Origin of the sequence: Klebsiella sp. I138 (assembly GCF_051131765.1) — a bacterium.
Taxonomy (GTDB): domain Bacteria; phylum Pseudomonadota; class Gammaproteobacteria; order Enterobacterales; family Enterobacteriaceae; genus Klebsiella.
Map to the genome: position 1 here is coordinate 858,501 of NZ_CP180447.1, position 114,142 is coordinate 972,642.

Sequence of the window (114,142 nt, forward strand, 5' to 3'; positions counted from 1 at the left end):
AGCCGCTGGTGGTCGGAATGGCGATAAGCTCAATGGTGTGGCCAGGCAGGTACTCTTCAAGCGTGACCTTGATTCCTTTGGCTGCATCAAGAGAGGAGCCGCCGCCCAGGGCGATAATGACATCGGGCTTGAAGCTTTTAAACTGCGTGGCGCCGGCATGCAGGATCTCAACGCTCGGGTCGGGTGTTACATCGCTAAATATAGAGACGCTGGCCTGCGGCATTTCGTTTATCAGGTAGCGCGTTTTACCGGATGTCACCATAAAATTGTCGGTCACAATCGCCACATTTTTATGGTTCAGCCGACGCAACGTATGAATTGCGTCTTCACCAAAATAGACGTCAGGAAGAGAAAAGAAATAGCTCGCCATCTTTCGATTACCTTATCCCTTGAGCGGATTGCGGGGATGCAAACGCCGGATGTAAAAAGAGAGCTTATTGTGTCACGGGGTCGAGAAGAAGCCGCTGGCGATGCTTGTGCACCGTCAGGATTAAGTTGCGGTTGTCTTTTATTGCGGACAAAAAAATGCAGTGTGTCAGGCCTGAGGCCGCGACGGGATGACTATAAAAAATCCACGCCGGGGCGTGGATTTTATGTTTCTGGCTTGATTAACAGAACACCGTGAGATGTCCTGTTGCCGGAAGGGAAATTAGACGTTGAACAGGAAGTTCATCACATCGCCATCTTTAACGATGTAATCTTTTCCTTCGGCACGCATCTTGCCTGCTTCTTTCGCCCCTTGCTCACCTTTGTAAGCGATAAAGTCTTCATAGGCGATGGTCTGTGCGCGGATAAAGCCTTTCTCAAAGTCGGTGTGGATTTTGCCTGCCGCCTGCGGTGCGGTGGCGCCAACAGGGATAGTCCACGCGCGAACTTCTTTTACGCCAGCGGTAAAGTAGGTCTGCAGGTTCAGCAGCTCGTAACCGGCACGAATCACGCGGTTCAGGCCAGGTTCTTCCAGGCCCAGCTCGGCCATAAACTCATCGCGGTCGGCATCGTCCAGTTCAGCGATATCAGATTCTACCGCGGCACAGACGGCAACCACGACAGAGCCTTCAGCAGCGGCAATCTCACGAACCTTATCCAGGTACGGGTTGTTCTCGAAGCCGTCTTCGTTCACATTCGCGATGTACATGGTCGGCTTCAGCGTCAGGAAACTGAGATATTTGATGGCGGCCTTGTCTTCTTCGGTCAAATTGCTCAGCGCACGCAGCATACCGGCATTTTCCAGCTGCGGCAGGCATTTTTCCAGCGCGGCCTGTTCGGCTTTCGCGTCTTTATCGCCGCCTTTGGCTTTCTTCTGTACGCGGTGCAGGGCACGTTCGCAGGTATCGAGGTCGGAAAGCGCCAGTTCGGTGTTGATAACGTCGATGTCGTCTGCCGGATCCACTTTGTTATTCACGTGGATGATGTTGTCATTTTCGAAGCAGCGAACCACGTGGCCGATGGCTTCGGTTTCGCGGATGTTAGTCAGGAACTGGTTGCCCAGACCTTCACCTTTGGATGCGCCTTTCACCAGGCCCGCGATGTCGACGAATTCCATGGTGGTCGGCAGAATGCGCTGCGGTTTGACGATTTCAGCCAGCTTGTCCAGACGCGGATCGGGCATCGGCACGACACCGGTGTTCGGCTCAATGGTACAGAAGGGGAAGTTGGCCGCTTCAATACCCGCTTTGGTGAGCGCATTGAACAGGGTGGATTTGCCGACGTTGGGCAAACCGACGATACCGCATTTGAATCCCATGATTTAAATCACCTTAATCTTTGGATAATCAACCCGTTACAGTGAACAGATTGCAGAAAAGTAAATAGCTTTGCCTATTATACACGGTGCGCGGCAAAAATTCCGCACGTCGACCGGTTATTGCGCTTTAAAAGCGTGTAAACGATTGGTCGCTTTGGTGAGACCTTCTTTCAGCCACACCTCGGTGCAACGTGCCGCTTCGTCAACGGCTTCATCAATCAGTTTCTGTTCGCTCGTCGGCGGTTTGCCCAGCACAAAGCCGACAACTTTATTTTTATCGCCTGGATGGCCGATTCCGACGCGTAAGCGATGAAAGTTGGGGTTATTGCCCAGTTTGCTGATGATATCTTTCAGACCATTGTGGCCGCCGTGTCCGCCACCGAGCTTAAATTTTGCCACTCCGGGCGGCAGATCCAACTCATCGTGCGCCACCAGAATCTCATCCGGATTAATGCGGTAGAAGGTGGCTATTGCCGCCACGGCTTTGCCGCTGAGATTCATAAAGGTGGTTGGGACCAACAGTCGGACATCTTCGCCGGCAAAGTTGATTCGCGAGGTGTAACCGAAGAATTTGCTCTCTTCGCGCAGCGGGGCGCGATGGCGTTCAGCCAGTAAATCTACGTACCAGGCGCCAGCATTGTGCCGGGTCGCCGCGTATTCTGCTCCGGGGTTTGCCAGGCCGACAATCAGTTTTATCGTCACTTTTCTATCCTGCTTGGGTCGTTCTCTGGCGCGTAGTGTACTGTGTGCTGACGCGGTTGACAAAATTCTGCCAGCACCGCGGCATGGGTAGAGATAATTACCCCTATGAACCATTAGAATTTGATGTTGTTCAGTAAGTTATTTGTAAGTTTTTGTTGATCAGATATTGACTAATGTGATCGCCAGCGCAATCAGTCTAATCACCATTGTCTATACTAGACCTATAAGTTTTGGGGATATTCCCATGTAACCCAGAGTTGCGGAGGTGACTTATGAAACGCAGAAACGCTTCATTACTCGGTAATATACTGATGGGTTTAGGATTGTTCGTCATGGTTGTTGGCGTCGGTTATTCTATTTTAAACCAGCTTCCGCAGCTTGACCTGCCGCAGTTCTTCGCTCATGGCGCAGTGTTAAGTATTTTTGTCGGCGCCGTTCTTTGGCTCGCAGGGGCGCGTGTTGGCGGACACGAGCAGGTTTGCGACAGATACTGGTGGGTTCGCCACTACGATAAACGCTGCCGTCGTGACCAGCACCGGCATAGCTGAGTAATTTCATCGCACCGACCGTCTGGCGGCGGGGTGCCTGCTTAAAGTTTTCATATGCAGCCAGCTGCTTTACCGGTAGCTGGCTGTTTTGTTTTTTATCGCGCCTCTTTTGTACCTGCGTGAACTCTCCTGCTGCGAGGGTGATTCCTTCACGATAAACTTCCCCCATCTTTTTTGCTCTTGACCCTGACGTAACGTCAGGCGGCAGAGTAGCGCTATGGGTGAACGACAGGAGTAGCCATGTTAATTCAGGTAGGTGAACTGGCGAGACGAGCCGGAATGACCGTCCGCACATTACATCACTATGAGCAAACGGGGCTGCTGCTGCCGTCGGCCAGAAGCGCGGCGGGTTACCGACTCTATAACCTGGCGGCCGTTCAGCGTCTGCATATGATTAAGGCGCTGGCGCAGGCCGGGCTGGAGCTCGCCACTATTAAGGACTACCTTGACCAGGATTCGCTTTCGCTAACGGACCTGCTGGTACAGCAGATAACGACGCTGGATAAACAGCTGCGTGCGGTTACCACGCTACGCGAACGGTTGATTACGCTGCGTGATGAACTGGGACGCGGAAACGAGCCCGACCTGGAGTCCTGGCTACAGACGCTGGAGTTAATGAAAATGTACGATCGTTGGTTTAGTCCACAAGAGTTACAGGTGCTGCCATTCGCAGAGCAAGATGAGCAGCGTAACCAGATCTGGCAGGCGCTGGTATCGGAAGGGCGAGAGCTGATGGCTGAATCATGCCCGGCGGAGGACCCGCGAGCCATCGCGCTGGCGACCCGCTGGATGGAACGCCTGGAACTGGATACGGCCGGGCGGCCGGAATTTCTTACCCGTCTGAACGAGATGCACGCGGCGGAACCGCAAATGCGCGAACAGACCGGCATTACCGCGGATGTCGTTGACTACATTACCCGTGCCTTTGCCCAGAGCAAGCTGGCTATCTGGGCACGCTATCTCGATGCCGATGAGCTGGCCTTCACCCGCGCGCACTACTTCGATCGTCTGATGGAGTGGCCTGTGCTGGTGACGGCGCTGCACGAGGCCTGCCGCGAGCGTCGCGACCCGGCATCTGAAGCGGGGCAGGCGCTGGCCCGGCAGTGGCTGGCGTTGTTTCAGTCCTATGCCGGAACGAATCCTCAGACCCAGCAAAAGTTCCGCACTGCGATGGCGCGCGAACCGCACCTGATGAAAGGGACGTGGATGACGCCGGAAGTGCTTGGCTGGCTCCAGCAGGCGATTGGCGTGATGATGACGCAGGCGCGAGCGCCCGCGTCACGGTAGTTAAATGTCGGCCAGAGCGGCAGCACGGTCGGGATAGAAACTCAGGCGTCCGGGAATCGGCTTAACGCCCGCCCGGGCCAGCGTACGCAGCGGCTGAAACTCAAGATTCGAGACGCGTAGCTCACAGCCTTCCGGCAGCTTGTTGACGAAGCGCTGGAAGGCATCCAGTCCTCCGGCATCCAGCACCGGTACCGCATCCCACTTCAGGACCACAATCCGTTTCCCGGATATCCGCGTTTCCAGGTCGTTAAACAGCCCTTCGGCAGCGGCAAAGAATAACGGCCCAATCACCCGCAGGACCAGCACATCATCGGGAGTATCCACGTTAACCGGCGCCAGGTGCGTCATGCGCGCAATACGGCGCATAAACAGCAGCGAAGCCAGTACGATGCCAACGCTGATAGCGATAACCATATCAAACAGCACCGTCAGCGACATGCACATCAGCATGACCACGATGTCGTCCTTCGGCGCGTGGCGCAGCAGGTTAACCACCTTGTGCGCCTCACTCATGTTCCATGCCACCATCAGCAGCAGTGCCGCCATTGCGGAAAGCGGGAGCCAGGAGAGCAGCGGCGCCAGCACCAGCAGCGCCATAATGACCAGCAGCGCATGGATAATGGCGGAAACCGGCGACGTTGCCCCGGCGCGGACGTTAGCCGCCGAGCGGGCAATCGCCGCCGTGGCAGTGATCCCGCCGAAGAAGGGGGCGACGATATTGCCGAGCCCCTGGCCTATCAGTTCGCTATTGGCTTTATGTTTCGTGCCGGTCATACCATCGAGCACCACCGCACACAGCAGTGATTCGATAGCACCGAGCATGGCCATAGAAAAGGCCGCCGGCAGCAGTGCCTGCAGCGACGCCCAGCTAAGCGTAAAGTTGGAACCCGGCATATCCCACGGCAGCACCAGCTGTGGTAACAGTTGCGGGATCCCGTTACCCTGGCTGCCATCAGCCAGAATATAGTGAAACTGAGAGCCGATGGTCGCAACATGACCGCCCATAAGGTTGACTATCGCCATCACCGCGCAGCCCGCCAGCAGCGCCGGTAGGTGGCCGGGTAGACGGATCCTCAGGCGCGGCCAAAGAATCAGGGTGCCAAGAGTGACGATACCGATCGCCGCATCGCCGGGTTTGGCCGTCGGCAGCGCCATCACCAGAGCGGAGACTTTCTGCAGATAGTGCTCCGGCACATGTGCCATTTGCAGACCCAGAAAATCTTTAATTTGCATGGTACCGATGGTGATACCAATACCGGAGGTAAATCCGAGGGTGACGGACAGCGGGATATATTCAATCAGACGGCCAAAGCGAGCCAGGCCGAAAAGAATTAAAAAGATCCCGGACATCAACGTCGCCACCAGCAGCCCTGCCAGGCCAAACTGCTGCGACACCGGATAGAGGATAACCACAAAGGCGGCGGTGGGGCCGGATACGCTAAAGCGCGAACCGCCGGTCAGGGCGATAATAATCCCGGCGACGGCGGCGGTATACAGCCCATACTGCGGCGCAACGCCGCTGCCAATGGCCAGGGCCATTGCCAGTGGAATCGCAATAATCCCGACCGTTATCCCGGCGATTAGATCGCGGGTGAAGCGAGCGAGCGTGTATTTTTCTTTCCAGCAGGCATCGATGAGGGCGCGGAAAGGCATCACATGTGAGGAAAATAATCTGTTCACAATAATGTTTCATCCATGAGCGCATCATCTGTCAACTAAATGGCAGGTGAAGGAGGCATTAATCATACAAATTGGGTTCAGAGACAAAAAAACCCGCCGCAGCGGGTTTTTTGGCCGGGCTCGATTAGTGTTCGAACATAGCAGAGATAGATTCTTCGTTGCTGATACGACGAATCGCTTCTGCCAGCATGCCGGACAGCGTCAGCGTACGCACTTTTTCCAGCGCTTTGATTTCCGGCGCCAGCGGGATGGTATCGCAGACGACGAATTCATCAATAACAGAGTTTTTAATGTTCTGAATCGCATTGCCGGAGAAGATCGGGTGAGTTGCGTAGGCGAATACGCGTTTTGCACCACGTTCTTTCAGCGCTTCTGCTGCTTTACACAGCGTGCCGCCGGTGTCGATCATATCGTCAACCATGACGCAGTCACGGCCGGCAACGTCACCGATGATATGCATCACCTGGGAAACGTTAGCGCGCGGACGACGTTTGTCGATGATAGCCATATCGGTATCGTTCAACAGTTTGGCGATAGCACGAGCGCGAACCACGCCACCGATGTCCGGAGAAACCACGATCGGGTTATCCAGGTTCAGCTGCAGCATGTCTTCCAGCAGGATTGGGCTGCCGAATACGTTATCAACCGGAACGTCGAAGAAGCCCTGAATCTGTTCAGCATGCAGGTCAACGGTCAGTACGCGGTCAACGCCGACGCTGGACAGGAAATCGGCAACCACTTTCGCGGTAATTGGCACACGAGCAGAACGCACACGACGGTCCTGACGAGCATAGCCGAAATAAGGAATAACAGCGGTGATACGACCCGCCGAAGCGCGACGCAGGGCATCAACCATAACAACCAGTTCCATCAGGTTGTCGTTGGTGGGAGCACAAGTGGACTGGATGATGAAAATATCACCACCGCGTACGTTTTCATTGATTTGTACGCTGACTTCGCCGTCGCTAAAACGACCTACAGCGGCGTCGCCAAGAGAAGTGTACAGGCGGTTGGCAATACGTTGTGCTAGTTCCGGGGTGGCGTTACCAGCAAAAAGCTTCATATCAGGCACGAGAAGAACCTCAGGCATGCGTCCAGTGGTGGATGAACAGGGCCAATAACTGTGCGGGCGGCACTATTCTATCCAGGCGGTGTATTTAAAGAGAACGATGCAACGTCTGGAACAGGGTGACGCTGTCACCGTTACTCAATTTGCCCGGCGTACTGACGGTAATTCGTGCCAAAAGCAGAATTACTTAGGTAGGGTTAGCTTGAGCGGGGAGATATTAACTCCTCGCGCTACAAAGCCTTGTAGCCATGCCGGGGCTTTTTCCAGCACCTGACGAGCGGCAGATTCGGTGTCAAATTCAGCAAAGACACACGCTCCTGTGCCGGTCAGGCGCGACGGCGCATATTCTAACAGCCAGGAAAGCGCCGCATCAACCTCGCGAAAACGTTTTCTTGCGATAACCTCGCAATCATTGCGAAATTCACATTTTAATAACGTACTTATTGACCTGATCGGGGTGTCTCGTGGTAGCTCCGGGTCGCGGAAAACGATCGGCGTTGGAATACTGACGCCCGGATGGGCGACCAGGTACCACTTTTCTGGTGGTTCAACCGGCGTCAGCACTTCGCCGATCCCTTCGGCAAAAGCCGCATGGCCGCGTACGAAAACCGGTACATCGGCACCGAGCTGTAGTCCCAGCGTTGCCAGGGCGTCTTCAGATAAGCCGCAGCCCCATAGATGGTTGAGCGCAACCAGTACGGTGGCTGCATTGGAGGAACCGCCGCCCAGACCGCCGCCCATCGGCAGACGTTTGTCGATGCTGATATCGGCACCGCTGCCGGGAGGCAGTTGCCCGCACGCGGTTGCCGCCTGCATGAGCAGCCTTGCGGCGCGAATAATCAGGTTCTCTTCGTCAGGCACGCCGTCAACCGGCGTCAGCAGACGCAGCGCGCCGTCATGACGCGGTTCGATGGTGAGCGTATCGCCATAGTCAAGAAACTGAAACAGCGTCTGCAAGGTGTGATAACCATCGGCACGCTGTCCGGTGACGTACAAAAACAGGTTCAGCTTTGCAGGAGAGGGCCAGCGGGTCATCATTTCACAATCCAGTTATCCATTTTCAGCTTAATGCGCTGACTGCCGTTGTTCAGTTCCATATTGGCCGGCAGCGATGGCTGGGTATCGCTGGTATAGCCACCGTAGGTGACGTGCCAGGTTTTGCCGTTCTGAGTATAGTTCAGTTCGCTCAGGCGGTATTTATCATCGAGCGAGTAGTCGGTTGCATCGCCCGGCAGGCCAACGATCCACTGGCGCAGGCTGTTGAGCGGGATCGGCATTCCGGTCAGGCGGCCAATCATCTCTTCGGCATCGGTCGCGGTATAGGTCTGACCCTTGTTATCGATCAGCGTCACGCTGCCCGGCTGGGCGGTCAGTGACAGCTCGGTGCTGCCTAGCGGGTTGGTCAGCAGCAGGCGATAGCGATCCTGGCCGGTTTGCTGCCAGAAGAAGCGTGCGTAAACTTTTTGTTCGTCGGACAGGTAAGCGAAGGCGCCGCGGGTCTGGTACTGGGTCAGATTGCGGACATCCTGCTGGTGCTGACGCCACTGTGGAGAGTCAGGGCTTTTGCCAGGGCCTTTTGGGGCGTTGAGAGTACAGGCGGTCAGGACCAGGCTTGCCAGCGGCAACAGGCGGAGCAGTCGATTCATAATGATGACAAATCCTTGATGTCTACAGTGAAATCCGGCGACGGGTGAGTACGCACACGATTTGTGTAGCGGGTTACAATTATAACCCTTAATGCTAGCGTTGCCCGACGATAGCGTCTACGTTCAAATTGTCTGAAATCAAAAAATTACCGTTAATGGCCTTTACTGCCGGGCCTATTACTCCAAAAGGGGAGCGTCTCTTTTATTGATTCCGTGCATCCTGTATGATGCGCTCAGACTAACCTTAGCAACGCTGGTACTACTCCCTCACAATGACCCTTTTAGCTCTTGGCATTAATCACAAAACAGCCCCGGTCGCGCTGCGAGAACAAGTCACGTTTTCGCCGGATACGCTCGATCAGGCGCTGGAGAGCTTGCTGGCTCAGCCAATGGTGCAGGGCGGGGTGGTGCTGTCAACGTGCAACCGCACGGAGCTTTACCTCAGCGTTGAGGAACAAGATAATTTGCAGGAAGTGCTCATCCGCTGGCTGTGTGATTATCACCATCTCAATGAAGACGACCTGCGTAAAAGTCTGTACTGGCACCAGGATAATGACGCGGTCAGCCATCTGATGCGCGTTGCCAGCGGTCTGGATTCGCTGGTGCTGGGTGAACCGCAGATTCTGGGGCAGGTGAAAAAAGCCTTTGCCGATTCCAGCCGCGGCCACCTTAACGTCAGTGAACTGGAGCGGATGTTCCAGAAGTCGTTCTCCGTGGCAAAACGCGTTCGGACCGAAACCGATATCGGCGCCAGCGCGGTCTCCGTGGCTTTCGCCGCCTGTACCCTTGCGCGACAAATCTTCGAATCACTTTCAAGTGTGACGGTGCTGCTGGTTGGCGCCGGAGAAACTATCGAGCTGGTGGCGCGTCATCTGCGCGAGCATAACGTGCGTAAAATGGTGATTGCTAACCGTACCCGCGAGCGCGCCCAGGTTCTGGCCGAAGAGGTCGGCGCGGAAGTTATCGCGCTGAGCGATATCGACGAGCGGCTTAAAGAGGCCGATATCATTATTAGTTCTACCGCCAGCCCGCTGCCGATTATTGGCAAGGGGATGGTGGAGCGTGCGCTGAAGGCGCGTCGCAATCAGCCGATGCTGCTGGTCGATATCGCGGTACCTCGCGATGTTGAACCCGAAGTCGGCAAGCTGGCGAACGCCTACCTGTACAGCGTGGACGACCTGCAAAACATCATTCAGCATAACCTGGCGCAGCGTAAGGCCGCGGCGGTGCAGGCCGAATCGATCGTCGAGCAGGAAACCAGCGAATTTATGGCCTGGCTACGCGCCCAGAGCGCCAGCGAGACTATCCGCGAATATCGTTCCCAGTCCGAGCAGGTCCGTGAGGAGCTGACGGCGAAAGCGCTGGCAGCCCTGGAACAGGGCGGTGACGCGCAGGAAATCATGCAGGATCTGGCGCGTAAGCTGACCAATCGCCTGATCCACGCACCAACCAAATCTCTTCAGCAGGCTGCCCGTGACGGGGATGATGAACGCCTGCATATTCTGCGCAACAGCCTCGGGCTGGAATAGCGCACATTTCTCTTTTTATCAGGACAGGGTGAATTCACGCCTATGAAGCCTTCTATTGTTGCCAAACTGGAAGCTCTGTACGAACGCCATGAGGAAGTTCAGGCGCTGCTGGGTGATGCTGCGACCATCGCCGATCAGGATCGATTCCGCGCGCTGTCGCGCGAATATGCGCAGCTGAGCGACGTTGCTCGCTGCTATACCGAATGGCGCCAGGTGCAGGACGATATTGAAACTGCACAGATGATGCTCGACGATCCGGAAATGCGCGAAATGGCGCAGGAAGAGCTACGCGACGCAAAAGCGAAAGGCGAAGAAATGGAGCAACAGCTGCAGGTGCTGCTGCTGCCGAAGGATCCGGATGACGAACGTAACGCCTTTGTTGAAGTCCGTGCCGGTACCGGCGGCGATGAAGCGGCGCTGTTTGCGGGCGATCTGTTCCGTATGTACAGCCGTTATGCCGAAGCCCGCCGCTGGCGCGTGGAGATCATGAGCGCCAACGAAGGCGAACATGGCGGCTTTAAAGAGGTGATTGCCAAAATCAGTGGCGATGGCGTTTATGGCCGTCTGAAATTTGAGTCCGGCGGTCACCGCGTACAGCGCGTACCGGCTACCGAATCCCAGGGCCGCATTCACACCTCCGCCTGCACCGTAGCGGTGATGCCGGAGCTGCCGGAAGCCGAAATGCCGGATATTAACCCGGGCGATCTGCGTATTGATACCTTCCGCTCCTCCGGGGCCGGCGGTCAGCACGTTAACACCACCGACTCGGCTATCCGTATTACCCACTTACCGACCGGTATCGTGGTGGAGTGCCAGGACGAACGTTCCCAGCACAAAAACAAAGCCAAGGCGCTGTCGGTGCTCGGCGCGCGTATTCGTGCGGCGGAAAACGCCAGGCGTCAGCAGGCGGAAGCCTCAACCCGCCGTAACCTGCTGGGCAGCGGCGATCGCAGCGATCGTAACCGTACCTATAACTTCCCGCAGGGACGTGTTACCGACCACCGTATCAACCTGACGCTCTACCGTCTGGACGAAACGATGGAAGGTAAGCTGGATATGCTGATTGAGCCGATTGTTCAGGAATACCAGGCCGATCAGCTGGCTGCGCTCTCCGAGCAGGAATGATGACTTTTCAGCAGTGGCTGGCGCAGGCTATTGTCCGACTGAGCGAGAGCGAAAGCCCGCGACGCGACGCCGAGATCCTGTTAGGACACGTTACCGGCAGGGCGCGGACGTATCTCCTCGCCTTTGGTGAAACGGTACTGACTGAGGCCGAGGAAACGCAGCTGGCGGCGCTGCTGAGCCGCCGTCAGCGCGGCGAGCCGGTGGCGCATCTGGTGGGGGAGCGTGAGTTCTGGTCGCTGCCGCTGCTGGTTTCTTCCGCCACGCTCATTCCGCGTCCGGATACCGAATGTCTTGTCGAACAGGCGCTGGCGCGACTGCCTGCGACGTCGTGTCGGATTCTGGACTTAGGGACCGGCACCGGTGCGATTGCGCTGGCGTTAGCCAGCGAACGCCCCGACTGCCAGGTGACCGCGGTTGATGTAATGCCCGACGCGGCGGCACTAGCGGCGCGCAACGCCGAACGTCTTGCCATCCCTAACGTCACCGTCCTGCAAAGCCACTGGTTCGCTGCGTTGGCCGGACAGCGGTTCACGATGATTGTCAGCAATCCACCCTATATCGACGAAACCGACCCGCATCTGGATCAGGGCGACGTTCGTTTTGAGCCAAAGAGCGCACTGGTTGCCGCCGATAACGGGCTGGCCGATCTCGCACATATCATCCGCGAAGGGCGTCATTTCCTGACGCCTGATGGATTGATGCTGCTGGAGCACGGCTGGAAGCAGGGGGAAGCGGTGCGCGCGCTGTTTCATGAAGCGGGCTACCGTGATGTGATGACCTGCCGTGACTACGGCGATAATGACCGTCTGACGATCGGGCAATTTCCCGGCATGGAGAAGGCTGGCGTATGAATCTGTTTAGTGCAGTGCTGTACCTGCATATCGCGTGTGTGGTGGTGTCCGTCAGTTTGTTTGCCTTGCGCTACTGGTGGAATTACAGCGGTAACGCCCGGCTGAACCAGCGCTGGGTGCGCATAGCGCCACACTGTAGCGACACGCTGTTATTTCTCAGCGGGGCGGGGTTAATGGCAATAACGCACTATCTGCCTTTCACTGAAGACGGCTCATGGCTGACTGAAAAGCTGTTTGGCGTTATTATTTACATCGCATTGGGTTTTATCGCGCTGGGCCGTCGTCGCCCGCGCAGCCAGCAGAGCAGGTTTATTGCCTTTCTGTTGGCTTTGGTGGTGTTGTTCATCATCATACAACTCGCCATTACAAGAACACCGTTACTGGGGTAAGTCATGAGGTCATTAGCTGATTTCGAATTTAATAAAGCGCCATTGTGCGATGGCATGGTCCTCATTTCTGAATTAATCCGCGACGATTTTCCAACGCACTATGTGCAGGATGAACTGGAGCGGCTGCTGGGCCTGGCGCAGGAGGAAATTGCCTCTTCGTGGGATCAGGAACGTCAGCTGGAGCGCTTGCTGGAGCTGTTCTACCATGAGTGGGGCTTTCGCGACTCCCACGGCGTTTACCGGCTGTCGGATGCTTTGTGGATCGACAAGGTTCTGATCAACCGTCAGGGGAGTGCGGCGTCATTAGGGGCCATCGTACTGTGGATTGCCCAGCGCCTGTCGCTGCCGCTGGTGCCGGTTATCTTCCCGACGCAGCTGCTGCTGCGTGCGGACCCGGAAACCAGCGAAGAGATGTGGTTGATTAATCCGTTCAACGGCGAAACGCTCAATGAACATATGCTGGAAGTCTGGCTGAAGGGCAATATTAGTCCGGTTGCCGAGCTGTTCAACGAGGATCTTGATGAGGCAGATAACGCCGAAGTGATCCACAAACTGCTCGACACCTTAAAATCGGCGCTGATGGAAGAGCGGCAGATGGAGCTGGCCCTGCGCGCCAGCGAAGCGCTGTTGCAGTTCAATCCGGAAGATCCGTACGAGATTCGCGATCGCGGGCTGATCTACGCCCAGCTTGAGTGCGATCATGTTGCGCTGCTGGATCTGAACTATTTTGTTGAACAGTGTCCAGAGGACCCGATCAGCGAAATGATCCGCGCGCAAATTAATACGATTTCGCATAAACAAATTACTCTTCACTAATCTGGAATGATTCCGGTTACACCCTGATAAGGCGATCTTATGAAACAAAAAGTGGTTAGCATTGGTGATATCAACGTAGCAAACGACCTGCCTTTCGTCCTGTTCGGTGGGATGAACGTGCTGGAATCCCGCGATCTTGCGATGCGTATCTGCGAACACTACGTGACCGTAACGCAGAAGCTGGGTATTCCTTATGTGTTCAAAGCCTCTTTTGATAAAGCCAACCGTTCTTCCATTCACTCCTATCGTGGTCCGGGCCTGGAAGAAGGGATGAAAATTTTCCAGGAGCTGAAGCAAACCTTCGGCGTGAAAATCATCACTGACGTTCATGAAGCCAGCCAGGCGCAGCCGGTTGCCGACGTGGTTGACGTGATCCAGCTGCCTGCGTTCCTCGCTCGCCAGACCGACCTGGTGGAAGCGATGGCGAAAACTGGCGCAGTCATCAACGTGAAGAAACCGCAGTTTGTCAGCCCGGGCCAGATGGGTAACATCGTCGACAAGTTTATTGAAGGCGGTAACGACAAAGTGATTCTGTGCGACCGTGGCGCGAACTTCGGCTATGACAACCTGGTTGTCGACATGCTGGGCTTTGGCGTAATGAAGAAAGCGTCCAACAACTCACCGGTTATCTTCGACGTGACCCACGCGTTACAGTGCCGCGACCCGTTTGGCGCCGCTTCCGGCGGTCGTCGTGCGCAGGTTGCAGAACTGGCACGTGCAGGGATGGCAGTGGGTATTGCGGGTCTGTTTATTGAAGCGCATCCGGACCCGGAACACGCGAAATGCGACGGCCCGTCCGCGCTGCCGCTGGCGAAGCTGGAGCCGTTCCTCAAGCAAATGAAAGCCATCGACGACCTGGTTAAAGGCTTTGATGAGCTGGATACCAGCAACTAATCCAACGCTCCTGAACGTGAAAAGCCTGCCCGTTGCAAAACCGGCAGGCTTTTTTTATGGTCCGGTCAACCGCAGGTCACCGGGGAAAACTATCAGGCAAAAATAGTCATCAAATAGGCGGCAAAGAGTGCCAGGTGCGCGGCACCGTTAAGGACATTGGTCCGGCCGGTGGAGAAGGAGATATGACACAGCACCAGCGAAGCGACCATGACGATCATCTCCGGTGCACCAAGGCCAAAATGCAGCTCGTTGCCGGTTAAGAAGGCGATTAAGGTCACCACCGGGACGGTCAGCGAGATGGTTGCCAGCACTGAACCAAAGAACAGATTCATCGCACGCTGGACCTGATTACTCAGCACCGCTTTCAGCGCACCGAGCCCTTCCGGTGAGAGGATCAGGAGCGCTACCAGGAAGCCAGTAAAGGCCACCGGCGCGTTCATGCTGGTCAGTAGCGTCTCAAGCGGGCTGGCGTTCATCTTCGTGACCGCAATCACCGCCACCAGGTGAACTAACAGCCATGCGGTATGCCAGGCGCTGCTGTGTGCAGACGGCTTGCCGTGATGCGGGTTATCATCATCGCTGTCATCTTCATGCTCATAAATAAACAGGCTCTGGTGCGTTTTGGTCTGAATTAACAGAAATACGCCGTACATCGCGGCGGAAATCAGTGCCACCAGCAGGGCCTGACCGGTACTGAAATTCGCACCCGGCAGCGCCATCGGGAAGACCAGTACAATAATCGCCAGCGGGAACAGGGCGATAAGATACTGCTTGATGCCAAACAAATTCATGTACTGGGTGGCGAATTTACGCCCGCCCAGCAGCAGAGAAAAGCCGACCAGACCGCCGGTGACGATCATAATGATCGAATAGAGGGTATCGCGCATCAGCGTGGGGGCCGCATCGCCGGTCGCCATGAGCGCAGAAATCAGGCTGACTTCGAGAATGACCACCGAAAGACTTAAAATTAACGAACCGTACGGCTCACCAAGGCGGTGCGCCAGTACGTCTGCGTGGCGTACAACGCTGAATGCGCTACACAGAATACCGATTAAGGCCAGAATATTAATGCCAATGACCGCTGGCAGCGATTGACTACTTCCGAAGAAGATAAGCACCGCCAGCGCCAGAATCGGGAAAACAAGCGATGTCTCCTTGTGGCGGGTCTTCACCGCCTCATGTACATGCGTCATGAACCATCTCCATTTTATGCAGGTGTTATAATTATAGATAACGTAAGTTGATAAAATAACAGAGAATACCGAGTGTGAAATGAATTTTTACTTAAATTTACGGCTATTAATGATAAATATCCTTAGATAGTTATAACTTATGATTATTGCAGTTTTATGTTTATTGTTCATATGCTTACTGAAATTAATTATCAATTATACCTCGCTGTATATCCCGCACATTGCTGTTAAAGACAGGGTTTTTTGTTGTAAACCGCAGGTGAATATCTCGGATGCCGGTAAATCGGGCTTAGCCGGACGGATACCCGTATTCAGCCAGTGATGGTGCAGCCGAACTGCCCTGTAAGCCTTACGCCACGCCTGTCAGTACAAAAAATGCCGAACAAAAATACGGTACTGAACCATGCCAGACGAAGACCTTATTGACCCGGCTGCCGCATCTGCTACTGCCCGGCTTGTCAGCGTGTCGTTCATTGCTTATTGTCGATTAAAGCTGGATAATAATTCGGCAATATTTCAAGGATGCCATCAGATAATCGCCGGGAAGCGGGCAGTGGCGGAGGTAGTAGACAGTGTTAACACGTGATTTCTTAATCAATGCGGATTGTAAGACGGCGTTTGGTGCTATTGAGGAATCGCTACTCTGGTCGGCAGAGCAACGGGCAGCTTCCCTGGCGGCAACGCTGGCCTGTCGTCCTGATGCCGGCTCGGTGTGGATTTTTGGCTATGGTTCGCTTATGTGGAATCCGGCCCTTGAATATCGCGAATCCTGCACCGGTACGCTGCCGGGATGGCATCGTGCCTTCTGCCTGCGGTTGACTGCCGGGCGAGGCAGCGCCTGTCAGCCGGGGCGCATGCTGGCCTTGAAAGAGGGTGGGCGTACCACCGGCGTAGCCTATCGACTCCCCGACGAGACGCTGGCAGATGAACTGACGCTGCTGTGGAAGCGGGAGATGATCACCGGCTGCTATATGCCGACCTGGTGCAAGCTGGCGCTCGATGACGGGCGGACGGTGAATGCCCTGGTGTTCATTATGGATCCCCGGCATCCCCTTTTTGAGCCGGACACTCGCGCTCAGGTCATTGCGCCGCTTATCGCCAAAGCCAGCGGGCCGCTCGGCACGAATGCTCAGTACCTGTTCTCGCTGGATCAGGAGCTGCGCAAGCTCGGCATGCACGATGACTGCCTTGACGATCTTGTCGGGAAGGTGCGGACGTTGCTCGGAGAAAGCAGCCAGCCGGGGCTGGCCTGAGGCATGCCCGGGGTGACCCGGGCAAGTTTTATCAGGCGGGAACGTAGCTGATGGAGTGCTCCAGTGACTGGCTGTGGCTGTCGATCAGTACGTTCCAGGTGCCGTTATAGGGCACGGTCAGGTACGCGCTGTCGCGATCCTGCACGCTCAGAATATCCGCATGACTGTCACCGGCAGCCTTCGCGCTCATCAGGTGAATATGGCAGCGTTCAGAACAGCGAACCACCAGCGTATCACCACCAAACAACATCAAACTTGCTTTAACCATCGCCATTTACATACCCCGTTGTTATCTGTCTACAGCATCCTGCCTGCTCAATCCCGCGCGTGATATTGTTCACACTTTACTCATGGCATAACACCAAATGGGAAGCGGACGAATGCTGATTTTGATCAACAAAATGGATAAAGATTAAACAAAAATGATGTTGTGCCTGAAAGCATTCAGCTGACTTACCTTTTCCGTTAATAAACGATGCTTGCGTGATATTTAATCCCGCCAGAAGGGGTTTCTTCAGAAGGTCAGGACTTTATCGGCCGCCAGGGTCCACTGCGCCAGCTCCACCAGGGTGCCAATCTCCACGCCGTCAATCAGCGGTAGCGGGGTGATACCGCGCCCATCGGTGCAGGTTTTGCACAATTTCACCGGTACATTCTGCGCGGTGAGGATCTCCAGCATTTGCTGAATGTTATAACCTTCCGCCGGTTTCTGCCCGCGCAGGCCAGCCGTCACTGCATCGGACATTAAAAATAGCTTCAGATCGAGTTCGGACTGCTGCTCACGCAGGGCTATCGCCAGGCGCAGGCTATTGAACAGCGATTCGCTACCGTAGGCAGCGCCGTTGGCGACAATCACAATACTTTGCATAGGGACTCCTTGGTATAAGGCACGGTTATTGCTAGCTAAAGCGTAAAGCGAAGTATAAAGCGTTAACCCGGGAGGGGGTATGAATAATACGGCTGGCATTGTGCCGGAAGCTAACAGGTGGTTTCACCGCGCGCGGCAGCTGCAAAAAGAGCAGCTACGCCAGCTGACGCAGCAGGGTACGCTGGCAAGCCGGATAAGCGCGCTGGTGCACATGCTCCAGTGCGAACGCGGGGCGTCCAACATCTGGCTGTGCTCCGGCGGTCGACTCTATGCTGCTGAGTGTCGTGCGGGCTCGGCGCTGGTGAACGAACAGCTTCTCGCCTTTCGCGAGGCGCTTGAACCGGTGCGGGAGTGCGCCAGCAGCGCGCTGTGCTGGCGAATTGCCAGCGCGGTCTGGTACCTGGAGCAGATTCGGGCGCTGCGTGACGCCGTGCGTAGCCGCACGATCGTCGCCGAAGAGGCAACAAGCCAGTTTAGCCGCATTATCCGCCACTTATTGAACATTGTGCCGCAGCTTAATGACAGTATTGACGATCCGCAAATTGCCGGGCGCATGGTGGCGCTCTACAGCTTTATGCAGGGAAAAGAGCTGGTGGGGCAGGAGCGTGCGCTGGGAGCATCCGGTTTTGCCCGCGGGCAGTTTAGCGACGAACTCCGTCAGCTGTTGGTGGACAGAATTGATGGCCAGCAGCCCTGTTTTGACAGTTTTCAGGCGCTGGCTGATGAGCCGCAGTCGACGCTGTTTCTGACACAGTGCCAGGCCAGCCTGGAAATAGAGCAGCTACGGCGGATTGCCTGTACCCGCCAGCCTTCGGCGGATGAGGGGGAGACGGCGCTACGCTGGTTTTGCGCTCAGACCCAGCGCCTGGAGCAGATGCGGGGTCTGGAAGAGCGGTTGATCGACGATCTGTTGAACGTCGCCGACAGACTGCGCGACGGCGAAGAGCCAGCAACGCTGCCGGCCAACTGGGCGGAAGATGACGGTGGGGATGACATCGCGCGCCGTCTCGACAAACAGCTGTTGCCGCTGGTCCGTCGGCAGGCCTACGAACTACAGCAGCTCTCCGGCCAGCTAGCATCGTTAAAAGATACGCTCGAAGAGCGCAGGCTGATTGAAAAAGCGAAAAGCGTGTTGATGATTCATCAGGGGATGCAGGAAGAGCAGGCCTGGCAGACATTGCGAAAAATGGCGATGGATAAGAACCAGAGGATGGTGGAAATCGCCCGCGCCCTGCTGACGGTAAAGGCGCTGTGGTCGGTAACCCCAAAGGAGTAGATGCACAATCAGTGGGCATTTACTGCCAGTCGACGGTGCAAATCGGGGTGTGTTCCAGACAACAAGCGCGGTAAAAGCGCGTAACACGGCTCGTGGCAAACCTGGCATCCGCGTTGCATTAGATTATCCGAGTGAATAAAAGTTTTGGGCAACGGGCCAACGACGGTCGGTGTGTCCATGGATAAAGGCGTCCTGCAGTGCGTAAGCACTGCCGGGCGCTTTTTTTTGCGCGTTCTGGAGCGGGTATGGGCGATAAATTTTCGATTTCACGACGACGTTTTTTACAGGCGGGGGCCGCGCTGGGCAGCGCCATGTTACTGCCTGGCATGATGCAGGGCGCGTGGGCCGCGGGCTCCGATAAACCGGAGCAAACCACCGTCCGGGTGGGGTTTATTCCGCTGACGGACTGCGCGCCGATAGCCATCGCGTCATTGAACGGATTCGACAAGAAATATGGCATTACCCTGGTGCCTTCCAAAGAGGCCAGTTGGGCGGCGGTACGCGATAAGCTGGCCGCCGGTGAACTGGATGCGGCCCACATTCTCTACGGCCTGCTGTATGGCCTTGAGCTGGGGATCGCCAGTAAGCCCCAGTCGATGGCTAACCTGATGACCCTCAACCGCAATGGCCAGGCGATAACGCTCTCCAGCGACCTGCAGGAGAAAGGCGTGACAGACCTCGGCGGCTTGAAACGGCTCATCGGGCAAAGTGCACCGGGCAGTTACACCTTCGCCCACACCTTTCCCACCGGAACGCACGCGATGTGGCTCTATTACTGGCTGGCCAGCGGAGGTATCGATCCGTTTGAGGATGTGCGCACCGTGGTGGTGCCGCCGCCGCAAATGGTGATGAACATGCGCATCGGCAACATGATTGGTTTTTGCGTTGGTGAACCGTGGAACGCGCGGGCGATCAACGATCGCATCGGGTTTACCGCCGCCACCTCGCAGGCTATCTGGCCGGAACACCCGGAAAAAATCCTCGGTACCCGCAGCGAATGGGTTGACCGTAACCCGAATACCGCCCGTGCGCTGGTCGCGGCGATTCTGGAGGCCTCACGCTGGATTGAGGCGTCGGAAGAGAACACGCGCGAGACGGCGCGTATTCTGGCGAAGCGCGCCTGGCTGAACACTAAAGAGCAGTATCTCACCGGACGGATGCTCGGGGAGTACGACAACGGGCTGGGTCGCCGCTGGCAGGATGCCCATCCGATTCGCTTCTACGACCAGGGGGAGGTGAGCTTCCCGTGGCTCTCGGACGGGATGTGGTTTTTAACCCAGTTCCGCCGTTGGGGATTATTAAAAACCGCTCCGGATTACCACGCGGTGGCCCGGCGCATCAATCGCATTGATGTCTGGAAAGAGGCGGCGCAGGCGGTGGGCGGGGTCCCTACGCCGACGGCGATGATGCGTAGCAGCACATTGATGGACGGTACGGTCTGGACGGGGGCCGATCCGGAAGGCTACGCCCGCGGCTTCGCGATTCAACGTAAGGGGGCATGAAATGAAACACGCGCACAGTACGCAACCTGCTATTTCCACAGAGAAAACGCCGGGTGAAGTGATTACCCTGCCGCCGGTACAGGTCCGGCGGACCACGCCGCCGCTCACACGCTGGCTACGCGAAACCGTTCAGCGACTTTTGCCACCGTTGCTGGGGCTGGGATTGTTGCTGCTCTGCTGGCAACTGGCGGCGATGAAGAGTAAAGGCTTTCCGACGCCGCTGAGTACGCTGGATTCCGCGCTGACCCTGTTTGCCGAACCGTTCTATCAGGACGGGCCGAACGACATGGGGATCGGCTGGAACGTACTGGCGTCGCTACAGAGGGTGGCGGTGGGGTTTGGCCTTGCGGCGCTGGTAGGCATTCCGCTGGGCTTTTTGATCGGCCGTTCGCTGTTCTTTGCCCGCATGTTTAATCCGCTGATTGCGCTGCTGCGTCCGGTCAGCCCGCTGGCGTGGCTACCTATCGGCCTGCTGCTGTTCCAGAAAGCGGAACCCGCCTCCAGCTGGACCATTTTTATCTGCTCGATCTGGCCGATGGTGATCAATACCGCCGAAGGGGTTCGCCGCATTCCGCAGGACTATCTCAACGTGGCCCGGGTTTTACAGCTTTCAGAGTGGACGGTGATGCGACGCATTTTGTTTCCTGCGGTACTGCCCGCGGTGCTGACCGGCGTGCGTCTCTCTATCGGCATTGCCTGGCTGGTGATCGTTGCCGCTGAAATGCTGACCGGCGGTCTCGGGATCGGTTTTTGGATCTGGAACGAATGGAACAACCTCAACGTGGAAAACATCATCATCGCTATCGTCATTATCGGCGTCGTCGGTTTACTGCTGGAGCAGGGACTGATGCTGATCGCCCGTCGCTTCAGCTGGCAGGAAAAATAGGGGAGTTGCTATGAAACCATTAATTCAGGTGCAGGCTGTCAGCCAGCGCTTCAACACCGCCAGCGGCGAGTTTCTGGCCCTGCAAAACATCTCTTTTGATATCTATGAAGGGGAGACCGTCAGCCTGATTGGTCACTCCGGCTGCGGGAAATCAACGCTACTTAACCTGATTGCCGGCATTACCTTACCCACGGAAGGCGGGCTGCTGTGTGATAACCGGGAAATTGCCGGTCCGGGACCCGAGCGCGCGGTGGTCTTTCAGAATCACTCCCTGCTGCCGTGGCTGACCTGCTTTGACAACGTGGCGCTGGCGGTCGATCAGGTTTTTCGCCGCACCATGAGTAAAGCCGAACGCAAGGCGTGGATCGAACACAGCCTTGAGCAGGTGCAGATGGGCCACGCGCGGCATAAGCGCCCGGGCGAAATCTCCGGCGGAATGAAACAGCGGGTGGGGATTGCCAGGGCGCTGGCGATGAAACCGAAAGTGCTGCTGCTGGACGAACCCTTTGGCGCGCTTGATGCCTTGACCCGTGCTCATCTGCAAGACGCGGTGATGCAAATTCAGCAGGCGCTGAATACCACCATCGTGATGATAACTCACGATGTCGATGAAGCGGTGCTGCTCTCCGATCGTGTGATGATGATGACCAACGGCCCGGCGGCGACGGTGGGTGAGATTCTTGCCATCGACCTGCCCCGGCCGCGCCACCGGGTTCAACTGGCGGACGACAGCCGCTATCACCATCTGCGACAGCAGATTCTGCACTTCCTCTACGAAAAGCAGCCGAAGGCGGCGTAGGGAGTGGCGATGAAGCGGCGACTGGTGATTATTGGAAACGGTATGGCGGCCACCCGGCTGGCGGAAACGCTGGTAGCCGGAGCGGGCGACAGATTTCAGATTGTGATTATCGGCGATGAACCGTATCAGGCCTATAACCGCATCCAGCTGTCACCGGTACTGGGCGGGGAAAAAACGCTGGCACAGACGCGGCTGCTGCCTGAGGAGTGGTATCGGCAGCATGGTGTGACGGTGCGTATCGATGAGGCGGTGCTGTCCGTCGATCCGCAGACCCGTACGCTTCGCACAACGCAGGTTGAGCTGCCCTGGGATGAGCTGATCTTCGCGACCGGTTCACAGGCTTTCGTCCCGCCGCTGCCCGGTGCAAATCTGCCGCATGTCTTCGCTTTTCGCACGATTGCCGACGTGGCCGCCATTCTGGCTACCGGTGGCCCGGCGGTGGTAATTGGCGGCGGGGTGCTCGGCGTTGAAGCCGCCGCCGCGCTACGGCGTCATGGTGACAACGTCACTTTACTGCATCGCGGTAGCTGGCTGATGGAGCAACAGACCGATGCTTTTGCTGGCCAGCAGCTACAGCACCAGCTGGCGGAGCGCGGTATCCAGTGCGTCACCGGCTGCGGAATTGCCGCCATTCGCGAACATGATGTGGTGCTGGAAGATGGCCGGACGTTTGCCGCCAGCCGCGTGGTGCTGGCGACCGGCGTACGCCCCAACATTCAGCTTGCTCAGCGTAGCGGCGTGGCCTGTCGTCGCGGCATTGTCGTTGACCGCCAGTTGGCCACCGCGCTGCCGGGGATTAGCGCCCTTGGCGAGTGCTGTGAAATTGACGGCCGGACGTGGGGACTGGTAGCCCCTTGTCTGCGTCAGGCTGAAGTGCTGGCCGGGCGGCTATGCGGCGCGCCGGAGGCAGATTTTCACTGGCAGGACGGCGGTACTCGCCTGAAGGTCACCGGTATCGAGCTCTTTAGCGCCGGTGAGCTGCTGGCCAGCGACCACGACGAACTTTGGACCAGCTGGGACCCCCTGGCCCGCCACTACCGCCGCCTGCTGGTTCGCGATGGCAGGCTACACGGCGTTTTACTGCTGGGCGACTGCGCAGCCGCGGCGTCGCTCACTACGCTACTGGGCACCTGTGCACCGACAGACTGGCTTTTCGACCCTTCTTCAACGCAGCCGCGCGCTGCAGGACAACTTCCTATGACAAAACCTGTTTTGGTGCTGGTCGGACACGGCATGGTCGGCCACCATTTTCTTGAGCAATGTGTCAGCCGTAATCTGCATCAACAGTTTCGGATCGTGGTGTTTGGCGAAGAACGCTACGCCGCTTACGATCGGGTGCATTTATCGGAATACTTTGCTGGCCGCAGCGCAGAATCGCTGTCGCTGGTGGAAGGCGATTTCTTCAGTCAGTACGGGATTGAACTGCGGCTGTCTGAACCGGTAGCGGCCATCGACCGCGAGGCGCGAGTGGTGCGCGATGCCAGTGGGCATGAAACTCACTGGGATAAGCTGGTGCTGGCGACCGGTTCATATCCTTTTGTCCCGCCGATGCCGGGCCACGATCAAGACGGCTGTTTTGTTTACCGCACGCTGGACGACCTCGACCGTATCGCCGCCAGCGCCAGGAGCGCAAAACGCGGAGTGGTGATTGGCGGTGGCCTGCTCGGGCTGGAAGCCGCCAACGCGCTTAAGCAGCTGGGGCTGGAAACCCACGTCGTTGAGTTTGCCCCGAACCTGATGGCGGTGCAGTTGGATAGCCCGGGGGCGGCGATGCTCCGGGAGAAAATCAGCGATATTGGCGTCGGGGTACATACCTGTAAGACGACGCAGAATATTGTGCGCCACGAGGACGGCCTGACGCTGAATTTTGCCGATGGTGAATCGCTCGCCACCGATATGGTGGTGTTTTCCGCCGGTATTCGCCCGCAGGATTCGCTGGCATGCGGTAGCGGACTGGCGGTTGGCGAGCGCGGTGGGATCGTTATTGATAATCAGTGCCGCACTTCCGACCCGGACGTACTGGCGATTGGTGAATGCGCTCTGTGGGATAACAAAATCTATGGCCTGGTGGCCCCAGGTTATCAGATGGCGAGAACGGCGGCGGCCGTCCTGACCGGTGAAGAGGCGAGCTTCAGCGGGGCGGATATGAGCACCAAACTGAAGCTGCTGGGTATTGATGTGGCCTCCTTCGGCGATGCGCACGGGCGGAGCCCCGGCAGCCAGAGCTACCAGTGGACGGATGGCCCGGCGCAAATCTACAAGAAAATTGTCGTCAGCCAGGATGGCAAAACGCTGCTGGGCGGTGTGCTGGTAGGCGATGCCAGCGATTACGCCACGCTCCTGCAAATGATGCTGAACGCAATGGCGCTCCCCGCGCACCCGGAAAGCCTGATCCTGCCTGCGCGGGAAGGGAGCGCGCCGAAAGCGCTGGGCGTGGCGGCGCTGCCGGACAGCGCACAGATCTGCTCGTGCCACAACGTCTCTAAAAGCGATATCTGCCAGGCGGTGAAGGCGGGGGCGAGCGATATCGCCGCGATAAAAAGCGGTACTAAAGCGGCGACGGGCTGCGGAGGGTGCAGCGCGCTGGTTAAACAGGTGTTGGAGTATCAACTCTCCGCGCAGGGCGTCGAGGTGAAAAAAGACATCTGCGAACACTTCCCGTGGTCGCGCCAGGAGATCTATCACCTCGTGCGCGTGAATCACATTCGCACCTTTGAACAACTGATTAGCCGTTACGGTCAGGGGCACGGCTGCGAAATCTGCAAGCCGCTGGTGGCATCGGTTCTGGCCTCTTGCTGGAATGAGTATCTGCTTAAACCGGCGCATTTACCGCTGCAGGATACCAATGACCGCTACTTCGCCAATATCCAGAAAGATGGGACCTATTCAGTGGTCCCGCGTATGGCGGCAGGCGAGGTGACGCCGGATGGGCTGATTGCCATCGGGCAGATTGCTAAACGCTATCGGCTGTACAGCAAAATTACAGGCGGCCAGCGTATCGATCTGTTTGGCGCGCGACTGGAAGAGCTGCCGGCTATCTGGCGCGAGCTGGCGGAGGCGGGTTTTGAAACCGGCCACGCCTATGGCAAGTCGCTGAGAACGGTAAAATCCTGTGTCGGCTCGACCTGGTGTCGCTATGGCGTCCAGGACTCGACGTCGCTGGCGGTCACGCTGGAGCATCGTTACAAAGGGCTGCGCGCGCCGCACAAAATCAAAATGGCGGTCTCTGGCTGTACCCGCGAATGCGCCGAGGCGCAGGGGAAAGATATCGGCGTGATTGCCACGGAAAAAGGCTGGAATCTCTACGTCTGCGGTAACGGCGGCATGAAGCCGCGGCATGCAGACCTGTTTGCCAGTGATATCGACGACGCGACGCTGATCCGCACGGTTGACCGCTTGCTGATGTTCTACATTCGCACCGCCGACCGATTGCAGCGCACCAGTACCTGGATGGATAACCTTGAAGGGGGGATAGACTACCTGCGCGAAGTGATTCTTAACGACAGCCTGGGAATCGGCGACGAGCTGGAGCAGGAGATGGCACGGGTGGTGGCGAGCTACCAGTGCGAATGGCAGACCACCCTGAACGACCCGCAGCGGCTGGCGCTGTTCCGTTCTTTTGTGAACAGCGAGCGGCCAGATGATGCCGTGCAGCGGCAAACGTTACGCGGTCAGCCGCAGCCGGTCGCGGCACCGGTTCGCGACGAAGGAAACGTATCGACTCGCCCGTGGCAGGCCATTTGCGACCTTGAGGCGATTCCCGCCCAGGCCGGTATCGGCGCGCGCCTGGGCGAACGTCAGATCGCGCTGTTTCGGTTTGGCGAGCAGGTTTATGCCCTCGATAACCTGGAGCCAGGTAGCGACGCCAACGTCCTTGCGCGCGGCATCCTGGGCGATGCCAGCGGGGAGCCGATCGTGATTTCGCCGCTGTATAAACAGCGTATTCGCTTGCGCGATGGGCGCCCCAGCGAAGGCGGCGACCCGGTGGTACGAGCCTGGCCGGTGAAGGTAGAAAACGGCACGGTGTGGGTAGGGAATCAGGTTCTTCTGGCGCGCGCGGAGGCTTCCTGATGGATGAAATCCGAACCACGTGTCCCTATTGTGGCGTGGGATGCGGTGTCCTGGCGCGGGTGACGGAAAATGGTCAGGTCAGCGTACGCGGCGATGAGCAGCATCCGGCAAACCTGGGGCGTCTGTGCGTCAAAGGCGCGGCGCTCGGGGAAACCACCGGTCTGGAGGGACGGATGCTGAGGCCTGAGCTGGATGGTGAGCCCGTCGACTGGCCGCAGGCGCTGACGGCTGCCGGAACCCGGCTGGAGGCCATCATCGCGCAACACGGACCGCAGGCGGTGGCCTTTTATGCCTCCGGTCAGCTGCTCACCGAGGACTATTACGCGGCGAATAAACTGATGAAGGGGTTTATCGGCGCGGCCAATATCGATACCAATTCGCGACTCTGTATGTCCTCGGCGGTGACCGGATATAAGCGCGCCTTCGGCGCTGACGTAGTGCCGTGCAGCTACGAAGATGTGGAAAACAGCGATCTGGTCGTGCTGGTGGGGTCAAACGCCGCCTGGGCACATCCGGTACTTTATCAGCGGCTGGTCCAGGCGAAACGCGATAATCCCCGGATGAAAGTGGTGGTTATCGACCCGCGGCGAACCGCCACCTGCGATATTGCCGATAGCCACCTCGCACTTGCTCCCGGCAGCGATGGCGGGCTGTTTGTCGGCTTGCTGAAGGCGCTTGCCGATGCCGGTGCGCTGACGGGCGATTTTCGCGATTGCTCGCAGGCGCTGGCGGCTGCCGCAGGCTGGGATACGATGCAAGTTGCCGGGTTCTGCGGGCTGGAGGTTCAGCAGGTCGCTGAGTTCTATCGTGACTTTATCGCCGCGCCGCGGGCAATAACGCTTTACACCATGGGGATCAATCAGTCGGCCAGCGGCAGCGACAAGTGCAACGCCATCATTAACGTTCATTTGGCCAGCGGGAAATTCGGGCGTGTGGGCTGCGGCCCGTTTTCGCTGACTGGCCAGCCAAATGCGATGGGGGGCCGAGAAGTGGGGGGCCTGGCAACGATGCTGGCATCCCATATGAATTTTGAACCACAGGATTTGCACCGACTGGCGCGTTTTTGGGGCACTGAACGTCTGGCGCAGACGCCGGGGCTGACGGCGGTGGAGCTGTTTGCCGCGATCGGCCGCGGTGAGGTGAAGGCGGTGTGGATTATGGGCACCAACCCGGTGGTATCGTTACCCGACAGTCATGCCGTGAGCCAGGCGCTGGCCGCGTGTCCGCTGGTTATCGTCTCCGATGTGAGCGCCAGGACGGATACCGCGGACTTCGCACATATTCGGTTTCCGGCGCTGGCGTGAGGGGAAAAAAACGGCACCGTCACCAACTCAGAACGGCGGATTTCCCGTCAGCGCAGCTTTCTGCCGCCGCCAGGGAAAGCCCGGGCCGACTGGTGGATAATCGCTCGCGTGGCTGAACGGCTCGGCTTTGGTGCGGCATTTGCCTGGCGCCATCCGCATGACGTTTTCAGCGAACATGCTGCACTTTCTGGTTTTGAAAATAACGGCCAGCGGGCATTTGATATCGGTGGGCTGGCGGATCTCAGCCGCGAGGCCTGGGATAACCTGGCACCGGTGCGCTGGCCGGTCAGCCGCACCGGTGCCGGACTTGATTTGCAGCAGGGCTGGCACGGCGATGGCAAATTGCGCATGGTGCCGGTAACGCCTCAGGCCACGCGCGCGATAACCGACGCCTTTTATCCGCTGATCCTCAATAGCGGTCGCATTCGCGATCAGTGGCACACCATGACCCGCACGGGTTCCGTGCCACGCCTGATGCAGCATATTGCCGAACCGATAGTTGAGGTCGCGCCAGAAGATGCCAGCCGCCTGCACCTGCACGATGGGGGGCTGGCGCGAATCTGGTCGCGCAGCGGCGTGATGGTGGCGAAAACGGTGGTCAGTCGCGGGCAGCGTCGGGGGGCGTTGTTCGTACCGATGCACTGGAACAATCAGTTTGCCCGCCAGGGAAGGGTGAACAACCTGCTGTCGGCGGTGACGGATCCCTGGTCCGGTCAGCCGGAAAGTAAGCAGGTGGCGGTGGCGATTGCGCCCTGGCGCCCCGCCTGGCACGGTGAACTGTTTTGTCGTCAGCCGGTTGCGCTGCCGACATCGGTCCACTGGCGCCGTCGGGCGGCCCTGGAGGTGAATCATTTCTCTTTAGCCGGAGAGCACGCTCCGCAAGGGTGGCTGACCGACTGGTGTCAACGGCAGGGATGGCAGATGCACATTGCCCACGCCGGGGCAGTCTGGAATCTGCTGGCCTGGCACGAGGGAAGGCTGATGCTGGGCTGGTGGAGCGACGCCTGTGAACCGACCCTCGACGCAGGGTGGATAGTCAGCGCGTTTCACTCTGCTCCGGACACGCCATCGCAGCGGCACGCGCTGCTTGGCGGTAAAAAAAGCGGTGAGACGGCCCCTTCCGGGCGGATCGTATGCAGCTGCTTTAGTATTGGCGAACGCGCTATTCTTGCGGCCATCACCAACGGCTGTCGCACGGCCAGTGAGCTGGGTAAGGTGTTGAAATGCGGCACTAACTGCGGCTCCTGTATTCCCGAGCTCAAGGCGCTGTTGGCCGAGGTGGAGACGCAAGTATAACGTTCGGGATATTCCTGGAATTGCCCTCGGGGCTGCGGGGGAGGGCAAAAAACGGTAAACTTAGCGACTGTTGCCATCCTTCGTGAGCCAATATCATCCATTCAATGTCTTTGTCGTACCGCGTGACCCCACTCCTTCCGATACTCTTGCTACTGGCAGGTGTTCCCGCTCGTGCCCTACAGGGGAGCACGGCGTTCAGTGATAAACAGGCGGCGCTGCCGGATCTGGGCATTGCCCCGCAGGTTGAAGATGATGCCCGGCATTTCGCTGAAGTGGCTAAGAAATTTGGTGAGGCCAGCATGAGCGATAATGGGCTGACTGCCGGTGAACAGGCGCGAATGCTGGCCATTGGCAGGCTTGGTAACGAGGTGAGCCATCAGCTGGAAAACTGGCTATCGCCGTGGGGGAACGCCAATGTCGATTTGCGGGTGGATAAAGAAGGCAACTTCACCGGCAGTCAGGGCAGCTGGTTTGTCCCATTGCAGGATAACGGAGACTACCTGACCTGGAACCAGTATTCGGTGACTCAGCGGGAAGACGATCTGGTAGGAAATATCGGCCTGGGGCAGCGCTGGAGAATGGGCACCTGGCTACTTGGCTACAACTCGTTCTACGACAAAGTGCTGGGGGAGAATCTGGCGCGAGGCAGCCTCGGTGCCGAAGCCTGGGGCGAGTATTTACGCCTGTCGGCCAACTATTACCATCCCGTTGGAAGCTGGCAGCGCGGGGAAAGTCTGGTGCAGGAACAGCGAATGGCGAGCGGGTATGACGTGACCGCCCAGGCACGGCTCCCGTTCTATCAGCATATTAATACCAGCGTTAGCGTCGAACAGTATTTTGGTGATAGCGTCGATTTGTTCCATTCCGGTACCGGCTATCATAATCCGGTGGCGGTCTCGGTGGGGCTGAACTATACGCCCATACCGTTAGTGACCATGACGGCAAAACACAAGCAGGGCGAGAGCGGGCTTAGTCAGAATAACGTCGGTTTGAATTTGAATTACCGCTTCGGCGTGCCGCTTAAACAGCAGCTGGCGGCCGATGAGGTGGCGATCAGCCGCTCTTTACGCGGGAGCCGCTATGACAGTCCTGAGCGTGATAATTTGCCGGTGGTCGAGTATCGTCAACGCAAATCGCTGTCGGTTTACCTGGCGACGCCGCCGTGGGATTTACAGCCGGGAGAGACGGTACAGCTGAAGCTACAGATTCGTAGCCTGCATGGGATAAAGTCGCTGAAGTGGCAAGGCGATACGCAGCTACTGAGCTTAACGTCTCCCGTGGATGCCAGTAACCCGAACGGCTGGAGCGTGATCCTGCCGGCATGGAGCAGCGAGCCGGGGGCGACCAACCTGTGGCATCTGTCGGTGGTGGTGGAAGATAAAACGGGTCAGCGCGTTTCATCCAATGAGATCGCGCTGGCGCTGACCGAGCCGCTGGTCAAGTTCTCGGCCGACGGCGTTACCTGGCGGGATATGCCTTAGAAAATCCGCTCCTGATGTACCCATACCGCCGCTTCAACACGGGATTTCAGCTTCATTTTCTTCAGCATATGCTTAACGTGTACCTTCACGGTACTTTCGGTTATCTCCAGACGCCGGGCGATCATTTTGTTCGGCAGCCCCTGGGCAATCAGCTTGAGGATATCGCGCTCGCGCGGCGTCAGCTGGCTGATATCGCGATCTGAAGTGGCGCGGTTGGCGCGCAGGCTGGCCGCCAGCACCGGCGTAAGCGCTTCGCTGAGAACCATCTCGCCCGCCGCGGCCTGCTGGAGCGCTTTTAACAGATCTTCCGGTTCCATATCTTTCAGCAGGTAACCGTCGGCGCCACGTTTCAGGGCGGTGACCACATCTTCTTCGTGGTTAGACACGCTGAATACCACCACCCGACCGGAAAGCGATTTTTCACGCAGCTTATCGAGGGTTTCCAGACCATTCATACCCGGCATGTTGAGATCCAGCAGGATCAGGTCGGGATCCAGCGTCTCCGCCAGCGCAATACCTTGTTCCCCGTTGCTAGCCTCGCCAATGACCTGAATATCGCTGGCCATGCTCACGAGTTGTTTCACGCCGGTGCGTAGCATCGGATGATCGTCAATGAGAAGGATGGTTGCCCGTTCCTGTTGACTCATAAGGTTCTCCTTATTGGATTGATATCGATTTTTCCGGGATAAAGGTGACGACGACTTCGGTACCGCCGTTTTCCCGGCGACGCACCTGACAGTCTCCGCGCAAACTCTGAGCGCGATCCCGCATAATAATTAAGCCGTAATGGTTGCTTCGTTCCGCATGATCGGGCACGCCGCGGCCGTTGTCCGCAACCACCATACGTACCTGGTTATCCCGCTGCGAGACGGTCACGGTCACTTCCGTTGCCTGCGCGTGTTTCAGCGCATTACTCAGCGCTTCACGCGCGATTTGCAGGACGTGGATCGCCTGATGTGAAGGGACAAAGCGCGGCGGTAGCTGATAATCAAGCTGTACCGTAAAGCCGAAATGTCCGCTGTATTCCTGGCAACTGGCCTCCAGCGCCGGGCGCAGGCCCGCTTCGGTTAATTGTAGTCGGAAGGTCGTCAGGAGTTCACGCAGCTGTGCCCACGATGTATTTAACTCATTGCGAATCTGGCCCAGTAGCTGGCGGCTCTCTTCCGGCAGGTTTTCGCCCTGCATTTGTAAACAGCTGACCTGCATTTTCATACAGGAGAGCGACTGAGCGATGGAGTCATGCAGCTCGCGGGCAATGGTGGCACGCTCCTCCATTACAATAAGCTGCTGCTGATGCTCCTGGTGCCTGTCGAGTGCGAGCGTGGAGGTGAGCTGTTCGACCAGGGTATCAACCAGCTGCTGCTGATCGTGGCTCAGGTGACGTCCTGCCGGCAGCGTGGCCAGCAGGATCCCATACTGGTTATGGGCGTCGGACAGCCGCCATTTCAGCGTCGCGCCGGTGTCCGGCAGCTGCGGCAGGTCCCGCGGGCATAAATAGCAGCCTTTATCATCGCACTGTATATCCGAGTGGCAGACGAATTCCTGATGATTGTCCTCATCTTCGAAGTCATACACGCGCACTTCAATATCGCGCAGCAGCGTCAGCCCTTGCAGACCGTTGAGCACCGGCGAAATGCGTTCACAAAGGGGAGCGCTGGAGTGCAGGCGGCGGTTGGCCTGCCATAAAAAGGCGAGGATTTCGTTTTTCTGCTCCAGCCCGGCGGTTTTTTCCTGCACCCGCCGTTCGAGTACTGAATAGCTTTCCGCCAGCTCTCTGGACATGTTGTTGAGCGCCATCCCGAGGCTGGCCATCTCATTGCGACCGCTGATATGGACCCGCTGGGTAAAGTCACGGTGGCTGACTGCCCGGGCCATCGCCAGCAGCTGTTTCCACGGCCGCAGCAGCCGCGCCCGCAGCCAGACAATGGTAAACAGGAACAGTAGCGCCATGCCGAGGGCCATCACCCGCTGCATCCAGACGACGTAGCGGATGCGCTGTTCGGTGGTGTGGTCAAAGGAGGTCACCAGGTGGTCTATCCGATCGACAAAGCTGGCGACGTCCGTGGCAACGGTGGCCTGATTCTGCGCGTGCTTCATTCCCGGCGCCAGCTCCAGCTGCCAGTACTGCTGAAGCGCCTTAAGCTGGCTATCCTGACCGTCTCTGAGGGCGGCATCCCGCAGTTCTTCGCTAAAGACGGTGGCATTCATTTCGTCGAGCAGTTTGCGATCGCCTTCGTTCAGCGGCACTGCCGCCAGCAGACGATAGCTCTGCATTCTCAGCGAACCGGCTTTATTGATTGCGTGCGCGCTGCCTTGTACGCCGTGGACCAGTCGGGCGGATATACCGATTCCTGCGACGCCAATCGCCGTCGATAGCAGCACGATTAACGCCAGTTGATTCACTAACGTAAGCGGGGTAAAAAGACGTTTTAACATAGAGTGCGTGGCTCCTGACCGGCAAACCATCCGGGAGTGGCGACTATTCTCGGATATCCCATGGAGTATACCCATACCCATAAGGGATTACCCCTTAATTGTCGGTGGTGGGTAGGTTTACGGGAGGCGATCGCTGAAACTCGGCAGCCATGTGAAAAACCACACTTTTTTTAACGAGAATGACTACTCACTTTGGGTGATGATTTTTTTTTAAGCAATTTGATGACAACTTTTCCTTTGATTTATATCAACTTACCGCCCTCTGTAACCCCTAATGTAGCGGCAGAATATATGAATAATCAGAGGTATTTATGAGTCAATCGTCCCTACCGGAGAAGGCCAGTACTTCAGTCATCACCGACTGGCGTCCTGAAGATCCCGAGTTCTGGCAACAGCGCGGCCATCGTGTTGCGAGCCGGAATTTGTGGATCTCTGTTCCTTGTCTTTTGCTGGCGTTTTGCGTCTGGATGTTGTTCAGCGCTGTGGCGGTCAATCTGAATAAAGTCGGTTTTCAGTTTACGACTGACCAGCTGTTTATGCTGACCGCACTGCCGGCGCTGTCCGGTGCATTATTACGCGTTCCCTACGCCTTTATGGTACCGCTGTTTGGCGGCCGCCGCTGGACCGCATTCAGTACCGGGATCATGATTATCCCTTGCGTGTGGCTGGGCTTCGCGGTGCAGGACACCTCTACCCCGTTCAGTATCTTTGTGATTATTTCTCTGCTTTGCGGTTTTGCCGGGGCTAACTTTGCTTCGAGCATGGCCAACATCAGCTTCTTCTTCCCGAAACAGAAGCAGGGCGGCGCCCTCGGCCTTAACGGCGGTCTCGGCAACATGGGCGTCAGCGTGATGCAGTTGGTTGCACCGCTGGTCGTTTCGCTGTCTATCTTTGCCGTCTTCGGCGGTACTGGCACCGAACAGCCGGACGGCTCCGTGCTGTATCTGGAAAACGCCGCCTGGATTTGGGTGCCGTTTCTGATTGTTCTGACGCTGGCGGCCTGGTTCTTCATGAACGACCTCTCTGCGTCCAAAGCCTCTCTGAGCGAACAGTTGCCGGTACTTAAGCGCGCCCATCTGTGGGTCATGGCACTGCTCTATCTGGCGACATTTGGCTCATTTATTGGCTTCTCTGCGGGCTTCGCGATGCTGTCAAAAACGCAGTTCCCGGATGTGCAGATTCTGCACTTTGCCTTCTTCGGGCCGTTTATCGGTGCGCTGGCGCGTTCGATGGGCGGGGCTATCTCGGACCGTCTGGGTGGTACCCGCGTGACGCTGGTGAACTTCGTGGTGATGGCTATCTTTAGCGGCCTGCTGTTCATGACGCTGCCGACGAATGGTACCGGAGGGAACTTTATTGCCTTCTTCGGCGTGTTTATGGTGCTGTTCCTGACCGCCGGTCTGGGCAGTGCGTCTACCTTCCAGATGATTTCGGTTATTTTCCGCAAAATGACCATGGAACGGGTGAAAGCGCAGGGCGGCAGTGAAGAGCAGGCGATGCGTGAAGCCGCAACCGATACGGCGGCAGCGCTGGGCTTTATCTCCGCGATTGGCGCCATCGGCGGCTTCTTTATTCCGAAAGCGTTTGGTATTTCGCTGGAGCTGACCGGTTCTCCGGCAGGCGCCATGAAGATCTTTTTCGTCTTCTATATTGCCTGCGTCATCATTACCTGGGCAGTTTACGGCCGTAAACAAAAGTCATAAGCCATACCCGTTTGCTATCAGGGCGCAATGTTTATTGCGCCCTTTTTTATGTCGTCTGGACGGGGGAGCAACCTGCCAACGGGGGGATCTACCCCTTAATACCCTGATGAACGCCGAAGGCGCATGATAATCGATGGTTTTTCATTAAAATCGTTAAAAAACAAAAGGATAAAAAATAGAAAAAGATACCACCTCGGAGGTATTTGCGGGTTCAGGCGCCTTTTATAAGCCATTTCGCATTGATCGTTATCAATTCTCTCCCTCTTTCATAGCGTTACCTTCGCTGCAAATGCAGCAATGTCGATTTATCAGAGAGCCGTCAGGCTCCCAACAGGAGAAACCCGATGAGTAAATTCCTGGACCGGTTTCGCTACTTCAAACAGAAGGGTGAAACCTTTGCCGATGGGCATGGCCAGCTTCTAAAAACCAACCGGGACTGGGAGGATGGATACCGCCAGCGCTGGCAGCATGACAAAATTGTGCGCTCCACTCACGGGGTAAACTGCACCGGCTCATGCAGCTGGAAGATTTATGTTAAAAATGGCCTCGTCACCTGGGAAACCCAGCAGACGGACTACCCGCGTACCCGCCCGGATATGCCAAACCACGAACCACGCGGCTGCCCGCGCGGCGCGAGCTATTCCTGGTATCTCTATAGCGCCAATCGTCTGAAATACCCGCTGATGCGCAAACGCCTGATGAAAATGTGGCGCGAAGCGAAAAAACTGCACAGCGATCCGGTTGATGCCTGGGCATCCATTATTGAAGACGCCGACAAAGCCAAAAGTTTCAAACAAGCGCGCGGGCGCGGCGGGTTCGTTCGCTCTTCCTGGCAGGAAGTGAATGAGCTTATCGCTGCCTCTAACGTTTATACCGTCAAAACCTACGGCCCGGACCGCGTGGCAGGCTTCTCGCCCATTCCGGCGATGTCGATGGTTTCCTACGCTTCCGGCGCACGCTATCTCTCTCTGATTGGCGGTACCTGCCTGAGCTTCTATGACTGGTACTGCGACCTGCCGCCGGCCTCTCCGCAGACCTGGGGTGAGCAGACCGACGTGCCTGAATCTGCCGACTGGTATAACTCCAGCTATATCATTGCCTGGGGCTCCAACGTCCCGCAGACCCGTACTCCAGATGCGCACTTCTTTACGGAAGTTCGCTATAAAGGCACCAAGACCGTGGCCATCACGCCAGACTATGCCGAAATCGCCAAGCTGTGCGATCTGTGGCTGGCGCCGAAGCAGGGTACCGATGCCGCGATGGCGCTGGCGATGGGGCACGTTATGCTGCGTGAATTCCATCTCGACAAGCCGAGTCAGTATTTCACCGACTACGTTCGCCGCTATACCGACATGCCGATGCTGGTCATGCTGGAAGAGCGCGAAGGCTATTACGCCGCCGGCCGAATGCTGCGCGCGGCCGACCTGGTGGATGGCCTGGGCCAGGAAGAACACCCGGAATGGAAAACCGTCGCCTTTGATGAAAAAGGTGAAATGATGGCGCCGAACGGCTCTATCGGTTACCGCTGGGGCGAGAAAGGGAAATGGAACCTTGAGCAGCGTAACGGGACAACCGGTGAAGAGGTTGAACTGCGCCTGAGCCTGCTTGGCAGCCACGATGATGTTGCCGAGGTTGGCTTCCCGTATTTTGGCGGTGACGGCACCGAACACTTTGCCAGCGTCGAACTGGAAAATATCCTGCTGCACAAACTGCCGGTGAAACGTCTGCAACTTGCCGACGGCACCACTGCGCTGGTGACCACCGTGTACGACCTGACCATGGCTAACTACGGTCTGGAACGCGGCCTGAATGATGAAAACTGTGCGACCAGCTACGAAGACATCAAAGCCTACACCCCAGCCTGGGCTGAAAAAATCACCGGCGTATCCCGCGCGCATATCATTCGTACCGCGCGTGAATTTGCCGATAACGCCGATAAGACCCACGGTCGTTCGATGATTATTGTCGGTGCTGGTCTGAACCACTGGTACCACCTCGATATGAACTATCGCGGCCTGATTAACATGCTGGTCTTCTGCGGCTGTGTAGGTCAGAGCGGCGGCGGCTGGGCACACTACGTGGGCCAGGAAAAGCTGCGTCCTCAGACCGGCTGGCAGCCGCTGGCGTTTGCACTTGACTGGCAGCGCCCGGCTCGCCACATGAACAGCACCTCTTATTTCTACAATCACTCCAGCCAGTGGCGTTATGAAACCGTCACCGCGCAGGAGCTGCTGTCGCCGCTGGCGGACAAGTCGCGCTACAGCGGTCACATGCTGGACTTTAACGTTCGCGCCGAGCGTATGGGCTGGCTGCCATCTGCGCCGCAGCTCGGCACCAACCCGCTGCGCATTGCTGATGCGGCGAAAAAAGCCGGAATGAACCCGGTGGATTACACCGTTAAATCCCTGAAAGAGGGGTCGATTCGTTTCGCCGCAGAGCAGCCGGAAAACGGTAAAAACCATCCGCGTAACCTGTTCATCTGGCGTTCCAACCTGCTGGGCTCCTCCGGTAAAGGCCACGAATACATGCTCAAGTACCTGCTGGGTACCGAGCACGGCATTCAGGGGCTGGATCTGGGCAAGCAGGGGGGTGTGAAGCCGGAAGAAGTGGAATGGCAGGATAACGGCCTCGACGGCAAGCTGGATCTGGTCGTGACGCTGGACTTCCGCCTGTCGAGTACCTGCCTGTATTCCGACATCGTGCTGCCGACCGCGACCTGGTACGAAAAAGACGACATGAATACCTCGGATATGCATCCGTTTATTCACCCGCTGTCTGCTGCGGTCGATCCGGCCTGGGAATCAAAAAGCGACTGGGATATCTATAAAGGTATCGCGAAGGCCTTCTCGGAGGTTTGCGTGGGCCATCTCGGTCAGGAAACCGATATTGTCACGCTGCCTATTCAGCACGACTCCGCAGCCGAACTGGCGCAGCCGTTAGACGTGAAGGACTGGAAAAAAGGCGAGTGTGATCTGATTCCAGGTAAAACTGCGCCGCATATTATTCCGGTCGAGCGCGACTACCCGGCAACCTATGAACGTTTTACCTCTATCGGCCCGCTGATGGAGAAAATAGGCAACGGCGGTAAAGGGATTGCCTGGAACACCCAGAGCGAAATGGACCTGCTGCGCAAGCTCAACTACACCAAGGCGGAAGGCCCGGCGAAAGGCCAGCCGATGCTGGATACGGCCATTGATGCGGCGGAAATGATCCTCACGCTGGCACCGGAAACCAACGGTCAGGTGGCGGTGAAAGCCTGGGCGGCACTGAGTGAATTTACCGGTCGTGACCACACGCATCTGGCGCTCAATAAAGAAGACGAGAAGATCCGCTTCCGTGATATTCAGGCGCAGCCGCGCAAGATTATCTCTAGCCCGACATGGTCTGGCCTTGAAGATGAGCACGTTTCCTATAACGCCGGTTATACCAACGTTCATGAGCTGATCCCGTGGCGTACGCTCTCCGGTCGTCAGTCCCTGTATCAGGACCATCAGTGGATGCGTGACTTCGGTGAAAGCCTGCTGGTTTACCGTCCGCCGATCGACACCCGCTCGGTGAAATCGGTGATGGGCGAGAAGTCCAACGGTAACCCGGAGAAGGCGCTGAACTTCCTGACGCCGCACCAGAAATGGGGCATTCACTCGACCTACAGCGACAACCTGCTGATGCTGACCCTGGGTCGCGGCGGGCCGGTCGTGTGGATGAGTGAAGAAGATGCCAAAGAGATCGGAATTGAAGATAACGACTGGATTGAAGTCTTCAACAACAACGGCGCCCTGACCGCTCGTGCGGTCGTGAGCCAGCGTGTACCGGCCGGGATGACCATGATGTACCACGCGCAGGAACGTATCGTGAACCTGCCGGGTTCTGAGATCACCGGACAGCGCGGCGGTATCCATAACTCGGTGACGCGTATTACGCCGAAACCGACTCATATGATCGGCGGCTATGCGCACCTCGCATACGGCTTTAACTACTATGGCACCGTAGGTTCTAACCGCGATGAGTTTGTGGTGGTCCGTAAGATGAAGAACATTAACTGGCTGGATGGCGAAGGCAATGACCAGGTACAGGAGAGCGTAAAATGAAAATTCGTTCACAAGTCGGCATGGTGCTGAATCTCGATAAATGCATCGGCTGTCATACCTGCTCAGTGACCTGCAAAAACGTCTGGACCAGTCGTGAAGGGACCGAGTACGCGTGGTTCAACAACGTTGAAACTAAGCCGGGTACCGGTTTCCCGACCGACTGGGAAAATCAGGAAAAATGGAAGGGTGGCTGGATCCGTAAGATCAACGGTAAGCTGGTGCCGCGCATGGGTAATAAAGCGCTGCTGCTAGGGAAAATCTTTGCCAACCCCCATCTACCGGGTCTGGATGATTACTACGAGCCGTTTGATTTTGATTACCAGACGCTGCACAACGCGCCAGCAGACAGCAAGGCGCAGCCGATTGCCCGCCCGCGCTCGCTGATTACCGGTAAGCGCATGGACAAAATCACCAAGGGCCCGAACTGGGAAGACGACCTGGGTGGTGAGTTCGAGAAGCTGTCGAAAGACAAAAACTTCGAGAACATGCAAAAAGCAATGTACGGCCAGTTCGAAAACACCTTCATGATGTATCTACCGCGTTTGTGCGAGCACTGCCTCAACCCGGCGTGTGTGGCTACCTGCCCAAGCGGTGCTATCTACAAGCGTGAAGAAGATGGCATCGTGCTGATCGACCAGGATAAGTGCCGCGGCTGGCGGATGTGTATTACCGGCTGCCCGTACAAGAAGATCTACTTCAACTGGAAGAGCGGCAAATCTGAGAAATGCATCTTCTGCTACCCGCGTATCGAAGCCGGTCAGCCGACGGTATGCTCGGAAACCTGCGTAGGCCGTATTCGTTATCTTGGCGTGCTGCTGTACGACGCAGATGCGATTGAAAATGCAGCCAGCACTGAAAACGAGAAAGACCTGTATCAGCGTCAGCTGGACGTGTTCCTCGACCCGAACGATCCGAAGGTGATTGAACAGGCCCAGAAAGACGGTATTCCGCTGAGCGTGATTGACGCGGCGCAGAAATCGCCGGTCTATAAAATGGCGATGGACTGGAAGCTGGCGCTGCCGCTGCACCCGGAATACCGCACGCTGCCGATGGTCTGGTATGTTCCACCGCTGTCACCGATTCAGTCCGCAGCCGATGCCGGTGAACTGGGCAGCAACGGTATCCTGCCAGACGTGGAAAGTCTGCGTATCCCGGTCCAGTACCTGGCCAACCTGCTGACCGCAGGCGATACCCAGCCGGTGCTATTGGCGCTGAAACGTATGCTGGCGATGCGTCACTTCAAACGCACGGAAACCGTCGATGGGGTTATCGATACCCGTGCGCTGGAAGAGGTCGGGCTGACCGAAGCGCAGGCGCAGGAAATGTACCGCTATCTGGCGATTGCCAACTACGAAGATCGTTTCGTGGTGCCGAGCAGCCATCGCGAACTGGCCCGCGAAGCCTTCCCGGAGAAAAACGGGTGTGGCTTTAGCTTCGGTGACGGTTGCCACGGCTCTGACTCGTCCTTCAACCTGTTCAACAGCCGCCGCATTGATGCGGTAGATGTGACCAGCAAAACGGAGCCGCACGCATGATTGAACTCGTGGTTGTTTCACGTCTGCTGGAGTATCCGGATGCGGCCTTATGGCAGCATCAGGGCGAACTCTTCGACGTTCTGGCCTCATCAGCGACACTGGATAAAGAGGATGCCCAGACCCTGGGCGTTTTCCTGCGCGACTTAACCGCGCAGGATCTGCTGGACGCGCAGGCCGCCTATAGCGAACTGTTTGACCGTGGTCGCGCAACGTCGCTGCTGCTGTTCGAACACGTTCATGGCGAATCTCGCGACCGTGGGCAGGCGATGGTTGACCTGATGAATCAGTATGAGCAGCACGGTCTGGTACTCGACAGCCGCGAGCTGCCCGATCACCTGCCGCTGTATCTGGAATATCTGGCGCAGCTCCCGGAGAGCGAAGCTATCGCCGGTTTGCAGGATATTGCGCCGATTCTGGCGCTGCTATGCGCGCGTTTACAGCAGCGTGAAAGTCGCTATGCCGTTCTGTTTGAGCAGCTGTTGAAGCTGGCAAACAGTGCGGTAGATGAGGCGAAAGTCGCGGAGAACATCGCCGATGAAGCGCGCGACGATACGCCGCAGGCGCTGGATGCGGTCTGGGAAGAAGAACAGGTGAAATTCTTTGCCGATAAAGGCTGCGGCGAGTCAGAAATCGCTGCTCACCAGCGTCGTTTTGCCGGAGCCGTGGCCCCGCAATATTTGAATATCTCTAACGGAGGACAGCAATAATGCACTTCCTGAATATGTTCTTCTTCGATATCTATCCGTACATTGCCGGGTCGGTTTTTCTGATAGGCAGCTGGCTGCGCTACGATTACGGCCAGTATACCTGGCGTGCCGCCTCCAGCCAGATGCTGGATCGCAAAGGGATGAACCTGGCGTCTAACCTGTTCCATATCGGGATCCTGGGTATTTTCGCCGGGCATTTCCTTGGCATGCTGACGCCGCACTGGATGTATGAAGCGTGGCTGCCGTTGGAAGTGAAGCAGAAGATGGCAATGTTTGCCGGCGGTGCGTCCGGGGTGATGTGCCTGGTAGGTGGCGTGCTGCTGCTTAAACGTCGCCTGTTCAGCCCGCGCGTTCGCGCGACTACCACCGGTGCGGATATACTGGTGCTCTGCGTGCTGGTTACCCAGTGTGCGCTGGGCCTGCTGACCATTCCGTTCTCTGCCCAGCATATGGACGGTAGCGAAATGATGAAGCTGGTGAACTGGGCGCAGTCCGTGGTGACTTTCCACGGCGGGGCGTCTGCGCACCTGGACGGCGTTGCCTTTATCTTCCGTATCCACCTGGTGCTGGGGATGACGCTGTTCCTGCTGTTCCCGTTCTCCCGCCTCGTGCATATCTGGAGCGTGCCGGTGGAATACCTGACGCGCAGATATCAGATAGTCCGCGCGCGTCGCTGATAGTCCTGTTTCGGTCGAATCATACCCCGCTCTGACGGGGTTTTTTGTGGCCCAGGGAGAGCCCGTCACCCCAGCCTAAATTATTCCCCGCCGCCGCAAACAGAATCAGCACGCCTCCGGCCAACTGCACCGGCGTCAGCGCATGGCCAAAGACCAGATAATCGACAACGATCGCCACAATCGGATAGATAAAGGAGAGTGACCCGGTTATGGGCGTCGGCAGTTTCTGAATGGCGCTGTAGAGCAGTTGGTACATGATGCCGGTGTGCACGATGCCCAGAATCAGCAGGTACCGCCAGGGGAACCCGGCGGTAAAATCCGGGGTATGAACCAGCGGCAGCAGCATAATTGTCCCGACGATGACCTGAATAAAGGCAATATGCTGAGGCGGAAGCGGGCGCAGCTTACGGGTGATTATCGCCGTTAAAGCGTAGAAAAAGGCGGCGCTAAGGGCCAGGGCAATGCCTGTAGCCAGCTGGCCGCCGTGCGGTTGCATCAGTTCGCTGGACAGCAGGACCACCACACCGAAAAAGGCCAATGTCAGCCAGCCCCATTTAATGAGCGTAACCCGTTCACCGGCCAGCATCCCCATCAAGACCAGCATAAACGGCTGGGTGTTATACACCACGGTAGCCATGCCAATTGAAATCCGGGCGTAAGCGGCGAAAAGCAGCAGCCAGTTAATGACCAGCGCGACGCCCCCGAGGATCGCCAGCAGCAGCGTTAGCCGTGTGAGCTGGCTGAACGGCTGCCGGCTGAGGTAGATAAAGCCGAACAAGGTCAGGGCGCCAATCAGACAGCGCCAGAAGACAACATCGATTATCGGCAATCCGGACAGTAAAACGAATGCGCCGATCGAACCTGAAATTATCATCGCCAGGCTCATTTGCCAGACGCCCGTTAGTGTGTGTGTCATTTTTCTACCTCCGTTGTCATGGCGATTATTGTCGTTAATCAGATGACAGGTTGATATGCATGTTTTAAGGTAAAAAATGAGAACTACTTTTATTTATCAGGTAAAACCGATGGAACACTTAATTGATAATATCGACCGCGCGATTCTGGCCTGTCTGGCAGAGGATGCGCGTATGTCGCTCAAGGTATTAAGCGCGCGGGTGGGGCTGACGTCACCCAGTACCGCTGAGCGGGTGAAGCGCCTGGAAGAACGCGGGGTGATACAGGGATATGGCGCCCGGGTCAATCTGGCGGCGTTGGGATATACCCTGCAGGCGCTGGTTCGCGTCAGACCTTTGCCGGGACTGCTACAGAAGGTTGATAAATATATTCAGGCGATGCCGGAATGCATCGAAAGTGACAAGGTCACGGGCGAAGATTGCTTCGTGATGCGGCTGGTGGTGCGGGATATTGCGCACCTTGATACCCTGCTGGATGGTCTGGCAGAGCACGCCCAGTGTAATACGTCGATAGTGAAAAGTTCCCCGGTAAAAAGGCGCTTACCGCCGCTGTAGCGTGACCCGAGCTTCATCTGTATCCCTGTATGGGCAGAATAGAGAATTTTCAGCGTTGGATTTGGCAGAAGTACGACAGGGAAGTGATGGTGGCGGGGGAAGGATGACTCAGCGCGGTGCGCTTCGCCCTTCGGGTCGTTGCCTGCGGCAACGTTTTCTCGCTACGCTCGAATCGAACCTTTGTCGAAGCTTCTCATCCTTCCCCGTATGGGCAGAATAAAGAATTTTCAGCGTTGGATTTGGCAGAAGTACGACAGGGAAGTGATGGTGGCGGGGGAAGGATGACTCAGCGCGGTGCGCTTCGCCCTTCGGGTCGTTGCCTGCGGCAACGTTTTCTCGCTACGCTCGAATCGAACCTTTGTCGAAGCTTCTCATCCTTCCCCGTATGGGCAGAATAAAGAATTTTCAGCGTTGGATTTGGCAGAAGTACGACAGGGAAGTGATGGTGGCGGGGGAAGGATGACTCAGCGCGGTGCGCTTCGCCCTTCGGGTCGTTGCCTGCGGCAACGTTTTCTCGCTACGCTCGAATCGAACCTTTGTCGAAGCTTCTCATCCTTCCCAGTATGGGCAGAATAAAGAGTTTTCAGCGTTTGATTTAGCAGAAGTACGACAGGGAAGTGATGGTGGCGGGGGAAGGATTCGAACCTTCGAAGTCGATGACGGCAGATTTACAGTCTGCTCCCTTTGGCCGCTCGGGAACCCCGCCAGGGGTATCTTAGATAACAACATTCAGCGGAATGAATGGTGGTGGGGGAAGGATTCGAACCTTCGAAGTCGATGACGGCAGATTTACAGTCTGCTCCCTTTGGCCGCTCGGGAACCCCACCACGGGGTAATGCTTAATACTGGCCTGCTTCCTTCTGGGGAAGCGGGGCGCATCATATCAAATGACGCGCCCCTGTAAAGCTTTCCGTTGATAAAAATAAACCGGTTGTCTGAATTTTACGCGTAAAGCTGCAAAGCTAACCAGTTCATTTCATTATCGATTAAAGAATAATCGTTCGGTTACCGTAAACAAACACGCGCTGGGCCAGAACCTGATACAGCGCACGGCTTAGCACATTCTTCTCAACATCACGGCCCGCGCGCATCATATCTTCAGCCGTATAGGTGTGATCGACATGAATGACATCTTGCATAATGATCGGGCCTTCATCCAGGTTGTCATTAACGTAATGGGCGGTGGCACCGATAATCTTCACGCCGCGTTCGTAGGCCTGATGATAGGGACGGGCGCCAATAAAGGCCGGCAGGAAGGAGTGATGAATATTGATAATCTGATTCGGGAAGCGGGAAACGAATTCCGGCGTCAGCACGCGCATATATTTCGCCAGCACTACGTAGTCCGGCGCGTAGGATTCAATGGCATTGCCCATCTGCTTATCGTGCTCTTCACGCGTTAACCCTTCGTGACTGACCAGCTGGAACGGAATATCAAAACGTTCAACCAGCGAGCGCAGCGTTTCATGGTTGCCGATGACGGCTGCAATATCGACATCCAGGCCGCCGTAGTTGGCTTTCATCAGTAAATCGCCAAGGCAGTGCGCCTCTTTGGTGACCAGAATCACCACGCGACGACGGCCTGCCGGCGTCAGTTCGCGAATAGACCCTTCCGGCAGTGCGCTATCGAGGTCAGCGAGCAAAATGGCATCATTAAAAATACCTTCCAGCTCGGTACGCATAAAGAAGCGGCCGGTACGGTGATCGACAAACTCGTTGTTCTGCACGATATTCAGCTCGTGCTTGTAACAAATATTCGTGATACGCGCGATGAGTCCTTTCTGGTCAGGGCAAATGGTGCGTAGTACTTTACGTTGTAATGAATGCATCGCGAGGAAAATCCTGTAGTGTTTGCTATTGCTGGCGCCAGTTTTACTGGCCGCAGCATTTTTTAAATTTTTTACCTGAACCACAAGGGCAGGGGTCGTTACGGCCAATCAGCGGCCGAGTGCCGTCGATATAGTACCACCGTCCATTTTCTTTTAAGAATCTGGAACGTTCAATAATGGCGCCGGGGCGGTTATCGTCGTGATATCGCGCGATGAAACTGACAAAACCCTCATCAGGGTGACGGCCAGCATCAGCAGCAAATACGGTTAAGCCTTGCCATTGCGTTTTGGCGAAGCCCTTTTCCAGATCGGCACGGAACTGCTGCGGCTGACAAGAGGGGTGCCAGGTGTTGATCAGATAATCGGCATCCTTCATGACAAACGCGCTGAAGCGGGATCGCATCAGCTGTGATGGATCTGGCGCGAGCAGCGAGCCGGTCAGATATCGCTGACAACATGAGCTATACTCCAGAGCGCTGCCACACGGGCATAATGGCGACAAATTGGCCTCCATGGAAAAGAATCACGGCGCATCGGCGCCAAAGTGTTTTATGTTAACTGAGCTGTGGCAATGATGCCATGCTCAGAGTGGAAGGAAGTATATCGGTAATAATGAGAAAGCTTAAGATTGGTCTGGCGTTAGGGGCGGGAGCAGCCCGTGGGTGGTCGCACATCGGTGTGATTAAAGCGCTCCAGCGCGCGGGTATTGAAATTGATATCGTGGCAGGATGTTCCATTGGGGCGCTGGTGGGCGCAGCTTTTGCCTGCAATCGACTCCCGGTTCTTGAAAAATGGGTCTCCTCTTTTAGCAACTGGGACGTGCTGCGGTTGATGGATCTCTCCTGGCGTCGCGGAGGTTTACTGCGCGGTGAACGCGTATTCAACCAGTTTCGGCAAGTACTGCCTGTCTCTGATATCGAACGCTGCGACCGTCGCTTTGCGGCGGTGGCGACCAACTTAAGTACCGGCCGTGAGCTGTGGTTTACCGAGGGCGACCTGCACCAGGCCGTGCGCGCCTCCTGTAGTATGCCGGGCCTGATGTCTCCCGTTATGCATAATGGCTACTGGCTGGTTGATGGCGCGGTGGTGAACCCCGTACCGGTTTCTCTGGCGCGGGCGCTGGGTGCGGATATCGTGATCGCCGTAGACCTGCAGCACGACGCGCATCTGATGCAGCAGGATTTATGGTCAATCGAGAAGCCGCAGCCTGAAGAAGAAAAAGATTTTTCCTGGCACGCCCGAATTCGCGCGCGCCTTAGCGGCATGACTTCCCGTCGTGCGGCGACGCCAACGGCAATGGAAATTATGTCTACCTCTATTCAGGTGCTGGAAAATCGCCTGAAACGAAACCGCATGGCGGGAGATCCGCCCGATATTCTGCTGCAACCATTTTGCCCACAAATATCCACTCTTGATTTTCATCGAGCCGGTGAGGCAATTGCTGCCGGGCATCAGGCGGTTGAAAAGAAAATGGATGAACTACTACCCTTGGTGCGCACCGCGGTGTGATGCCATTCAACTAAGACTTAAGTAAATTCTGACAGGCGATAGTGTGAATTGCATGCCACTATTTAACTATCGTCAGCCAGAGGAGAGATCATGACGCAGCCATTGGCGGGAAAACTGATTCTGATAGTTGAAGACGAAGCCGTTTTCCGCTCACTCTTGCACTCCTGGCTAACCTCACTGGGCGCGACAACAGCGCAGGCTGAGGATGGCGTGGAGGCACTCCAGAAAATGGCCGAGTCAAAACCCGACCTGATGATCTGCGACATTTCTATGCCGCGAATGAATGGCCTCGAACTGGTGGAAAACCTGCGCAACCGGGGCGAACAGCTGCCGATTCTGATGATTTCGGCAACGGAAAATATGGCGGATATCGCCAAAGCGTTACGCCTTGGCGTTCAGGATGTGCTGTTAAAACCGGTAAAAGACTTCAACCGTCTGCGTGAGACGGTGTATGCCTGTCTGTATCCCAACATGTTCAACTCGCGGGTTGAAGAAGAGGAGCGTTTGTTTGAGGACTGGGATGCGCTGGTGAGCGATCCCTCCGCGGCTTCAAGACTTTTGCAGGAGCTCCAGCCTCCGGTACAGCAGGAAATATCAAAGTGCCGTATTCACTATCGTCAGCTCGTGTCGGCGGATAAACCCGGCCTGGTGCTTGATATCGCACCGTTATCAGAAAATGATTTGGCATTCTATTGTCTGGATGTCACACGAGCAGGGGATAATGGCGTACTTGCGGCATTGTTGCTGCGGGCGTTGTTTAATGGATTGCTTCAGGAACAACTCGCCCATCAGGGGCAGCGCCTGCCGGAAATGGGAAACCTGTTAAGACAGGTAAACCAATTACTTCGTCAGGCTAATTTACCTGGGCAATTTCCATTACTGGTAGGTTATTACCATAGCGGTCTTAAAAATTTGATATTGGTATCCGCAGGCCTGAACGGCACGCTCAATACCGGAGAACATCAAATTCAGATCAGCAATGGGGTTCCGTTAGGGACGTTGGGCAACACCTATCTCAACCAAATTAGCCAGCGCTGTACATCATGGCAGTGCCAAATTTGGGGGGCCGGGGGCCGTTTGCGACTGATGTTGTCTGCGGAATGAACAGTTACCTGTTTTTTTAAGCTGGTAGGATTACCGGGCAATCTTTTGCGGTGGTACTATCATTGAGTTTTATTAGTAAAAGTCCTAATTCGAGGGAATCCGAACCTTTTCAGACCAGGTTTGCCTGAGTGGACTGATATACTCGACGCGTTATTATTAACGAAAAGTTTAAAAAACGAACAGTCCAGGAGATTTCAATGGCTGCCCTTAATTCTAAAGTAAGAAAAGCTGTTATCCCGGTTGCGGGATTAGGTACCAGGATGCTACCCGCCACCAAGGCTATTCCGAAAGAAATGCTGCCACTGGTAGATAAGCCTTTAATTCAGTACGTTGTTAACGAATGCATTGCGGCCGGAATTACTGAAATTGTTCTGGTAACCCATTCGTCTAAAAATTCTATCGAAAACCATTTCGATACCAGTTTTGAACTGGAAGCTATGCTGGAAAAACGTGTTAAACGTCAGCTTCTGGAAGAAGTTCAGTCTATTTGCCCGCCACACGTCACCATTATGCAGGTTCGTCAGGGTCTGGCTAAAGGCCTCGGCCATGCCGTTCTTTGTGCGCACCCGGTGGTGGGTGATGAGCCGGTCGCGGTTATTCTGCCAGACGTTATTCTGGATGAATTCGAGTCCGATCTTTCCCGTGATAACCTGGCAGAAATGATTTCTCGTTTTGATGAAACAGGATCCAGCCAGATTATGGTTGAGCCCGTTGCTGATGTAACGGCTTATGGCGTTGTGGATTGCAAAGGTGAGTCTCTGCAGCCGGGCGAAAGCGTACCGATGGTAGGCGTGGTTGAGAAGCCGAAAGCCGATGTCGCGCCGTCTAACCTTGCTGTCGTTGGCCGCTATGTGCTGAGCGCGGACATTTGGCCGCTGCTGGCGAAAACGCCTCCGGGAGCCGGGGATGAGATCCAGCTGACCGATGCTATTGACATGCTGATCGAAAAAGAGACGGTTGAAGCCTATCACATGAAAGGCAAGAGCCACGACTGCGGTAATAAACTGGGTTATATGCAGGCTTTTGTAGAATATGGCGTGCGCCACAAATCTCTGGGCGCAGATTTTAAAGCCTGGCTGGAAAAAGCAGTAACTAAGTAATCGTTTTCAGCTGAATGATAACCGGGGGCGAATTTCGTTTCCCGGTTTTTTTATATCGCTAAACCACAGATAAAAAAAATCCCGCCGAAGCGGGATTTTTCAAATACAACTTTCGATTAAAGCAGGAAATCGTCCAGGGTTTTACCCTGCTCGTCCATGGCTTTTTTGATCACGGCTGGAGTACGACCTTGACCGGTCCAGGTTTTGGTTTCGCCGTTTTCATCAACGTAGCTGTATTTAGCCGGACGTGCAGCGCGCTTAGCTTTGGTGCCCGCTTTAACTGCAGCCATGGTGCTCAGCAGTTCATTCGGATCAATACCATCAGCAATCAGCATTTCACGGTATTGTTGCAGTTTACGAGTACGCTCTTCAATTTCTGCAGCAGCAGCGCTTTCTTCTTCGCGACGTTCGTTAACGACAACTTCTAATTTTTCCAGCATTTCTTCTAGCGTTTCAAGGGTGCATTCTCTTGCCTGCGCACGAAGAGTACGGATGTTGTTCAAAATTTTAAGTGCTTCGCTCATTGTAGTAATCTCAAACTTATATTGTGGGGTGGTTTGTTGGAGTAATAATAGAGCGATATAATCAGATGTGCAATAGGGTAGAATGTAAGGAATTCAAAATTACTTGTTATTTCTCGCGGCAATTAATTAATTTAAGTTAAATTTTTCGTGCGACTTCACATCTTTTTCGCTTATAGCCTAACCTGAATCCTAAGCTAAAACCCTGAGATAGTATGCTTTTCTCTGTGTATCGGGAGTAAAGTTATACTTCGAAGGGATAAATATCCCCCTTGAGTATTAGCGTATTAGTTGTGGCAAGCGTTAATATAAAGCCGTGAGCAAAAAACGTTATAGCGAGCCGGGGAATGCGCCGATTCGCACAAAAGGACAATCGCCGTAGGTTGCGCAACGGTGTTACCTGCACAAATTGCAGACATTCGTATTCAATTAAGAATCTTAATCTATCAACGTGTCGGCAGGCTCACATTCACCGCTATACCCATGTTGAAAGGGCGGATAGTCGTAGAAAATATGCTACAATTTTGCCGCGATAAAACACACTGATTGGGGTTATGCAGCCGATGGCTCAACTTTATTTCTACTATTCTGCAATGAATGCAGGTAAGTCGACCGCCTTGTTGCAGTCATCATACAATTATCAGGAACGCGGCATGCGTGCTCTGGTTTATACCGCTGAAATTGATGACCGCTTTGGTTCCGGCAAGGTCAGTTCAAGAATTGGTCTCTCATCGCCTGCCAGGCTGTTTAACCCGCAGACATCACTCTTTCGCGATATTGCGACTGAGCATGCGCAGCAGCCTGTTCATTGTGTCCTGGTCGATGAAAGCCAGTTTCTGACTCGCGAGCAGGTACATGAATTGTCCGAAATCGTCGACCAGCTGGATATTCCGGTATTGTGTTACGGTTTGCGTACAGATTTTCGCGGCGAGTTGTTTATTGGCAGCCAGTATTTATTAGCCTGGTCCGATAAGCTTGTTGAATTAAAAACGATCTGTTTCTGTGGGCGTAAAGCGAGCATGGTACTGCGTCTCGATCAGGAAGGGCGGCCTTACAATGAAGGCGAGCAGGTCGTGATTGGCGGGAATGAGCGCTATGTTTCCGTTTGCCGTAAGCATTATAAAGAAGCGTTAAGCGAAGGCTCTTTAACGCTTGTGCAGAGTAAACACCGTCCTTGCTGAGTTCTCAGCTCAACGCTCTCTCAGGCGCATATACGGCGCCTGCTGAGTAACCTTACGGCTTTCCTTTATTACCCGGCAGCCGCCTCTCCCTGCATCGCTGATGTCATTTCCGCCCGCTGCTGCGGCGGGAAAACATAAAAGGATATCTTGCGCTTTAGTGCAACAGATACAGCTGGCAGGCCAGGCGTATTTTACTCTTCTCAGTGGTGTTGGGATGGTATGGGGCATTCGTTGCACACCGTCAGACCATGACTATTTTGCCGTGCCCTTGCGGTAAAACACTTTCCCGGCGACAGTAATGGCCCGGCAGGCGCTTTGGTTAAATAACTGATGAAATAGCCCGCTTAGCGGTGCTGAAAGCAGGTGCCGTCAGCGGAGCCATATACAAACCCTGGCAGTAAGATGGCGCCTGTTCTGCCCCCAAATGAAACTTAGCCGTACCCTGCGATGAAGCAAAAAAAAGCCCCATCCGAAGATGAGGCTTTTAATCACGTTACCGGAGTCGATTAAGCGGATTTTTTCGCTTTTTTATCGGCTTTCGGTGCTGCTGCGGTTTCTTTCTTCGCGGCAGTTTCACCTTCGCTGAACTCGTTACCGTAGAAGGTATCCAGCAGAATCTGTTTCAGCTCGGAAATCAGTGGGTAGCGCGGGTTAGCGCCGGTGCACTGGTCATCGAATGCATCTTCAGACAGCTTGTCAACGTGGGCCAGGAAGTCAGCTTCCTGCACGCCAGCTTCACGGATAGACTTAGGAATACCCAGTTCAGCCTTGATGCTTTCCAGCCATGCCAGCAGTTTTTCGATTTTCGCTGCGGTACGGTCGCCCGGTGCGCTCAGACCCAGGTGGTCTGCGATTTCAGCGTAACGACGACGAGCCTGCGGACGGTCGTACTGGCTGAATGCAGTCTGCTTGGTTGGGTTGTCATTCGCGTTGTAACGGATAACGTTACTGATCAGCAGGGCGTTAGCCAGGCCGTGCGGAATGTGGAACTGAGAACCCAGTTTGTGCGCCATGGAGTGACATACACCCAGGAAGGCGTTAGCAAACGCGATACCGGCGATAGTCGCTGCACTGTGTACTTTCTCACGTGCTACCGGGTTCTTAGAACCTTCGTGGTAGGACGCTGGCAGGTACTCTTTCAGCAGTTTCAGAGCTTGCAGAGCCTGGCCGTCGGAGAACTCAGATGCCAGTACGGAAACGTAGGCTTCCAGGGCGTGAGTGACCGCATCCAGACCACCGAAAGCACACAGGGACTTCGGCATATCCATGACGAGGTTAGCATCAACAATCGCCACATCCGGAGTCAGTGCATAGTCAGCCAGCGGATATTTCTGACCGGTTGCATCGTCGGTTACAACGGCGAACGGTGTAACTTCAGAACCGGTACCGGAAGTGGTGGTGACGGCGATCATTTTCGCTTTCACGCCCATTTTCGGGAACTTGTAGATACGTTTACGGATGTCCATAAAGCGCAGCGCCAGGTCTTCGAAGTGGGTTTCCGGATGTTCGTACATCACCCACATGATTTTCGCGGCATCCATCGGGGAACCACCGCCGAGAGCGATGATAACGTCCGGCTTGAAGGAGTTAGCCAGATCCGCACCTTTACGTACTACGCTCAGAGTCGGGTCAGCTTCAACTTCAAAGAAGACTTCAGTTTCAACACCGGATGCTTTCAGCACGGAGGTGATCTGGTCGGCATAACCGTTGTTGAACAGGAAGCGGTCAGTCACAATCAGCGCGCGTTTGTGACCATCAGTAATCACTTCATCCAGTGCGATTGGCAGTGAGCCACGACGGAAGTAGATAGATTTCGGAAGTTTATGCCACAACATGTTTTCAGCTCGCTTAGCAACGGTTTTCTTGTTGATCAGGTGCTTAGGACCAACGTTTTCAGAGATGGAGTTACCACCCCAGGAACCACAACCCAGAGTCAGGGAAGGCGCGAGTTTAAAGTTGTACAGGTCACCGATACCACCCTGAGAAGCCGGGGTGTTAATCAGGATACGTGCAGTTTTCATCATCTGGCCGAAGTACGCAACGCGAGCCGGCTGGTTGTCCTGGTCGGTGTACAGGCAAGAGGTATGACCGATACCGCCCATCGCAACCAGTTTTTCAGCTTTATCTACAGCGTCTTCGAAGTTCTTCGCACGGTACATTGCCAGCGTCGGAGACAGTTTTTCGTGAGCAAACGGCTCGCTTTCATCAACGTCGGTCACTTCACCAATCAGAATCTTGGTGGTGGTCGGAACGGTGAAGCCTGCCAGTTCAGCAATTTTGTATGCCGGCTGACCAACGATTGCTGCGTTCAGCGCGCCATTTTTCAGGATGATGTCCTGAACGGCTTTCAGCTCTTTGCCCTGCAGCAGGTAGCCGCCGTGGCTGGCGAAACGTTCGCGAACAGCGTCATAGACAGAATCAACAACCACGACAGACTGCTCAGACGCACAGATAACGCCGTTATCGAAGGTTTTAGACATCAGTACAGATGCTACAGCACGTTTAACGTCTGCGGTTTCGTCGATAACAACCGGGGTGTTACCCGCACCTACGCCGATAGCCGGTTTACCGGAGCTATAGGCCGCTTTAACCATACCTGGACCACCGGTCGCGAGGATCAGGTTAATGTCAGGGTGATGCATCAGCGCGTTAGACAGCTCAACGGAAGGCTGGTCAATCCAACCAATCAGATCCTTCGGTGCGCCAGCAGCAATTGCAGCCTGCAGAACGATATCTGCCGCTTTGTTGGTGGCATCTTTAGCACGCGGGTGTGGAGAGAAGATGATCGCGTTACGCGTCTTCAGGCTGATCAGTGATTTAAAGATTGCTGTGGAAGTCGGGTTAGTCGTCGGAACGATACCGCAGATAATACCGATAGGTTCGGCGATGGTGATAGTCCCGAAAGTGTCGTCTTCAGAGAGAACACCGCAGGTCTTTTCATCTTTATATGCGTTATAGATGTATTCGGAAGCGAAGTGGTTTTTGATGACCTTGTCTTCGACAATACCCATGCCGGATTCGGCAACGGCCATTTTTGCGAGAGGGATTCGAGCATCTGCGGCGGCCAAAGCGGCGGCACGGAAGATCTTATCAACTTGTTCTTGAGTGAAACTGGCATATTCACGCTGGGCTTTTTTTACGCGCTCTACAAGTGCGTTAAGTTCAGCGACATTAGTAACAGCCATAATGCTCTCCTGATAATGTTAAACTTTTTTAGTAAATCAGTAGCTCGATTCGACAGTATAGACAGGCTGTTAACAGCTTGCATCTAAATGTTAAGGTGTCTTTTTTTACACCACTGACTTCATTGATTTACTAAATAAGCTTGGCTTCTTTAATTCTCAGGTACCGCTGTGCTGCACTCTTTTGGTGTGAACAAGGTTACTCACTTCTGAGTACAATTTACGTGATTTAGATCAAGTTTACGTGAAGCTGACACCTTTCAGCTGTCTGTTTTTTAGCCGGTCAAATCAAGTGTGATAATAGATATGCAGATTTAGTGAATAAGTAGCTAAGCGGAAACAAATATATAACATGCCATTTTGTCACCGTTATACGTATATTTGAGATGAATTATGCTACTAAAAAGCGTATCTTCTGCGCGAATATTTTATGTGACTAACTGTCAACAGCCATTTTTAATGATGCTGCGGAGCGCACTGTGACTCTACCGTTGTTTGATTTTTCAGCTTACTTTAAGTTTTTCATTGGGTTATTTGCGCTGGTTAACCCGGTTGGCATCATTCCCGTCTTCATTAGTATGACCAGCTATCAGACGGCAGTGATCCGCAATAAGACCAATCTGACGGCGAACCTCTCGGTGGCCATCATTCTGCTGACCTCGCTATTTCTCGGCGACTCCATTTTGCAAATATTCGGCATTTCTATTGATTCATTCCGAATTGCCGGTGGGATCCTCGTGGTAACTATTGCTATGTCGATGATTAGCGGCAAGCTCGGCGAAGATAAGCAAAATAAGCAGGAAAAATCAGAAACCGCGATCCGGGAAAGCATTGGCGTTGTACCGCTGGCGCTGCCATTAATGGCGGGGCCCGGGGCAATTAGTTCGACTATCGTCTGGGGGACCCGTTATCACACGGTTGCTCATCTCTTTGGATTCTCGGTGGCGATAGCCCTGTTCGCCCTGTGCTGTTGGGGGATTTTCCGCATGGCGCCGTGGCTGGTCCGCCTGCTGGGGCAAACAGGTATCAACGTTATCACGCGTATTATGGGGCTGTTGCTGATGGCGCTGGGGATTGAGTTTATCGTCACCGGTATAAAAGCGCTGTTTCCAGGCCTGGTGAGTTAAACCTGCCGACACTACGCGGAGCTGTGGGCTCCGCGTTTGCGTTATTATTAGCAAAACATATCAATAATGCTGATATGGGCGTACAAGATAACTTTCCATAATATCTGTTAATTTTATTGTTTATCAATCGGTTGCATTGCTTTTTCGACGTTCCCTTCCTTTTGTTCACCCCATCACCCCTGTTATTTTCTTCACATCATTCTCTGGTGCTTGCCGTCGCATAATTGAAATGATATTAGTAATTTCATAGACGGGGCAGATGAATGTGCTAAATAATAACCTATTGTTAAATTTTTGTACAAAAAACCACCTTGATGCGCTGACGCGGCATCCGAAATGAATGGTTTTTCGTATCTGTATGAAAGGTAACTCCTTTAATGATTTTCTCGCCAAAAGACAGGGCAAGATGCCGGCGTAGAAAAAACCATAAAAGAGAATCCGGTAACATATTTGCAAATTGCATTGGCGGACAAGATGGCCTTTTGGTACTTTCCGCCGTGATCGTCTACTGAATAATATGCGCAAATGAGAATTATTATTAAATAACTCATTGCCGCTGAAACCGCCCCCTGACTGGGGCTGAAAGAATCGACGCCAAGGCTGCCGTTTGAGCGGCCGTAATAAATAAGTCGGTGATAGCAAGCAGTAAAGTCTGACAGCAGCATAAACTCCTGCACTGTACAGAATCCCGTAAGGGGAAAAAAACAGGCTGGTTATATAGCCAGCAATTATAATGAATGGAGTAACAACACAATGACCATCATCACCAAAAAAAGTCTGGTAGCTGCGGGAATTCTCTCTGCGCTCATTACCGCGAATGTTGCCATGGCAGCGGATGTACCTGCAGGGGTGCAGCTGGCGGATAAACAATCACTGGTGCGTAATAACGGCGCAGAAGTGCAATCTCTGGACCCGCATAAAATTGAAGGTGTTCCGGAATCCAACATTAACCGTGATTTGTTTGAAGGGTTAGTGATTGGCGATATTCAAGGCCATCCGATTCCTGGGGTCGCAGAATCCTGGGAAAATAAAGATTTTAAAGTCTGGACGTTCCATATTCGCAAAGATGCAAAATGGTCTGACGGCTCGCCGGTGACCGCACAAGATTTCGTTTATAGCTGGCAGCGCCTGGCTGATCCAAAAACCGCTTCTCCGTATGCCAGCTACCTGCAATACGGTCACGTGCTGAATGTCGATGAGATTATCGCAGGCAAAAAACCGACCAGCGACCTGGGTGTTAAAGCCATCGATGATAAAACCTTCGAAGTCACGCTGAGCGAACCGGTTCCTTATTTCTATAAACTCCTCGTTCACCCATCAGTTTCCCCAGTACCGAAAGCCGCCATTGAAAAATACGGCGAGAAATGGACTCAGCCTGCCAATATCGTAACTAACGGCGCCTATAAGCTGAAGGACTGGGTGGTTAACGAACGTATTGTGCTTGAGCGTAACCCTCAATACTGGGATAACGCGAAAACCGTCATTACTCAGGTCACCTATCTGCCGATCTCTTCCGAAGTTACCGACGTTAACCGCTACCGCAGCGGCGAAATCGACATGACCTATAACAACATGCCGATTGAACTGTTCCAGAAACTGAAAAAAGAGATCCCACAAGAAGTTCACGTCGACCCGTATCTGTGCACTTATTACTACGAAATTAATAACCAGAAAGCGCCGTTTACCGACGTCCGCGTTCGTACCGCGCTAAAAATGGCGCTGGACCGCGACATTATTGTTAATAAAGTGAAGAACCAGGGCGACTTGCCGGCATATAGCTATACGCCACCGTATACCGATGGGATGAAGGTTGAAAAACCAGAATGGTTTACCTGGTCTCAGGATAAGCGTAACGAAGAGGCGAAAAAACTGCTGGCGGAAGCTGGATATACCGCTGATAAACCGCTGACCTTTAATTTACTGTACAACACCTCCGATCTGCATAAAAAACTGGCGATTGCCGTTGCGTCCATCTGGAAGAAAAATCTGGGTGCTAACGTCAAGCTGGAAAATCAGGAATGGAAAACCTTCCTCGATAATCGTCATCAGGGCACCTTCGACGTAGCGCGCGCTGGCTGGTGTGCGGATTATAACGAACCGACCTCGTTCCTGAATACCATGCTGAGCGACAGCTCAAACAACACCTCTCATTATAAGAGCCCGGCTTTCGATAAAATTATCGCTGAAACATTGCAAACCAATGATGACGCGAAACGTGCAGACCTGTACGCGCAATCGGAAAAGCAGCTGGATAAAGACTCAGTGATCGTCCCGGTCTTCTACTATGTCAACGCCCGTCTGGTTAAACCGTGGGTGGGTGGCTATACCGGTAAAGACCCGTTAGATAATATTTACGTTAAAAACCTTTATATTATCAAACATTAATGGCAATACGTGGGGCAGGTGACGCTTGCCCCACCGTGTCTGAATTCATCGCACTCGATAGGCACAGGCCAGAAGGTACGGGCAATGTTAAAATTTATTTTTCGTCGCTGTCTGGAAGCGATTCCGACGCTATTTATTCTTATTACGATCTCATTCTTCATGATGCGTCTCGCGCCGGGGAGCCCCTTCACCGGTGAACGTACGCTGCCGCCGGAAGTGATGGCGAATATTGAAGCAAAATACCATTTAAATGACCCCATCATGACCCAGTACTTCCATTATTTGAAGCAACTGGCGCACGGTGATTTCGGTCCTTCTTTTAAATATAAAGACTATTCGGTAAACGACCTGGTGGCATCGAGCTTCCCGGTATCGGCAAAATTAGGTCTTGCCGCCTTCCTGCTGGCAGTCGTGCTCGGCGTGACGGCGGGGGTAATTGCGGCCCTGAAACAAAATACGAAGTGGGATTACGCGGTCATGGGGGTGGCAATGACCGGCGTGGTCATACCCAGTTTCGTCGTTGCACCGCTGCTGGTGATGATATTCGCTATCACGCTGCACTGGTTGCCCGGCGGTGGCTGGAATGGCGGGGCGCTGAAATTTATGATCCTGCCGATGGTGGCGCTGTCCTTAGCCTATATCGCCAGTATTGCGCGTATTACCCGCGGTTCAATGATTGAGGTCTTGCACTCCAACTTTATCCGCACCGCGCGGGCGAAAGGGCTGCCGATGCGACGCATCATTTTCCGCCATGCGCTGAAACCCGCGCTGCTGCCGGTCCTGTCCTATATGGGGCCAGCTTTCGTGGGGATTATCACCGGCTCAATGGTCATCGAAACAATCTACGGTCTTCCGGGTATTGGTCAGCTCTTCGTGAATGGCGCGCTTAATCGCGACTATTCGCTGGTGCTCAGTCTGACAATCCTGGTCGGTGCGCTGACTATTCTGTTTAACGCGATTGTTGACGTGCTGTATGCCGTTATCGATCCGAAGATTCGCTATTGAGGCTGGGGTTCGCCATGATGTTAAGTAAGAAAAGCAACGAGGCGTTGGAAAACTTCAGTGAAAAGCTGGAAGTCGAAGGACGTAGTCTGTGGCAGGATGCCCGCCGTCGCTTTATGCATAACCGTGCAGCCGTTGCCAGCCTGATTGTGCTGGTGATTATCGCGCTGTTCGTGACGATTGCACCGATGGTGTCGCAGTTCTCCTACTTCGATACCGACTGGGGAATGATGTCCAGCGCCCCTGATATGGCCTCTGGTCACTACTTTGGTACTGACTCTTCCGGTCGCGACCTGCTGGTTCGCGTGGCTATCGGCGGGCGCATTTCGTTGATGGTCGGGGTGGCTGCGGCGCTGGTCGCGGTGGTCCTCGGCACGCTCTATGGCTCACTTTCCGGCTACCTGGGCGGCAAAGTCGATTCTGTAATGATGCGTCTGCTGGAAATCCTCAACTCCTTCCCGTTCATGTTCTTCGTTATCCTGCTCGTCACCTTCTTTGGTCAGAACATCCTGCTGATTTTCGTCGCCATCGGAATGGTTTCCTGGCTGGACATGGCGCGTATTGTGCGCGGCCAGACGCTGAGCCTGAAGCGCAAAGAATTTATTGAAGCGGCGCAGGTCGGCGGGGTATCCACCTTCAGTATTGTGGTACGCCATATCGTGCCTAACGTACTGGGCGTGGTGGTGGTGTACGCCTCTCTGCTGGTACCGAGCATGATCCTGTTTGAATCCTTCTTAAGCTTCCTTGGCCTGGGTACTCAGGAACCACTGAGCAGCTGGGGGGCATTGCTCAGCGATGGCGCGAACTCCATGGAAGTGTCGCCGTGGCTGCTGCTGTTCCCGGCGGGTTTCCTGGTGGTTACGCTGTTCTGTTTTAACTTTATCGGCGATGGCCTGCGTGATGCCCTCGACCCGAAAGATCGCTAAGGAGCGCCGTCATGAGCACAATTGAAACGGCAAAAATGCCTCAGGCACAGCAACAGGCAGGCCTGCTGCTGGATGTGAAAGATCTCCGCGTGACGTTTAGAACGCCTGATGGTGATGTCACGGCGGTGAACGACCTCAACTTTAATCTGCGGGCCGGGGAAACGTTGGGTATCGTCGGTGAATCGGGATCCGGTAAGTCGCAGACCGCGTTTGCTTTGATGGGGCTGCTGGCTTCCAACGGGTATATTGGCGGTTCGGCCCTGTTTAATGGTCGTCAGATTCTCAATCTGCCGGAGCGCGAACTGAATAAGCTTCGCGCAGAGCAAATCTCAATGATTTTCCAGGACCCGATGACCTCCCTGAACCCGTATATGCGAGTGGGTGAGCAGCTGATGGAAGTGCTGATGCTGCATAAAGGTCTGGGAAAAGCCGAAGCCTTTGAAGAGTCGGTGAGGATGCTGGATGCGGTCAAAATGCCGGAAGCGCGCAAGCGCATGAAAATGTACCCGCACGAATTTTCCGGCGGTATGCGCCAGCGCGTAATGATCGCGATGGCGCTGCTGTGTCGGCCCAAACTGCTGATTGCCGATGAGCCAACAACCGCTCTGGATGTCACGGTTCAGGCACAGATCATGACCCTGTTGAACGAGCTGAAGCGCGAATTCAATACGGCGATCATTATGATTACCCACGATCTCGGGGTGGTTGCCGGGATCTGCGACAAAGTGTTGGTGATGTACGCCGGACGCACAATGGAATACGGTTTGGCGCGGGATGTCTTCTATCATCCTTCACATCCGTACTCTATCGGTTTGCTGAATGCGGTTCCTCGTCTGGATGCCGAAGGGGAGTCGCTGCTGACCATCCCAGGCAACCCACCAAACCTGTTGCGTCTGCCGAAAGGCTGTCCGTTCCAGCCGCGCTGCCCGCACGCGATGGAGATTTGCCATAGCGCTCCGCCTCTGGAGGAGTTTGCACCGGGCCGTCTGCGCGCCTGTTTTCAACCAGTAGGGGATCTGCTATGAACGCCGTTACGGAACAAAGAAGAGTCCTGCTTGAAATTGCCGATCTGAAAGTGCACTTCGATATTAAAGATGGCAAGCAGTGGTTCTGGCAGCCGGCCAAAACGCTGAAAGCGGTAGATGGCGTTACGCTGCGTCTCTATGAGGGCGAAACGCTGGGCGTGGTCGGGGAATCCGGCTGCGGCAAATCGACGTTTGCCCGGGCGATTATTGGTCTGGTAAAGGCCACCGACGGTAAAGTAGCCTGGCTTGGCAAAGATCTGTTGGGCATGAAGCAGGATGAGTGGCGCAATGTGCGTAGCGATATTCAGATGATTTTCCAGGATCCGCTGGCTTCGCTGAACCCGCGTATGACGATCGGTGAAATTATTGCCGAACCGCTGCGCACCTATCATCCAAAAATATCCCGTCAGGAAGTGCGCGACCGCGTTAAAGCGATGATGATGAAGGTGGGCCTGCTGCCGAACCTGATTAACCGCTATCCGCACGAATTTTCCGGCGGTCAGTGTCAGCGTATTGGTATCGCCCGCGCGCTGATCCTGGAGCCGAAGCTGATTATCTGCGATGAGCCGGTTTCGGCGCTGGACGTGTCGATTCAGGCTCAGGTCGTCAACCTGTTGCAGCAGCTGCAGCGTGAAATGGGCCTGTCGCTGATCTTCATCGCGCACGACCTGGCGGTGGTGAAGCATATTTCCGATCGCGTTCTGGTGATGTATCTGGGCCACGCGGTAGAGCTGGGCACCTATGATGAGGTGTACCACAACCCGCTGCACCCCTATACCAAAGCGCTGATGTCCGCGGTGCCGGTGCCGGACCCGGATCTGGAAAAGAACAAAACGATCCAGCTGCTGGAAGGGGAGCTGCCTTCGCCGATTAACCCGCCGTCGGGGTGTGTTTTCCGCACACGCTGCCCCATCGCCGGGCCGGAATGTGCGAAAACGCGTCCGGTGCTGGAAGGAAGTTTCCGACATGCGGTTTCCTGCCTGAAGGTTGACCCGTTATAATCTCTGGGGCTGACGTAGGTCAGCCCTTTTTTTTGTGAGGTTAACGTGGTTGTCAATTTTCACGCCGCTCGCCAGCGGCTGTATCATTTACTCTTCGATCAAACGCGTCGCTCCGGGCGGCGGTTTGAAGGTTTGTGCGGTCTTTTTGCGCTACTGAGCGTGCTGGTTATTTTTATTGAGTCCGGTCTCGGTACGCAATACCACCTGACGTTTGACGAGTGGCATATTTTCGTCTGGCTGGAGCTGTTTGTTACCGCTGTTTTCACCCTCGAGTATCTCCTGCGTATTATCAGCTGGCCCAAACCCTTCAACTATATATTCAGCTTTTGGGGAGTGATTGATTTAGCCACCATTTTGCCGCTCTATGTGATGTGGATGTGGCCAGAAATGGGGCTCAACTATGTGTTTGCATGGCGAGCGATGCGCGCCATTCGCTGCTTACGCATTCTTAAGCTGCTGCGTTTTATGCCGTCGTTGAATATTTTCTGGGCGGCAATCGTCAGCGCCCGTCATCAGCTGATCTTATTTTATTCCTTTATTGCCATCGTAATGGTTATCTTTGGCTCGATGATGTATCTGATTGAAGGGCCGCAATATGGGTTTACTACCTTAAATGCGTCGGTGTACTGGGCGATTGTCACCATCACGACGGTCGGCTATGGCGACATTACTCCGCATACCCCGATAGGCCGAATTCTGGCCTCTGTGCTGATCTTAATCGGTTATTCCATCATCGCGATCCCGACAGGGCTTATTACTACGCACATGACCAGCGCATTGCAAAATCGCCGTGCGCAGCGTGCGTGTCCCAACTGTCAGCACGCCGCGCACGATAAAGATGCGCGCTATTGCAATGCCTGCGGGAGTGAACTGCCGGAATAGTCGGGAGAGGAAAATAAAACGGCAGCCGGTCTGAGACCGTCTGCCGTTTTTTATCTTTAGCGGTGAGGGTAACGCTTATTCACGCCACAGAATATGGCACAGCTTGTGATCTTTTTCGCGGCACAGCAGGATGCGCGCAAAAATATCGTTAATTTCGCCGCCATCGGTATCGGCAAGGCCAATCACGACTTCCGCGAAGAAATCCGGGTTGAGGTCATAATCGACATGCTCTTCCCAGTCTGGCGCCGGATCAAACAGTTCGGCGCCGCCGCGTTCTTCAAACTGCAGGTTGAACAGAATGACATCCGCCGGATCGAGGTTGTCGACAGCCAGCTCCAGGAAGATGTCATAAGCTTGTTCGAGCGTTTCGTCTTCGGTCAGGCGATTATTTAAATCCATATCCATGATTGCTACCCGTTAAACATCTGATTGGCACGTTTTACAGCAACGGACTGAAGAAGTAAAACAGTCGCTCGGTGATCCGCTGCCAGAGCGGCCGTTTTAGCCATAGGCGGGCATCCAGCAGGCGCGAACGGGAGATATAATCGTCCTGAACGGCCGCCAGATCGCCGCCAAAGCCGACGTCGTCAATGACCAGCGTGATTTCAAAATTAAGCCACAGGCTACGCATATCGAGATTAACGGTACCGACCAGACTGAGCTCGCCGTCGACCAGCACGCTTTTCGTATGCAGCAGACCGCCTTCAAACTGATAAATTTTCACCCCGGCTGCCAGCAGCTCGGTAAAGAAGGCCCGGCTGGCCCAGCCAACCAGCAAAGAATCATTTTTACGTGGCAGGATGATACTCACGTCGACCCCACGCTGCGCCGCAGTACAGATTGCGTGGAGCAGATCGTCGCTCGGCACGAAATAAGGCGTAGTCATGATCAAATGTTCTTTGGCGGAATAGGCGGCGGTGAGCAGCGCCTGGTGAATCAAATCTTCCGGGAAGCCGGGGCCAGAGGCAATGGTATGAATCGTGTGCCCGCTGGCTTCTTCAAAGGGCATAATATTGAGGTCCGGCGGCGGCGGTAAAATGCGCTTGCCGGTTTCAATCTCCCAGTCGCAGGAATATACGATGCCCATTGCCGTCGCGACCGGGCCTTCCATACGTGCCATCAGATCAATCCACTGGCCGACGCCGGAGTCTTGTTTAAAGAAGCGCGGGTCGACCATGTTCATACTGCCGGTATAGGCAATATAGTTATCGATCATGATCATTTTACGATGCTGGCGCAGGTCCATGCGGCGCAGAAAAACACGCATCAGGTTAACCTTCAGCGCCTCGACAACCTCGATACCGGCATTACGCATCATTGCCGCCCACGGGCTGCGGAAAAAGGCGACGCTGCCGGCTGAATCAAGCATCAGGCGACAATGGACGCCGCGACGCGCTGCGGCCATCAGCGATTCTGCAACATTGTCGGCCATTCCGCCGGGTTGCCAGATGTAAAACACCATCTCAATATTGTGTCTGGCTAGCTGGATATCGCGTATCAGGGCGTGCATGACGTCATCAGACTCGGTCAGAAGCTGCAGCTGATTGCCTTTGACGCCAGCAATCCCCTGACGGCGTTCGCAGAGCTGAAACAGTGATTCAGCGACCGGGCTGTTATCCTCGGCAAAAATATGTTTGCAGGCTTTAAGATCGTTAAGCCATTTGGCGGTGGAGGGCCACATCGCCCGGGCGCGCTCTGCCCGGCGTTTGCCAAGGTGGAGTTCGCCAAATGAGAGATAGGCAATAATACCGACCAGCGGAAGAATATAGATAATCAGCAACCACGCCATCGCTGAAGGTACGGCGCGCCGTTTCATCAGAATGCGTAATGTTACACCGGCGATGAGTAACCAGTAACCGAGGATGACTAGCCAGTTCACCACCGTGTAAAAGGTTGTCATAGATGAAAAATCCTTTTGAATAACTCTATGTCATGAGTTTACGCATCAACATCCATCTGGCAAATAAAAACGCAGCGAAAGCGTTGGTCAGCCAGATTCATGGGTTTATAATGTGGTCTGTTTTTCACTTGTAGAGTAGTAGCAATGAAGCGTAGTAGAACGGAAGTAGGGCGCTGGCGCATGCTAAGACAGGTGAGTCGCCGCAAGTCCCGCTGGCTGGAAGCCCAATCGCGCCGCAACATGCGCATCCTTTCCATCAGGAAGGAACTGGTGAAACGACAACGTGGTTCCCTGCTGTTTGTCTTCACTGAGTACTGATATAACTGGGTACTGATATAAAAGGCACCGTTTACGGTGCCTCTGTTATTTTGTACCGGACGGCTTCAGAACACCTTCTTATAAGGTTTCACGGAGACGTTCTGATACACGCCAGCCGCAATGTAAGGGTCATCGTTTGCCCATGCTTTTGCCACTTCCAGTGATTCGAATTCGGCAATGACCGTCGAACCGGTAAATCCAGCGGCACCAGGCTCATTGCTGTCGACAGCAGGCATTGGTCCCGCGGTCAACAGACGACCTTCATCTTGTAATAGCTGTAAACGTGCCAGGTGGGCGGGACGTACCGACAAGCGCTTTTCCAGAGAATCGGCAATGTCTTCAGCGTAGATAACGTAAAGCACGGCAAGGCTCCTTATCAATAAATAGGCGAATCACGTTAAGTGAAACCGTCGTTGACTGCAATGCAAAGATGCGCAGCGGATTAAAATGCCATGCTTCAGGATTTTTTTCCCGCAAAACGGGGCAAATTTTGATGCAAGATAACAAGGCTTATTGAATATGATTGCTATTTGCATTTAAAATCGGATTATCATTTTTCAACAGAAACGACTATGAGCGCAATGACCCTTGATTTACCTCGCCGCTTCCCGTGGCCGACGCTGCTGTCCGTGGCTATCCACGGTGCCGTTGTGGCGGGGTTGCTTTATACCTCGGTACATCAGGTTATTGAACGGCCATCTCCTTCTCAACCTATCGAAATTACCATGGTGGCGCCGGCGGATCTTGAGCCGCCTCAGGCCGCGCAGCCGGTGGTGGAACCCGTTGTTGAACCGGAGCCAGAGCCCGAAGTGGTGCCGGAACCGCCGCAGGAAGCACCGGTCGTCATTCATAAGCCTGAGCCTAAACCTAAGCCAAAGCCTAAACCTAAGCCGAAACCGGAGAAGAAGGTTGAGCAGCCGAAACGGGATGTGAAGCCAGCGGAAACGCGCGTGGCTTCACCGTTTGAAACCACCAACACGGCGCCGGCGCGTACGCAGCCGAACACCGCGCCAGCAACGGCGAAACCCACGCTAACCGCACCGAGTGGCCCGCGGGCACTGAGCCGTAACCAGCCGACATACCCGGCACGTGCCCAGGCGCTGCGCATTGAAGGCACCGTACGCGTTAAGTTTGATGTGACGCCGGATGGGCGACTGGATAACGTGGAAATTCTCTCCGCGCAGCCGGCCAATATGTTTGAGCGTGAAGTGAAAAGCGCATTACGCAAATGGCGCTATGAAGCGGGTAAACCGGGTACCGGCGTTACTATGACGATCAAATTCCGCCTGAAAGGCGTAGAGATCAGTTAACCGCGCCGTCACACAGCAAAAGGGCCCCTTACGGGGCCTTGTCTTTTAGGACTTCATCCAGCGCTTTTTGCGCCGTCACCAGGTGCTGACCGCCGAACAGAATCGCCCGGTTTAACAAGGTGTAAAGCTGATAAACCGGCTGGCGCTCAAGGAAACCGGACGGCAGTGGGGAGACCGACTGATAGCCATCGTAGATCTGCGGTGGCTGCTCAGGATGCAACGGCAGCATCGCGAGGTCGCACTCTCGGTCCCCCCAGTAGCAGGCAGGATCGAAGATGTAGGGCCCGTTTGGCCCCAGCGCGCAGTTACCTGACCATAAATCGCCATGCAGCAGTGATGGTTGCGGCTGGTGGTTGCTTAAGCGCTGCTGCACATTCTCAACGATGCTGTCGATATCACCGAAGTTAAGCCCTTTTTCAGCAGCCAGTTCCAGCTGCCAGCCAATACGCTGCTCGGCAAAGAAGGTTGACCAGCGGCGTTGCCAGGCGTTCGGCTGCGGCGTGGTGGAAAGGTCGTTATCAAAATCCAGCCCGAACTGCGGCTGATCGCTCCACTGATGCAGATGCGCAATGTGCTGCCCGAGCAGGAAGGCGTTGTGCGCGTCCAGTGGACGAGGGGGGAGATATTCCATCACCAGAAAACTGTAATCGCGATCGCTGCCAACGGCATAGACCTGCGGGACGTTAACGGTTTTACTCCGCGACAGCAGCTCAAGCTGGTCTGCCTCAGCGGTAAAGATAGGCAGAAGCTCACGTTCATCACATTTAACAAAGTAGTCCCGCCCGCCGAAACGTAAGTGCCAGGCCGCATGAATCTCACCGCCGGGCAGTTCGTTACGTAGTTCGATTTCAGCTGCTTCGGTATGCCAGTCGCTTAACAACGTGCTGATAGCTTGCCACATGCTGTCTCTCCCCTTGTTTTCCACCATTTCATAAGGTTAGCCCATAACCCCGGTGTAAAATTCGAACTGACGCACAACTGGCGCGCTTCGCTGCGCTAATCGCACTTATTGAGCTTTCAACCACTGCGCAAATGTGGTGACGGTGACGTCAACCGGACGACCCAGCGCGGTTTCTGCCAGTCCGGCGCTGAGCGCTTTTACTTCGTCGGCGCTTTGCGCGGAGATCAGGCCAAAGGTATTCGTACCCAGCTCATGGACTTTTCCGTGCTCGTCATTGAGCACGAGAGTAAACCCGGCGCGGGTGAGATGATTACTTACCTCGTTAATTTCGGTCAACGTCTCTTCCTGAAAGTGAACCGTGATGACGTGGGTAACAATTTCTGTGCTCATTTTTCACCCTGTTGTAATCCATAGAATTTTCAGCATAGACCATGATGATAATTTGGCGACTCCCTCTGCGTCAGCAGAGGGAAGGGGAATTAATGACCGCACAGATAAGTGTAGATTTTATGCGTGTTTTCCAGCGAGCACAGACGGGTGCCCTGGTTTATCGTGGCAGCGCTACCGGCGGCGACGCCGAAGCGGACCATATCCTCCAGGCTGGCATTTTCTGCCAGACGCAGGGTCATGGCGCCGACCATGCTGTCGCCCGCACCGACGGTACTCTGGCTTTTCATTGGCGGGGGTACGACCTGCACGCTACCGCTGGCATCAACGCCCAGCGCACCCTGTGGACCGAGTGAAACCACCACCCGACGGGCTTTACCTGAATGAATCAGCTCTTGCGCGGCACGACGAACGTCATCCGGCTGGCTCAGATCGCGCTGCACCAGGGCACTCAGCTCTTTCTGGTTAGGTTTGACGAGTTCAATGTTGCCGACTTCAAGAGCGGCGGCCAGCGCATCGCCGGAGCTGTCAATAATGCAGCGAAGGCCGTGCTGCTGCGCGTTTTTGACTAGCTGAGTCAGGTTTTCAACGCCGATTCCCGGGGGCAGACTGCCGCTGACGACCAGCAAAGAACCGGCTTCAATCGCCAGCACTTTTTCTTCGAGGTGACGGAATTCTTCTTTCGTCAAGGTGGCGCCAGGCATCACGAAACGGTATTGCTCGCCGCTGGAGCCGACGTGGACATGCAGATTTTGCCGCGTCCAGTCCTGCGCTTCGATAGTTTCTACCGGGACCTGCTCATCGGCGAGGAGGGCGGTGAGATGTTCGCCGGTGGCGCCACCTGCCGGGTAGATTGCGGTTGCCTTGCCGCCGAGAAAGGTAATAGCACGCGCGACGTTAATGCCGCCACCGCCGGGTTCGAAGACCGGAGTGCTGCAGCGGAGTTTACCTTCAGGGTACATTTGCGGTGTCAGCGTTGCGCTGTCGAGCGAGGGGGCCAGCGTTAGCGTATAGATTTTGGTCATCCAGGTTCCTCCATGATACGAGTTAAGCTGTTCTGTTTTTAAGCATGGCACTTCTTGTCAGGAAGGGGAAGCGATAGCAGGTCGTGATTTGTAAAACGCTATTTATTTTTATCTTTATGAAATAAAGATTGTTCTAAGAGCTGTCTTATTCAAAAAATGAAATAGTAATTGATTGCTATGTTAATCGTGCTTTTTTATAATTCTCTGCCTTTCATTGGACCTGCAAGATACTAAAAATCATTCAAGATGCGTCGAGGCGGCGAGGGAAGCCATCCCACAAAAGCACAGCTGCTGCTGTGTAGGGGATGTCTTAGTGGCGCCAGCAAAGAAGTAGCCTGAAGGATGACGCGTATAGCGATCCTCGCGAAAGTTTCCGGGACCAGCTGGGTCTCTCTTTTTGTTGTACGGACTCTAAATTAAATGAAGCTTTTGAAGACAGTACCCGCAGCGGCATTGCTGGCGGGGGGGCTCTTTGCGTCTGCGCACGCACTGGCCGATGATTCCGTTTTTACTGTTATGGATGACCCTTCCACTGCCAAAAAACCTTTCGAAGGTGCTGTTAACGCCGGTTATCTGGCGCAGTCCGGAAATACGAAAAGTTCTTCAATGACCGCGGATTCCACGCTGACCTGGTACGGCAATACGACGGCATGGTCGCTGTGGGGGAACGCCAGCAACACGTCGTCCAACGACCAGCGCTCTTCCGAGAAATACGCAGTTGGCGGCCGTAGCCGTTACAACCTGACCGACAGTAACTACGTGTTTGGCCAGGCCAGCTGGTTAACTGACCGATATAACGGCTATCAGCAGCGCGATGTTCTTACCGCGGGTTATGGTCGTCAGATTCTTAACGGACCGGTTCACAGCCTGCGCTTTGAATTCGGTCCTGGCGTGCGCTACGACGAGTATACCGATGGGGATAATGATACCCAGCCGCTGGGTTATGCCTCCGGTACCTGGGCCTGGCAGATGACCGATAACACCAAATTCACCCAAGGGGTGTCGGTGTTTGGTGCCCAGGACACCACGCTAAACTCAGAAAGCGCGTTGAGCGTCGCTATCAATGCGCATTTTGCCCTGCGAGTTGCCTATAACCTGACCTGGAACTCCGAACCGCCATCCTCGGCGCCGGAGCATACCGATCGCCGCACGACGCTGTCGCTCGGGTATAAAATGTAACTTATTTCAGGCCGGGAAACCGGCCTGATTGTTTTAAAATTAGCAATAAGTGACATTATTATTTTTGGTCTTTTGTTTTGTTTTTTATAAAAAGAAAATAACTCCACAATTCCCTCATAATTCATTTTTTCCTGACAACTCTGTAGATAATTTGACACAAATAGCTAAATATTAGTCGGACAAAAGTGTGACCGGGATCTATACTGTTAACCATCGACAAAGATGAGATCTTTGCCGGACAACCTTCAGTAAATAAGAGAATGACCAACATGAAAAATAGCAAAATCGCAACCGCGGCCGTGATGCTGTGCACCTTGTCGTTTGGCGCGCTTGCCGCTAACCCGGTCCCACAGCCAGACAACAAGGACCATACGCAAATCGGCATCGCGAAAGCAACCGATGTTGAAGCCGGTTCTAATATTGCGCCCGGTTCACAATCAACCGGTCACTCTATGGACGATGCGTTTAATGTGCATACGCTTGTTGCCGGTGAGTGGTCCTGATATTTTATCTGCCGCTACGATGTTTTAATTTTAGAAAATATAAAGCCGGGTAGAGATGTACCGGTTTGTTTTCTGAATTCTTGCCAAATATAGTTTTTAACTGCTCGCTAATTTTTGCTATTGCGTATTGTCGCATAGCGGTCTCTACGTCATTTTTTCGTAGTGCCTCCTCTGGTGAAATATCCAGCGGGTTTCTTCTGGCTCTTCCCCCTTGTTTTATCAATAACCGTCACCATTTATCTTGTTCTGACTTTTAACACGCACTAATGATGTGTAAACTAAAGGCCGGTGTTATCAGCAGGCGGCTGCAGGTGGGAACGGTTCGGTAAACGGTCGTCCTCATATTTCGCAGAGTGAAGCGGGAACTGGGCTATAACTTGTTGATAATTATTATTATATTGTTTTGTATGTGCTCTTTCGTGTGGGGCACCACTGCAAATAAGGACATAAAATGCCTGTAATTACGCTTCCTGATGGCAGCCAACGCCATTTTGACCACGCCGTTAGCCCGCTGGATGTTGCTCTGGATATCGGTCCGGGTCTGGCGAAAGCCACGATCGCTGGACGTGTGAACGGTGAGCTGGTTGATGCCTGTGACCCCATCGAAAATGATGCAACCCTCTCTATCATCACTGCAAAAGATGAAGACGGTCTGGAGATCATTCGTCACTCCTGCGCGCACCTGCTCGGTCATGCGATTAAGCAGCTGTGGCCAAACACCAAGATGGCAATCGGCCCGGTTATCGACAACGGCTTCTATTACGACGTCGACCTCGATCATACGCTGACCCAGGAAGATATCGACGCGCTCGAAAAACGTATGCACGAGCTCGCCGAGAAGAATTATGATGTCATCAAGAAAAAAGTCAGCTGGCACGAAGCGCGTGAAACCTTCGTGAAGCGCGGCGAGACCTATAAGGTGTCGATTCTTGATGAAAATATCGCCCATGATGACAAGCCTGGCTTATATCATCATGAAGAGTACGTCGACATGTGCCGTGGACCGCACGTGCCGAACATGCGTTTTTGTCATCACTTTAAGCTGATGAAAATCGCCGGTGCGTACTGGCGTGGCGATAGCAACAACAAGATGTTGCAGCGTATTTACGGTACCGCGTGGGCAGATAAAAAAGCGTTAAACGCGCATCTGCTGCGTCTGGAAGAAGCGTCCAAACGTGACCACCGCAAAATTGGTAAGCAGCTTGACCTGTATCATATGCAGGAAGAAGCGCCGGGTATGGTCTTCTGGCATAACGACGGCTGGACTATCTTCCGCGAGCTGGAAGTGTTTGTCCGCTCCAAGCTGAAAGAGTACCAGTATCAGGAAGTGAAAGGCCCGTTCATGATGGACCGTGTGCTGTGGGAAAAAACCGGGCACTGGGACAACTACAAAGATGCGATGTTCACCACATCTTCTGAGAATCGTGAATACTGCATCAAGCCGATGAACTGTCCGGGTCACGTGCAGATCTTTAACCAGGGTCTGAAATCCTATCGTGACCTGCCGCTGCGTATGGCGGAGTTTGGTAGCTGCCATCGTAACGAGCCATCGGGCGCGCTACATGGTTTGATGCGCGTACGTGGCTTTACTCAGGATGATGCACACATCTTCTGTACTGAAGAGCAAGTACGTGATGAAGTGAACGCCTGTATTCGTATGGTCTACGATATGTACAGCACCTTTGGCTTCGAAAAAATCGTCGTCAAACTCTCAACTCGTCCGGAAAAACGTATCGGTAGCGACGAGACCTGGGATCGTGCTGAGGCGGATCTGGCAGTCGCGCTGGAAGAAAACAATATCCCGTTTGAATATCAACTGGGTGAAGGCGCGTTCTACGGTCCGAAAATTGAATTTACTTTGTATGACTGCCTCGATCGTGCATGGCAGTGCGGTACTGTACAGCTGGACTTCTCTCTGCCGCAGCGTTTAAGCGCCTCTTATGTAGGCGAAAGTAACGAGCGTCAGGTACCAGTAATGATTCACCGCGCAATTCTGGGGTCGATGGAGCGCTTTATTGGCATCCTGACCGAAGAATTTGCCGGTTTCTTCCCAACCTGGCTTGCGCCGGTGCAGGTCGTGGTGATGAATATTACTGATTCTCAGTCTGAATACGTTAACGAATTGACTCGTAAACTACAAAATGCGGGCATTCGTGTAAAAGCGGACTTGAGAAATGAGAAGATTGGCTTTAAAATCCGCGAGCACACTTTACGTCGTGTCCCGTATATGTTGGTTTGTGGCGACAAAGAAGTCGAAGCCGGCAAAGTTGCCGTGCGTACCCGTCGCGGGAAAGACCTCGGCAGCATGGACGTAAATGAAGTGATCGAAAAGCTGCAACAAGAGATTCGCAGCCGCAGTCTTCAACAACTGGAGGAATAAGGTATTAAAGGCGGAAAACGAGTTCAAACGGCGCGTCCGAATCGTATTAACAGCGAAATTCGCGCGCAAGAAGTTCGCTTAACAGGTCTGGAAGGCGAGCAGCTTGGTATTGTGAGTCTGAGAGAAGCTCTGGAAAAAGCTGAAGAAGCCGGAGTAGACTTAGTCGAAATCAGCCCTAACGCCGAGCCGCCGGTTTGTCGTATCATGGATTACGGCAAATTCCTCTATGAAAAGAGTAAGTCTTCTAAGGAACAGAAGAAAAAGCAAAAAGTTATCCAGGTTAAGGAAATCAAATTCCGACCTGGTACCGATGATGGCGACTACCAGGTAAAACTCCGCAGCCTGGTTCGCTTTCTGGAAGAGGGTGATAAAGCTAAGATCACGCTGCGTTTCCGCGGTCGTGAGATGGCTCACCAGCAGATCGGTATGGAAGTGCTTAACCGCGTCCGTGACGATCTGAGTGAACTGGCAGTGGTCGAATCCTTCCCATCGAAGATCGAAGGCCGCCAGATGATCATGGTGCTCGCTCCTAAGAAGAAACAGTAAGGCCTTCAAGTAGCAACTTCTGTGGAGCCTTTGGGCTTCGCAGATGTTGTTCGCCTATGTTTCGTTTATTAACAATGCGAAGTGGAAGTTATTAAAATGCCAAAAATTAAGACCGTACGCGGTGCTGCTAAGCGCTTCAAAAAAACCGGTAAAGGTGGTTTTAAGCACAAGCACGCAAACCTGCGTCACATTCTGACTAAAAAAGCTACCAAGCGTAAACGTCACCTGCGTCCGAAAGCCATGGTTTCCAAAGGCGATCTGGGCCTGGTAATCGCGTGCCTGCCGTACGCATAAGTCGTTAACCCTTTTAAACTTTTTAATTAGAATAGATACAGGAGAGCACATATGGCTCGCGTAAAACGTGGTGTAGTTGCCCGTGCACGTCACAAGAAAATTTTGAAACAAGCTAAAGGCTACTACGGTGCGCGTTCTCGCGTATACCGCGTTGCCTTCCAGGCTGTTATCAAAGCTGGTCAGTACGCTTATCGTGACCGTCGTCAGAAAAAGCGTCAGTTCCGTCAACTGTGGATTGCGCGTATCAACGCAGCAGCACGTCAGAACGGTATTTCTTACAGCAAATTCATCAACGGCCTGAAAAAAGCCTCTGTTGAAATCGACCGTAAGATCCTGGCTGACATCGCAGTATTCGACAAATTAGCGTTCACCGCGCTGGTCGAAAAAGCGAAAGCAGCTCTGGCATAAGCCAGTTGAAAGAGGGAGCTTGTCTCCCTCTTTTCGTTTATGCCCGTCTTAGAATTATTTCGGGCATAACCCTATCAGAAGATTGACTTTTATTGCCGTAAGCTTTTCAATACAGGTCTTACGTTTCGTACCAGACAAGGTAATGCAAGCATGAATGCTGCTATTTTCCGCTTCTTTTTTTACTTTAGCACCTGAACTCAGGAGGCTAGCGCGTGAAAGAAGAAACGGAAAACAGCGCCAAAAGCCTCCCACTGTGGAGGCTTTTTTCGTATATGAACGTGTTCATTCTATTTCAAGCTGCAGGTACGCGGGTTGAGCGTGTATCCGGCAACAGTGCTTTCTCTGCGCTGAGTGCGATGCGGCCCGGCGCCGCCTGTGACTCGAAATAGTCAGAATAAAATAATGACCATAACCGGTGTCTGCACCGACATAATGAGGAAAACCATGTCACATCTCGCAGAGCTGGTTGCCAGTGCGAAGGCAGCCATTAATGAGGCATCAGATGTTGCCGCGCTGGACAATGTCCGCGTGGAATACCTGGGTAAGAAAGGGCATCTGACCCTTCAGATGACCACCCTGCGTGAGCTGCCGCCAGAAGAGCGTCCGGCCGCTGGTGCGGTCATCAACGAAGCGAAAGAGCAGGTTCAGCAGGCGCTTAACGCGCGGAAGGCCGATCTGGAAGGCGCTGCGCTGAACGCGCGTCTGGCCGCCGAGACTATCGACGTCTCTCTGCCTGGCCGTCGCATTGAAAACGGCGGTTTGCATCCGGTAACCCGTACCATCGACCGTATCGAGAACTTCTTCGGTGAGCTTGGCTTTACCGTTGCGACCGGTCCGGAAATCGAAGATGACTATCACAACTTTGATGCGCTGAACATTCCGGGCCACCACCCGGCACGTGCCGATCACGATACTTTTTGGTTTGATGCAACACGTTTGCTGCGTACCCAAACCTCCGGCGTGCAGATTCGTACTATGGAAAACCAGCAGCCACCGATCCGCATTATTGCGCCGGGCCGCGTTTACCGTAACGACTATGACCAGACCCACACGCCAATGTTCCACCAGATGGAAGGCCTGATTGTTGACACCAACATCAACTTCACCAACCTGAAAGGGACGCTGCACGACTTCCTGAATAACTTCTTTGAAGAAGACCTGCAGATTCGTTTCCGCCCGTCCTACTTCCCGTTTACCGAGCCGTCTGCTGAAGTTGACGTGATGGGCAAAAACGGCAAGTGGCTGGAAGTTCTGGGTTGCGGCATGGTACACCCGAACGTCCTGCGCAACGTTGGCATTGATCCGGAAATCTATTCCGGCTTCGCCTTCGGTATGGGGATGGAGCGTCTGACGATGCTGCGCTACGGCGTAACCGATTTACGTGCGTTCTTCGAAAACGATTTGCGTTTCCTCAAACAGTTTAAATAAGGGCAGGACAGAATAATGAAATTCAGTGAACTGTGGTTACGCGAATGGGTTAACCCGGCTATCGATAGCGAAGCGCTGGCCAACCAGATTACCATGGCAGGCCTTGAAGTTGACGGCGTTGAGCCGGTTGCCGGGTGCTTTAACGGCGTGGTCGTTGGCGAAGTGGTTGAGTGCGGTCAGCACCCGAATGCCGACAAGCTGCGCGTGACGAAAGTTAACGTCGGCGGCGAACGCCTGCTGGACATCGTGTGCGGTGCACCTAACTGCCGTCAGGGGCTGAAAGTTGCGGTGGCGACCATTGGCGCCGTGCTGCCAGGTGATTTCAAAATTAAAGCCGCTAAGCTGCGCGGTGAGCCTTCAGAAGGGATGCTGTGCTCGTTTTCCGAGCTGGGTGTCTCCGACGATCACAGCGGTATTATCGAACTGCCGGCGGATGCGCCGATTGGCACCGATATCCGTGAATATCTGCAGCTGGACGATAACACTATCGAAATCAGCGTTACGCCGAACCGCGCCGACTGCTTAGGCATCATCGGTGTGGCCCGTGACGTGGCCGTGCTGAACAAAGAACCGTTGAACGCGCCGGAGATTGTCCCGGTAGCGGCCACTATTGCCGATACGCTGCCGATCGCCGTTGAAGCGCCGGACGCCTGCCCTCGCTACCTGGGCCGCGTGGTTAAAGGCATCAATGTTAAAGCGCCAACGCCGCTGTGGATGAAAGAAAAGCTGCGTCGCTGCGGCATTCGCTCCATCGACGCGGTTGTCGACGTGACCAACTACGTTCTGCTTGAGCTGGGTCAGCCGATGCACGCTTTCGACTGCGACCGTATTGACGGCGGGATCGTCGTTCGCATGGCGAAAGAGGGCGAGAAACTGGTTCTGCTGGATGGTACCGAAGCGAAGCTGGATACCGATACTCTGGTCATCGCCGACCATCACAAAGCGTTGGCTATGGGCGGCATCTTTGGCGGTGAGCACTCCGGCGTCAATGACGAAACGCAGAACGTGCTGCTGGAATGTGCATTCTTCAGCCCGCTGTCGATCACCGGCCGCGCGCGTCGTCACGGTCTGCACACCGATGCGTCTCACCGCTATGAGCGCGGCGTGGATTCAGCGCTGCAATATAAGGCGATTGAGCGTGCAACCCGTCTGCTGATCGACATCTGCGGCGGCGAAGCGGGCCCGGTTATTGATGTGACCAACGAAGCCGCTCTGCCGAAGGCGGCGACCATTACTCTGCGCCGCAGCAAGCTGGATCGTCTGATTGGCCATCATATTGATGATGCGCAGGTCAGCGATATTCTGACCCGCCTGGGCTGTGAGGTGACGGCAGGTAACGGTGAATGGCAGGCGCTTGCCCCGAGCTGGCGTTTCGATATTGCCATCGAAGAGGACCTGGTCGAAGAGGTGGCTCGCGTTTACGGGTATAACAATATTCCTGATGAACCGGTGCAGGCGGGGCTGATTATGGGCACCCACCGCGAAGCTAACCTGTCGTTGAAGCGTGTAAAAACGCTGCTTAACGATAAAGGCTACCAGGAAGTCATTACCTACAGCTTCGTTGACCCGAAAGTACAGCAGCAGATTCACCCGGGTGAAGAAGCGCTGATTCTGCCGAGCCCTATCTCCAGCGAAATGTCGGCGATGCGCCTGTCGCTGCTGACCGGCCTGCTGGGTACCGTGGTGTATAACCAGAATCGTCAGCAAAGCCGCGTCCGTATTTTTGAAAGTGGTTTACGCTTCGTTCCGGATACGCAGGCTCCGCTGGGTATTCGCCAGGACGTGATGCTGGCCGGTGTTATCTGCGGTAACCGCTATGAAGAGCACTGGAACCTGGCAAAAGAGACCGTCGATTTCTATGATCTGAAAGGCGATCTGGAGTCCATTCTGGACCTGACCGGAAAATTAGCGGATATCGAATTCCGCGCAGAAGCGAACAGCGCACTGCATCCGGGGCAGTCAGCCGCGATTTATCTGAAAGGTGAACGTATTGGTTTCATTGGGGTTGTTCATCCTGAACTGGAACGTAAACTGGATCTGAACGGCCGTACTTTAGCGTTCGAACTGGAGTGGAACAAGCTTGCAGACCGCGTGGTGCCTCAGGCGCGCGAGATTTCTCGTTTCCCGGCGAACCGTCGTGATATCGCGGTTGTCGTCGCAGAAAACGTCCCTGCAGCCGATGTTTTGACAGAGTGTAAGAAAGTTGGCGTAAATCAGGTAGTTGGCGTAAACTTATTTGACGTGTACCGTGGTAAAGGGGTGGCGGAAGGCAGTAAGAGCCTTGCGATCAGCCTCATCCTGCAGGATACCAGCCGTACACTCGAAGAAGAGGAGATTGCCGCTACCGTTGCCAGATGTGTAGAGGCATTAAAAGAGCGATTCCAGGCATCATTGAGGGATTGAACCTATGGCGCTTACAAAAGCTGAAATGTCAGAATATCTGTTTGATAAGCTTGGGCTTAGCAAGCGGGATGCCAAAGAGCTGGTAGAGTTGTTTTTCGAAGAGGTGCGTCGTGCTCTGGAAAACGGAGAACAGGTAAAACTCTCCGGGTTCGGCAACTTCGATTTGCGTGATAAAAACCAACGCCCGGGTCGTAACCCGAAAACGGGGGAAGATATTCCCATTACAGCCCGGCGTGTGGTGACCTTCAGACCCGGCCAGAAACTTAAAAGCCGTGTCGAAAACGCTTCGCCCAGAGACAAATAATCTGAACTAACTAAAAAGGCCGCTGATGCGGCCTTTTTCTTTTGTACAACAAATTAAGCACTTACAGCAGTAACCATCACCTCAACGAGGATATCAGGCCGTGCCATTTCCGCCTGGACGGCGGCACGCGCGGGGCTGTGGCCTTCCGGCATCCATGCGACCCAGGCCTCATTAAACCCGTCAAAATCGCGAGACATATTCTTCAGCCACACCTGCGCGGACAGAATATGGCGATTATCACTCCCGGCCTCGGCCAGCAGCGCGTCAATTTTTGCTAAAACCTCCCGGGTTTGCTGCCGGATATCGTCTTCGCTGCTTTTCGGGGTCTGCCCTGATAAAAAAATCAGGTCGCCATATCTCACGCTGGCGGAAAGACGAGGCTGCGGATGATGACGTTCTATTTTCATGCTGAGTGTTCCCATGTCAGACCTTCTAAAGAAATGGCGGGACTATCGCCATTGAGTAGTGCGCCAAGCACCACCGCGCTGCCGGCGGCCAGAGTGAAGCCGAGGCTTCCCTGGCCGAGGTTCATCCACAGATTCTGGTATCCGGCACGGCCGAGCAGCGGGGGGCCTGCAGGCGTTGAGGGGCGCATGCCGCACCAGGCTTCGGCATCCTCAACGCCCTCTAATTCGGGGAAACTGCGGGTGACAATCTTTTTTAGCGCCCGGATACGCTCAGGGCGTAGTTCATCTCCGTCGTAGCCTATATCGACCATGGCTGCAATGCGCAGCCGATCGCCCAGTCGGGCATAGACCACTTTATGACCGTAATCCGTCACGCTGAGATCGGGCGCAATACCGGACCTTATCGGATAGGGGAGCGTCAGGCTGTAGCCTTTCAGGGCACACAGCGGAACGCGAATGCCGGTACCGGCCAGAAGGGGACCGCTGCCGTTTCCTGCCGCCACGACGTACTCATCGCCAACAATCGTTCCCTGGCTGGTGTTGACGGAAATAATACGTGCGCCTTGTTTATTTAGCCGCAGTACTTCGCAGCCGCTGCTCAGCGTAAAGCTGGCGCTGGCAGTCAGTTTATCCAGCAGTGCCTGGCAAAATTTTTGACAGTCGGCGGTTTCATCACCGGGGGAATAAATGCCGCCTTGTAACGAAGTGTGAATATATTTCAGCGCCGGCTCAAGCTGAATACACTCATCGGCATTCAGCGTTTGTTGATATTGCGGGCTGATGCCTTTAACGGCTTTATTAAAGTCATATGCCCGGCGGTGAACGATTAATTTGCCGGAGCGCCGCCAGTGGAAGTCGTGCAGGCTATCTGCTTCCAGCCACTCCTGCATCACCTGGCGGCTGAGCAATGACAAGCGCAAGATATGGTCGCCGTTGAGCTTATTTGTCTGGCTGTTGCAGGCGCGGAGAAATTGCAGCAGCCAGCGCCACTGCCCAGGCGACATTGTTAATCGCATATTGAGCGGGGAGTCGGCCTTGCCCATCCACTTCATCCCCTGTAGCGGAACGCCACGATCGGCCAGAGGGGCCACATACCGATAGCTGAGCTGCCCACCGTTAGCAAAGCTGGTGGCCAGACCCGGTTGCGCCTGACGTTCCAGCAATTGCACCTGGTGACCGTTTTTAATTAACTCATAGGCCGTGGCCAGCCCAATAACACCGCCGCCAATAATGACAATGCGCTTTTTCATAACCTGATAGACCCGCTGCTGATAAATGCATGGGCTTTATGTCAAAGCATTTGCCCCTGTGGCGCAATTGACTTTTTCTTTTCAGGGTATAACTCCAGGTTAATCTCCTGCAGCTGCTGGCGGAGTTGCGTGCAGAGAAAATCGACAAATTTCTGGCTAATGGGGCTGAGGGAGACATCCGCCCGACGCAGTAAACACAAGGAGATCATCATCGGTGGTGCAATCGGATGAATCATCGCCGGCGCCAGGTTATGGCGGGCGGAAAAGATGTCGGTAATGCTGCATCCCATGCCACGCTTCACAAATTCAGTGGCCATGTAATAGGTCTGCACGTTCAGGCGGGTCGTCGAAAAGTCGCGGCGGGTCGCAATGGCGGCGGAGAGGGAGTGCGGCCCGGGTGAGATCCAACGCTGCTGGTCAATTTCTTCAATCGCCACCTCTCCCTGTCGATAGTCCCGGTCAATGTACACCAGCGGGACTTCAGCGATGGCGGTGGTGGTAATGTCGCCCTGTTGAACGGGCTGCAGCGTCAGAGCCAGATCGATCTCGCGCAGGTCCAGTTTTTTGACCAATGTCTCAGTGTGTTCGGTGGTAAGCGTCATCACCAGATTGGCATTTTGCTGATAAAAATCGGTGACCAGTTCAGGAACCAGACTTAGGCCAAGACTCGGCAGGCAGCCGAGGCTAATTTTGGCTCTGGGGTCCCGGGCCAGGTTATCCGCCAGAAGGCGGAGGTTATCCAGATCCTGGTAGATATTCTGGGCTTTTTCGAACAGCGTCAGGGCTTCGCTGCTGGGCAGCAGTTTACCGCGCACCCGCTGAAAGAGTTTAAAACCCAGCTTTTGCTCGGCGTTTTTTAGCGCTTTGCTGGCGGCGGGCTGAGAGATATTGAGCGATTCCGCTGCTCGAGAAAGCGTGCCGCAAGTCATCACGGCGTGGAAGATTTCCAGGTGACGCAGTTTCATGAGGAGTTAACTCAGGGTTATAGAGGCCAGATAAAAAGTCATTTTCTAATAACACTAAGTTAACATAAATTTAATCCTCAATCAGCGAGCCGTTTACTTATTGTGCTGATTGTCCCGCCTTCAGGCGGAGCACCCGGTTCTCAGAACAATACCTGTTGTCCCTACGCATACCCTCAGGCGACAAGCCAACAATTATAACGAGGGGGGATATTTTCTGAGCAGGTCCGACTACGCCGAGCCCGACTCGCGGCCGGTTTTATTGGCATCAAGGAGTTATATGAGTGACTCAACGCTCTCTGGTAATCCGATAACCAGACGGAATATCACCAGAAAAAATATCATTATTGGCCTGCTGCTGGGTCTGTTTTTATTGACCGCATTCTGGTGCCACGGAAGGCCCGCCGCGGAACTTGGTCTGCTGAGCTTTACCCCACTCGTGGCATTAGCAATCCTCTCGCTCGCTGGGGTGGATATTGTGCTGTCGGTGATCTCATCCATTATTATTGCGATGATTATGACGTCTACCAGCTTGCCTGAAATGGGGACGATGCTGGCAAAATCGACCGGCTCTTTCATCGCCACCGTAGGATTAATTATTATGCTCGGTGCCGGCGTCGGGGAAGTCGCGACCCGAACCGGCGCAGCGGTAGAGCTGGTGAAATTTGTCGTTCATCGTATCGGTCTATCCAGCCAGACCCGAGTCAAATTTGGTATCGTCATCTCGTCGATTCTGATCTGCGGTTCTCTGGGGACCATGGCTGGGGGGAATGCGATCATCGTGGCGGTGATTATCCCCGTTGCGGCAGCGGTCAGGCTGACGCCGCCGACGGTGGCCGCCCTGATGATGACCGCCGGTTCCATCGGACTTTTCACCGGGCCGTTTACGCCAAGTACCGTGACGATTCTCAAACTTGGCGGCCTCAGCTATCCGGATTACTTGCTGTATGTCGGGCTGCCGATGAGTGCGGTTACCTTGCTGGCCGGTTGGGTGATGGCGGGGCGTATTCAGAAGATGACCGAAGGAAAGCTGCGTTACGAGGTCGACCTTAGCGAAAAAACGCAGGTGGAAGAGAATCCTGCCGTTACACGACGCAAAAAGCTCAGCGCGCTGGCATTTGCGGCAACGATTATCGTGATGGCCGTTGTTGGGGTGGTAATAAAAGCCGGTTTTAGCTTCGCCATTATCGTGATGCTGCTGGTGGCACTGATCACCGGGCTGGTTGGCGGTCTGCGACCCACGCAGATTTTGCAGGCGCTGTATCATGGCTGCGGTCGTCTGGTATGGATGTTTATCCTTTACTGGCTTTATAACCCGATACTTGAGCTGATGGATGGGCTCCATGCCTACCAGGGACTGCTGGACTATACCCAGCCGCTGCTTAACGGGATCTCCCCGGCCTGGCTGTGCTTTTGTATCTTTGCCTTTAATATTATCGGCCACGTTCCCGGGGCGGCGGTGGCGCAGATGACCTTTACGCATAAGATTTTTGGCCCGATGCTGATGGCCGCTGGCGTTCCGCCGCAGGGGACCACGGCGGTTCTGCTGGCCTCATCGCAGGTGGACTGGTTTGGCCCATTCCCGTCCTCGGATATGTTCGGGCAGATGGGGCTGGCGCAATCCACGCATCTCAAGTACATGCTCTATAACGGCTGGGCTATCGTTATTGCCAACGTTATTCTCTTCGCTCTGCTGTTTCAGGTGCTGGTGTAAGAGGCCTTCCGGCCAGCGCGATGGGGCGGGTTTCCTGTTGTGCTGGTCAGCGGTTAACCCGGCTATCTCTTCCTTGCCGGGAGGTTTTGCTTTAATCCCTTCTGTACCCACCGTAAAATCAACGGCATCTCTTTCTGGCACCACGGAAATTATGCTGACCTTTGTCCAAACTCAACAGCGCCGCAGCCGGCGCTGGCTCATTGCACTGCTGCTGCTGCTCCTCGCGATGACGACCATCAGCCTCTGCGCCGGAGATCAATGGATTGGCCCGCAAGAGTGGTTCAGCAGTCAAGGGCAGCTTTTTGTCTGGCAGATTCGCCTGCCGCGTACGCTGGCCGTACTGCTGGTGGGGGCGGCGCTGGCACTCTCCGGGGCAATCATGCAGGCATTATTCGAAAACCCGCTGGCAGAGCCTGGGCTGCTGGGCGTCTCTAACGGTGCCGGCGTGGGGTTAATTGCCGCGGTACTACTGGGGAAAGGCTACCTGCCGGGTTGGATGCTGGGGCTGTGTGCGATTGCCGGAGCGCTGGTGATAACCTTTATTCTGCTGCGTTTTGCCCGGCGGCATCTGTCAACCAGCCGCCTGCTGCTGGCGGGCGTTGCGCTCGGGATTATCTGTAGCGCACTGATGACCTGGGCGGTCTATTTTTCCACCTCTTTCGACCTGCGCCAGCTTATGTACTGGATGATGGGCGGGTTTGGCGGCGTGGACTGGCAGCAGCTGTGGCTGATGCTGGCTCTGTTGCCGGTACTTATCTGGGCGTGTCTGCAATCTCAGCCGCTCAATCTTCTGGCGCTGGGTGAAGTGTCTGCTCGCCAGCTGGGGCTGCCTCTTTGGCTGTGGCGCAGGCTGCTGGTCGTGGCGACGGGATGGCTGGTTGGCGTGAGCGTGGCGCTGGCAGGGGCGATTGGATTTATTGGTCTGGTTATTCCACATATTCTGCGACTATGTGGTTTGAGCGATCATCGAGTTCTGCTTCCAGCCTGCCTGCTGGCCGGCGCCAGCGCGCTGTTAGGCGCCGATATTATTGCTCGTCTGGCGCTATCGGCGGCGGAGTTACCGATTGGCGTTGTCACGGCGACGCTGGGCGCGCCGGTTTTCATCTGGCTGCTGCTGAAATCCGCACATTCACAATAAGCGGCACGCTGGCGCAGCATTTGCCGCGGCGCCAGCGGAAAGCCGGGTGAGATTACCAGCCTTTTATCGCATCGCCTTTGTAAACTTCCATGGCTTTATCCGCGACTTCTTTGGTCTGGAAAGCCTCTTTCAGCTCCTGAATCTTTTTGCTGTCTTTATTCTCTTCACGTGAAACGATGGCGTTCACATACGGAGAGTCCGGCCCTTCCATAAATAAGCCATCGCGAGCTGCGGAAAGCCCTGCCTGCGCGGAGAAGTTCGTATTAATGATCGACAGCGCAACGTTCGGGTCGTCAAGCGTGCGGGTCAACTGCGGCGTATCGACTTCCACAATTTTCAAATGTTTCGGGTTGTCGATGATATCCAGTGAGGTCGGCAGATAGCCCACGCCCTCTTTAAGCTTAATCAAGCCCTGGGCCTGCAGCAGAAGCAGACTGCGCCCTAAGGTGGTGGTTTCGTTGGAAATGGAAACCGTTGCGCCGTCCGGCAGCTCGCTGATATTTTTAATTTTGCGTGAATAGGCGGCAATCGGGAAGACAAACGTTTTACCGACGATAGCGAACTTATAGCCGCGCTCTTTTGACTGTGCGTCAAGATAGGGCAGCGTCTGGAAGGCGTTAGCATCAACGTCTTTATTATTTAACGCTTCATTTGGCAGGACGTAGTCATTGAAGGAAATAACGTCGACGTCGAGGTTATATTTTTCTTTCGCCACCTGCTCAACCACTTTCCAGATAGCCTCATCCGGGCCGGTGTTGATCGCGACTTTAACTTTGTTGTTATCGTCAGGAGAGCAGGCCGATAACAATACCACGGAGGTGGCGATTAACACTGAGCTTAACAACTTTTTCATTAATAAAACTCTCTCAAATAGGTCCATAACAAAATGCTATTACATCAATTTAACACTGTACACTGAATTGCCTGCTGACCATATTGAGAGGAATTCATGTTGCCGTCGTCTACGGTGCGGTGTTCCTCTCAGCCGATTCGACGTAGAATGGACGCCCGTGAATCCGCTACAGTAGATAGGGATCACCTTAATCAGAAACCTGCTTTATGCACGGAGGGAAGGCTATGCAACACGATATTCTGAATACTGAAGTCACCACGATTGATGGCCAAAAAACGACGCTCGCTGATTACGCGGGTCGCGTTCTGCTGGTTGTGAATGTGGCCTCTAAATGTGGTCTTACGCCGCAGTATGAGCAGCTGGAAGCATTGCAAAAAGATCTCGAAAACGACGGGTTTACCGTACTTGGCTTCCCGTGCAACCAGTTTCTGGGTCAGGAACCGGGGAGCGAAGAGGAGATTAAGACCTTCTGTAGCACGACCTATGGCGTGACTTTCCCGCTGTTCAGCAAGGTAGACGTCAATGGTGAACATCGTCATCCGCTCTATCAAAAACTGGTTGAAGCCGCGCCGCAGGCCGTGGCACCGGAAGGCAGCGGTTTCTACGATCGCATGGCAAGCAAAGGCCGCGCACCGGCCAACGTCGGTGACATTTTATGGAATTTCGAAAAGTTCCTGTTGGGCAAAAACGGGCAGGTTATCCAGCGCTTCTCGCCGGATATGACGCCGGACGACCCGCAGCTGGTGGCCGCGATTAAAGGAGCGTTAGCGGAATAATGCCGTTTTTGATGCAGCTGCAGGATGTTGAAGAAGCGGGGCGTCTGGCGCCGTTTAGCGCGCAGGTGCGCCCCGGCGAAATGGTCCATCTGGTGGGGCCAAATGGCGCCGGGAAAAGCACCTTGCTGATGCGAATGGCGGGACTGACTTCGGGACCAGGACGCGTTATTTTGAACGAGCGTAAACTGGACCAGTGGCCGGCGCAGGAGTTGGCGCGTCACCGGGCCTACCTGACTCAGCATCAGATGCCGCCTTTTGCTATGCCGGTGTGGCACTATCTGTCGTTGCATCTGCAAAGTGGCGGGCACAGCGAACTGCTTGCCAGCGTTGCTGATAAACTGGGCCTGAGCGATAAGCTCGGGCGTCAGGTGAATCATATTTCCGGAGGGGAATGGCAGCGCGTGCGCCTGGCGGCGGTCATTCTACAGATTCATCCGCTGGCAAATCCTGTGGGGCAGCTGCTGTTGCTGGATGAACCCATGAACAGCCTGGACGTGGCGCAGCAGGCGGCTCTCGACCGGGTGCTGGGCGAGCTGTGCGAGGCGGGGGTGGCGGTGGTGATGAGTAGTCACGATCTCAACCACACCTTGCGGCACGCCCATCGTTCCTGGCTTATCTGCCGGGGGCAAGCCATCGCCTGCGGTGAGACATCCGAGGTATTAACCGAAGAAAATTTAACCGCGGCCTATGCGATTCCTTTTCAGCGCATCGCAGTGGCCGGTCATTTTATGCTCGTTGCGTCACAGTAGCACGAAGCAACCTTGCCAGTGTATTGATAAACCAGCTAAATTATCCTGATGGAATGATAAGGAACAGAGGAATCGTCTGAGATGCGTTTGTGGTTCATTTTATTGACGGCGCTATTTCTGGCTGGCTGTAGCAGTCACCGGGCGCCGCCGCCGAATCCGCGGCTTGCAGATTCCATTACCGTCATCGCTAACCTGAACGATCAGCTACGCAACTGGCGAGGTGCACCGTATCGCTATGGCGGTATGACGCCGCGTGGTGTGGATTGTTCCGGATTTGTAGTAAGGACCTTCCGCGATAAGTTTGCTCTGCAATTGCCGCGCGAAACCCGGGCCCAGGCAGAAATCGGCACTAAAATTGATAAAAGCGAACTGTTACCGGGCGACCTGGTCTTTTTCAAAACTGGCTCAGGTGACAGCGGGCTGCATGTGGGAATCTACGATACCGACAATCAGTTTATCCATGCTTCAACCAGTCAGGGGGTGACGCGTTCCTCCCTGGATAACGTTTACTGGAATAAGAAGTTCTGGCAGGCGCGCCGAATTTAGCATCGTGGATGCAGTGAAAGGACAAGCGCGAGCTTAATGCTGGTCACTTAAGGTGGTCAGCATTTTTCAGTGTCCTGCGCTACAGGTGAGCGGCCCAGGGCCGGTCTCGCCCATACCACCGTAAAAACGAAATCCCTGACATCACAGCGACCTCCGGGAGGAGACGCTCCTGCAGATGTGTTGCAACCTGGCAGCAGCAGATAAAAAATCGGCAATCCCTGTGAGATGACAGATTTCTACACCCCCGCCGGATCGGTCAGCCGACTGTTAATCGAACGATATTAAGCGCGAGCTTCCCTTTTTTATGTCGATAACCCTGCTGTTCACCCGTGTTAATACCTTATTGAAGGCACTACACTGGAGACAGGAGGAACCATGACCCTGTCTTTTACTACCCACTGGCGTGATGAACTGCCGGATTTTTATACTGCATTAACGCCCACTCCGCTGAAAAATGCCCGACTCGTCTGGCATAACGCGTCGCTGGCGCAAACTCTGGGCATCCCCGATGCGTTGTTTCACCCGGTGCAGGGTGCCGGCGTATGGGGGGGAGAAACGCTGCTGCCCGGCATGTCGCCACTGGCGCAGGTTTACAGCGGCCATCAGTTTGGCGCCTGGGCCGGCCAGCTAGGGGACGGTCGGGGAATTTTGCTCGGTGAGCAGCAGCTGCCCGATGGTCGACGCTTTGACTGGCATCTGAAAGGTGCCGGACTGACGCCTTATTCACGGATGGGCGACGGGCGCGCCGTGCTGCGTTCGACGATCCGTGAAAGCCTGGCCTCAGAAGCCATGCATGCGTTGGGGATCCCGACGACCCGCGCACTCGCCATGGTCACCAGCGACACCCCGGTGCAGCGCGAAACCCTGGAAAGCGGCGCTATGTTAATGCGCCTGGCGCAGAGCCACGTGCGTTTCGGCCATTTTGAACACTTTTATTATCGTCGTGAGCCGGAGAAGGTGCAGCGGCTGGCTGACTATGTTATTCGTCACCACTGGCCTGAACTGGTGGATGAAGCGGATAAATACATCCTGTGGTTCCGTGACGTTGTCACCCGAACGGCGACGCTTATTGCCAGCTGGCAGACGGTAGGCTTCGCTCACGGCGTGATGAACACCGACAATATGTCAATTCTCGGGCTGACGATGGACTACGGTCCTTATGGTTTCCTCGATGATTTCAAACCCGATTATATCTGCAACCATTCTGATTATCAGGGCCGCTATAGCTTTGAGAATCAGCCGGCGGTTGGGTTATGGAATCTACAGCGGCTGGCACAGTCGCTGTCGCCGTTTATCGCGGCGGATGCGCTAAATGCGGCTCTGGATAACTACCAGCATGCGCTGCTGACGGTGTATGGACGTCGGATGCGCGATAAGCTGGGTTTGTTCACCCAGCAGAAAGGCGACAATGACCTGCTGGACGGACTGTTTGCGCTGATGATGCGTGAAGGCAGCGATTATACCCGCACCTTCCGGATGCTGAGCGTCAGCGAACAGCACAGTGCCGCGTCGCCGCTGCGCGATGAGTTTATTGACCGTGCGGCCTTCGACAGCTGGTTTGCAAGCTACCGCGTGCGCCTGGGCGATGAGCAGATAGAAGACGCGCAGCGCCAGCAGCATATGCAGAGCGTTAACCCGGCGCTGGTGCTGAGAAACTGGCTGGCACAGCGGGCCATTGAGCAGGCAGAGCAAGGGGATATGAGCGAAGTGGCGCGCCTGCATGAGGTGTTAACCCAGCCGTTTACAGACCGACTTGATGATTATATCAACCGTCCGCCCGACTGGGGCAGGCACCTGGAAGTCAGCTGCTCCAGCTGACGTTGTCCTGTTAACCATCTCAGGGCTTGCGGGCAGAGAAGGCCTATTTGGTCAGAATAAGTTTTCCGGCATGGGTCTGGCGCAGCAAATAGCGCTGGCCGCCATGTTCAATCACGACCCGGCCTTCAGCGCCGAGTAGCGTGCGGCTGTTAATGATTCGATCCGTAGGAACAGGGTAAGGGGCATTGTCTTTTGTTTTTTCTGCTGTGGCAGTGTTATCCATTCGCGTCATAGCACCAAAATAAAAATAAAAGCAACAATGATAATCATTATCAGTAATGTTAATTTTCACGGCAAGCGTTATTTATGAAAACGCTATTATTGGGGGGGGGGCTACGCCGGACGGGTAGAGAAACAGCCCCACCACGGCGTGGCGGGGACGGGGATTACAGGCGGGTGGCGGTTGCCGCAGCCAGCTCGGCCAGCAGACGCTCGCTATCTTCCCAACTCAGGCAAGGGTCGGTAATGGACTGTCCGCGGGTCAGCGGCTGGCCGGCTACGACCTTCTGCGTGCCTTCAAGCAGGAAGCTTTCGGCCATAATACCGGCAATTGACGTGGAGCCTGCGCGGATCTGCTGGCAGATATCGGCGCATACCTCCAGCTGACGACGGTGCTGCTTCTGGCAGTTACCGTGGCTGAAATCAACCACCAGCTGTTCCGGCAGGTCAAACTCGCGCAGGGCATCGCAGGCGGCAGCCAGATCATCGGCGTGATAATTTGGCCGTTTACCGCCGCGCATGATGATATGCCCGTACGGATTGCCGCTGGTCTGATAGATAGTCATCTGTCCTTGCTTATCAGGCGACAGGAACATGTGGCTGGCGCGGGACGCGCGAATGGCGTCAACGGCGATACGGGTGTTGCCATCGGTGCCGTTTTTGAAGCCAACCGGACAGGAGAGTGCGGAGGCCATTTCCCGGTGGATTTGGCTTTCGGTCGTGCGTGCACCGATAGCGCCCCAGCTAATCAGGTCGGCAATAAACTGTCCGGTCACCATATCGAGAAACTCCGTGGCGGTAGGGACGCCGAGCTCGTTAACCTGCAGCAGCAGCTGGCGTGCCAGCTCAATACCGTGATTTACCCGATAGCTGCCGTTAAGGTCGGGATCGGAAATCAACCCCTTCCAGCCAACAACGGTACGCGGTTTTTCAAAGTAGGTGCGCATAACGATTTCCAGCTGCGGCTGGTAGCGCTCGCGCATACCCTGCAGGCGGCGCGCGTAGTCCATCGCCGCGTCGGTATCGTGAATGGAACACGGACCGATGATCACCAGCAGGCGGCGATCTTCACCGTTAAGGATCTTTTCAATTCGGCGGCGGGAGGCGGCTACGTGCGCCGCAACGTCGGCAGACACGGGATGCCGCTGTGCCAGTTCCGCGGGCGTCACCAGGCTTTCAATGCGCGCGGTACGCAATTCGTCTGTTTTATTCATTGGAGTCTCAAAAAAATCTGTTTCTTCCGCAGCGAAAATGCCGGGAAGTGATGCGCATCACGATAAACCAATCTCTGCTTATTGCAAGAGCAGGTCATGATCCTGTATAGGCCACGAGCGATAGCATAAACAAATTTTCTCCAATGCACTAGTTCATTAGTACATTCTTCGATTCAGCCCCATGATGTCCATGATTTTAGTCGCAATTTCTTCAACCGAATAATTAGTGCTATTCAGGCAGGGAATTTTATTCTTGCGATACAGGGCTTCCACCTCAGTCACTTCCATTCGACACTGACGCATTGACGCATAGCGACTGTTTTCACGACGTTCTTCGCGGATCGCCGCCAGCCGTTCCGGGTTAATGGTTAAACCGAACAACTTATGCTGTAAGGGTTTGAGCGAAGCCGGAAGAATCAAATTGTCCATATCGTCGGCGATAAACGGATAGTTCGCCGCACGGATCCCGTACTGCATCGCCAGGTACAGACTGGTGGGGGTTTTACCGCAGCGCGAGACGCCCAGCAGGATGACCTGGGCCTGATCGAGATTCCGCAGCGAGATACCGTCGTCATGAGCGAGGGTGTAATCAATAGCCGCGATGCGCGCATCGTACTTGTTCAGGTTGCCCGGAGTCAGGCCGTGGGTCCGGTGAGCGATCGGCGTGGGGTCGAGCCGCAGTTCCTGCTGAAGCGGTGCCACCAGAGCCTGCACGATATCCTGACAAAACCCTTCACTCTGCAAAATAATGTCGCGAATTTCAGGGATAACGATGGAGTAGAAAACCAGCGGCCGGATGCCGGTCTGCTGAAAGATGGCGTCAATTTGTTCCTTTACTGCCCGCGCACGACTGATATTTTCGACAAACGGCAGCGTAAAACTGCTGATGGCAACCGGAAATTGCGACATCACCGCATGCCCCAGCACTTCGGCCGTAATGGCGGTACCGTCGGAAATATAAAATACGTGGCGATCTACAGCACTTTCCATTTTGACCATCCGGTATAATGAGTTTAATTACCTGAAAGGAGATATTAAATTTAAGCATATCCCTTTAGGCTTTGTCTCACTTTAAAAAATGAAACGGTATTTTTATTTTTAATGAAAAGGCTGGTTCAGTTTCTTGTTTTGCCTGTATTTTGTATCTTATTGCAGCAGATTTCAGCAGAATCATTGAGTTAGCTATATTGGGAAAAGTATCCTAAAAAAGGAAAAATAATTTGCTTGAACGATTCACCGTTTTTTTCAGCCGCATAAATATGTCAGGATAAATCCCGTAGTTGATCGTGAGTTTTTTATCACTGGTATTAAATCACAAAAGGATTGTCTCGATGTCCAACAATGGCTCGTCACCGCTGGTGCTTTGGTATAACCAACTCGGCATGAATGATGTAGACAGAGTTGGGGGCAAAAATGCCTCCCTTGGTGAAATGATTACGAATCTGTCCGGTATGGGTGTTTCCGTACCGAACGGGTTTGCCACCACCGCTGATGCCTTCAATCAGTTCCTGGACCAAAGCGGTGTTAACCAGCGCATTTATGAACTGCTGGATGAAACCGACATTGATGACGTTTCCGCATTAGCGAAAGCGGGCGCCCGGATCCGTCAGTGGATCATTGATACGCCGTTCCAGAGTGAACTGGAAGAGGCTATTCGTGATGCCTATAGACAGCTGTCCGCGGATAATGCCGAAGCCTCTTTTGCCGTGCGTTCATCCGCCACGGCGGAAGACATGCCGGATGCCTCCTTCGCCGGGCAGCAAGAGACATTTCTTAACGTGCAGGGCTTCGATGCCGTGCTCGTCGCCGTGAAGCATGTTTTTGCTTCGCTGTTTAACGATCGCGCGATCTCCTATCGCGTGCATCAGGGTTACGACCATCGCGGCGTGGCGTTGTCCGCCGGGGTACAACGGATGGTGCGTTCCGACCTCGCCTCATCCGGCGTCATGTTCTCCATTGATACCGAGTCCGGCTTTGACCAGGTGGTATTTATTACTTCCGCCTGGGGTCTCGGCGAAATGGTTGTGCAGGGTGCGGTAAACCCGGATGAATTCTACGTCCATAAGCCGACGCTGGCGGCCGGTCGTCCGGCCATTGTGCGGCGTACGATGGGATCGAAAAAGATCCGCATGATTTATGCCCCGACTCAGGAGCATGGTAAGCAGGTGCGTATCGAAGATGTGCCGCAGGCGCAGCGCGATATTTTCTCGTTAACCGACGAGGAAGTGCAGGAGCTGGCGAAGCAGGCGGTGCAGATCGAGAAGCATTACGGCCGTCCGATGGATATCGAATGGGCTAAAGACGGTCACACCGGCGAGCTGTTCATCGTCCAGGCGCGTCCGGAAACCGTCCGCTCGCGTGGCCAGGTGATGGAGCGCTATACCCTGCATGCGCAAGGGCAGATTGTGGCCGAAGGCCGCGCAATCGGCCATCGCATCGGTGCCGGTCCGGTAAAAGTGATTCACGATATTAGTGAAATGAACCGTATCGAGCCGGGTGACGTCCTGGTGACCGACATGACCGACCCGGACTGGGAACCGATCATGAAGAAAGCCTCGGCAATCGTGACCAACCGCGGCGGACGTACCTGCCACGCGGCGATTATTGCCCGCGAGCTGGGGATCCCGGCGGTAGTAGGCTGCGGTGACGCGACCGATCGCATCCAGGAAAACCAGAACGTGACCGTTTCCTGTGCCGAAGGCGATACCGGCTACGTCTACGCCGAGCTGCTCGACTTCAGCATTAAGAGCTCAAGCGTGGGTGAAATGCCGGACCTGCCGCTGAAAATCATGATGAACGTCGGTAACCCGGATCGCGCATTTGACTTCGCCTGTCTGCCGAACGAAGGCGTTGGCCTGGCGCGTCTGGAGTTTATTATCAACCGCATGATTGGCGTCCACCCGCGTGCGCTGCTGGAGTTTGACGACCAGGAGCCTACGTTGCAGAACGAAATCCGCGAATTGATGAAAGGCTACGATTCGCCGAAAGAGTTCTACGTTGGTCGCCTGACCGAAGGGATCGCCACCCTCGGCGCGGCGTTCTATCCGAAGCGGGTGATTGTGCGTCTGTCCGACTTTAAATCTAACGAATACGCCAACCTGGTGGGCGGCGAGCGTTATGAGCCGGAAGAAGAGAACCCGATGCTCGGCTTCCGTGGCGCCGGTCGCTATGTTTCCGACAGCTTCCGCGATTGTTTTGCGCTGGAGTGCGAAGCAGTGAAGCGCGTACGTAACGATATGGGCCTGAGCAACGTCGAAATCATGGTGCCTTTCGTACGTACCGTCGCTCAGGCGAAAGCGGTAGTGGAAGAGCTGGCACGGCAGGGCCTCAAGCGCGGCGAGAACGGCCTGAAAATCATTATGATGTGCGAAATTCCGTCGAATGCGCTGCTGGCTGAACAGTTCCTCGAGTACTTTGACGGTTTCTCTATCGGTTCGAATGATATGACGCAGCTGGCGCTTGGTCTGGACCGCGATTCCGGCGTGGTCTCTGAGCTGTTTGACGAACGTAACGAGGCGGTGAAAGCGCTGCTGTCGATGGCGATTCGCGCGGCGAAAAAGCAGGGTAAATATGTCGGTATCTGCGGCCAGGGTCCGTCTGACCATGAAGATTTTGCCGCGTGGCTGATGGAGGAGGGGATTGACAGCCTGTCCCTGAATCCGGATACCGTGGTGCAAACCTGGCTTGGCCTGGCTGAACTGAACAAATAAGTCCTCAGCGAATACCCCTCGATCCCCGTCAGTAATGGCGGGGATTTTTTATTTTCAGTCCCCACCACCGCTTATTTGCAGTCAATCACATAAACAGGAAAAAAACAAAATATCGTAATCCCGCAGTGAATTTCTACAATTGTTGCTTTCCCGGGTATTTTTAATACTTACACCGCGTCATCGGATTCTCATACTAACGACTTAGTGAAAAACGCTGCCTCGCGTGTAAGGATAATAATGACTCTTTCCTCTGTACTGACTACCAAAAATAAAATTGGCTACGGCCTTGGCGATATGGCCAGTGCGCTGGTATGGCAAACCGCGACGCTGTTTCTGGCCTATTTTTATACCGATGTATTTGGGCTGCCGGCTGCGATAATGGGAACCATGTTTTTAGTCGTGCGGGTCATCGATGCGGTTGTCGATCCCTGTATTGGGGCACTGGTGGATCGTACCCAAACCCGTCATGGACGTTTTCGTCCCTGGCTGCTGTGGTTCGCTATTCCCTTCGGCGTCAGCTGTATCATTACCTTCTACGTTCCTGACGTGGGGGAAACGGGGAAAATTATCTATGCCTGCGTAACCTACACGATTCTGAGCTTTATTTATTCGGCAATTAACGTGCCTTACTGCGCGATGCCCGGCGCGCTGACGATGGACCCGCACGAACGGCATTCCCTACAATCGTGGCGCTTCGCGCTGTCGTTTATTGGCGGCCTGATTGTGACCGTCATTGCGCTGCCGCTGGTGGCCCATCTGGGTGGCGGCAATCCGCAAAAAGGCTATTTTTATGCCATGAGCCTGATGGGGATCCTCGGCATCGTCCTTTTCTTTAGCTGCTTCTTCCTCACACGGGAGCGCTATACCCCACAGAATGATGCTTCCGGGTCGATATTAAAAGACCTGAAACTGTTGGCTGGAAATAGCCAGTGGCGGATCGTTTTTATCTTTAATATTTTACTGTTAACTGCGGTTGTGACCCGTGGCTCAGCAACGATGTATTACGTTAAATATGTCATGCAGCGCCCGGATATGGTGTTTACCTTTATTGTGTCAGGAATGATTGCCGCCCTGCTGGGGGCATTATTATCTGAACGCCTGCTGGGTAAATTTGACCGGGTACGGGCATATCAATGGACGATAATAACGTTTGTCATATTTGCAGCTGCCATTTTCTTTATTCCGGCGAACCAGATCTGGCTGATATTCGGACTCAACGTCGTCTTTAGCTTTATTCAGAACCTGACGACTCCCCTCCAGTGGACGATGTTTTCGGACGTGGTGGACTACGAAGAACACCGCAGTGGCCGCCGTCTCGACGGGCTGGTGTTCTCGACGGCTTTATTCGCCATTAAGTTTGGCCTGGCACTTGGGGGCGCGGTTGTGGGCTGGATCCTTGGTTTTGTCGATTATATCCCGAACGCGGCCACACAGTCGGCGGCGGTACTGGGCACCATTAACACGTTGTTTACGCTGATTCCGGCCGCGTTGTTCATTCTGATGGCCCTCCTGCTGATGTTCTACCAGTTGAACAGCGCCAGGGCGGACAGCATTGCCCGTGAACTTATCCGTCGGCGTGAAACAAACGTCTCCGCTACCGCGCAACCGGCGCTGAATTCTGCCCTACAGGAGTAATGGTATGACCCTAATTTATCAGGATGCTCGTCGCCCGATTCATGAACGCGTTGCCGATTTGCTCTCGCGCATGACGGTGGAGGAAAAGATTGCCCAGATGCACGCTTTTTGGCTGGTGCTCGCCGAGGATGGCGAACACCGGGAACGCAGCGATATGAGCGATGAATTTGCCGGCGTGAGCGCCCAGGCTTCCCTGGCCGAACGTTTAAAGCTCGGTGTCGGACAGATAACCCGTCCGCTGGGCACCCATATTGTTTCGGCGCAGAGCGGCGTACGCGCAGCCAATCGTCTACAGAAGACGCTGGTGGAGGAGACCCGGCTGGGGATCCCGGCGCTGTTTCACGAAGAGTGTCTCGTTGGGTTGTTGTGCAAAGAGGCGACGCTGTTTCCCTCCTCGCTTAATTACGGCTCGACCTGGGATCCGCAGCTGGTGGCACGGGCCGCGCGGGAAATCGGCGCAGAAGCCCGTTCCACCGGCTGCAAGCAGGGGCTGGCGCCGGTCCTGGATGTATCACGTGATGTTCGCTGGGGACGCACCGAAGAGACGTTCGGTGAAGACCCCTGGCTGGTGGGGGTGATGGCCTGCGCATACGTCGAAGGCTTGCAGGGGGAAAAGCGCGATGTGCTGGCGACGCTGAAGCATTATGTCGGCCACTCCTTTAGCGAAGGGGCGCGCAATCACGCCCCCGTGCATCTTGGCTTTTGCGAACTCAACGATACGTTCCTGCTGCCGTTTGAGATGGCGGTAAAGCTGGCCAATGCGGGGTCGGTGATGCCGGCCTATCACGATATCGATAATCAGCCCGGACACAGCGACCGCTTTTTGTTAACGACGGTCTTGCGTGAGCAGTGGGGGTTCGACGGGATTATCGTCGCTGACTACGGCGGGGTCAGTTTACTGCATCAACACCATGGGATAGCACATGATGCAGCGGAGTCCGCTGCGCTGGCCTTTAACGCAGGGCTTGATGTGGAGCTGCCGAAAGATGATTGCGCCCGGCATCTGCAGGAGGCGCTGGACCGGGGCTTAATCGCCATGGCGAAGATTGATGAAATTGTCGCCCGGACGTTGACGGAGAAGTTCCGGCTGGGCTTATTCGAGCAGCCTTATACCGATGTCGACGGCATTTCGCTACAGTCGCCAGCGGCACGTCAGGCCGCTCGAGAAGTGGCGACTCGCTCTCTGACCCTGCTGGAAAACCGCGGCATCCTGCCGCTCCAGGGGCAACCCAGGATTGCGGTGATAGGGCCAACCGCCGACGACCCGCTGGCATTGCTCAGCGGCTACAGTTTCCCGGTTCATCTGATTATCAGCGATATGGTGGACGACGTGTCTCAGGTGACGACGCCGCTTGCGGCGCTGCGTCATTATCTGGGGGCAGCGCGGGTGAGCTATGCCAAAGGCTGCCATATTATTGAACGACGGATGGCCGGGGCGCCGGTCTTCCCCGGAGACAGTGGCGGCAAGCCGATGCAAGAATCGCCGGTCTCGTTCGACACGAGTTTGATACCTGAAGCGGTAAACGTGGCGCTGGAGAGCGATGCGATCGTCGCCTGCGTAGGGGATCTGGCCGGTCTGTTTCAGAGCGGAACCGTCGGGGAGGGTTCCGATACCGATAGCCTGAATTTGCCGGGCGTGCAGCAGGCGCTGCTTGACGCGCTGGTTGCAACCGGAAAACCGGTGATTGTGGTCATGACCGGCGGACGGCCCTATAACCTACAGGGGCTGGAAGACCGCATCGCGGCGCTGCTGATGGCCTGGGCTCCGGGGCAAGAGGGCGGATGGGCTGTGGCCGATGTCTTAACCGGGCGCGAGGAGCCGCAGGGGCGCCTGGTGGTTAGCGTCCCCAAAAGCGCGGGCGCGATGCCGTACTACTACAACCACAAATTGAAAAGCGGCGGTACGCCGTTCGCCTTCCACTTTGGTTCACGCTACCCGTTTGGTTACGGGCAAAGCTGGACCACCTTCGAGTACGGACAACCTGAGCTGCTGGCCCGACAGGTCGCGTGCGACGGGGAAATTGCGCTTCAGGTGACGGTACGCAACAGCGGCGAACGTCGCGGCAGTGAGGTCGTTCAGCTGTACGTCAGGGATAAGGTGGCTTCGATGGTGCGTCCACTGCAGGAGCTTAAGGCGTTTCAGCGGGTGACGATAGACGCCGGAGAAACCACGACGCTGACCTTTTACCTGCCGGTCGATATGCTGAATTTTACCCGCCGTGACGGGCAACGCATTGTCGAACCCGGTGAGTTTGAGCTTCAGGTTGGGGCGTCGTCTGCGGACATTCGCGGGACGGCAACCGTGAGTGTCTACGGCGAGGTGCGAGAGCTGTCGCAGAAATGGCAGATGATGAGCCGCTGTGAAGTGCGCGGATAACCACCTGCATCGTAGCTTCCGGCAACGTTATTGAGCCTGGGGCAACACAAACGGCAGCCATACGCGAACAATCAAAAAAAAAGCCCATCGTGGGAGATGGGCAAAGACTACACACAGCAATTCGTTGTTTCACTCAGGGGATTTCCATGCTTATAAATCAAGGTGTTGATCTATAACCGTGCCCTAATAGTAGACACAGCCTTTTTTTGCGTCGATCAGATTCATCTCAATCGTTAAAGGAGTGTGAAGAATACGTCGCTGGCATCGCATGAGAGGGGCGTTAAAAAGGCAGGGTGCGGAATTTTTTTATCAGTTTTTCTTATGATTAAGGCGGGTTTCCCCGCCCTGATGTTTTACTTTTGGCTGCTGATATTGCCGACATTTAATGCTTCAAGTTCCGCCAGAACCTGATCGGGATCTTTCGGCGGCGGGGGAACTTCCTGCAGCCAGGCATCAAACAGGCGCCAGGAGACGGCAAGCAGAACCGGGCCGATGAACAAGCCAATCATGCCGAAAGCGATCAGGCCACCAATAACGCCGGAGAGAATCAGAATCATCGGCAGATCGGCCCCCATGCGAATCAGCATCGGGCGGATAACGTTATCCATGGTGCCCACCACGCAGCTCCACACCAGCAGCACCGTGCCCCAGGTGGTATCCCCGGTCCAGTAAAGCCAGATAATTGAGGGGATCAGGACAATTAAAGGCCCCAGCTGCACCAGACAGGTGAAAATCATGACTACGGTCAGCAGCGCGGCGTAAGGCACGCCGGTAATCGCCAGGCCAATTCCTCCCAGCACTGCCTGAACCAGCGCGGTCACCACCACGCCCAGCGCCACGGCACGGATTGCCTGGCCGGCCAGGAGTACCGCTGCATCGCCGCGTTTTGCCGCCAGACGTGTCGCAAAATAGCGGAATCCATAGGCGACCTTCTCACCCTGCCAGTACAGCAGCGCGCTGAACAGCAACATCAGGCCGCAATAGACCAGCAGCTTGCCAATATGCGCCGCCTGGCCGACGAACCAGGTGGTGGTGGTACCGATATAGGGCCGAATTTTAGCCATAATGGCTGCGCCACCCATATCCAGCAGGCCGTGCCAGGCCGCGTAGAGCTTGTCGCCGATCAGCGGAACGCTATTGAGCCAGGCGAAATCTGGCAGCGTGACATTTCCGGTGGAAATGAGTTTTATCAACGGCACGCTGTTATCGACCAGGCTATTGACCAGCAACGCAATGGGAATAACGAATAATAAAAACAGCAATACCGTCATGACCAGCACGGCAAGGGCGCGCTTACCGAATAAGATGCGCTGCAGGCGCAGCAGAACCGGCCAGGTGGCAATGACCACGGTGCCTGCCCAGGCGAAGGACAGAATAAAGGGTTGCACCACCCACAGGCAGGAGATAATTATCAGGGATAAGAACAGTACCGACAGCAGAATTTGCGGTATATCCCGGGGTTGGCGATCGTTAATCATAGAGAAATTTTACCTTTCCAGTCGCGTCAAAATGCTGACGCCGCGTAAATCCATATACTGATAATAATATCAATAATTTCACGGGCCTGATTTTGCACATAAATCTCGTGGGCGCATATGAAAAAAATGTGATAAAAAGTTGACTGCGCCACGCAATCGTTTAGTTACCGACACACAAAATCATCCGGACGCATCGAGGCGGCGTGCAAGTACCCTGACGTCCGGGAACGCTTTGCCCGGCGTCGTTTACGTGGTGGCGTTGCCCGTAAGGGTTCGTTTCACGCAAGGATTCGGCAGTAAATGCGCCAACAAGAGGCAGTCTGAAGGATGATATCTCTACAACACAACATAGTCAGGCAGGGTCAAGCATTATGATCCCACAAATTTCTCAAGCACCAGGTGTCGTTCAACTGGTATTGACTTTTTTGCAGGTACTGGAGCAACAAGGATTTACCGGCGATACCGCCACCAGCTATGCCGACAGGCTAACAATGGCAACAGATAACAGCGTTTATCAGCTGTTGCCGGATGCAATTTTATTTCCCCGTTCGACGGCGGATGTCGTCTTACTGGCTCGACTCGCCGCGGAAGAACGTTTTCAATCGCTGATCTTTACTCCTCGCGGCGGCGGGACCGGCACCAACGGCCAGTCGCTTAATGCGGGAATCATCGTTGATATGTCCCGCTATATGAATCGCATACTCGAAATCAACCCGGAAGAAGGGTGGGTACGCGTCGAAGCGGGCGTCATTAAAGATCAGCTGAACCAGTATCTTAAACCGTACGGCTACTTTTTTGCGCCGGAGCTTTCCACCAGTAACCGCGCAACGCTGGGCGGAATGATTAATACCGACGCATCCGGCCAGGGGTCGTTGGTGTACGGTAAAACCTCGGACCATGTGCTGGGCGTGCGTTCGGTGCTGATGGGCGGGGATATTCTCGATACCCAGGCGATGCCCGTTGCCCTGGCGGAGACCCTGAGCCGCGAGCAGTCGGCCATCGGGCGGATCTACCGTACGGTATTCCAGCGTTGCAAAGCGCAACGTCAGCTTATTATCGATAAATTTCCAAAACTGAACCGCTTCCTGACCGGGTACGACCTGCGCCACGTCTTTAATGATGAGATGAGCGAGTTCGATCTGACCCGTATTCTCACCGGTTCGGAAGGGACGCTGGCCTTTATTACCGAAGCGCGTCTCGATATTACCCGGCTGCCGAAGGTCCGCCGTCTGGTGAATATCAAATACGATTCATTTGATTCTGCGCTGCGTAATGCGCCGTTTATGGTCGCCGCAAAGGCGCTGTCGGTCGAAACCGTTGATTCAAAAGTGCTTAACCTGGCACGTGAAGATATTGTCTGGCATTCGGTCAGCGAGTTGATTACCGACGTGCCGAATAAAGAGATGCTGGGGCTGAATATTGTCGAATTTGCCGGCGACGACGCTGAGCTTATTGACGGCCAGGTGACCAGTCTGTGCGAGCGCCTTGATGAGCTGATCGCCGCAAGCGAAGCCGGCGTCATCGGCTGGCAGGTTTGTCAGGAGCTGGATGGCGTTGAGCGCATCTACGCGATGCGTAAAAAAGCGGTAGGGCTGCTGGGGAATGCTAAAGGCGCCGCCAAGCCGATTCCCTTTGCGGAAGACACCTGCGTGCCGCCGGAACATCTCGCCGACTATATCGTTGAATTTCGTGCGTTGCTGGACAGCCACGGCCTGAGCTACGGCATGTTTGGCCACGTGGATGCCGGCGTGCTGCATGTGCGTCCGGCTCTGGATATGTGCGATCCGCAGCAAGAAGTGCTGATGAAAAAGATCTCCGACGACGTCGTGGCGCTGACCGCGAAATACGGCGGTTTGCTGTGGGGAGAGCACGGTAAGGGCTTCCGCGCCGAGTACAGTCCGGCATTCTTTGGCGAAGAGCTTTATCGTGAGCTGCGAAAAGTCAAAGCGGCATTCGACCCGCAAAACCGTCTCAACCCAGGGAAAATCTGCCCGCCGGAAGGCGTTGACGCGCCGATGATGAAAGTGGATGCCGTGAAGCGCGGCACCTGGGATCGTCAGATCCCGATAGCGGTGCGCAGCTCATGGCGCGGTGCAATGGAGTGCAACGGCAACGGTCTGTGTTTTAACTTTGATGTTAAAAGCCCGATGTGTCCGTCAATGAAGGTCAGCAACCACCGTATCCACTCGCCAAAAGGGCGCGCGACGCTGGTGCGCGAGTGGCTACGCCTGCTGGCGGACCGCGGTGTCGATCCGAATCAGCTGGAGCACGATCTCCCGGGAAAACGCGCCAGCCTGCGTACCCTGGTAGAGCGGACCCGCAACAGCTGGCACGCGCGCAAGGGCGAGTATGACTTCTCGCATGAGGTCAAAGAGGCGATGTCCGGTTGCCTGGCCTGTAAAGCCTGTTCAACCCAGTGCCCGATTAAAATCGACGTCCCGGAGTTCCGCTCGCGCTTCCTGCAGCTTTATCACAGCCGCTATCTGCGCCCGGTTCGCGACCATCTGGTGGCGACGGTGGAGTCCTATGCACCGCTGATGGCCCAGGCGCCGAAAACCTTCAACTTCTTCATTAACCAGCCGTGGATGCGCAAGCTGTCAGAAAAGCACATCGGAATGGTGGATCTCCCGCTGCTCTCGACGCCGTCGCTGAAGCAGAGAATGGTAGGGCATCGCTCGGCAAATATGACCCTGGAGCAGCTCGAAGCGCTCAGCGCCGCGCAGAAAGCCAACATGGTGCTGGTGGTGCAGGATCCGTTTACCAGCTATTACGACGCGCAGGTGGTGGCCGATTTTGTTCGCCTGGTCGAAAAGGTGGGTTATCAGCCTGTGCTGCTGCCGTTCTCCCCTAATGGCAAGGCGCAGCACATCAAAGGATTTCTGTCACGCTTTGCGCGCACGGCGCAGAAAACCGCCGATTTTCTCAACCGCGTGGCGCAGCTGGGCATGCCGATGGTGGGGGTCGATCCGGCGCTGGTGCTGTGCTATCGCGACGAATACAACCAGGTGCTGGGCGACAAGCGGGGTGATTTCCGCGTGATGCTGGTGCATGAGTGGCTGCCACAGGCGCTGCCGGAAACTCGCACACAGGAGAGCGGCGGAGAAGCGTGGTACCTGTTTGGCCACTGTACGGAAGTGACGGCGCTGCCCGCCGCGCCGAAGCAGTGGGCGGAGATTTTTGCGCGCTTTGGCGCGAAGCTGGAAAACGTCAGCGTGGGCTGTTGTGGCATGGCCGGGACCTACGGTCATGAGGTGAAAAACCATGCCAATTCGCTGGATATCTACGCGCTTTCCTGGCAACAGGCTATTCAGCGTTTACCGCGCAACCGTTGCCTGGTAACCGGATATTCCTGTCGGAGTCAGGTGAAGCGTATTGAAGGCAGCGGGGTTCGTCATCCGCTGCAGGCGCTGCTGGAGATTATTGGATGATTTGGAAACGTCAGACGACGCTGGAACAGCTTAACCGCATGGGCGAAGGCAATATGGTCGGGCTGTTGGATATTCAATTTGATGTCTTTACCCACGACACCATCGAGGCCACCATGCCAGTGGATAGCCGAACGCATCAGCCGTTTGGTCTGCTGCACGGCGGAGCATCCGTGGTACTGGCGGAAACGCTGGGCTCGGTGGCCGGCTATTTGTGCAGCGAAGGTGAGCAGAAGGTGGTTGGCCTGGAGGTGAATGCCAACCACATTCGCTCGGTACGTGGTGGCCGGGTTCGCGGCGTCTGTAAAGCCTTGCATGTCGGGTCACGCCACCAGGTGTGGCAGATCGAAATCTCCGATGAGCAGGGCCGCTTGTGCTGTTCCTCTCGCCTGACTACGGCGGTGGTCTGAGATAGCCGCAACTGACTAAGGTTTTTCTCATTCAAATATAAGGGGGAAATACTTCCCCTTTATATTCAGCATATTTATTGCGTTTCATCCTTAATCGTTTCGCTGGGGCCATTCTTCTGCACGGAGGCAATTCCTTTTTTTGCCGCTTCTTTGGAGGAATACATTTCGCTGGTGGCGATAGTTTCGTGATTATCCGCCTTTAACAGGAAATACCACGGTTGGGAAACGCTTTTCTCAGACTTTTTAATTACGTAATACCCCATCTTTAACTCCTTTTCGCATTAGAACCGACACCATGATATGTAGACTATGATGGCTTAAGCAGCAAGTCATCCGCGGTAAAAATATAATTCATGAATCATTCACGCTATTTATGCTACTATTTAAGAACGATACACTTGCGAGTAACATAGAGGACGGAGTTAACTATGGGTATCATTTCCTGGATCATTTTTGGTCTTATTGCCGGTATTTTGGCTAAGTGGATTATGCCAGGCAAAGACGGCGGCGGTTTTATCGTCACTATCGTTCTGGGGGTCATTGGTGCGGTTGTAGGTGGTTGGATCAGTACGTTCTTTGGCTTCGGCAAGGTCGATGGATTTAATTTCGGCAGCTTTGTCGTGGCGGTAATAGGTGCATTAGTCGTACTGTTTATCTACAGAAAGATTAAAAGTTAATATACCGTCATCATTCATGCGGCCTCATCGCCGGCGGTGATGAGGATATAGACGTTCAGCACGAAATCAGACGCCAAATAAAAGCTGCCATGCGAACTGGCAGCTTTTTTTATGCCGCAGGCGTCAGCTGGAAAATGAAACCAGGATGACTCAGGGATGGCTCAGGGCATATCGGGAACCGGGACAACCTCCACGCGCACTTCATAATGTTTGGCGGTACCTGTCGGGATCAGCGTGGTCAGTTTGTTAATAGTCTCAGCGGGGTTATCGGTGGCAACCGTTGCAGAGAATAATACCGGCTTTCTCGGTGGGAATGGCGGTAAAGGCATGGGCATCGGGCCACGTCCCTGAGGCATATCCATCAGGGGCTGTCCGGCATAATTACCTGCGGGAGCAGGGGTGTCGGTTTTATCTGCCGCAAATGCGCTGGCCGCTGCAATTGAAACGGTGGCTAACAGAGCAATGATTGTTCCTTTCATCTTCGTTACCTCTTTGGAATGTGGCTGAAATCTTAGAGGCAACGCATTTCACGAACAATCCCGTGGAGGGCGAATCCTCCAAAACTCCTCATTTCATAACGAATGTGAAGTTCCGTTGCGGGAAGCAGAATTCTGACTGGTTTAGTTCAGCAGTACGCTCATCACCAGCAGTACCACCATGCACATCGACATAATACTGATATCAATCATCCTGTACGGCAAAACTCCAGGTAAGCAGCGCCTCCGACGACGAGCCGAAAACTGTAGGAAATTTAAGCAGGAATTGTACATCAATTTACCGGTAGAGAAAAAACCTTTATTCCTGGTTTTTATCCGAATTTAGCATGATAAGCCATTCGCTTTCCCGGATAACAAATAGCCATCCAGAAGGATGCTTATAGATTGTTCTGATTGATTAAGGCAAAGGTGAGCTTGTCGCGGGGGCTGTACGCAGAACAAGCTGTTGATTTTACTATTAGTGCTAATCTGCTGAATGGACTGTTTTCGATTTCAAAAATAGGTATTTCCGATACACCTTTCCCATTGCCTGCTCTCTCCGCGAAAAACGCTAAATAACTTATTATTTATCAATATATTAAATTACAAAATAGTCACCTGATAACCTGCAGGCGAGGGTCTATGCTTATAAAAAGCGAGATAAAAGGGCCTGAGAAGGAAATACCCCTTCTCCGGCTGGGTTGAAGTGATAATCGTTATCATTAACATGGCCGTATGCCCTGATGGCGCTAACCAATGAGGTAGAGCGATGGAATTAAATGCAGGAACCTTCAATCCCGACGATTTTAACTGGCGTGGTCTGATGATGACTCCCGCCGCGGCCGCCCATATTTGTCACCTGGTGAGCCAGCAGCCCGATAAGCAGGGGTTGCGTCTGGGTGTCAAAACCAGCGGTTGCGCCGGCTTTGCTTACGTCCTTGAGCTGATTGCCGAGCCTGCGGAAGACGACCTGCTGTTCGAACGCGACGGGGCCAGACTGTGGGCGCCGCTACAGGCTATGCCGTTTATCGATGGCACAGAGCTGGATTATGTTCGGGAAGGATTAAATGAAATCTTTAAGTTTCATAACCCGAAAGCGCAGCATGAATGTGGCTGCGGTGAAAGCTTTGGGGTTCAGGCGGAGTAACTATGTCTCGTAATACTGAAGCAACTGACGATGTCAAAACCTGGTCCGACGGGCCGCTCAACTATAAAGAAGGCTTTTTTACCCGCTTAAAGACCGATGAGCTGGCAAAAGGCATTAACGAAGAGGTGGTGCGCGCCATTTCCGCCCGCCGCAATGAGCCCGAGTGGATGCTTGAGTTCCGGCTAAACGCGTTTAACGCCTGGCTGGAGATGGAAGAGCCGCACTGGCTGAAAGCGCACTACGACAAACTGGACTACCAGGATTACAGCTACTACTCGGCACCCTCCTGCGGTAACTGCGATGACACCTGCGCGTCAGAGCCAGGTGCGGTACAGCAAACCGGTCCTGGCGCCTATCTGACTGAGGAAGTCGAAGAGGCTTTTAATCTGCTGGGCGTCCCGGTGCGCGAAGGGCGTGAGGTGGCGGTCGACGCGATTTTCGACTCCGTTTCGGTGGCGACAACCTATCGGGAGAAGCTGGCGGAGCAGGGGATTATCTTCTGTTCGTTTGGCGAGGCAATCCACGACCACCCGGATCTGGTGAAGCAATATCTCGGTACCGTGGTGCCGGGTAATGACAACTTTTTTGCCGCGCTGAACGCAGCGGTAGCCTCTGATGGCACCTTTATCTATGTCCCAAAAGGCGTGCGTTGCCCGATGGAGCTGTCGACCTATTTTCGTATTAACGCGGAAAAAACTGGCCAGTTCGAGCGCACTATTCTGGTGGCCGATGAAGGCAGCTACGTCAGCTATATCGAAGGATGTTCCGCCCCGGTACGCGATAGCTATCAGCTACACGCGGCGGTGGTCGAGGTGATTATTCACAAAGACGCCGAGGTGAAATATTCCACGGTGCAGAACTGGTTCCCCGGAGACAACAACACCGGCGGGATTTTGAACTTCGTCACCAAACGTGCGCTGTGTGAAGGCGAGAACAGCAAGATGTCGTGGACCCAGTCAGAGACGGGCTCCGCTATCACCTGGAAGTATCCGAGCTGTATTCTGCGCGGCGATAACTCGATCGGCGAATTTTTCTCCGTGGCGCTGACCAGCGGACACCAGCAGGCCGACACCGGTACCAAGATGATTCATATCGGCAAAAATACCCGTTCGACAATTATTTCGAAAGGGATCTCCGCCGGGAAAAGCCAGAACAGCTACCGCGGGCTGGTCAAAATTATGCCGACGGCCACCAACGCGCGAAATTTCACTCAATGTGACTCGATGCTGATTGGACCGGACTGCGGCGCGCATACTTTTCCGTATGTGGAATGCCGCAACGACACTGCACAGCTGGAACATGAAGCCACCACCTCGCGGATCGGTGAAGACCAGCTGTTCTACTGCCTGCAGCGCGGCATCAGCGAAGACAATGCTATTTCAATGATCGTCAACGGCTTCTGTAAAGACGTCTTCTCAGAGCTGCCGCTGGAGTTTGCCGTCGAAGCGCAAAAATTGCTGGCTATCAGTCTGGAACACAGCGTCGGCTAAGCGCCAGGCACTACGAATTAAGGGAAATGAGATGTTAAGTATCAAAAACTTGCAGGTTGCCGTTGAAGACAAAGAGATCCTGCGTGGCCTGGATCTGGACATCCGGCCTGGGGAAGTACACGCCATCATGGGGCCAAACGGCTCCGGGAAAAGCACCCTGTCCGCGACCCTTGCCGGACGTGAGGACTATGAAGTCGTCGGCGGTAGCGTGGAGTTTAAAGGAAAAGATTTGCTCAGCCTGGCGCCGGAAGACCGCGCGGGCGAAGGGATCTTTATGGCTTTCCAGTATCCGGTAGAAATTCCTGGCGTCAGCAACCAGTTTTTTCTGCAAACGGCGCTCAATTCGGTGCGCAGCTATCGCGGCCAGGAAGAGTTAGACCGTTTCGATTTCCAGGATCTGATGGAAGAAAAAATTAAGCTGCTGAAGATGCCGGAAGATTTGCTGACCCGGTCGGTCAACGTCGGCTTCTCCGGCGGTGAAAAGAAGCGCAATGATATCCTGCAAATGGCGGTGCTGGAACCGGACCTGTGTATTCTGGATGAATCGGACTCCGGGCTGGATATTGACGCCCTGAAGATCGTGTCTGATGGCGTTAATGCCCTGCGCGACGGTAAGCGCGCTTTTATTATTGTCACCCACTATCAGCGTATTCTCGACTATATCAAGCCTGATTACGTCCACGTGCTCTATCAGGGGCGAATCGTCAAATCCGGCGACTTTACCCTGGTCAAACAACTGGAGGAGCAGGGCTATGGCTGGCTTACCGAACAACAGTAACGCGTTGCAACAGTGGCATCATCTGTTTGAGGCGCAGGGCGAACGGCGCACACCCGAGGCACGCCAGCATCTCCAGCAGGTATTGCGTCTTGGTCTGCCGACGCGTAAGCATGAAGAGTGGAAATATACGCCGCTGGATGCGCTGACTAAAGGGACCTTTGTTGCGCTTCAACCCGGCACGCTGACGGCCGCAGAGCGGGACGCGCGGGCGCTATCGGTGGATGCCTGGCGGCTGGTCTTTATCGACGGGCGGTTCAGCGAGACGTTAAGCGATAATCTGGCAGACAGCGGCTACGACGTTAGCGTGGAGGCGCAGCGTCAGGGATTGCCTGACCCGGTGCTGCCGGAAGTGTTCCTGCACCTCACCGAAAGCCTCGCGCAGACGGTAACGCGGATCCGCGTGAAGCGTCATCAGCGACCGGCGAAGCCGCTGCTGCTGATGCATGTGACGCGTGGCGGTACGGGCGACGACATGAACACCGCGCATTATCGCCATCATCTTGAGCTTGAGAGCGGCGCAGAGGCCACCATTATCGAGCACTATCTGAGCCTGGATGAACAGCGCCACTTTACCGGCGCGCGACTGACGATGTCGGTGGCGGATAACGCCCATTTGCAGCACATCAAGCTGGCGTTTGAGAATGCCCAGAGTCAGCATTTTGCCCATAACGATCTCTCGCTCGGTCGCGATGCTTCGGCCTTTAGCAGCAGTTTCCTGCTCGGTGGCGCGGTGCTGCGGCACCACACCAGCACGCATCTGCTGGGGGAAAACAGCAACCTGCGGATCAACTCCCTGGCGATGCCGGTCAAAAATGAGGTTTGCGACAGCCGGACCTGGCTCGATCATCGGGTGGGCTACTGTAACAGCCGTCAGCTGCATAAGACCATCGTCGGCGATAAAGGACGAGCGGTCTTTAATGGCCTGATAAATGTCGCGAAGCACGCGATTAAGACCGACGGCCAGATGACCAACAATAATTTGCTGCTGGGGCGTCTGGCGGAAGTGGATACCAAACCACAGCTGGAAATTTATGCTGACGACGTCAAATGCAGCCACGGAGCCACCATCGGGCGTATTGATAACGAACAGCTGTTCTATCTTCGCTCGCGCGGCATTACCCAGCAGGCGGCGCAGCATATGATCCTCTACGCGTTCGCCGCCGAGCTGACGGAAGCTATCAGTGATGACGCGCTCAGGGCACAGATTCTGGCACGAATTGGCCAACGTTTACCGGGAGAGCCCGCATGACATTTTCAGTTGAACGGATACGCGCGGATTTTCCGCTGCTTAGCCGGGAGGTCAACGGTCAGCCGCTGGTCTATCTCGACAGCGCGGCCAGCGCGCAAAAACCCGAGGCGGTGATTCGCGCCGAGGCGGAGTTTTATCGCCACGGCTATGCCGCCGTCCATCGCGGTATTCACACTCTGAGCGCAGAGGCGACGGCGCGGATGGAACAGGTGCGCCAGCAGGCGGCGACGTTCCTGAATGCGCGCTCAGCCGAGGAGCTGGTATTCGTACGCGGGACCACCGAAGGGATCAACCTGGTGGCCAACAGCTGGGGGAATGCGAACGTCGGCGCCGGCGATAACATCATCATCAGCGCCATGGAGCATCATGCCAATATCGTGCCCTGGCAAATGCTATGTCATCGCGTTGGGGCTGAGCTGCGGGTTATTCCGCTCACGCCTGACGGCACGCTGCAGCTGGATGCTATTCCGGGTCTGTTTGATGAACGCACCCGCCTGCTGGCCATTACCCAGGTTTCTAACGTATTGGGGACGGAAAACCCGCTGGCAGCCCTGATTCCGCTGGCCCGACAGCATGGGGCTAAAGTGCTGGTGGACGGAGCGCAGGCGGTGATGCACCACGCGGTAGATGTGCAGGCGCTGGACTGCGATTTTTACGTCTTCTCCGGGCATAAGCTGTATGGCCCGACCGGGATTGGGATCCTCTATGCGAAAGAGGCCCTGCTACAGGACATGCCGCCGTGGGAAGGGGGCGGGTCGATGATTGCCACCGTCAGCCTGACGGAAGGAACAACCTGGGCGAAAGCGCCGTGGCGCTTCGAAGCCGGGACACCCAATACCGGTGGGATTATTGGCCTTGGTGCGGCGTTTGAGTACGTCAGCGCGCTGGGCCTTGCGCACATCGCCGAGTATGAGCAGACGCTAATGCGCTATGCCTTGCAGGCGCTGAGGGCGGTTCCCGATCTGACGCTCTATGGTCCGGACGCACGCCTGGGGGTGATTGCCTTTAATCTTGGGGCACATCACGCCTACGATGTGGGCAGCTTCCTCGACAATTACGGCATTGCGATTCGTACCGGCCATCATTGCGCAATGCCGCTGATGGCGTTCTATAACGTGCCGGCCATGTGTCGGGCTTCGCTGGCGATGTACAATACGACGGAAGAGGTGGATCGGCTGGTCGCAGGGCTACAGCGAATTCACAAGCTATTGGGCTAAAGGAAGCAATCATGGCGGCGTTACCGGATAAAGAAAAACTCCTGCGCAACTTTACGCGTTGCGCGAACTGGGAAGAGAAGTACCTTTATATTATCGAACTTGGCCAGCGCCTGGCGCCGCTGAGCGCCGCTGAGCATAGCGCGGAAAATATTATTCAGGGTTGCCAGAGCCAGGTGTGGATTGTGGTCGAACAGCTCGACACAGGCGTGTTATCGCTGCGCGGCGATAGCGATGCGGCGATCGTCAAAGGGCTAATTGCCGTGGTATTTATCCTCTACGACCAGATGACGGCGCAGGACATCACCGACTTTGATGTCCGCCCGTGGTTTGAAAAAATGGCGCTGACGCAGCATCTTACGCCTTCGCGGTCGCAGGGGCTGGAAGCCATGATTCGCGCAATTCGCGCGAAAGCCGCAAATCTTAGCTAGAATAAAACAGGTAGATTTCATTCTGTTACGTCAGGCCGGATGTTGTGTCAGCCTGACGACAGATCCTGGCGTTTTATCAGCGAAAGAAGGAATCTCAGTATGAAACGCGCATCTCTCATCACCGTAGCCCTTCTGACAGCCCTCAGCGCGCAGCACGGCGCCTGGGCGGTAGATTACCCTCTTCCCCCTGCTAACAGTCGGATCATTGGCCAGAATCAATGGTGGACGGTTCAGGAAGGGGATCGCAATCTGCAGGCTATCGCCCGCCATTTCGACACGGCGGCGATGCTGATTCTCGAAGCTAACGACACGCTGGCGCCGGTAGAGCCGAAACCCGGCACTCAGGTATTAATTCCCTCTCAGATGCTGCTGCCGGATGTTCCCCGGGAAGGTATCGTCGTGAATCTGGCAGAGCTGCGGCTGTATTACTTCCCGCCGGGGCAGAACCAGGTTCAGGTTTACCCGCTGGGAATTGGTCAGCAAGGACTGGAAACGCCGGAGATGACCACGCGCGTAGGGCAGAAGATCCCTAATCCGACCTGGACGCCAACGGCGGGCATCCGCGCGCGTTCCCTGGAGAAAGGCATCAAGCTGCCCCCGGTGGTACCTGCTGGGCCGAATAACCCGTTAGGACGCTATGCGCTGCGTCTGGCGTACGGAAACGGCGAGTATCTGATCCACGGTACCAGTGCGCCGGATAGCGTTGGCCTACGGGTCAGTTCGGGCTGTATGCGCATGAACGCGGCCGACATCCAGGCGCTGTTTAACCAGGTTAAAACGGGGACGCCGGTTCGCGTTATCAACCAGCCGGTGAAATTTGCGATTGAGCCGGACGGTAAGCGCTACGTCGAGGTTCATCGGCCTCTGACCCAGGATGAGACAGGCGACACCCGAACGATTGCGTACACGCTTCCTGCGGCCTTCCATCAGTTTGCCGGGGATAAGGCCGTCGATGATGCGCAGCTCAAAAAGGCGCTATCACGACGTGCGGGTTATCCGGTCGTGGTCTCTACGGGTAATGATGTGGCGGCAGGCGGGACGATGCCGACAATGTCAGCGCAGAACGCACCGCTGGATGAGGCGAAAAGAGTACAGTAGCGGGACTGTGGAAGAGGGCAAAAAAAATGGCGCACAATGTGCGCCATTTTTATTACACAGGTACTATTACTTACGGTATTTAGTAGCCTGGTTGTCCAGACGCTGGTTAGCGCGTGCTGCGTCATCTTTAGCAGCCTGGACGTCAGAACGCATTGCGTTCACGTCGTTGCTCAGCTGGTCAACTTTAGCGTTCAGAGTCTGAACGTCAGAAGACAGCTGATCGATTTTAGCATTGCTGGAGCAACCAGCCAGCAGAGTAGAACCCAGGATTACCGCGCCCAGTACCAGTTTAGTACGATTCATTATTAATACCCTCTAGATTGAGTTAATCTCCATGTAGCGTTACAAGTATTACACAAACTTTTTTGGGATGAGAATATTTTTTTACGGTAATACGGTTATTTTTGATCGTTCGCTCAAAGAAACATCGAATTTGGCGGATTAGTTTAAAAATCTTTGTGAAAACAGCACGCTTCCATCGGATTCATCTTAGATAATCTCTTATTAAATAGTAAATTCCGATTTGCATTTTTATTAAGAGTAGCTAGTGAATGAATAAAAAAAAAGCGCCTCCGAAGAGGCGCCTTTAAAAAAAAACGAATTAACCTGTAAATTATTACAGCACGTGCACGGAAGCGGTATTGGTGGTTCCGCTCGGGACCAATGCCCCAGAGACCATAACAACCACGTCGCCTTTGCGCGCCAGGCCGCTCTGCAGCGCCAGTTCTTTACCGAGGATGTAGAAATCATCGGTAGAGGAGAGCTGCTCAACCAGTTGCGGAACAACGCCTTTAGTCAGCACCAGCTGACGAGCGGTGGTTTCGTTGGTGGTCAGTGCCAGGATAGTGGCATCCGGGAAGTATTTACGCACGGCGCGTGCAGATTTACCGCCCTGGGTCGCGACAACAATCAGCGGCGCTTCCAGTTTTTCAGCGGTTTCTACGGCACCACGGCACACGGCTTCGGTGATACGCAGTTTACGGTTGTCGTTATTGAATTCCAGACGGCTGGTCATCACGCGATCGGTACGTTCGCAGATGGTGGCCATGATGGTCACGGCTTCCAGCGGGTATTTCCCTTTGGCGGATTCGCCAGACAGCATCACGGCATCGGTACCGTCGAGGATGGCGTTCGCTACGTCGCCGGCTTCTGCGCGGGTCGGACGCGGGTTCTTGATCATGGAATCCAGCATCTGCGTCGCGGTGATAACCACTTTACGCGCGCGGATACATTTTTCGATGATCATTTTCTGGGCGAAGATAACTTCTTCGACCGGGATTTCAACGCCCATGTCGCCACGAGCAACCATGATGCCGTCAGACGCTTCGAGAATCTCGTCGAAGTTGTTCAGGCCTTCCTGGTTTTCAATTTTGGAGATGATCTGGATGTTTTCGCCGCCGTGAGCTTTCAGGTGCTCGCGGATTTCGACCACGTCAGAACGCTTACGGATAAAGGAAGCAGCAACGAAATCAACGCCTTGTTCGCAACCGAAGATCAGATCCTGCTTATCTTTTTCTGCCAGTGCCGGCAGGGCAATGGAAACGCCCGGCAGGTTAACGCCTTTGTTTTCGCCCAGGTCGCCGTTGTTCAGCACTTTACAGATGACGTTCTTACCTTCGATGGCGGTCACTTCCATCCCGATCAGACCATCGTCCACCAGAACGGTGTTGCCGACGGACAGGTCGGTGGTGAAACCTTCATAGGTTACGGCCACGATTTCGTTGTTACCCACGACAGATTTGTCGGTGGTGAAGGTGAAAGTCTGACCCGCTTTCAGGGAGACGTCATTGCCGCCTTCCAGTTTGATGGTACGAATTTCCGGGCCTTTGGTATCCAGCAGGATTGCGGCTGTCTTACCGGTTTTGCTCAGCACGTTACGCAGGTTCTTGATGCGTTGACCGTGTTCAGCATAGTCACCGTGAGAGAAGTTCAGACGCATGACATTCATGCCCGCGTCCAGCATTTTGGACAGCATCTCTTCGGATTCGGTTTTCGGACCGATGGTGCAAACAATTTTGGTCTTTTTCATGAAAGTTTTAGTCTTTAAGTTGTGAAGGATATGGAAATCTCGCTCCGTAGGCGCACGGCCGTGGAGTCAAACCTGTATTGCGAAAGTTGCTATGCCACGCTCTAAGAATAGGTGACAACAAAAGAGCGTGCAGAAGAAAGTGTGCTGGCGGTTCAGCCCATGAAAAGAGGCAGTATTTTATGCGTTTAGTTGTGCAGTCCAATGCGCTGAAACCATTCAAGAAAGAATCGGTGGGCATTATACGACGGTGAAACAAAAAAAGAAAATGAAAACGATGTTTCATTATTTGCCATAAAAATGTAACAAAAATCAAACTAATCCAAATCTTATCCGCAACACAAATTTTCACCAGTCGCCAGGAAAGATCGCCGCTATCACCCGGTTTTACCGTTTGTTTGCTCCTGGAAATAACCTACTGACGCAAAAATAAAGCGCTGGTTTGATTTATCAGAAAAACATATCAATAATGATTTGATTGATAATGATAATTTGCGAGTCGAAAAGAATGGGAAATAAAGCCAAAGACGACGAGTTGTATCAGGAAATGTGCCGGGTAGTGGGCAAAGTGGTGCTTGAAATGCGCGATCTCGGCCAGGAGCCAAAACATATCGTGATTGCCGGGGTGGTACGCACCGCGCTGGCCAACCCGAAAATCCCACGTTCTGAGCTGACCAAAGAAGCGATGGCGAAAGTGATTCACGCCTTGTCCGGGCACGATTAGGCTTTCCGGTACCTTGCGAGGATTGGCTCAGGAAATCACAAAACGCACCACCGCTTTCACCGCGATATCGCAGTGGTGGGCGACCATCTCTTCATCGTCGATGGTCGGCAGCGGATCGTCGAGATACAGGCTGTTGAAGGTATAAAAGTTTGACACCTGATAGAAGCTAAAGCTGCTGATTAGCCGGTGCACGTCCCGCGCCTGTAGCCCGTCCTGAAAAATTCCCTGCTGCTGCCCGCGCTGAAGAATATCCTCCAGAATCGACAGGGCGGTTCGATTCAGCGGTTTCAACTGCCCCGATGACTGTAGCCACTTCCCGCGCTGCATATTCTCCATACAGATAACTCGCATAAAATCCGCATGCGTCGCGTGATAACGCACGCTCCAGCGTACCAGCTGAACCAGCGCTTCTACCGGTGGGAGATGTTCCAGACCGAGCTGTTGTTCGGTTTCACGAATGCGCGCATAGACGTGTTGCAGTACCGCCTGGTACAGCTGCTCCTTCGTTTTGAAGTAGTAAACCACCATGCGTTTGGTGGTCTGCGCTTCGGTGGCAATTTGTTCCATGCGCGCTCCGGACAGCCCGTGTTCGGCAAAGACGACGATTGCGGCGGTAAAAATCCGCTCCTTCAGGGACTGTGCTTCATCATGAGCCACGACAGACATAACCACTCCTTTTTATCGAGAGACAGAAAATACACATAATGATCACAAATTAGCAACCTTGTGTGGCGTGAATGAACCAAATGATACATATTCAGGGCTCACGTCTGCTGAAGACACGAGGACCTATGCTGCGATCCATTGCCACCGTTTCGATTTCCGGCACCCTGCCTGAAAAGCTCCATGCTATTGCGGCTGCGGGTTATCAAGGCGTCGAAATCTTTGAAAACGATCTGCTTTATTATACCGGCACGCCGGCGGATATTCGCAATCTGGCGGCCGATTTAGGGCTAAAAATCACGCTTTTTCAACCCTTTCGCGATTTTGAAGGCGCCAGTCGCACTCAGTTTGTCGCGAATATGGAACGGGCGAAGCGAAAATTTGCCCTGATGCATGAGCTGGGCTGTGACACGTTGCTACTCTGCAGCAACGTGCAGCCGGACTGTTCTGCCGACGTTGCGTTACAGGTGGCGGATCTCGCCGCGCTGGCCGCGCTGGCGGAGCAGGAAAAGATCGTCATTGGATACGAAGCACTGGCCTGGGGAACGCACGTCAACCGCTGGTATCAGGCCTGGGAGCGGGTGAAAAGCGTAAACAGTCCGGC

Annotated in this window: 103 protein-coding genes, 2 tRNA genes, 4 other RNA genes, 1 pseudogene and 1 other annotated feature (2 of these 111 only partly in view); of the genes and pseudogenes, 66 read left to right on the top strand and 44 right to left on the bottom strand. The window is 54.7% G+C overall.

From position 1 onward, the window contains the following. The 3 genes from ACMYSK_RS03930 to pth form a co-directional block, all read right to left on the bottom strand. A protein-coding gene (locus ACMYSK_RS03930; RefSeq protein WP_434640392.1) for a 1-propanol dehydrogenase PduQ crosses the window boundary here: on the bottom strand, positions 1-370 show its 5' portion. 746 nt of this gene lie to the left of the window's left edge; only the first 370 of its 1,116 coding nucleotides appear in the window; its start codon is at positions 368-370; its stop codon lies off the left edge, out of view. Positions 371-649: 279 nt separating this feature from the next. Further along, positions 650-1,744, bottom strand: coding sequence for a redox-regulated ATPase YchF (gene ychF, locus ACMYSK_RS03935; protein WP_434640393.1), 1,095 nt, complete (start codon positions 1,742-1,744; stop codon positions 650-652). Positions 1,745-1,861: 117 nt separating this feature from the next. After that, positions 1,862-2,446: an aminoacyl-tRNA hydrolase gene (gene pth / locus ACMYSK_RS03940; RefSeq protein ID WP_434640394.1), complete on the bottom strand. Its 585-nt coding sequence runs from the start codon at positions 2,444-2,446 to the stop codon at positions 1,862-1,864. 272 nt (positions 2,447-2,718) lie between these two features. On the opposite strand from pth, the gene ychH reads away from it, so the two are divergent. Next, entirely contained in the window at positions 2,719-2,994 is a 276-nt protein-coding gene (gene ychH, locus ACMYSK_RS03945; protein WP_434640396.1) for a stress-induced protein YchH, read from the top strand. A 240-nt stretch (positions 2,995-3,234) separates the two neighbouring features. Further along, positions 3,235-4,281 carry a MerR family transcriptional regulator gene (locus ACMYSK_RS03950; RefSeq protein WP_434640398.1) on the top strand — a complete coding sequence of 349 codons (1,047 nt, stop codon included), beginning with the start codon at positions 3,235-3,237 and terminating at the stop codon, positions 4,279-4,281. Here the strand turns inward: ACMYSK_RS03950 and dauA are convergent, their stop codons facing one another. The 4 genes from dauA to lolB form a co-directional block, all read right to left on the bottom strand. After that, complete coding sequence (dauA, locus tag ACMYSK_RS03955) at positions 4,282-5,961, bottom strand: C4-dicarboxylic acid transporter DauA (protein WP_434640399.1); 1,680 nt, start codon at positions 5,959-5,961, stop codon at positions 4,282-4,284. A 124-nt stretch (positions 5,962-6,085) separates the two neighbouring features. After that, a complete protein-coding gene (gene prs / locus ACMYSK_RS03960; RefSeq protein WP_004863536.1) occupies positions 6,086-7,033 on the bottom strand; it encodes a ribose-phosphate diphosphokinase in 948 nt (315 codons plus the stop codon). Between the two features lie 180 nt (positions 7,034-7,213). Continuing rightward, the gene (ispE, locus tag ACMYSK_RS03965; RefSeq protein WP_434643836.1) at positions 7,214-8,065 is read right to left on the bottom strand and encodes a 4-(cytidine 5'-diphospho)-2-C-methyl-D-erythritol kinase; all 852 of its coding nucleotides are present in this window, start codon (positions 8,063-8,065) and stop codon (positions 7,214-7,216) included. Continuing rightward, positions 8,065-8,676: a lipoprotein insertase outer membrane protein LolB gene (lolB, locus tag ACMYSK_RS03970; RefSeq protein WP_434640400.1), complete on the bottom strand. Its 612-nt coding sequence runs from the start codon at positions 8,674-8,676 to the stop codon at positions 8,065-8,067. Before lolB ends, ispE begins: the two co-directional genes overlap by 1 nt. A 272-nt stretch (positions 8,677-8,948) precedes the next feature. On the opposite strand from lolB, the gene hemA reads away from it, so the two are divergent. Genes hemA through kdsA form a run of 6 tightly spaced genes read left to right on the top strand, consistent with a single transcriptional unit; the run spans position 8,949 to position 14,280 of the window. Continuing rightward, positions 8,949-10,205: a glutamyl-tRNA reductase gene (hemA, locus tag ACMYSK_RS03975; RefSeq protein WP_434640402.1), complete on the top strand. Its 1,257-nt coding sequence runs from the start codon at positions 8,949-8,951 to the stop codon at positions 10,203-10,205. Between the two features lie 42 nt (positions 10,206-10,247). Then, positions 10,248-11,330, top strand: a complete 1,083-nt coding sequence (gene prfA / locus ACMYSK_RS03980; protein WP_434640404.1) for a peptide chain release factor 1 — start codon at positions 10,248-10,250, stop codon at positions 11,328-11,330. Then, the gene (gene prmC / locus ACMYSK_RS03985) at positions 11,330-12,181 is read left to right on the top strand and encodes a peptide chain release factor N(5)-glutamine methyltransferase (protein WP_434643839.1); all 852 of its coding nucleotides are present in this window, start codon (positions 11,330-11,332) and stop codon (positions 12,179-12,181) included. Before prfA ends, prmC begins: the two co-directional genes overlap by 1 nt. Beyond that, entirely contained in the window at positions 12,178-12,570 is a 393-nt protein-coding gene (gene sirB2, locus ACMYSK_RS03990) for an invasion regulator SirB2 (RefSeq protein WP_434640406.1), read from the top strand. The genes prmC and sirB2 overlap by 4 nt, the downstream gene beginning before the upstream one ends. A gap of 3 nt (positions 12,571-12,573) precedes the next feature. Beyond that, on the top strand, positions 12,574-13,386 hold the full coding sequence (sirB1, locus tag ACMYSK_RS03995) for an invasion regulator SirB1 (protein WP_434640407.1): 813 nt from the start codon (positions 12,574-12,576) through the stop codon (positions 13,384-13,386). Positions 13,387-13,425: 39 nt separating this feature from the next. Beyond that, a complete protein-coding gene (gene kdsA / locus ACMYSK_RS04000; protein ID WP_123754767.1) occupies positions 13,426-14,280 on the top strand; it encodes a 3-deoxy-8-phosphooctulonate synthase in 855 nt (284 codons plus the stop codon). Between the two features lie 92 nt (positions 14,281-14,372). On the opposite strand, the gene chaA is transcribed toward kdsA, so the two are convergent. Continuing rightward, positions 14,373-15,473, bottom strand: coding sequence for a sodium-potassium/proton antiporter ChaA (chaA, locus tag ACMYSK_RS04005; protein WP_434640409.1), 1,101 nt, complete (start codon positions 15,471-15,473; stop codon positions 14,373-14,375). A 572-nt stretch (positions 15,474-16,045) separates the two neighbouring features. Here chaA and ACMYSK_RS04010 point away from each other — a divergent pair. After that, a complete protein-coding gene (locus ACMYSK_RS04010) occupies positions 16,046-16,726 on the top strand; it encodes a gamma-glutamylcyclotransferase (protein WP_434640411.1) in 681 nt (226 codons plus the stop codon). Positions 16,727-16,757: 31 nt separating this feature from the next. Here ACMYSK_RS04010 and ACMYSK_RS04015 read toward each other — a convergent pair whose 3' ends face one another. Together ACMYSK_RS04015 and ACMYSK_RS04020 are read right to left on the bottom strand one after the other, a co-directional pair. Beyond that, on the bottom strand, positions 16,758-17,000 hold the full coding sequence (locus ACMYSK_RS04015) for a DUF1883 domain-containing protein (RefSeq protein ID WP_004863495.1): 243 nt from the start codon (positions 16,998-17,000) through the stop codon (positions 16,758-16,760). Positions 17,001-17,240: 240 nt separating this feature from the next. Continuing rightward, the gene (locus ACMYSK_RS04020; protein ID WP_434640413.1) at positions 17,241-17,594 is read right to left on the bottom strand and encodes a DsrE/DsrF/TusD sulfur relay family protein; all 354 of its coding nucleotides are present in this window, start codon (positions 17,592-17,594) and stop codon (positions 17,241-17,243) included. A gap of 79 nt (positions 17,595-17,673) precedes the next feature. Here ACMYSK_RS04020 and nasR point away from each other — a divergent pair, with 79 nt between their 5' ends. The 7 genes and pseudogenes from nasR (at position 17,674) to ACMYSK_RS04055 (ending at position 30,209) form a co-directional block, all read left to right on the top strand. Then, positions 17,674-18,870, top strand: a complete 1,197-nt coding sequence (gene nasR / locus ACMYSK_RS04025) for a nitrate regulatory protein NasR (protein WP_434640415.1) — start codon at positions 17,674-17,676, stop codon at positions 18,868-18,870. A gap of 245 nt (positions 18,871-19,115) precedes the next feature. Then, positions 19,116-20,372: an ABC transporter substrate-binding protein gene (locus ACMYSK_RS04030; protein ID WP_434640416.1), complete on the top strand. Its 1,257-nt coding sequence runs from the start codon at positions 19,116-19,118 to the stop codon at positions 20,370-20,372. Position 20,373: 1 nt separating this feature from the next. After that, positions 20,374-21,258 (top strand): nitrate ABC transporter permease, encoded by an 885-nt coding sequence (gene ntrB, locus ACMYSK_RS04035; protein ID WP_434640418.1) that lies wholly within the window; start codon positions 20,374-20,376, stop codon positions 21,256-21,258. Between the two features lie 10 nt (positions 21,259-21,268). Further along, positions 21,269-22,057 carry an ABC transporter ATP-binding protein gene (locus ACMYSK_RS04040; RefSeq protein ID WP_434640420.1) on the top strand — a complete coding sequence of 263 codons (789 nt, stop codon included), beginning with the start codon at positions 21,269-21,271 and terminating at the stop codon, positions 22,055-22,057. A 9-nt stretch (positions 22,058-22,066) separates the two neighbouring features. Further along, complete coding sequence (nirB, locus tag ACMYSK_RS04045) at positions 22,067-26,128, top strand: nitrite reductase large subunit NirB (RefSeq protein ID WP_434640422.1); 4,062 nt, start codon at positions 22,067-22,069, stop codon at positions 26,126-26,128. Further along, a pseudogene (locus tag ACMYSK_RS04050) lies at positions 26,128-28,728 on the top strand (nitrate reductase). The gene nirB and the pseudogene ACMYSK_RS04050 overlap by 1 nt, the downstream one beginning before the upstream one ends. Before the next feature lie 104 nt (positions 28,729-28,832). Further along, on the top strand, positions 28,833-30,209 hold the full coding sequence (locus ACMYSK_RS04055) for a YchO/YchP family invasin (RefSeq protein ID WP_434640424.1): 1,377 nt from the start codon (positions 28,833-28,835) through the stop codon (positions 30,207-30,209). Here ACMYSK_RS04055 and narL read toward each other — a convergent pair. Then, on the bottom strand, positions 30,206-30,856 hold the full coding sequence (narL, locus tag ACMYSK_RS04060) for a two-component system response regulator NarL (protein WP_434640426.1): 651 nt from the start codon (positions 30,854-30,856) through the stop codon (positions 30,206-30,208). The genes ACMYSK_RS04055 and narL overlap by 4 nt on opposite strands. Before the next feature lie 10 nt (positions 30,857-30,866). Then, the gene (gene narX / locus ACMYSK_RS04065) at positions 30,867-32,645 is read right to left on the bottom strand and encodes a nitrate/nitrite two-component system sensor histidine kinase NarX (protein WP_434640427.1); all 1,779 of its coding nucleotides are present in this window, start codon (positions 32,643-32,645) and stop codon (positions 30,867-30,869) included. A gap of 311 nt (positions 32,646-32,956) precedes the next feature. Here narX and ACMYSK_RS04070 point away from each other — a divergent pair, with 311 nt between their 5' ends. The 5 genes from ACMYSK_RS04070 (at position 32,957) to narI (ending at position 41,355) form a co-directional block, all read left to right on the top strand. Beyond that, positions 32,957-34,348: a NarK family nitrate/nitrite MFS transporter gene (locus ACMYSK_RS04070; RefSeq protein ID WP_434640428.1), complete on the top strand. Its 1,392-nt coding sequence runs from the start codon at positions 32,957-32,959 to the stop codon at positions 34,346-34,348. Positions 34,349-34,692: 344 nt separating this feature from the next. After that, entirely contained in the window at positions 34,693-38,436 is a 3,744-nt protein-coding gene (locus ACMYSK_RS04075) for a nitrate reductase subunit alpha (protein ID WP_434640430.1), read from the top strand. Further along, positions 38,433-39,971: a nitrate reductase subunit beta gene (narH, locus tag ACMYSK_RS04080; RefSeq protein ID WP_434640432.1), complete on the top strand. Its 1,539-nt coding sequence runs from the start codon at positions 38,433-38,435 to the stop codon at positions 39,969-39,971. The genes ACMYSK_RS04075 and narH overlap by 4 nt, the downstream gene beginning before the upstream one ends. Further along, positions 39,968-40,678 (top strand): nitrate reductase molybdenum cofactor assembly chaperone, encoded by a 711-nt coding sequence (narJ, locus tag ACMYSK_RS04085; RefSeq protein ID WP_434640433.1) that lies wholly within the window; start codon positions 39,968-39,970, stop codon positions 40,676-40,678. Before narH ends, narJ begins: the two co-directional genes overlap by 4 nt. Continuing rightward, positions 40,678-41,355, top strand: coding sequence for a respiratory nitrate reductase subunit gamma (narI, locus tag ACMYSK_RS04090; protein WP_434640435.1), 678 nt, complete (start codon positions 40,678-40,680; stop codon positions 41,353-41,355). Before narJ ends, narI begins: the two co-directional genes overlap by 1 nt. Positions 41,356-41,374: 19 nt before the next feature. Here the strand turns inward: narI and ACMYSK_RS04095 are convergent, their stop codons facing one another. Next, positions 41,375-42,271, bottom strand: coding sequence for a DMT family transporter (locus ACMYSK_RS04095; RefSeq protein WP_434640437.1), 897 nt, complete (start codon positions 42,269-42,271; stop codon positions 41,375-41,377). A gap of 109 nt (positions 42,272-42,380) precedes the next feature. On the opposite strand from ACMYSK_RS04095, the gene ACMYSK_RS04100 reads away from it, so the two are divergent. After that, on the top strand, positions 42,381-42,824 hold the full coding sequence (locus ACMYSK_RS04100) for an Lrp/AsnC family transcriptional regulator (RefSeq protein WP_434640438.1): 444 nt from the start codon (positions 42,381-42,383) through the stop codon (positions 42,822-42,824). A gap of 87 nt (positions 42,825-42,911) precedes the next feature. On the opposite strand, the gene ACMYSK_RS04105 is transcribed toward ACMYSK_RS04100, so the two are convergent. From ACMYSK_RS04105 to ACMYSK_RS04135, 7 genes are all read right to left on the bottom strand, one after another. Then, a non-coding RNA gene (locus ACMYSK_RS04105) (RtT sRNA) lies at positions 42,912-43,042 on the bottom strand. 47 nt (positions 43,043-43,089) lie between these two features. Next, a non-coding RNA gene (locus ACMYSK_RS04110) (RtT sRNA) lies at positions 43,090-43,220 on the bottom strand. 47 nt (positions 43,221-43,267) lie between these two features. Then, positions 43,268-43,398: non-coding RNA, RtT sRNA (locus ACMYSK_RS04115), on the bottom strand. A gap of 47 nt (positions 43,399-43,445) precedes the next feature. Continuing rightward, positions 43,446-43,530 (bottom strand) — tRNA-Tyr (locus ACMYSK_RS04120). A gap of 36 nt (positions 43,531-43,566) precedes the next feature. After that, a tRNA-Tyr gene (locus ACMYSK_RS04125) sits at positions 43,567-43,651 on the bottom strand. Between the two features lie 159 nt (positions 43,652-43,810). Then, positions 43,811-44,653, bottom strand: coding sequence for a formyltetrahydrofolate deformylase (gene purU, locus ACMYSK_RS04130; RefSeq protein WP_434640440.1), 843 nt, complete (start codon positions 44,651-44,653; stop codon positions 43,811-43,813). A gap of 43 nt (positions 44,654-44,696) precedes the next feature. Next, entirely contained in the window at positions 44,697-45,155 is a 459-nt protein-coding gene (locus tag ACMYSK_RS04135) for a YchJ family protein (protein ID WP_434640442.1), read from the bottom strand. A gap of 110 nt (positions 45,156-45,265) precedes the next feature. On the opposite strand from ACMYSK_RS04135, the gene rssA reads away from it, so the two are divergent. The 3 genes from rssA to galU all read left to right on the top strand — a co-directional run bounded on the left by rssA (position 45,266) and on the right by galU (position 48,366). Beyond that, complete coding sequence (rssA, locus tag ACMYSK_RS04140; RefSeq protein WP_434640444.1) at positions 45,266-46,162, top strand: patatin-like phospholipase RssA; 897 nt, start codon at positions 45,266-45,268, stop codon at positions 46,160-46,162. 90 nt (positions 46,163-46,252) lie between these two features. Further along, positions 46,253-47,266, top strand: a complete 1,014-nt coding sequence (gene rssB / locus ACMYSK_RS04145) for a two-component system response regulator RssB (RefSeq protein ID WP_434640446.1) — start codon at positions 46,253-46,255, stop codon at positions 47,264-47,266. Between the two features lie 197 nt (positions 47,267-47,463). After that, entirely contained in the window at positions 47,464-48,366 is a 903-nt protein-coding gene (gene galU, locus ACMYSK_RS04150; RefSeq protein ID WP_434640447.1) for a UTP--glucose-1-phosphate uridylyltransferase GalU, read from the top strand. Between the two features lie 116 nt (positions 48,367-48,482). Here galU and hns read toward each other — a convergent pair whose 3' ends face one another. Then, complete coding sequence (gene hns / locus ACMYSK_RS04155; RefSeq protein ID WP_004863421.1) at positions 48,483-48,890, bottom strand: histone-like nucleoid-structuring protein H-NS; 408 nt, start codon at positions 48,888-48,890, stop codon at positions 48,483-48,485. Positions 48,891-49,450: 560 nt separating this feature from the next. Here hns and tdk point away from each other — a divergent pair. Then, positions 49,451-50,068, top strand: coding sequence for a thymidine kinase (gene tdk / locus ACMYSK_RS04160; RefSeq protein WP_434640448.1), 618 nt, complete (start codon positions 49,451-49,453; stop codon positions 50,066-50,068). A 506-nt stretch (positions 50,069-50,574) separates the two neighbouring features. Here tdk and adhE read toward each other — a convergent pair. Continuing rightward, positions 50,575-53,253, bottom strand: coding sequence for a bifunctional acetaldehyde-CoA/alcohol dehydrogenase (adhE, locus tag ACMYSK_RS04165; RefSeq protein WP_434640450.1), 2,679 nt, complete (start codon positions 53,251-53,253; stop codon positions 50,575-50,577). Positions 53,254-53,729: 476 nt separating this feature from the next. Between adhE and ACMYSK_RS04170 the strand changes: the two genes are divergently transcribed. Further along, complete coding sequence (locus ACMYSK_RS04170; RefSeq protein ID WP_434640452.1) at positions 53,730-54,377, top strand: YchE family NAAT transporter; 648 nt, start codon at positions 53,730-53,732, stop codon at positions 54,375-54,377. A 374-nt stretch (positions 54,378-54,751) separates the two neighbouring features. On the opposite strand, the gene ACMYSK_RS04175 is transcribed toward ACMYSK_RS04170, so the two are convergent. Next, on the bottom strand, positions 54,752-55,042 hold the full coding sequence (locus ACMYSK_RS04175) for a hypothetical protein (protein WP_434640454.1): 291 nt from the start codon (positions 55,040-55,042) through the stop codon (positions 54,752-54,754). 88 nt (positions 55,043-55,130) lie between these two features. On the opposite strand from ACMYSK_RS04175, the gene oppA reads away from it, so the two are divergent. The 6 genes from oppA to ACMYSK_RS04205 all read left to right on the top strand — a co-directional run bounded on the left by oppA (position 55,131) and on the right by ACMYSK_RS04205 (position 61,598). After that, the gene (oppA, locus tag ACMYSK_RS04180; protein ID WP_434640456.1) at positions 55,131-56,762 is read left to right on the top strand and encodes an oligopeptide ABC transporter substrate-binding protein OppA; all 1,632 of its coding nucleotides are present in this window, start codon (positions 55,131-55,133) and stop codon (positions 56,760-56,762) included. Positions 56,763-56,846: 84 nt separating this feature from the next. Further along, on the top strand, positions 56,847-57,767 hold the full coding sequence (oppB, locus tag ACMYSK_RS04185; protein ID WP_434640458.1) for an oligopeptide ABC transporter permease OppB: 921 nt from the start codon (positions 56,847-56,849) through the stop codon (positions 57,765-57,767). A 14-nt stretch (positions 57,768-57,781) separates the two neighbouring features. Next, entirely contained in the window at positions 57,782-58,690 is a 909-nt protein-coding gene (gene oppC / locus ACMYSK_RS04190; protein ID WP_434640460.1) for an oligopeptide ABC transporter permease OppC, read from the top strand. Between the two features lie 11 nt (positions 58,691-58,701). Further along, positions 58,702-59,715 (top strand): ABC transporter ATP-binding protein, encoded by a 1,014-nt coding sequence (locus ACMYSK_RS04195; RefSeq protein ID WP_434640462.1) that lies wholly within the window; start codon positions 58,702-58,704, stop codon positions 59,713-59,715. After that, positions 59,712-60,716, top strand: a complete 1,005-nt coding sequence (oppF, locus tag ACMYSK_RS04200) for a murein tripeptide/oligopeptide ABC transporter ATP-binding protein OppF (protein WP_434640464.1) — start codon at positions 59,712-59,714, stop codon at positions 60,714-60,716. Before ACMYSK_RS04195 ends, oppF begins: the two co-directional genes overlap by 4 nt. Before the next feature lie 45 nt (positions 60,717-60,761). Beyond that, entirely contained in the window at positions 60,762-61,598 is an 837-nt protein-coding gene (locus tag ACMYSK_RS04205) for an ion transporter (protein WP_434640465.1), read from the top strand. A 75-nt stretch (positions 61,599-61,673) separates the two neighbouring features. Here the strand turns inward: ACMYSK_RS04205 and ACMYSK_RS04210 are convergent, their stop codons facing one another. Next, complete coding sequence (locus ACMYSK_RS04210; protein WP_004863389.1) at positions 61,674-62,003, bottom strand: HI1450 family dsDNA-mimic protein; 330 nt, start codon at positions 62,001-62,003, stop codon at positions 61,674-61,676. Positions 62,004-62,037: 34 nt separating this feature from the next. Next, entirely contained in the window at positions 62,038-63,498 is a 1,461-nt protein-coding gene (cls, locus tag ACMYSK_RS04215) for a cardiolipin synthase (protein WP_434640467.1), read from the bottom strand. Between the two features lie 144 nt (positions 63,499-63,642). Between cls and ACMYSK_RS04220 the strand changes: the two genes are divergently transcribed. Continuing rightward, positions 63,643-63,816, top strand: coding sequence for a YciY family protein (locus ACMYSK_RS04220; protein WP_004863385.1), 174 nt, complete (start codon positions 63,643-63,645; stop codon positions 63,814-63,816). A 65-nt stretch (positions 63,817-63,881) separates the two neighbouring features. Here the strand turns inward: ACMYSK_RS04220 and ACMYSK_RS04225 are convergent, their stop codons facing one another. Beyond that, positions 63,882-64,178, bottom strand: a complete 297-nt coding sequence (locus ACMYSK_RS04225) for a YciI family protein (protein ID WP_004863379.1) — start codon at positions 64,176-64,178, stop codon at positions 63,882-63,884. A gap of 210 nt (positions 64,179-64,388) precedes the next feature. On the opposite strand from ACMYSK_RS04225, the gene tonB reads away from it, so the two are divergent. Beyond that, complete coding sequence (gene tonB, locus ACMYSK_RS04230; protein ID WP_434640470.1) at positions 64,389-65,126, top strand: TonB system transport protein TonB; 738 nt, start codon at positions 64,389-64,391, stop codon at positions 65,124-65,126. Between the two features lie 28 nt (positions 65,127-65,154). Here tonB and ACMYSK_RS04235 read toward each other — a convergent pair whose 3' ends face one another. The 3 genes from ACMYSK_RS04235 to pfkB all read right to left on the bottom strand — a co-directional run bounded on the left by ACMYSK_RS04235 (position 65,155) and on the right by pfkB (position 67,439). Beyond that, complete coding sequence (locus ACMYSK_RS04235) at positions 65,155-66,027, bottom strand: fructosamine kinase family protein (protein WP_434640472.1); 873 nt, start codon at positions 66,025-66,027, stop codon at positions 65,155-65,157. A 105-nt stretch (positions 66,028-66,132) separates the two neighbouring features. Then, positions 66,133-66,417 (bottom strand): type V toxin-antitoxin system endoribonuclease antitoxin GhoS, encoded by a 285-nt coding sequence (ghoS, locus tag ACMYSK_RS04240; RefSeq protein WP_434640474.1) that lies wholly within the window; start codon positions 66,415-66,417, stop codon positions 66,133-66,135. Positions 66,418-66,506: 89 nt separating this feature from the next. Further along, complete coding sequence (gene pfkB / locus ACMYSK_RS04245) at positions 66,507-67,439, bottom strand: 6-phosphofructokinase II (protein ID WP_434640476.1); 933 nt, start codon at positions 67,437-67,439, stop codon at positions 66,507-66,509. Positions 67,440-67,859: 420 nt separating this feature from the next. Between pfkB and ACMYSK_RS04250 the strand changes: the two genes are divergently transcribed. The 10 genes from ACMYSK_RS04250 to ihfA all read left to right on the top strand — a co-directional run bounded on the left by ACMYSK_RS04250 (position 67,860) and on the right by ihfA (position 76,884). Then, complete coding sequence (locus tag ACMYSK_RS04250) at positions 67,860-68,618, top strand: DUF481 domain-containing protein (protein WP_434640478.1); 759 nt, start codon at positions 67,860-67,862, stop codon at positions 68,616-68,618. A gap of 269 nt (positions 68,619-68,887) precedes the next feature. After that, positions 68,888-69,121: a hypothetical protein gene (locus tag ACMYSK_RS04255; protein ID WP_434640480.1), complete on the top strand. Its 234-nt coding sequence runs from the start codon at positions 68,888-68,890 to the stop codon at positions 69,119-69,121. Between the two features lie 451 nt (positions 69,122-69,572). Next, on the top strand, positions 69,573-71,501 hold the full coding sequence (gene thrS / locus ACMYSK_RS04260) for a threonine--tRNA ligase (RefSeq protein ID WP_434640482.1): 1,929 nt from the start codon (positions 69,573-69,575) through the stop codon (positions 71,499-71,501). A 3-nt stretch (positions 71,502-71,504) separates the two neighbouring features. After that, positions 71,505-72,047: a translation initiation factor IF-3 gene (gene infC / locus ACMYSK_RS04265; RefSeq protein WP_434643842.1), complete on the top strand. Its 543-nt coding sequence runs from the start codon at positions 71,505-71,507 to the stop codon at positions 72,045-72,047. A 96-nt stretch (positions 72,048-72,143) separates the two neighbouring features. Continuing rightward, positions 72,144-72,341 carry a 50S ribosomal protein L35 gene (gene rpmI / locus ACMYSK_RS04270; RefSeq protein WP_001124225.1) on the top strand — a complete coding sequence of 66 codons (198 nt, stop codon included), beginning with the start codon at positions 72,144-72,146 and terminating at the stop codon, positions 72,339-72,341. Between the two features lie 51 nt (positions 72,342-72,392). After that, positions 72,393-72,749, top strand: coding sequence for a 50S ribosomal protein L20 (gene rplT / locus ACMYSK_RS04275; protein ID WP_004102963.1), 357 nt, complete (start codon positions 72,393-72,395; stop codon positions 72,747-72,749). 145 nt (positions 72,750-72,894) lie between these two features. Next, positions 72,895-73,019 (top strand) — a sequence feature (Phe leader region). Further along, positions 72,900-72,944 carry a pheST operon leader peptide PheM gene (pheM, locus tag ACMYSK_RS04280; protein WP_001386830.1) on the top strand — a complete coding sequence of 15 codons (45 nt, stop codon included), beginning with the start codon at positions 72,900-72,902 and terminating at the stop codon, positions 72,942-72,944. Its footprint overlaps the feature before it by 45 nt. A gap of 174 nt (positions 73,020-73,193) precedes the next feature. Beyond that, positions 73,194-74,177, top strand: a complete 984-nt coding sequence (gene pheS, locus ACMYSK_RS04285) for a phenylalanine--tRNA ligase subunit alpha (RefSeq protein WP_434640484.1) — start codon at positions 73,194-73,196, stop codon at positions 74,175-74,177. Between the two features lie 15 nt (positions 74,178-74,192). Next, a complete protein-coding gene (gene pheT, locus ACMYSK_RS04290) occupies positions 74,193-76,580 on the top strand; it encodes a phenylalanine--tRNA ligase subunit beta (RefSeq protein ID WP_434640486.1) in 2,388 nt (795 codons plus the stop codon). Positions 76,581-76,584: 4 nt separating this feature from the next. Next, a complete protein-coding gene (gene ihfA / locus ACMYSK_RS04295; RefSeq protein ID WP_004102960.1) occupies positions 76,585-76,884 on the top strand; it encodes an integration host factor subunit alpha in 300 nt (99 codons plus the stop codon). Positions 76,885-76,937: 53 nt separating this feature from the next. Here the strand turns inward: ihfA and ACMYSK_RS04300 are convergent, their stop codons facing one another. From ACMYSK_RS04300 to ACMYSK_RS04310, 3 genes are read right to left on the bottom strand one after another with little or no spacing between them, the layout of a single operon-like run. Continuing rightward, on the bottom strand, positions 76,938-77,291 hold the full coding sequence (locus ACMYSK_RS04300) for a RidA family protein (RefSeq protein ID WP_434640489.1): 354 nt from the start codon (positions 77,289-77,291) through the stop codon (positions 76,938-76,940). Continuing rightward, positions 77,288-78,541: a D-amino acid dehydrogenase gene (locus ACMYSK_RS04305; protein ID WP_434640491.1), complete on the bottom strand. Its 1,254-nt coding sequence runs from the start codon at positions 78,539-78,541 to the stop codon at positions 77,288-77,290. Before ACMYSK_RS04305 ends, ACMYSK_RS04300 begins: the two co-directional genes overlap by 4 nt. A gap of 41 nt (positions 78,542-78,582) precedes the next feature. Next, a complete protein-coding gene (locus ACMYSK_RS04310) occupies positions 78,583-79,506 on the bottom strand; it encodes a LysR family transcriptional regulator (protein WP_434640493.1) in 924 nt (307 codons plus the stop codon). Positions 79,507-79,783: 277 nt separating this feature from the next. On the opposite strand from ACMYSK_RS04310, the gene ACMYSK_RS04315 reads away from it, so the two are divergent. Together ACMYSK_RS04315 and btuC are read left to right on the top strand one after the other, a co-directional pair. Further along, a complete protein-coding gene (locus ACMYSK_RS04315; protein WP_434640495.1) occupies positions 79,784-81,217 on the top strand; it encodes a gluconate:proton symporter in 1,434 nt (477 codons plus the stop codon). Between the two features lie 151 nt (positions 81,218-81,368). Further along, entirely contained in the window at positions 81,369-82,355 is a 987-nt protein-coding gene (btuC, locus tag ACMYSK_RS04320; RefSeq protein WP_434640496.1) for a vitamin B12 ABC transporter permease BtuC, read from the top strand. A 52-nt stretch (positions 82,356-82,407) separates the two neighbouring features. On the opposite strand, the gene ACMYSK_RS04325 is transcribed toward btuC, so the two are convergent. Then, positions 82,408-83,208 (bottom strand): MetQ/NlpA family ABC transporter substrate-binding protein, encoded by an 801-nt coding sequence (locus tag ACMYSK_RS04325; RefSeq protein ID WP_434640498.1) that lies wholly within the window; start codon positions 83,206-83,208, stop codon positions 82,408-82,410. 224 nt (positions 83,209-83,432) lie between these two features. Between ACMYSK_RS04325 and ACMYSK_RS04330 the strand changes: the two genes are divergently transcribed. The 4 genes from ACMYSK_RS04330 (at position 83,433) to selO (ending at position 87,097) form a co-directional block, all read left to right on the top strand. Next, complete coding sequence (locus ACMYSK_RS04330; RefSeq protein WP_434640500.1) at positions 83,433-83,984, top strand: glutathione peroxidase; 552 nt, start codon at positions 83,433-83,435, stop codon at positions 83,982-83,984. Continuing rightward, positions 83,984-84,733 carry a vitamin B12 ABC transporter ATP-binding protein BtuD gene (btuD, locus tag ACMYSK_RS04335; protein ID WP_434640501.1) on the top strand — a complete coding sequence of 250 codons (750 nt, stop codon included), beginning with the start codon at positions 83,984-83,986 and terminating at the stop codon, positions 84,731-84,733. The genes ACMYSK_RS04330 and btuD overlap by 1 nt, the downstream gene beginning before the upstream one ends. Before the next feature lie 81 nt (positions 84,734-84,814). Next, positions 84,815-85,279 (top strand): NlpC/P60 family protein, encoded by a 465-nt coding sequence (locus tag ACMYSK_RS04340; RefSeq protein WP_434640502.1) that lies wholly within the window; start codon positions 84,815-84,817, stop codon positions 85,277-85,279. A gap of 375 nt (positions 85,280-85,654) precedes the next feature. Next, entirely contained in the window at positions 85,655-87,097 is a 1,443-nt protein-coding gene (selO, locus tag ACMYSK_RS04345; protein ID WP_434640503.1) for a protein adenylyltransferase SelO, read from the top strand. Positions 87,098-87,140: 43 nt separating this feature from the next. Here selO and hemP read toward each other — a convergent pair whose 3' ends face one another. The 3 genes from hemP to ppsR all read right to left on the bottom strand — a co-directional run bounded on the left by hemP (position 87,141) and on the right by ppsR (position 89,520). After that, positions 87,141-87,320 (bottom strand): hemin uptake protein HemP, encoded by a 180-nt coding sequence (gene hemP / locus ACMYSK_RS04350; RefSeq protein ID WP_434643845.1) that lies wholly within the window; start codon positions 87,318-87,320, stop codon positions 87,141-87,143. A 163-nt stretch (positions 87,321-87,483) separates the two neighbouring features. Then, positions 87,484-88,530: a 3-deoxy-7-phosphoheptulonate synthase AroH gene (aroH, locus tag ACMYSK_RS04355; protein WP_434640504.1), complete on the bottom strand. Its 1,047-nt coding sequence runs from the start codon at positions 88,528-88,530 to the stop codon at positions 87,484-87,486. Positions 88,531-88,686: 156 nt separating this feature from the next. Next, the gene (gene ppsR, locus ACMYSK_RS04360) at positions 88,687-89,520 is read right to left on the bottom strand and encodes a posphoenolpyruvate synthetase regulatory kinase/phosphorylase PpsR (RefSeq protein WP_434640506.1); all 834 of its coding nucleotides are present in this window, start codon (positions 89,518-89,520) and stop codon (positions 88,687-88,689) included. A gap of 341 nt (positions 89,521-89,861) precedes the next feature. On the opposite strand from ppsR, the gene ppsA reads away from it, so the two are divergent. The 3 genes from ppsA (at position 89,862) to ACMYSK_RS04375 (ending at position 96,252) form a co-directional block, all read left to right on the top strand. Further along, complete coding sequence (ppsA, locus tag ACMYSK_RS04365; protein WP_434640508.1) at positions 89,862-92,240, top strand: phosphoenolpyruvate synthase; 2,379 nt, start codon at positions 89,862-89,864, stop codon at positions 92,238-92,240. A gap of 237 nt (positions 92,241-92,477) precedes the next feature. Continuing rightward, positions 92,478-93,875: an MFS transporter gene (locus ACMYSK_RS04370; RefSeq protein ID WP_434640509.1), complete on the top strand. Its 1,398-nt coding sequence runs from the start codon at positions 92,478-92,480 to the stop codon at positions 93,873-93,875. Between the two features lie 4 nt (positions 93,876-93,879). Then, a complete protein-coding gene (locus ACMYSK_RS04375) occupies positions 93,880-96,252 on the top strand; it encodes a glycoside hydrolase family 3 N-terminal domain-containing protein (RefSeq protein WP_434640511.1) in 2,373 nt (790 codons plus the stop codon). A 72-nt stretch (positions 96,253-96,324) separates the two neighbouring features. Here the strand turns inward: ACMYSK_RS04375 and rprA are convergent. Both rprA and ydiK read right to left on the bottom strand, forming a co-directional pair. After that, positions 96,325-96,432: antisense sRNA RprA (gene rprA, locus ACMYSK_RS04380), an RNA gene on the bottom strand. Between the two features lie 173 nt (positions 96,433-96,605). After that, positions 96,606-97,730 (bottom strand): AI-2E family transporter YdiK, encoded by a 1,125-nt coding sequence (gene ydiK / locus ACMYSK_RS04385; RefSeq protein WP_434640513.1) that lies wholly within the window; start codon positions 97,728-97,730, stop codon positions 96,606-96,608. A 371-nt stretch (positions 97,731-98,101) separates the two neighbouring features. Between ydiK and ydiJ the strand changes: the two genes are divergently transcribed. Then, on the top strand, positions 98,102-101,158 hold the full coding sequence (ydiJ, locus tag ACMYSK_RS04390) for a D-2-hydroxyglutarate dehydrogenase YdiJ (protein WP_434640515.1): 3,057 nt from the start codon (positions 98,102-98,104) through the stop codon (positions 101,156-101,158). After that, positions 101,155-101,565 (top strand): 1,4-dihydroxy-2-naphthoyl-CoA hydrolase, encoded by a 411-nt coding sequence (gene menI, locus ACMYSK_RS04395; protein ID WP_434640517.1) that lies wholly within the window; start codon positions 101,155-101,157, stop codon positions 101,563-101,565. The genes ydiJ and menI overlap by 4 nt, the downstream gene beginning before the upstream one ends. 74 nt (positions 101,566-101,639) lie before the next feature. Here the strand turns inward: menI and ACMYSK_RS04400 are convergent, their stop codons facing one another. Further along, positions 101,640-101,828: a YegP family protein gene (locus ACMYSK_RS04400; RefSeq protein ID WP_004863298.1), complete on the bottom strand. Its 189-nt coding sequence runs from the start codon at positions 101,826-101,828 to the stop codon at positions 101,640-101,642. Positions 101,829-101,993: 165 nt separating this feature from the next. Here ACMYSK_RS04400 and ACMYSK_RS04405 point away from each other — a divergent pair, with 165 nt between their 5' ends. Then, entirely contained in the window at positions 101,994-102,242 is a 249-nt protein-coding gene (locus tag ACMYSK_RS04405) for a GlsB/YeaQ/YmgE family stress response membrane protein (protein ID WP_004863295.1), read from the top strand. Positions 102,243-102,403: 161 nt separating this feature from the next. Here ACMYSK_RS04405 and ACMYSK_RS04410 read toward each other — a convergent pair whose 3' ends face one another. Beyond that, positions 102,404-102,721 (bottom strand): hypothetical protein, encoded by a 318-nt coding sequence (locus tag ACMYSK_RS04410; RefSeq protein WP_434640519.1) that lies wholly within the window; start codon positions 102,719-102,721, stop codon positions 102,404-102,406. Positions 102,722-103,487: 766 nt separating this feature from the next. On the opposite strand from ACMYSK_RS04410, the gene sufA reads away from it, so the two are divergent. From sufA to ldtE, 7 genes are all read left to right on the top strand, one after another. Further along, positions 103,488-103,865 carry a Fe-S cluster assembly scaffold SufA gene (gene sufA, locus ACMYSK_RS04415; protein WP_434640521.1) on the top strand — a complete coding sequence of 126 codons (378 nt, stop codon included), beginning with the start codon at positions 103,488-103,490 and terminating at the stop codon, positions 103,863-103,865. 2 nt (positions 103,866-103,867) lie between these two features. Beyond that, positions 103,868-105,355 (top strand): Fe-S cluster assembly protein SufB, encoded by a 1,488-nt coding sequence (gene sufB / locus ACMYSK_RS04420; protein WP_434640523.1) that lies wholly within the window; start codon positions 103,868-103,870, stop codon positions 105,353-105,355. Positions 105,356-105,386: 31 nt separating this feature from the next. Continuing rightward, on the top strand, positions 105,387-106,133 hold the full coding sequence (gene sufC / locus ACMYSK_RS04425) for a Fe-S cluster assembly ATPase SufC (RefSeq protein WP_434640525.1): 747 nt from the start codon (positions 105,387-105,389) through the stop codon (positions 106,131-106,133). Continuing rightward, positions 106,108-107,382 carry a Fe-S cluster assembly protein SufD gene (gene sufD / locus ACMYSK_RS04430; RefSeq protein WP_434640527.1) on the top strand — a complete coding sequence of 425 codons (1,275 nt, stop codon included), beginning with the start codon at positions 106,108-106,110 and terminating at the stop codon, positions 107,380-107,382. Before sufC ends, sufD begins: the two co-directional genes overlap by 26 nt. Continuing rightward, positions 107,379-108,599 (top strand): cysteine desulfurase SufS, encoded by a 1,221-nt coding sequence (gene sufS / locus ACMYSK_RS04435; RefSeq protein WP_434640528.1) that lies wholly within the window; start codon positions 107,379-107,381, stop codon positions 108,597-108,599. The genes sufD and sufS overlap by 4 nt, the downstream gene beginning before the upstream one ends. An 11-nt stretch (positions 108,600-108,610) precedes the next feature. Then, entirely contained in the window at positions 108,611-109,027 is a 417-nt protein-coding gene (gene sufE / locus ACMYSK_RS04440; protein ID WP_434640530.1) for a cysteine desulfuration protein SufE, read from the top strand. Positions 109,028-109,126: 99 nt separating this feature from the next. Next, positions 109,127-110,125 (top strand): L,D-transpeptidase LdtE, encoded by a 999-nt coding sequence (gene ldtE / locus ACMYSK_RS04445; protein WP_434640532.1) that lies wholly within the window; start codon positions 109,127-109,129, stop codon positions 110,123-110,125. Positions 110,126-110,191: 66 nt separating this feature from the next. Here the strand turns inward: ldtE and lpp are convergent, their stop codons facing one another. From lpp to ynhH, 3 genes are all read right to left on the bottom strand, one after another. Continuing rightward, a complete protein-coding gene (lpp, locus tag ACMYSK_RS04450) occupies positions 110,192-110,428 on the bottom strand; it encodes a murein lipoprotein Lpp (RefSeq protein WP_001082307.1) in 237 nt (78 codons plus the stop codon). 313 nt (positions 110,429-110,741) lie between these two features. Continuing rightward, on the bottom strand, positions 110,742-112,154 hold the full coding sequence (gene pykF / locus ACMYSK_RS04455) for a pyruvate kinase PykF (protein WP_434640534.1): 1,413 nt from the start codon (positions 112,152-112,154) through the stop codon (positions 110,742-110,744). A gap of 7 nt (positions 112,155-112,161) precedes the next feature. Beyond that, positions 112,162-112,437, bottom strand: coding sequence for a protein YnhH (gene ynhH / locus ACMYSK_RS04460; protein ID WP_434640536.1), 276 nt, complete (start codon positions 112,435-112,437; stop codon positions 112,162-112,164). A 222-nt stretch (positions 112,438-112,659) separates the two neighbouring features. Here ynhH and fumD point away from each other — a divergent pair, with 222 nt between their 5' ends. Further along, positions 112,660-112,875 (top strand): fumarate hydratase FumD, encoded by a 216-nt coding sequence (gene fumD / locus ACMYSK_RS04465; RefSeq protein WP_434640538.1) that lies wholly within the window; start codon positions 112,660-112,662, stop codon positions 112,873-112,875. A gap of 27 nt (positions 112,876-112,902) precedes the next feature. Here fumD and ACMYSK_RS04470 read toward each other — a convergent pair whose 3' ends face one another. Next, positions 112,903-113,541: a TetR family transcriptional regulator gene (locus tag ACMYSK_RS04470; protein ID WP_434640540.1), complete on the bottom strand. Its 639-nt coding sequence runs from the start codon at positions 113,539-113,541 to the stop codon at positions 112,903-112,905. 125 nt (positions 113,542-113,666) lie between these two features. On the opposite strand from ACMYSK_RS04470, the gene ACMYSK_RS04475 reads away from it, so the two are divergent. Next, positions 113,667-114,142 carry the 5' end (the start) of a bifunctional sugar phosphate isomerase/epimerase/4-hydroxyphenylpyruvate dioxygenase family protein gene (locus ACMYSK_RS04475; RefSeq protein ID WP_434640542.1) on the top strand. The gene runs 1,378 nt beyond the window's last position, so 476 of the gene's 1,854 nt are visible here — the first part of the coding sequence; it begins with the start codon at positions 113,667-113,669; its stop codon lies off the right edge, out of view.

Excerpts from the sequence above, each read along its gene's own strand:
- ychF (WP_434640393.1), bottom strand. The coding sequence starts at position 1,744 with ATGGGATTCAAATGCGGTATCGTCGGTTTGCCCAACGTCGGCAAATCC.
- ychH (WP_434640396.1), top strand. The coding sequence starts at position 2,719 with ATGAAACGCAGAAACGCTTCATTACTCGGTAATATACTGATGGGTTTA.
- ACMYSK_RS03950 (WP_434640398.1), top strand. The coding sequence starts at position 3,235 with ATGTTAATTCAGGTAGGTGAACTGGCGAGACGAGCCGGAATGACCGTC.
- ispE (WP_434643836.1), bottom strand. The coding sequence starts at position 8,065 with ATGACCCGCTGGCCCTCTCCTGCAAAGCTGAACCTGTTTTTGTACGTC.
- lolB (WP_434640400.1), bottom strand. The coding sequence starts at position 8,676 with ATGAATCGACTGCTCCGCCTGTTGCCGCTGGCAAGCCTGGTCCTGACC.
- hemA (WP_434640402.1), top strand. The coding sequence starts at position 8,949 with ATGACCCTTTTAGCTCTTGGCATTAATCACAAAACAGCCCCGGTCGCG.
- prfA (WP_434640404.1), top strand. The coding sequence starts at position 10,248 with ATGAAGCCTTCTATTGTTGCCAAACTGGAAGCTCTGTACGAACGCCAT.
- prmC (WP_434643839.1), top strand. The coding sequence starts at position 11,330 with ATGACTTTTCAGCAGTGGCTGGCGCAGGCTATTGTCCGACTGAGCGAG.
- sirB2 (WP_434640406.1), top strand. The coding sequence starts at position 12,178 with ATGAATCTGTTTAGTGCAGTGCTGTACCTGCATATCGCGTGTGTGGTG.
- sirB1 (WP_434640407.1), top strand. The coding sequence starts at position 12,574 with ATGAGGTCATTAGCTGATTTCGAATTTAATAAAGCGCCATTGTGCGAT.
- kdsA (WP_123754767.1), top strand. The coding sequence starts at position 13,426 with ATGAAACAAAAAGTGGTTAGCATTGGTGATATCAACGTAGCAAACGAC.
- chaA (WP_434640409.1), bottom strand. The coding sequence starts at position 15,473 with ATGACGCATGTACATGAGGCGGTGAAGACCCGCCACAAGGAGACATCG.
- ACMYSK_RS04015 (WP_004863495.1), bottom strand. The coding sequence starts at position 17,000 with ATGGCGATGGTTAAAGCAAGTTTGATGTTGTTTGGTGGTGATACGCTG.
- ACMYSK_RS04020 (WP_434640413.1), bottom strand. The coding sequence starts at position 17,594 with ATGCAAAGTATTGTGATTGTCGCCAACGGCGCTGCCTACGGTAGCGAA.
- nasR (WP_434640415.1), top strand. The coding sequence starts at position 17,674 with ATGAATAATACGGCTGGCATTGTGCCGGAAGCTAACAGGTGGTTTCAC.
- ACMYSK_RS04030 (WP_434640416.1), top strand. The coding sequence starts at position 19,116 with ATGGGCGATAAATTTTCGATTTCACGACGACGTTTTTTACAGGCGGGG.
- ntrB (WP_434640418.1), top strand. The coding sequence starts at position 20,374 with ATGAAACACGCGCACAGTACGCAACCTGCTATTTCCACAGAGAAAACG.
- ACMYSK_RS04040 (WP_434640420.1), top strand. The coding sequence starts at position 21,269 with ATGAAACCATTAATTCAGGTGCAGGCTGTCAGCCAGCGCTTCAACACC.
- nirB (WP_434640422.1), top strand. The coding sequence starts at position 22,067 with ATGAAGCGGCGACTGGTGATTATTGGAAACGGTATGGCGGCCACCCGG.
- ACMYSK_RS04055 (WP_434640424.1), top strand. The coding sequence starts at position 28,833 with ATGTCTTTGTCGTACCGCGTGACCCCACTCCTTCCGATACTCTTGCTA.
- narL (WP_434640426.1), bottom strand. The coding sequence starts at position 30,856 with ATGAGTCAACAGGAACGGGCAACCATCCTTCTCATTGACGATCATCCG.
- narX (WP_434640427.1), bottom strand. The coding sequence starts at position 32,645 with ATGTTAAAACGTCTTTTTACCCCGCTTACGTTAGTGAATCAACTGGCG.
- ACMYSK_RS04070 (WP_434640428.1), top strand. The coding sequence starts at position 32,957 with ATGAGTCAATCGTCCCTACCGGAGAAGGCCAGTACTTCAGTCATCACC.
- ACMYSK_RS04075 (WP_434640430.1), top strand. The coding sequence starts at position 34,693 with ATGAGTAAATTCCTGGACCGGTTTCGCTACTTCAAACAGAAGGGTGAA.
- narH (WP_434640432.1), top strand. The coding sequence starts at position 38,433 with ATGAAAATTCGTTCACAAGTCGGCATGGTGCTGAATCTCGATAAATGC.
- narJ (WP_434640433.1), top strand. The coding sequence starts at position 39,968 with ATGATTGAACTCGTGGTTGTTTCACGTCTGCTGGAGTATCCGGATGCG.
- narI (WP_434640435.1), top strand. The coding sequence starts at position 40,678 with ATGCACTTCCTGAATATGTTCTTCTTCGATATCTATCCGTACATTGCC.
- ACMYSK_RS04095 (WP_434640437.1), bottom strand. The coding sequence starts at position 42,271 with ATGACACACACACTAACGGGCGTCTGGCAAATGAGCCTGGCGATGATA.
- ACMYSK_RS04100 (WP_434640438.1), top strand. The coding sequence starts at position 42,381 with ATGGAACACTTAATTGATAATATCGACCGCGCGATTCTGGCCTGTCTG.
- purU (WP_434640440.1), bottom strand. The coding sequence starts at position 44,653 with ATGCATTCATTACAACGTAAAGTACTACGCACCATTTGCCCTGACCAG.
- rssA (WP_434640444.1), top strand. The coding sequence starts at position 45,266 with ATGAGAAAGCTTAAGATTGGTCTGGCGTTAGGGGCGGGAGCAGCCCGT.
- rssB (WP_434640446.1), top strand. The coding sequence starts at position 46,253 with ATGACGCAGCCATTGGCGGGAAAACTGATTCTGATAGTTGAAGACGAA.
- galU (WP_434640447.1), top strand. The coding sequence starts at position 47,464 with ATGGCTGCCCTTAATTCTAAAGTAAGAAAAGCTGTTATCCCGGTTGCG.
- hns (WP_004863421.1), bottom strand. The coding sequence starts at position 48,890 with ATGAGCGAAGCACTTAAAATTTTGAACAACATCCGTACTCTTCGTGCG.
- tdk (WP_434640448.1), top strand. The coding sequence starts at position 49,451 with ATGGCTCAACTTTATTTCTACTATTCTGCAATGAATGCAGGTAAGTCG.
- adhE (WP_434640450.1), bottom strand. The coding sequence starts at position 53,253 with ATGGCTGTTACTAATGTCGCTGAACTTAACGCACTTGTAGAGCGCGTA.
- ACMYSK_RS04175 (WP_434640454.1), bottom strand. The coding sequence starts at position 55,042 with ATGCTGCTGTCAGACTTTACTGCTTGCTATCACCGACTTATTTATTAC.
- oppA (WP_434640456.1), top strand. The coding sequence starts at position 55,131 with ATGACCATCATCACCAAAAAAAGTCTGGTAGCTGCGGGAATTCTCTCT.
- oppB (WP_434640458.1), top strand. The coding sequence starts at position 56,847 with ATGTTAAAATTTATTTTTCGTCGCTGTCTGGAAGCGATTCCGACGCTA.
- oppC (WP_434640460.1), top strand. The coding sequence starts at position 57,782 with ATGATGTTAAGTAAGAAAAGCAACGAGGCGTTGGAAAACTTCAGTGAA.
- ACMYSK_RS04195 (WP_434640462.1), top strand. The coding sequence starts at position 58,702 with ATGAGCACAATTGAAACGGCAAAAATGCCTCAGGCACAGCAACAGGCA.
- oppF (WP_434640464.1), top strand. The coding sequence starts at position 59,712 with ATGAACGCCGTTACGGAACAAAGAAGAGTCCTGCTTGAAATTGCCGAT.
- ACMYSK_RS04210 (WP_004863389.1), bottom strand. The coding sequence starts at position 62,003 with ATGGATATGGATTTAAATAATCGCCTGACCGAAGACGAAACGCTCGAA.
- cls (WP_434640467.1), bottom strand. The coding sequence starts at position 63,498 with ATGACAACCTTTTACACGGTGGTGAACTGGCTAGTCATCCTCGGTTAC.
- ACMYSK_RS04220 (WP_004863385.1), top strand. The coding sequence starts at position 63,643 with ATGAAGCGTAGTAGAACGGAAGTAGGGCGCTGGCGCATGCTAAGACAG.
- tonB (WP_434640470.1), top strand. The coding sequence starts at position 64,389 with ATGAGCGCAATGACCCTTGATTTACCTCGCCGCTTCCCGTGGCCGACG.
- ACMYSK_RS04235 (WP_434640472.1), bottom strand. The coding sequence starts at position 66,027 with ATGTGGCAAGCTATCAGCACGTTGTTAAGCGACTGGCATACCGAAGCA.
- ghoS (WP_434640474.1), bottom strand. The coding sequence starts at position 66,417 with ATGAGCACAGAAATTGTTACCCACGTCATCACGGTTCACTTTCAGGAA.
- pfkB (WP_434640476.1), bottom strand. The coding sequence starts at position 67,439 with ATGACCAAAATCTATACGCTAACGCTGGCCCCCTCGCTCGACAGCGCA.
- ACMYSK_RS04250 (WP_434640478.1), top strand. The coding sequence starts at position 67,860 with ATGAAGCTTTTGAAGACAGTACCCGCAGCGGCATTGCTGGCGGGGGGG.
- ACMYSK_RS04255 (WP_434640480.1), top strand. The coding sequence starts at position 68,888 with ATGAAAAATAGCAAAATCGCAACCGCGGCCGTGATGCTGTGCACCTTG.
- thrS (WP_434640482.1), top strand. The coding sequence starts at position 69,573 with ATGCCTGTAATTACGCTTCCTGATGGCAGCCAACGCCATTTTGACCAC.
- rpmI (WP_001124225.1), top strand. The coding sequence starts at position 72,144 with ATGCCAAAAATTAAGACCGTACGCGGTGCTGCTAAGCGCTTCAAAAAA.
- rplT (WP_004102963.1), top strand. The coding sequence starts at position 72,393 with ATGGCTCGCGTAAAACGTGGTGTAGTTGCCCGTGCACGTCACAAGAAA.
- pheS (WP_434640484.1), top strand. The coding sequence starts at position 73,194 with ATGTCACATCTCGCAGAGCTGGTTGCCAGTGCGAAGGCAGCCATTAAT.
- pheT (WP_434640486.1), top strand. The coding sequence starts at position 74,193 with ATGAAATTCAGTGAACTGTGGTTACGCGAATGGGTTAACCCGGCTATC.
- ihfA (WP_004102960.1), top strand. The coding sequence starts at position 76,585 with ATGGCGCTTACAAAAGCTGAAATGTCAGAATATCTGTTTGATAAGCTT.
- ACMYSK_RS04300 (WP_434640489.1), bottom strand. The coding sequence starts at position 77,291 with ATGAAAATAGAACGTCATCATCCGCAGCCTCGTCTTTCCGCCAGCGTG.
- ACMYSK_RS04305 (WP_434640491.1), bottom strand. The coding sequence starts at position 78,541 with ATGAAAAAGCGCATTGTCATTATTGGCGGCGGTGTTATTGGGCTGGCC.
- ACMYSK_RS04310 (WP_434640493.1), bottom strand. The coding sequence starts at position 79,506 with ATGAAACTGCGTCACCTGGAAATCTTCCACGCCGTGATGACTTGCGGC.
- ACMYSK_RS04315 (WP_434640495.1), top strand. The coding sequence starts at position 79,784 with ATGAGTGACTCAACGCTCTCTGGTAATCCGATAACCAGACGGAATATC.
- btuC (WP_434640496.1), top strand. The coding sequence starts at position 81,369 with ATGCTGACCTTTGTCCAAACTCAACAGCGCCGCAGCCGGCGCTGGCTC.
- ACMYSK_RS04325 (WP_434640498.1), bottom strand. The coding sequence starts at position 83,208 with ATGAAAAAGTTGTTAAGCTCAGTGTTAATCGCCACCTCCGTGGTATTG.
- ACMYSK_RS04330 (WP_434640500.1), top strand. The coding sequence starts at position 83,433 with ATGCAACACGATATTCTGAATACTGAAGTCACCACGATTGATGGCCAA.
- btuD (WP_434640501.1), top strand. The coding sequence starts at position 83,984 with ATGCCGTTTTTGATGCAGCTGCAGGATGTTGAAGAAGCGGGGCGTCTG.
- ACMYSK_RS04340 (WP_434640502.1), top strand. The coding sequence starts at position 84,815 with ATGCGTTTGTGGTTCATTTTATTGACGGCGCTATTTCTGGCTGGCTGT.
- selO (WP_434640503.1), top strand. The coding sequence starts at position 85,655 with ATGACCCTGTCTTTTACTACCCACTGGCGTGATGAACTGCCGGATTTT.
- hemP (WP_434643845.1), bottom strand. The coding sequence starts at position 87,320 with ATGGATAACACTGCCACAGCAGAAAAAACAAAAGACAATGCCCCTTAC.
- aroH (WP_434640504.1), bottom strand. The coding sequence starts at position 88,530 with ATGAATAAAACAGACGAATTGCGTACCGCGCGCATTGAAAGCCTGGTG.
- ppsR (WP_434640506.1), bottom strand. The coding sequence starts at position 89,520 with ATGGAAAGTGCTGTAGATCGCCACGTATTTTATATTTCCGACGGTACC.
- ppsA (WP_434640508.1), top strand. The coding sequence starts at position 89,862 with ATGTCCAACAATGGCTCGTCACCGCTGGTGCTTTGGTATAACCAACTC.
- ACMYSK_RS04370 (WP_434640509.1), top strand. The coding sequence starts at position 92,478 with ATGACTCTTTCCTCTGTACTGACTACCAAAAATAAAATTGGCTACGGC.
- ACMYSK_RS04375 (WP_434640511.1), top strand. The coding sequence starts at position 93,880 with ATGACCCTAATTTATCAGGATGCTCGTCGCCCGATTCATGAACGCGTT.
- ydiK (WP_434640513.1), bottom strand. The coding sequence starts at position 97,730 with ATGATTAACGATCGCCAACCCCGGGATATACCGCAAATTCTGCTGTCG.
- ydiJ (WP_434640515.1), top strand. The coding sequence starts at position 98,102 with ATGATCCCACAAATTTCTCAAGCACCAGGTGTCGTTCAACTGGTATTG.
- menI (WP_434640517.1), top strand. The coding sequence starts at position 101,155 with ATGATTTGGAAACGTCAGACGACGCTGGAACAGCTTAACCGCATGGGC.
- ACMYSK_RS04400 (WP_004863298.1), bottom strand. The coding sequence starts at position 101,828 with ATGGGGTATTACGTAATTAAAAAGTCTGAGAAAAGCGTTTCCCAACCG.
- ACMYSK_RS04405 (WP_004863295.1), top strand. The coding sequence starts at position 101,994 with ATGGGTATCATTTCCTGGATCATTTTTGGTCTTATTGCCGGTATTTTG.
- ACMYSK_RS04410 (WP_434640519.1), bottom strand. The coding sequence starts at position 102,721 with ATGAAAGGAACAATCATTGCTCTGTTAGCCACCGTTTCAATTGCAGCG.
- sufA (WP_434640521.1), top strand. The coding sequence starts at position 103,488 with ATGGAATTAAATGCAGGAACCTTCAATCCCGACGATTTTAACTGGCGT.
- sufB (WP_434640523.1), top strand. The coding sequence starts at position 103,868 with ATGTCTCGTAATACTGAAGCAACTGACGATGTCAAAACCTGGTCCGAC.
- sufC (WP_434640525.1), top strand. The coding sequence starts at position 105,387 with ATGTTAAGTATCAAAAACTTGCAGGTTGCCGTTGAAGACAAAGAGATC.
- sufD (WP_434640527.1), top strand. The coding sequence starts at position 106,108 with ATGGCTGGCTTACCGAACAACAGTAACGCGTTGCAACAGTGGCATCAT.
- sufS (WP_434640528.1), top strand. The coding sequence starts at position 107,379 with ATGACATTTTCAGTTGAACGGATACGCGCGGATTTTCCGCTGCTTAGC.
- sufE (WP_434640530.1), top strand. The coding sequence starts at position 108,611 with ATGGCGGCGTTACCGGATAAAGAAAAACTCCTGCGCAACTTTACGCGT.
- ldtE (WP_434640532.1), top strand. The coding sequence starts at position 109,127 with ATGAAACGCGCATCTCTCATCACCGTAGCCCTTCTGACAGCCCTCAGC.
- lpp (WP_001082307.1), bottom strand. The coding sequence starts at position 110,428 with ATGAATCGTACTAAACTGGTACTGGGCGCGGTAATCCTGGGTTCTACT.
- pykF (WP_434640534.1), bottom strand. The coding sequence starts at position 112,154 with ATGAAAAAGACCAAAATTGTTTGCACCATCGGTCCGAAAACCGAATCC.
- ynhH (WP_434640536.1), bottom strand. The coding sequence starts at position 112,437 with ATGAAACATCGTTTTCATTTTCTTTTTTTGTTTCACCGTCGTATAATG.
- fumD (WP_434640538.1), top strand. The coding sequence starts at position 112,660 with ATGGGAAATAAAGCCAAAGACGACGAGTTGTATCAGGAAATGTGCCGG.
- ACMYSK_RS04470 (WP_434640540.1), bottom strand. The coding sequence starts at position 113,541 with ATGTCTGTCGTGGCTCATGATGAAGCACAGTCCCTGAAGGAGCGGATT.